The following is a 111103-nucleotide window of genomic DNA, read 5'->3' as shown; positions in this document are numbered from 1 at the left end:
GTCCGCCCGGGCCAGTGCCGCACCACCCAACAGTCGATCCCCGTCCAGTGCAATCAGGCAACGCCAGTCGCCATTGGTCTGGCCCTCGGCAAATTCGCGCTGCCATTCGGCCAGGGGCTGCTCGGCATATTCGTAATGAAACTGTTGGTGGATCCATGCCGCGTAAGTGTCGCTGTGTTGCATGTGATCGGCGAGCCATTCGAAGCGCAAGGACATGATCGAATTCCGTTCCGGGGGAGGGCCTGCATGAGAGCCGATCAGCCGGCGCGTTGGCAACCCCCCGACAGTGTTTCGAGGCCTTTACAGAATCCCGCCATTCATCGGCCAGCGCCTGGTTTTACGGGCTCTCCGGACGATTGGCAGGGACGCCGTACAGCGCCCGCGCGATAGTGGGCGAGCAGGGCCGCCACGGCCCTGACATCCATAAAAAGAAAGCGAGGTTGCCATGCCGAAGTTCGTGATTGAACGCGAGATTCCAGGAGCCGGAAAGCTATCGGAGCAAGAACTCAAGGCCGTATCGCAAACGTCCTGCAATGTGCTGCGTGAACTCGGGCCGGAAGTGCAGTGGCTGCAGAGTTATGTGACGGCCGACAAGATCTATTGCGTGTACATCGCACCCAACGAAGAGTTGGTGCGCGAACACGCCAAGCGTGGGGGATTTCCGGCCAACAGCGTGTCCCGGGTGACGAGCATCATCGACCCGACGACCGCCGATTGACTCTGCCGTGGAGCACCCATTCATGAGTACCCCCATTGATCTCACTGCCCTGAAGGAACGCCAGAAAGTCGCCTGGGCCAGTGGCGACTACGCCGTGATCGGCACCACCTTGCAGATCGTCGGCGAAACCCTCGCCGAAGCCTGCGACCTGCGCTGCGATGAAGAAGTGCTGGACGTCGCTGCCGGCAACGGCAATGCCACGCTGGCGGCGGCGCGCCGTGGTTGTCTGGTGACGTCCACCGACTATGTCGCGGCGCTGCTGGAGCGCGGTCAGGACCGGGCGCGCGCCGAGCATCTGGACGTGACCTTTCAGGTCGCCGATGCCGAAGCGCTGCCGTTTGCCGATTCCAGTTTCGACGCGGTGCTGTCGACCTTCGGCGTGATGTTCGCCCCGGATCAGGCGAAAGCGGCCAAGGAGCTGGCGCGGGTCTGTCGCCGCGGCGGACGGATCGGTCTGGCCAACTGGACGCCGGAAGGCTTCGTCGGCCAGATGTTCAAGACCCTTGGCCGGCACCTGCCACCGCCACCCGGTGCGCAACCGCCCTCGAACTGGGGCGCGGAAGCCTGGCTGCATTCGCACTTCGACGATCGCCAGTTCCAGGTGCAGGTGACTCGCCGCCACTTCAACTTCCGCTATCGCTCGGCGGCGCATTTCATTGATGTGTTTCGCCACTGGTACGGCCCGGTGCACAAGGCTTTCGCGGCGTTGCCGCCGGAGAGCGGGCAGGCGCTGGAAGGGGATTTGACGCAACTGATCGACGGACTGAATCGGGCGGGGGCGGAATCGATGGTGCTGCCGAGTGAGTATCTGGAGGTGGTGATTACCAAACGTTAAGCGTCATGCAAAAACAACTGTGGGAGCGAGCCTGCTCGCGATGGCGGTTTTCCAGTCACTATGTTCGGTGGCCGGGCGACCGCTATCGCGAGCAGGCTCGCTCCCACAGGTTTTTTTCTATTTCAGATGCGCACTGTCAAACCACTCCAGCGCCGTGCGCCAGATGCAGATGCCGAGGAAGTACGCCGACGCAAGCAGCCACAGGCCCATCACCAGCGGGTTGATCACCGGGTGGTTCAGCACCAGCGACAGACTGCACAGCAGCCAGATCGCCGTTACCGCAATGTTGATCGGCATGAAGCGGCGTACCCGGAAAGGGTGCAAAAACTTCATTCGGGTCACGGTCAGCAGCGCCAGGCCAATCACCGTCAGAAAGGTGATCCACGGCCCCGGATCGATGATGTACAGACACAACGCGACCACGTTCCACGCAGCGGGGAAGCCGACGAAATAGTTGTCCTTGCTCTTCATGTTGACGTTGCAGAAGCAGAACAGCGACGACACCAGAATCAGCGACACGGTCAGCAGCAGGGTGTAGTCGGGCAGGGGAATGTAGCGATAGATGAATAGCGCCGGGATGAACACGTAGGTCAGGTAATCGATCACCAGATCGAGGACCGATCCGTCGAAACTCGGCAGCACCGACTGCACGTTGACCTTGCGCGCCAGCGCCCCGTCGAGGCCGTCGACGATCAGCGCCACGCCCAGCCACATCAGGCAATGGGTCGGCTGGTTTTCCAGCAGGGCAAGGGTGGCCAGAAAAGCGGTGACCACGCCGGTCGCGGTGAAACCATGGGCGCCCCAGGCCTTGAGCCTGGCGATGTGGACGGTCGATATCACGAAGGCGTTCTCCAGAAAGTGCAGCAAGCCGCATAAACCCTTGGGCAGCAAGGGTGGCGACTAACCGGGTCGGGGTTGCAGCTATCGACCGGTCGGGCCGGGTCAAGGTTCACCCATTCTTGAAGATTAGCTGGCCCTGAAAAAAATACCCCGGCAGGGCCGGGGCATTTTTATGTGACATCGGTAACCGTCAGAGCGCGGCTTCCGGACTGCGCCCGAACACCCGGTTGTATTCAGCCTTGGCGGTCTGCTCGGTGAACTCCCCCGACCACTTCGACACCACCACGGTGGCCACGCTATTGCCGATGGTGTTGCAGGTGGCAATGGCCATCGACATGAAGCGGTAGACGCCGAACAGCAGCGCCAGACCTTCCACCGGCAGTACGCCAATCGCCGTGACAGTTGCGGCGAACACCACGAAGCTGCCACAGGATACCGCCGCCGCGCCTTTTGAGGTCACCAGCATGATCGCGATGGTGCCCAGTTGTTGCTCCCAGCTCATCGGCACCCCGTAGGCATTGGCGATGAACAGCACGCACAGCGACATATAGATGGACGTGCCGTCGAGGTTGAAGGCATAACCGGTGGGCAGCACCAGACCGACGCTCTGTTTCGAGCAACCGAACTTTTCGAGTTTTTGCAGCAGGCGCGGCAGGGCGCTTTCCGACGAAGCGGTGCCGAGCACGATGAAAATCTCATCCTTGATGTACTTGAGGAACCGCCACAGGCTGAACCCGGAAATACGGCAGACCGCACCCAGTACGACAAAGATGAAAAACGCCACGCCGACGTAGAACATCAGCACCAGATTGGCCAGCGACATCAGCACCGCCGAACCGTTGCTGCCGACCGCGTACGCCACCGAGCCGAAGGCGCCGAGCGGGGCGAACTTCATGATCAGGTTAATGAACTCGAAGAAGCACTCCGAGACCCGACTCAGACCATCCTCGATCACGCTGCGGCGTTCCGGTTTCAACGCCAGCAGGGCGAAGCCGAACAGCACCGAAATCACCAGCACTTGCAGCAATTGGCCGCTGGCGAAGGCGCCGACGAAGTTGTCCGGGAAAATCCCGTAGATGAAGTCCAGGGTCGACGCCGGCGCATGACCTTTAGCGACGGCGGCACTGGCGGCTGCGGCGGTGGCGCTGCTCGGGTGAGCGTCGTGCATGCCGGAGCCGATATTCAGCAGGTTGCCCCAGAGCAGGCCGATGGCCAGAGCGATGGTCGATACCACTTCAAAGTAGATCAACGCACGCAGGCCGACTTTGCCGACGCGTTTGATGTCGCCGGCCGAGGCGATGCCGTGGACCACGGTGAAGAACACCAGCGGGGCGACGGCGGTCTTGATCAGCTTGAGGAAGATGTCGCCGAGAATCTTGAAGCTGGCCGCCAGTTCCGGTGCGAGGAAGCCGAAGGCAATCCCCAGCAGCATGGCGGCGATCACCTGAAAGGTCAGGTCCTTGTACAGCGGTTTCTTGTCGGGGGTGGTCATGTCTGCGGTCTCGTTGTTGTTATTGGCGAGCGATGGGCAGAGGGCTCGCGCGCGGTGAGCCCGGTGAGGATCAGCGTTTGACCGAACCCTCACGCGCCAGGGCGATGTCGACCATCTGCGGCGCAAGGCCCAGGTAGTTGGCCGGATCGGTCAGGCGCTTGAGTTCCTCGACATCCAGTTGCGCGGTGGCCTCACCCTGCGCCAGCAGCGCGTCGAGCAGGCTGGTGCCCTGATCGTTGGCCATGCGGCAGGCGGCATAGACCACGTCATGCGCAACCTGACGACCGAGTGCCGGCGCCAGCCCCATCATTACGGCTTCGGCGACGATCAGGCCCTGGGTCATGTCGAGGTTTTTACGCATGCGCTCGGTGCGCACTTCGAGGCCGGCGAGCATGAACTTAGCCTGACCCAGCGAGGCAGCGCTGAGGGCGAAGGCTTCCGGGATGGCGATCCATTCGGCTTGCCATGGGCCGGTGGAGCGCTCGAAGTCCTGAATCATCGCGTCGAGCATCAAGCCGGCCTGCTGGCGCACGCCTTTGGCAGCGGCATACATCAGCTCGCAGGAAATCGGATTGCGCTTTTGCGGCATGGTGCTGCTGGCGCCACGGCCCTTTACGAACGGCTCGTACACTTCACCCAGTTCGCTGGTCATCATCATCATGACGTCGAGGGCAATCTTGCCCAGCGAGCCGGTGACCAGACCGAGGAAGTTCAGGGTTTCCGCCAGACCATCGCGGGCGACGTGCCAGGTGGCTTGTGGCACGCCCAGGCCCAGTTCGGCCATCAGCGCTTCCTGCACTTCCAGGCCTTTGTCGCCAAGGGAGGCGAGGGTGCCCGCCGCGCCGGCAAACTGACCGATTTCCACCCGTGGACGCAGCTCCACCAGACGTTCGGCGTGGCGGTCGAACATGCTCAGCCACACCGCGCACTTGTAGCCGAAGGTGATCGGTAGTGCGTGTTGCAAATGCGTGCGGCCGGCCATCGGCGTGTCGCGATAGCGCTTGGCAAGGTCGGCGAGCAAGCCGCGCACCGCTTGAATGTCGCGCTCGACGATGGCCAGCGCGGCGCGGACTTGCAGGACGACGGCGGTGTCCATGATGTCCTGGGTAGTTGCGCCCCAGTGCACGTAACGGCCGGCTTCACCGCAGGTTTTCGACAGCTGCTCCACCAGCGGCAGAATCGGGTAACCGACGATTTCGGTCTCGTGTTGCATCAATGCCAGATCGAGCGAGGCATAGGTCGCCAGCTCGGCAATCTGTTCGGCGGCAGCCGCCGGGATCACGCCGCAGCGCGCTTCGGCCCGGGCCAGGGCGACTTCCACTTCAATGTAGCGTTCGATCAGGGCTTGGTCGGAAAACACGCTGCGCATCTCGGCGGTGCCGAACATGTCGCGGAACAGGGCGGAGTCGAAGACAGTGCTGGACATGAGGGAATCCTGAATATGTTTGTTATTGATCGGACATATTTATTATGTCCGTACATAATTCTTGCGCCCTCGCTGATACACTGTCAACTCGCTTAACCATCGGGACTGATGAAAGGTATGAACACGCGCTATGCGGTCGTTGCAAAAGACTTGATGGAGGGCATCTCCAGCGGTCGCTATCCGCTCGGATCGCTGCTGCCGACCGAGTTCGAACTGTGCGAGCTGTACGACGTGAGCCGGCACACCGTGCGGGCAGCCATTACGCAGTTGCAGAATCAGGGGCTGGTCTCGCGGCGCAAGCGGGTCGGCACTCGTGTCGAGTCCGTCTCGCCAAAGGGCGGGTACTCGCAGTCGCTGGCCTCGGTGTCTGACCTGGTGCACCTGGCGGAAACCCAGATGCGCAGCATTCAGAACGTCTCCCGTTTTGTCGCCGACATCGCCCAGGCCCGACGCCTGGGCATGGAGCCGGGGGAGCATTATTTTTGCGTGTCGAGCATTCGCGTCGACGAGCAGAACCGGCGGGCGCCGCTGTGCTGGACCGATGTCTACGCGCAGGAAACCTACGCCGAAGTCATCGAGCTGGCCGAACAGCATCCGGACGAACTGATCGCCGCCCTGATCGAGCGCCATTTCGGCCGGCACATCGACGTGGTCGACCAACAGGTGCGCGCGGTGTTGCTGAGTCCGGAGATCGCCAAAAGCCTCAACGCCGAAGCCGGGTCGCCGGGGCTGAACATCATTCGCCAGTACCGTGACGAGGACGGCGCCCTGATGGTGGTATCGGAAACCACGCACCCCGAAGATCGCTTCACGCTGGTGACACAGATGCGCCGGGAAAAGAGTCCGGGTTGATGCCCGGCGTCAGCCCAACGGTGCTGGCACATCGCATCAAGAGGACTATCGTTGCCTGACGCAGTCATACCCCTTTGCCTGAGGACGACGTCATGAACACCAGTGATCTGCTCGAACAACTGCTGCGAGGCCAGGCCTCGGCGGGACAACAAGGTGGCGCGTCGGCCGGCGGGGGATTGGGCGGGCTGGGTGGATTGCTCGGGGGGCTGCTGGGCGGTGGCGGCACCAGCGGCGGCGGTTCTCCCGCAGGTGGGCTCGGTGGTCTGGGCGGGGTGCTCGGCGGATTGCTCGGCGGTGGCGGGGCGCTGGGCGGCGGGACGCAGAGTCGCTCTGGCGGCACCAATTACGCCGCGCTGGCCTCGCTGGGCATGATGGCGTTCCAGGCGTATCAGGCCTGGCAACGCAGTCAGGCGTCCGCCGCGCCGCAGCAAACCCCGCAAACCGCGGATCTGCTGTCCGGCCCGCAAGTCGAAGAACACAGCCACGCCGTCCTGCGTGCATTGATCGCGGCGGCCAAGGCTGACGGGCGGATCGACGAGTCGGAAAAACACCTGATCAGCAGCGAAATCGGCAAGCACACCGATGACCCGAACTTGCAGCAATGGCTCGACGACGAAGTCGCCAAACCGCTGGATCCCACCGAAGTCGCCCAGGCGGCGCAGAACGATCCGGCCATGGCCGCCGAAATGTACCTGGCCAGCGTGATGCTGGTGGACGATCAGCAGGACGCCGAGCGCAATTATCTGGATGAACTGGCGGCGGCGTTGCAGATCGACCCCGAGTTGCAGGTTCACCTCGAGCAGCAGGCCAAGGGCACGGCCTGACCGCAAAACCTCGCAGCCTTCGAGCGCTTCTGTTCAAGCCAGTGGCGCGCCGAAGGCTCCGTCCGTCCGGGCAAATTTAACGTCGATTGAATTTTCGGCAGGCGCCGCCTCTCTGCTGCATTAGAGGCGAGTGACTGAGCGTCCTGCCAATCGACCGAGAATATTGCCATGACTGTCCTGACACGCCTGCAAGCTGCTTCCGCCCCATCGCGTCCGCTCGACTCTCTGACTGAGTTGCGGTGCATCCATGAAGCACTTTTAGCCGACGAACATCCGCAGCAGCTGGCGCGCGCCTTTCTGGAAGATCAACTGCTGCAAGCCGCGCAGTTGAAGGATGAACTGCCATCGGACCCCGCGCACTGGCATGCCTGGGTGGCCGAACACTGTGCCGATGTCGCCCGGCAATATGCCGACTATCTGCAACAGCGCAAGGCTGGAGGAGCGCGGCAGTTCTTCAGTTGCAGGGCTCATGCGCTGTATTTCCTGCAAGCGGTGGCGCCCACCAAACTGGTTGATGGCGCCTGGCTTTACGGCTTGCTGGCCCAATGGCGCGATCCGCGCTTCAGCAGTCTGATCAGCACCTATCTGGAAGAACTGGGCGAGGGCAATCCGGCGCAGAATCACGTCGTGATCTACCGGCAACTGCTCGCCGAACATGGTCTTGAGCCCGGCAGTCCTCTGCCTGACGAGCGCTACCTGCAAGGCGCGCTGCAATTGGCCCTCGGTGCCGGCGGCATGGATTTTCTGCCGGAGGTGATCGGTTACAACCTTGGCTACGAGCAACTGCCGTTGCACCTGTTGATCAGCAGCTACGAGCTGAGTGAGCTGGGGATCGATCCTTACTATTTCACCCTGCATGTGACCATCGACAACGCCAGTACCGGCCATGCGCAAAAAGCCGTTCAGGCCGTTCTTGATCTGCTGCCTCTGGAGGCCGATCGCAGCGATTTCCTGCGCCGGGTCTCGCTGGGCTATCGGCTCAATGACCTGGGGCAGGGCAGCCGCGCAATCATCGAGGGGTTTGATCTGGAGCGCGAATTGTTGGCGATGCTTGAGCGCAAGTGTCCGTTCGCTCAGCACATGCACTCCGACTATTGCCGCTTCGAAGGCAAGACCGTCAATCAATGGCTGGCCGAACCGCAGCAGTTGCCCGGCTTCCTGCAAGCCTTACAGGACAAGGGCTGGATCAAGCGCAACGAAAACCCACAGGGCAGCCGCTTTTGGCAATTGATCGATGGCGATGGTGCGGCGATGTTCGGCGTGTTCAGCGCCTATGAAAAGCAACTGGTTCACGACTGGATTGCCGGTGACTGGATTTCTGCAGAAAAAACCGTCGCGTTCCGCCGCCGCCCCTCGGTCCCTGCACCGATCGAGGTGCCCGAACAGGACCCCGATGTGCAGCGCCTGAATGCGGCACTGCAAGGGCAGGACGCTCACACCCAAATCGCAACGTTGATCCCTTGGCTCGCACCGGCACGCCATGCACATCCGGCCGGGCTGCTCGCCACTCGCCGATTCATCCAACTCAAATCCGGCCTGCGTTAAGGAAGTCATCAATGAATCAGGAAGAACAACTGTCCGCCAATGATCGGGTGCTGCTGCAACTGGGGCGGCGCTTGCAGGCCGACGGCTATCGTTTCATCACCCCGACGCCGCTGACCCATCAACGGGTCAACCAGCGCGACGAAGGGCAGGCCGCGGATTGCCTGCGGGATGTGTTCGGATGGTCGCGGCCGTTCGAACCGGGCCTTCTGTCTGCCGATGAACAGCAGCAATTGCAGGAAGCTCAGGTGATCGATGAGTTCGACGGGCGCTTGAAGAGCCGGGTGCGCTGGTCGAGCCTGGATGACCTGCTTTTCGTGCATTCCGGGTTTCCCACCGATGCGGCCGATTCGGTGTTCTTCGGCCCGGACACCTATCGCTTTGCTCAACTGATCCACAGCCATTTGCAGCAGAACTTTGCGCCCATCCACCGTGCGGTGGACATCGGTTGTGGCGCCGGAGTGGGCGCGATCCTGATTGGCCGTGCCCGCCGAGAAGCACAAGTGCTGGCGGTGGATATCAACCCCGCCGCGTTGCGCCTGACCACGATCAACGCCGCGCTGGCTGAAGTGGCCAATGTCGAAGTGCGTGCCAGTGATGTGTTGCAGGGCGTCGACGGCGAATTCGACCTGATCGTCGCCAACCCGCCCTACATGGCCGATCCGGCCGGGCGAGCTTACCGCCACGGTGGCGGGACGCTGGGGGCGGGGCTGTCGCTGCGGATCGTCGAACAGGCGCTCAATCGCCTGACGTCCGGCGGCTCGTTGCTGCTGTACACCGGTGTGGCGATGGTCGATGGCCGCGATCCGTTTCTCGATACCGTATTGCCACGGCTGGATGAAAAACGCTTCGGCTGGACCTACCGCGAACTTGATCCCGATGTGTTTGGTGAAGAGTTGCTGAATCCAGGCTATCAGCGCGTCGACCGGATTGCCGTGGTCGCACTGACTGTGACTCGAACAGGCTGAAACAAGGCAGGTGCAGGATGAGCAGGAATCTCGACGACTACAACCGGATGCGCGACTTTTCCGCGACCTCTGAACCGGCGGCTGAACGCCGTCGGGGCAAGAAATCCGCCGGTGACCACGCCCTGCAATTCTGTATTCAAAAACACGATGCCTCGCACCTGCATTACGACTTTCGCCTGGAACTCGACGGCGCGCTCAAGAGCTGGGCGGTGCCCAAGGGGCCGTCGCTGGATCCCAAGGTCAAGCGGCTGGCCGTGCACGTCGAGGATCATCCGCTGGACTACGCGACGTTCGAGGGCAGCATTCCCGAGGGGCATTACGGCGCCGGCGATGTGATCGTTTGGGATCGCGGCGTGTGGATTCCGCTGGAAGACCCGGAGAAGGCCTACGCCAAAGGCAAGCTCAAATTCGAACTGCAAGGCGAGAAGCTCGCCGGGGTGTGGAATCTGGTGCGCACCCACATGCCGGGCAAGAAAGAGCAGTGGTTTCTGATCAAGCATCAGGACAGCGCCGCGCGCCCGCAAAGCGATTACGACGTGCTGGTTGCCGAGCCCGACAGCGTGCTCAGTGAACGCACGATCGTCGACAAACCCAGCCTCAGTGCGAAGCAGGTCAAGCCGCTGAAAGCCTCGCCGAAAGCATCTCGCAAGCCAGCCTCGGGCAAACTTGCCGGGGCGCACAAGGCCAGGATTCCCGCGCAACTCAAACCGCAACTGGCCACCCTGGTGGAGAGCGCGCCGGAAGGGGATTGGCAATACGAGATCAAGTTCGACGGTTACCGGATCATGGCGCGCATCGATCAGGACGAGGTGCAGTTGTTCACCCGCAATGGTCATGACTGGACGCACAAGTTGCCGAAGCAGGCGCAGGCCCTTGCGGCGTTGGGTTTGGAGTCGGCGTGGCTGGACGGTGAGATGGTCGTCGCCGACGCGGACGGCGTGCCGGATTTTCAGGCCCTGCAAAACGCGTTCGATGCGGGCCGCAGCGAAAACATCCTCTATTACCTGTTCGATCTGCCGTATCTCAACGGTGTCGATCTGCGTGAAGTGCCGGTGCAGGAACGGCGCGCGGCGTTGGCCACGGTGCTGAAAGCTCATGAAGATCCGCTGTTGCGCTTTTCCGAAGCGTTCGACGAAACCCCGCAGGCATTGCTCAACAGCGCCTGCCAGATGCGCATGGAAGGGCTGATCGGTAAACGCCTCGGCTCGCCGTATGTATCTCGTCGCAGCAGCGACTGGATCAAGCTCAAGTGCAAGCATCGCCAGGAATTCGTGATCGTCGGCTACACCGATCCGAAAGGCGCGCGCAGTTCGTTCGGCGCGTTGCTGCTGGGTCTGCATGATCGTGACAGCGGCGAGTTGCGGTACGCCGGCAAGGTCGGCACCGGGTTCAACGAAACCACCCTCAAGAGCATCCTCGCGCAGCTCAAACCGTTGCGGGTGAAGAAATCTGCGGTGGCCAACCCGCCCACAGGATTCGAGGCCAAGGGTGTGCACTGGCTCAAGCCGAGTCTGCTGGCGGAAGTGGCGTTTGCCGAAATGACCCAGGACGGCTCGGTGCGCCACGCCGTGTTCCATGGCCTGCGCGAGGACAAACCGGCCAAGGACATCACCGAGGAGCGTGCCAAACCGATGAAGACTTCAAAGGCTCAAACTACCGCGCCGTCCCAATCCGATCTGGCCGACGGCAAGGTGCGGATCACTCACCCCGACCGGGTGATCGACGCCAGCAGTGGCACCACCAAAATGCAGCTGGCCGAGTATTACGCCAGCGTCGCCGAATGGATTCTGCCGCAGCTCAAGGATCGCCCGGTGGCGCTGGTGCGCGCACCGGACGGTATCGCCGGTGATCTGTTCTTCCAGAAGAACGCCGAAAACCTGGCGATCCCCGGCATCCGCACGCTTGACAAGGAGCTGACCGGCCAGCCGGTGATGCTGATCAACAACGCCGAAGCCTTGATCGGCGCGGTGCAGATGAGCACGGTCGAACTGCACACCTGGAACGCCACCACGACGGATCTGGACAAGCCCGACCGCTTTGTCCTCGACCTCGACCCGGATCCGGCGCTGCCCTGGAAAAGCATGGTCGAAGCCACGGCGCTGACCCTGACCGTGCTCGATGAACTGGGCCTCAAGGCGTTTCTCAAGACCAGCGGCGGCAAGGGCATTCATCTGGTGGTGCCGCTGACCCGCAAGCATGGCTGGGACGAGGTCAAGGATTTCAGCCACGCCATCGTCACTCACATGGCGAAACTTTTGCCGGAGCGTTTTTCTGCGGTGTCCGGGCCGAAAAATCGGGTGGGGCGGATCTTCATCGATTACCTGCGCAACGGTCTGGGCGCCACCACTATTTGCGCTTACGCAGCGCGTACTCGCGAAGGGCTACCGGTGTCGGTGCCGCTGTTTCGGGAGGAAGTCGAGGAGATCAAGGGCGCCGATCAATGGAACGTGGGCAACGTTCACGAACGGCTGGCGGAAGTAGGCGATAAGCCCTGGGCGGACATGAAGAAAACCCGGCAAAGCATCACGGCCGAGATGCGCAAGCGGGTGGGCATGAAGAAATGATCAAGTGCCGCGCAGCAAGTCGTGGGCGTTGAGCAGGTCGAAGGCGACTTGCGGATTTTTCTTCAGCCCCCGGCGAATGGCGGCTGGTATCGACTGCTGAGTCTTGCGGCACAGGCCCGGGAATTCCTGAATCCTGATTTCGATCCCGAGCATGGTTTTCACCACGGTGTCACCCGGTGAAATGTCCACGCGAATGCCCAACTGCTCGAACATCCGGCGTTGAAGATGCTCCAGGTCAGCCAGGCTTTGGAGATTTTCCAATCGATCGAGCAGGCGCTTTTCTTCCTGACGAGTCAGCAGCAGGATGCGTATATCCGCGCCGGGCAGTTCCAGCAACGGCTCGCGCCCGCAAGTGCAGGCGCCGGGCGGGCAGGGGGAACGGATCGGGGCGGAAATCGTCATGGCCTCCATCATAGAGGCCGTTCGACGGTTTTGCCCATGGTCGTTCACCAGCCGTCCATCGGCAGGGCACAACGGTGGCGAGTCCGTCAGCCACCATCATCGAACGTGCCGTGGTTACTGCGACAGACCTTCGTAGTGAACCAGGATGGCATTGGCCAGCTCTTCATCGCTGGCGTTCAGGCCGGGATTTTCCTGACGCACCTGTTGCAGCACCGATTCGAGGTACACGCCACGGATCGTTCCGCCGCTGGCGACGAATGCGGACAAGTCGTCACGGGCCGGAATCACCATTTTGTGATCCTTGAAGGTCGAGTACAGCGAGGCCGAAACCCCCGCCGAAGTGGCGACATCCCCTGCGTCCACGCGGGCAAGGGCCGAGCCGAACGGCAGGCACAGCATGAGAGACGAAACGAGTAATAAACGGCGCATGACGGTGTTCCTCCAGCAGCGTAAAGCGAAAAGGAAGTACCACATAATGTGAGAGGTGCCGGACGGCACGGGAGTTCCATGCGCCGGGCCGGGCGGTAGAAGGCATAGAACGAGAAGCACCGCACAGTCCTAATTTTTACCGTATGTAACGACACACCCTGCGACGCTCTAAAGCGGCGGATTCACCCAAATAGGCTTAACTGAAGCGTTGAAAGGCGCCGTGTGGCGCGACCAGGGAGGAAATCACGGTGTCGATCAAACTGCGTTTGGTGTTGCTGATTGCGACCAGCCTGCTGACGGCGTTGATCGTGAGTCTGGTCAGTTACGTCGGCAATCAGCGGATGGCTTCGGCGGTCGGTGACAACGCGGTCAGCATGAGCGCGCTGCGCAACCACATGGAAGCCGACATGATGCACGACGCCCTGCGTGCCGACGTGTATTCGGCAATGCTGGTGGGGCTGGGCAAAAGCACCAGTACGGCAGACGAGGTACGCCGTTCGGTCGAAGAGCATGCGGCGCATTTTCGCGAAGTACTGGGTGAAAACCTCAAGCTGCCGGTGAACCCGACGATCAGGTCCGCGCTGGAACAGATCAAGCCCAGCCTCGACACCTACATCAGCGCCGGCGAGCAGATCGTCGGTCTTGCACTGGAAAACCCGGACAGCGCCCAGCAGCATCTCGGCACTTTCAGCACCGCGTTCAGCCAACTCGAAGAACAGATGGCCGCCCTCAGCGAGCTGATCGAAACCAATACCCGGCAGACCAGCGAAGGCACCGAGGCGGCGATCCGCAATGCCAATGTCGCACTCGGCATCGTTCTGATCGCCAGCCTGTTGCTGCTGTTGGCCCAGGGCCGCTGGGTGATCCTGAGCATCATGGGGCCGCTGAAATCCGCCAGCCGGATCGCCGAAAGCATCGCCCACGGCAACCTCAGCGAACCGATCGCCGAACCGTCCGGCAAGGACGAAGCCAGTGCACTGATCCGCACGCTGGCCACCATGCAGCGCGACCTGCGGGACATGATCGATGTGGTGCGACGCAACGCCCATGGCGTCAGCGGCATGAGCGAACAACTGAGTCACGGCTGCCATCAGGTGGCCGACAGCAGTCAGCAACAGAGCACCGCCGCCGGGACCATGGCAGCCGCCGCGAGCCAGATGACCGCGAGCATCGAGGAAATCACCCGTCACGCCGAGCGTGCTTTGAACATGGCCAGCCAGGCCGAGTCACTGGCGAAAAACGGCGGGCAGGTGATCCATCAGGTGGTCAGCGACATGGACGACATCGCCCGTTCCGCCCAGCAGTCGGCGCAGGTGATCCGCACCCTCGATCAGGAATCCGAGGGCATCTTCAACATCATTCAGGTGATCAAGAGCATCGCCGACCAGACCAACCTGCTGGCGCTCAATGCAGCCATCGAGGCAGCCCGGGCGGGCGAACAGGGCAGGGGCTTTGCGGTGGTGGCCGATGAGGTCCGTAGCCTCGCAGCGCGCACCAGCGCCTCGACTCAGGAAATCGCCGCGATGGTCGCGCGCATCCAGAACAGCACCCGCGAGGCCGTCAGCAGCATGGAGGCGGGCGTCGCCCAGGTCGACAAAGGCATGGCGGTCACCGCCGACGTCGAACGCGCCATCCGCGAAATCCTCGACGCCACCCTCAGCACCACGCAACTGGTCAACGACATCACCCGCACCATCGGCGAACAGAGCCAGGCGAGCAACGAAATTGCCCATCAGGTGGAGATGATTGCGGGGATGTCGGAGGGCAACAGCAAGGTTATCGGTCAGACGGCCAATACCACGGATGAGCTGTCGAGTCTGGCGGGGCGGCTGGCGCAGTCGGTGGATCGGTTTCGGTTGTGAGAGCAGGCTCTGCCGCCGCATTGGCGGCAGAGCTCATGCATCAGAATTTGAACGCCTGACGCCCCACCAGCAACCACTTGCCAGCCTGCTTCTGCCAGATCTGGAAGTTCTCGATTTCAGTCGGCACGACCTCGGTGCCTTTGATGGCCTGTCCCGAAAAATGATGGCGCACCAGCGCGGTGTCTCCGGACAGGGTGATGGTCTGGTTTTGCATTTCCAGGGTCTTGAACGCGCTCTTGCCGGTTTCGATATCGGCAATGAAGGCTTTCTTGTCCTGGATCTTGCCGCTGGAGTGACCGTAGGTGAGGTTGTCGGCGGTCAGGGCGTTCAGTTCGGCGACGTCCTTGTGCAGCATCGCCTGGGTCAGGTGGTCGACGGCCTGGGCGACGTCCTGTTCCGCGGGGGCAGCGGTGACGTACGCGCTGAAGAGGCAGGCGAGACCGAGCAGCAGTCTGGATTTGTTCATGAGTATTCCTTGTTGTTGTAGGTAATGAAGACGACTGATTGATTTGTCAGTCGTCGTACAACTTAGCAGGAATGCGCCGGCGTTAGAAAGCGCTCGAGGAACCTATTGAAAACTATCCGGTCGCGAACAGACGCGCGGGTTTGCCATGACGTGATATTCTTCGCCCCACTTGGTTTGACCTAATTCAGTCTGGCGCGCTTTTCGGCGAGCCAGACAGAACCCCTGTCGCTCAAGTAGCTGAAGCCAATAATGATAAGAAGTCAGTTCAGAAGGGACATATAACTGAGGTCGACGCAGCCTGTCGGCCTTGTGTGCCCACCCGTCAAAATTGAAGTGTGCCGGAACCCGCGACGCTGGCCTGAGTGTCGCGAAAAAAGGGGACCTCATACGTACAACAGCGGCGGGCGGAAGGCGTTTTATCATAGGTGCAACAGATGTTTAAAAAAGTGAACACAGCCTTGCTGGGGCTGGCTTTGGCGATGGGGATGTCTTCCGCCAATGCCGAAGAAGCAAAGAAAGTCGACGTCCTGCTGATCGGCGGCGGCATCATGAGCACCACCCTGGGTGTGTGGATCAATGAGCTGGAACCGACCTGGTCGATGGAAATGGTCGAGCGCCTCGACGGCGTCGCCCTGGAAAGCTCCAACGGCTGGAACAATGCCGGTACCGGTCACTCCGCCCTCGCCGAGCTGAACTACACCCCGGAAGACGACAAGGGCAACGTCACGATCCCGAAAGCGGTCGAGATCAACGAAGCGTTTCAGGTCTCCCGTCAGTTCTGGGCCTGGCAGGTTCGTCAAGGCGTCCTGAAGGACCCTCGTTCGTTCATCAACACCACTCCGCACATGAGCTTCGTGTGGGGCGATGACAACATCAAGTTCCTGAAAAAGCGTTACGAAGCCCTGCAGGCGAGCCCGCTGTTCGCCGGCATGCAGTACTCCGAAGACCCGGCTGTGATCAAGAAGTGGGTTCCGCTGATGATGGAAGGGCGTGACCCGAACCAGAAAATCGCGGCCACCTGGAGCCCGCTGGGTACCGACATGAACTTCGGCGAAATCACCCGCCAGTTCGCCGGTTACCTGCAGACCAAGCCTAACTTCAGCATGAAGCTGTCCAGCGAAGTACAGGACATCACCAAGAATGCCGATGGCACCTGGCGCGTCAGCTACAAGAACCTGAAAGACGGCACCAAGACTGAAACCGACGCCAAGTTCGTGTTCATCGGCGCCGGCGGCGGTGCCCTGCACCTGCTGCAGAAGTCCGGTATCGAAGAAGCCAAGGAGTACGCTGGCTTCCCGGTAGGCGGCTCGTTCCTGGTGACCGATAACCCGGCCATCGCTGAACAGCACTTGGCCAAGGCCTACGGTAAAGCTTCGGTTGGTGCGCCTCCGATGTCCGTTCCGCACCTGGACACCCGTGTCCTGGACGGCAAGCGCGTCATCCTGTTTGGCCCGTTCGCGACTTTCAGCACCAAGTTCCTGAAAGAAGGTTCGTACCTGGACCTGCTGACCAGCACCACCACCCACAACATCTGGCCTATGACCAAGGTCGGCATCAAGGAATACCCGCTGGTCGAGTACCTGGCCGGTCAACTGATGCTGTCGGATGAAGACCGTCTGAACGCGCTGAAGGAATACTTCCCGAACGCCAAGGCCGAAGACTGGCGCCTGTGGCAAGCCGGCCAGCGCGTGCAAATCATCAAGCGTGATGAAGCCGCTGGCGGCGTGCTGAAACTGGGCACCGAAATCGTTGCTTCCAAAGACGGCTCCATCGCCGGTCTGCTGGGCGCATCCCCAGGCGCGTCGACCGCTGCACCGATCATGCTGAGCGTGCTGCAGAAAGTCTTCAAAGACAAAGTCGCCAGCCCTGAGTGGCAAGCCAAGCTGCACCAGATCGTTCCAAGCTACGGCACCCAGCTGAACAACGATCCAGCCAAAGTGGCTGAAGAGTGGGCCTACACCGCCAAGATCCTGCAACTGCCAACCCCTCCGGTGATTGGCCAGGCTGCAGCTCCAGCGGCGGACGCCTCGGCTGAAAAAGCCCCGGCTCCAAAAGAAAGCGCTGCACGTGACATGGCTCTGTAACTAGACGCCTGACACACAAAGCCCACTGAACCGGTGACGGTCAGTGGGCTTTTTTGTGTCCGGATTTCAGGCCTTGGCGGCCGCCAGATAAGCCCCCAGCCGCCGGCCCATTTCTTCGCCCAACGCCTGCAACCCGCTCAACGGCCGCACCATCACTTCGAACTCGACGATCTTGCCCTGTTCATTGAAACGGATCATGTCGATGCCCTTGAGCTCTTTCGCCCCCACTTTGGCGCTGAATTCCAGCACCACATTCAGGCCATCGGCCGTCGTCAGTTCACGGTGGTATTTGAAGTCTTCAAACACTTCGAACACGGTATTGAGGATCATCGAGACCACTGGCGCACCCGGGTAAGGCGTGTGGGCCATCGGTGAGCGGAATACCGCTTTGGAATCGAGCAGTTCGGGCAGGGCCTTGAGGTTGCCGGTGCGAATCATCTCGTGCCAGCGATTCAGGGACTCGGCGGCGTTTGGGTGCAGGTTCAGGTCGGACATGGTTTCACTCCTGTATTTTTGTTGTTCTTTGCGCGGCGCCCATGACTCTAGATCAAAGCGGCGCAATGGAAACCATCTGTACCGATCTGAATATCGACCCATGCGCCAGCCCGATCCATCTGATCCGCTTTTTCCTGTCGAATCTGCATCTGTAACCATCTCAGCCACGGGCCCAAAATACCCCTGCCGTTCGGCCATACGCGACGCGCTTCATTTCGGAGCGCCCGGTGCGCCGGACATTCAGTATTCAGGAGGCCTTCATGGCTAAGATGGCGATTTTCCTCGGCGGCTTTCTTGTGTTGACCATCATGATTGGCGTCCTTGCCACGATTTCTCCGGTCTGAGATCAACTGCAGCGCGATCCCTGTGGGGTGTGATCTAATCGCCGGCCTTTTTTCCAGCAAACGGATTTCACCCCATGGCCGAGCAGCGTATTCGCGCACTTGCACTGTGTGTCTTTCACCACCAGGGCAAGATTCTGGTTAACCGGTTCCACGACCCGGTCGCAGACAAATCCTTCTACCGGCCTATCGGTGGCGGCATAGAGTTTGGCGAAACCAGTCGCGAGGCGATAGTGCGCGAAGTGCAGGAGGAGCTGGGTCTTGCAATGAAGGATCTGCGCCTGCTCGGCACGCTTGAAAGCCTGTTTGTCTACAACGGCAAACCGGGGCATGAAATTGTCCAGGTGTATGACGCCCGTTTCGAAGACGCGCAGGTTTACGAGCAACTGCAGATCGACGGCCACGAAAGCGACGGTGCTCCGTTCACCGTGAGCTGGCAGGACAGTTCAAGCTTCACGGAGCAGTCGCCGCTGGTGCCGGTGGGTTTGCAGGCGCTGCTCAAGAGCGCTGCGATCCTCGACTGAGCGTGCGAAGTAACACGACCCACCAGACAAAACCGCATTCGGTATTAGACTCCACTCACGTTCTGATACCGGAATGCCTTGCATGTCGGACTTCCCATGGACTCGCTGATCAACGCCGCCGGCCGCGCACTGGCGGTGGGGGATCCGTTGGCGGCGCTGAATTTCGTTGCCCTGCGCGAAGACCCTCCAGCGCTGGCCCTGCGTGGGATCGCGATGGCGCAGCTCGGCGACATGACGCGGGCCAAGACGTTGTTGCAACGGGCAGTAAAGGCGTTCGGTGCCAACGAGCCTCTGTCCCGGGCGCGCTGCGTGGTGGCCGAGGCCGAGGTGGCGCTGGCGGCGCGGGATCTGGGCTGGCCGGTGGAAGCGCTGGAAGCGGCGCGACAAGTCTTGCAGGATCATGGCGACGGCGTAAATGCAGCCCACGCACGCTGTTTGCAGATCCGTCGGCTACTTCTGATCGGCCAGTTGGAAAAGGCGGAAGATCTGCTCGGTGAACTTGATCCTGCACCGTTACCCCCGGCCCTGCACACCGTCCATGAATTGATGACCGCCGGAATCGCCTTGCGCCGGGTGCAGGCACACAAGGCGCAGGCGGCGTTGGAACGCGCGCAACGGGCGGCGCAGCAGGCTGCCATTCCATCGCTGTCGGCAGAGGTCGCTCACGCCCTGCAATTTCTTCATGAGCCGGCAGCCCGATTGATCGTTGCGGGCCAGGAGAAAGCGGTCACGCTCGCACAAGTGGAAGCGTTGTTCGCCTCGCCGACGCTGGTGGTTGATGCCTGTCGTTACAGCCTGCGCGGTGCTGGAATGACCGTGGCGCTGGCCACGCGGCCGGTGTTGTTCAACCTCGCTCGGCGGCTTGCCGAAGCCTGGCCCGAAGAGGTGTTCCGAGAGACGCTGATCGCCGAAGCCTTTCGCTTGAAACTCGATGATGAATCCCACCGCGTCCGATTGCGGGTCGAGATCGGTCGGTTGCGTGCGGCGCTGCGCCCGCTGGCCGGAATCATCGCAACCCCTCGCGGCTATGCGCTGGTTGCACAGGACGTCGCGCTGCTCATGCTACCAAACGAGGACAGACACGCCGGGTTGCTGGCCCTGTTGTCCGATGGCGAGGCATGGTCGAGTTCAGCACTGGCGCTTGCGTCGGGAAGCAGCCAGCGGCAAGTCCAGCGAGCGCTGGAAACACTGGCGGCACAAGACAAGGTCCAGGCGTTCGGTGGTGGCCGTGCACGACGTTGGCTGACGCCGCCGATGCCGGGTTTCGCGACGATCTTGTTACTCCCGGTGTCGTTGGGCAATGGCTAGGCTGGACTCACCCACTCAACGAGGAAACCAGCATGAAACAGGCAAACGCAGAAATCCTTCGGGAATACGGCCCGTTTGAAGGTGTCGACGGTATTCACGGCGTGACCTTCGATGGCCGGCAAGTCTGGTTCGCCAGCGATGGTCAGCTCAATGCACTCGACCCGGCCAGCGGCGAAACCGTGCGTACGATCAAGGTTGGCGCCGATGGCGGGACCGCGTTCGATGGCCAGCACCTGTACCAGATTGCCGACCGCCGAATTCACAAGATCGACCCCGCCACCGGGCGCGTACTCCATACCATTCCCGCTCCGGGCGACGGCGGCGACTCGGGCATGGCCTGGGCCGAGGGCTCGTTGTGGGTGGGGCAACACCGCGACCGCAAGATTCACCAGATCGATCCGGACACCGGGAAAATCCTCCGCACCCTCGAATCCAATCGTTTTGTCACCGGCGTCACCTGGGTCGACGGCGCGTTGTGGCATGGCACCTGGGAAGGCGATGAAAGCGAGATTCGGCGAGTCGACCCGAGCAACGGCGAGGTTCTGGAAAGCCTGGCGTTGCCCAGCGGAGTCGGCGTCTCCGGACTGGAGGCCGATGGCGCTGAACGCTTCTATTGTGGCGGCGGGAACAGCGGCAGGGTGCGGGCGGTGCGCCGGCCGAAATGAGCGCTCAAGGCGCCCCGAACAGCATCGTCCAGTAAACCCCTTCATCACTGCGCGCCTCACTGGCATACCCGGCGCCGACCTGGGTGAACATCGGGTTCATCAGGTTGGCGCAGTGTCCGGGGCTGGCCAGCCAGCCGGCCATGGCCTTGCCCGGTGAGCTTTGCCCGGCGGCGATGTTTTCGCCGATCTGCCGGCCACGGTAGCCGGCCGCCCGGGCGCGATCTGCCGGGCCGTCGCCGTCCGGGTCGCGGTGGGCGAAATAGTTGCCGTAGGCCATGGCCTTGCTGTGCCCCTGGGCGGCGGCGCCGAGTGCCGGGTTCCAGCTCAAGGGCCGGGCGGCGGCGAAGCGCTGGCGACCGCACATACGGGGTCGGGCGCGGGCGGCGTTGACTTCGGCCAGCAAGGCCTTGCCGACGCTGCGGTTGTCGCCGACGCGGCTGTCGAGCACCGGCCGGGCCAGCACCACTTGCCATTCGCTGCGGGCGCGGCTGATGCCGATGTCGGCGTATTGACCGTCGAGCAGCGCGCCGCAGTAGTCGCTTTGCAGCAGATCGAACGCCTCTTCGGCGTCCTGCGCGCCGACGATCCGGATGCTGCGCACCGCCACGGCCGTGTAGCCGGAATCTTTCAGTCGTTCGCGCAACCCACCGCCGTAGCCATAGCCGACCGGCAACGCCAGGTTCGACTTCAGCGTCAGCGGCGCCAGCCGTTGGGCCGGGCGTCGGTCGCAACGTTGCGGATGGGCGCGGTAGTCGTTGATGGCGGCCACCAGTTGCCGCTCGGCACCGGCGTGGGCAGTGGGAGATAACAAGGGAGAAAGGATCAACAGGCACAGCGAAACGAAGCGAGACGAACGAACGGCGTGGCGCATGGGACGCAAAGCTCTGAAAAGGACAACACAGAAGGGGAGTGAACCGCAGAACGCGGCGCGGGTAGGACTGGCCTTTTTGCACTTGGTTCACGAAGCAGCGCCGGGTTTCGTTGGTCGCCGACGAAGTGCTCAGCGATTCAACACATCCTCGATCCATTGCAGATATTGCGGCCGTTCGGAAATCGAATTGTGTGCCGAATCCGCCACCACTTTGAGCGTGGCCACACCGTCGGGAAAACTGTGCAGCAAGCGTTCGGTGCTGGCCCGTGGAATCACCTCGTCATCGCTCGCCGCCAGCAGCAGCGTCGGCACGCGGATGTGCGCCGCGTACTGGCCGGACCGGAAACGATCCTTGAGCAACCACTGCACCGGTACCCACGGATACTGGCGGGCGGCGATTTCTTCGAGGCTGTTGTAGGGCGTGACCAGAATCAGCTGCTCCACCGGCCGCTGGCTGGCCAGCCGCACCGCGACCCCGGAACCGAGGCTGCGCCCCAGCAGCGCGACCTGCGGATGACTGGAATACACCTGATCGAACAGCGCCAGCGCGTCCTCGGCAATTGCCTCTTCGGACGGCGAGCCGCCGCTGCCGCCAAACCCCCGGTAATGCAGCAAATACAACGAATAGTCAGGAAACGCCTCGGAAAACTCCGGCAGATTGCGCGAAACGTCCTCGGCATTGCCGCCGAAATAGATCAGCGCTCTAGGCCCGGCGCGCTCGCGCACCGTCACGCGGATTTCGGCGTCGGGCATGGCCAGCGTCAACCGAGACTCCGGTGAATCGAGGCTGGCGGGCTGGGGAAAATAGATCAGCGCCCGCTGTAAAACGAACAGCGCCGCGCACAGGATCAGGTACACGGCGACGATCAATGCGACGAGTGACAACAGGGTTCTGGACATTCGACTAACTTTAACCGGGCGCGCAGGTTGGCTGTCGCAGTGTAGTCCAACGGATTTGCGGGCTGCGTCAAAACACAAGGTGCAACAGATCCACAGGGCAAGGGCGCCAGCATGAACCACACTGAGGGATATTCCCGCCGCCGGTTGCTGACGCTGGCAGCCGGGGTGTCAGCGGTTTTCACCTTTGACCGGGCGCTGGCCGCCATTACGTCGCCGAACGCCACAGGAGCCCAGACCATGCAGACCCGCGCCATCCCTTCGAGCTCCGAGCCACTGCCGCTGGTGGGGTTGGGCACTTATCGCGGTTTCGACGTCGCTCCCGGCGATCCGGTCTACAAACAATTGCCGGCGGTGCTCGGCGAGCTGTTCAAAAAGGGCGGCACGGTGATCGACAGCTCGCCCATGTACGGCCGCGCGGAAGAAACCACCGGTGAATTGCTGTCGATCCACGAACCGCGCTCGCCGGCATTCCTGGCGACCAAGGTCTGGACCCGTGGCCGCGAGGAGGGTATCGCGCAGATGGAGCGGTCGTTCAGCCTGCTGCGCACCGAGCGCATCGACCTGATGCAGATCCACAACCTGCTCGACTGGCCAACCCATCTGCCGACCCTGCGCGACTGGAAAGAGCAGGGCCGCATCCGCTACATCGGCATCACCCACTACACGCCGTCGGCCTATGAGGAGGTGGAAGCGGTGCTCAAGGCCGAGCCGCTGGACTTCCTGCAGATCAACTACGCCCTGGATGATCGCGGGGTCGAGAAGCGCATCCTGCCGCTGTGCCGCGAACGCGGGGTGGCGGTGATCTGCAACCGGCCGTTCGGCGGCGGTGACCTGCTCGCGCGGCTCAAGGGCAAACCGCTGCCGGGCTGGGCGGCGCAAGTGGGGGCCAAGAGCTGGCCGCAACTGGCGCTGAAATTCCTGCTGGCGCATCCGGCGGTGACTTGTGTGATTCCCGGCACCAGCAATCCGCTATACATGGCCGACAACGCCGGCGCCGGATTCGGGCTGATGCTGACCGATGCACAGCGTCAGCAGTTGATTGCGCTGGTGAGTTAGCCATCTCCCGGGGTGATTAGCGCACTAGCACCCCATGCTAGTGCGCTACCGGTTTCAGATCATCGGCGGCAATGCATCAAGAATCTTGTCCAGGGTAATCGGGTACTCCCGCACCCGCGCGCCCGTGGCGTTGTAGATCGCATTCGCCACCGCCGCACTCACGCCGCAGATCCCCAGTTCACCGACCCCCTTGGCTTTCATCGGCGAGGAAATCGGGTCGGTTTCATCGAGGAAGATCACCTCTTGATGCGGGATGTCGGCATGCACCGGCACTTCGTAGCCCGCCAGGTCATGGTTGACGAAAAAACCCTGACGCTTGTCCACCGAAAGCTCTTCCATCAACGCCGCGCCGACGCCCATGGTCATCGCGCCGATCACCTGGCTGCGGGCCGATTTTGGATTGAGAATCCGCCCGGCGGCGCAGACCGCGAGCATGCGCCTTACGCGGACTTCGCCGGTGGCGGCATCGACGGCGACTTCGACGAAGTGCGCGCCGAAGGTCGATTGCTGGTACTGCTTGGCGAGGTCGGCGAATTCGATGCTGTCCTCGACTTCGATTGCGGCATGTTGCGCGGCCTCACGTAACGGCACTTTCTTGCTGCCCAGCCGCACGTGGCCATCGGCAAACTGCGCTTCACCCGTGCTCATGCCGAGTTTGGCCGTTATCGCTTCGCGCAGCTTCATGCACGCCGCGTAGACCCCGGCGGTCGAGCAGTTGGCGCCGAACTGGCCGCCGGAGCCGGACGACACCGGAAAATTCGAATCGCCCAAATGCACAGCCACATCGTCGAGCCGCACGCCCATCACTTCGGCGGCGGTCTGGGCAATGATCGTGTAGCTGCCGGTGCCGATGTCCGTCATGTCGGTTTCGACGGTGATCTTGCCGTCGCGCTCCAGCCGCACTCGCGCGCCGGACTTCACCAGCAGGTTGTTGCGAATCGCCGCCGCGACGCCCATGCCGATAAGCCAGCGACCTTCGCGACGGCTGCCGGGCGTTGCATTGCGTTTATCCCAGCCAAAGTGTTCGGCGCCGGTTTGCAGGCATTCGATCAGTCGCCGCTGGGAGAATGGCCGCTCGGTTTTCACCGGATCGACCTGCGTGTCGTTAAGGATGCGGAACTGGATCGGATCGAGTTTGAGCTGTTCCGCCATCTCGTCCATGGCGATCTCCAGCGCCATCAGCCCCGGGGTTTCGCCGGGTGCGCGCATGGCGTTGCCTTCCGGCAGATCCAGCGGTGCCAGGCGCATGCTTACCAGGCGATTTTCTGCGGCGTAGAGTAACTGACTCGGCTGCGCCGCGACTTCGACCTTGCCGTCGGCGAGGTTGCCCGACCAGCCTTCATGGGCGATGGCGGTGAGTTTGCCGTCCGCCGTGGCGCCCATGCGGATGCGCTGGATGGTGGCGGGGCGGTGGGTGGTGTTGTTGGCGATCTGCGGACGGGCGAGGGCGACCTTCACGGGCCGGTTCGCCAGACGTGCGCCAAGGGCGGCGAGGATCGCATCAGCGCGAATGAACAGCTTGCCGCCGAACCCACCGCCAATGTACGGCGAGATCAACCGCACGTTTTCCTTGGGCAGACCGAGGGTGGTGGCGATGTCGCCGACGCTCCAGGCGATCATCTGGTTGGAGGTCCAGAGCGTCACCTGATCACCTTTCCAGGCAGCGAGTGTCGCGTGGGGCTCCATCATCGCGTGGGACTGATCCGGCGTGGTGTAGGTCTGGTCGAACTGCACAGGCGCGGCGGCAAAAGCGCTGGCGAAATCGCCGTGTGTGACGTCCGGCAGTTCGTCTTTCGGCTCCACCCCCTGATCGCGCACGCTGGCCAGATCAAACTGACCTTTGTCGGCCGCGTATTCGACGTTGACCAGCTGCGCGGCGGCCCGCGCCTGTTCGAAGGTTTCGGCGACCACCAGCGCCACCGCCTGGTGATAGTGCTGCACTTGCGGCCCGGCCAGCAGATGCGCGGCGTTGTATTTGCCTTTGCCGAGCTTGCCGGCGTTGGCGGCGGTGACGATGGTCAGCACCCCCGGCGCGGCGCGGGCGGCATCCAGATCTATGTGGGTGATGCGACCCTTGGCAATGGCCGAACCGACCATCACGCCATAGGCCTGATTCTTCACGGCTTCATGTTGCTCGTAGGCGTAAGGCGCCTGGCCACTGGTCTTCAGCGGACCTTCGATGCGGTCGGTGGGTTTGCCGATGACGTTCAGCTGATCAATCGGGTTGGTGGTGGCGGGCGTGTCGAATTTCATGCTTCGTCCCTCGCTTGGGCCAGCACCGAGGCAATCGTGCGCTCGACCAGCGTCACTTTGAACTGGTTGTCCGGGGTCGGCGTGGCGCCGTCGAGCAGGCGCGCGCTGACGGCTTTCGCGCCTTGCGGCAACAGCGCTTCCGCCGCTTCGACCCGCCACGGTTTCGGCGCGATGCCGCCGACCGCGAGGCGACCGCTGCCCTCCTTCTGCAGGATCAGACCGACGGAAACCAGGGCGAAGGCGTACGACGAGCGGTCGCGCACCTTGTGATAGACATGGGTGCCGCCCACTGGCGCGGGGAGGGTGACGGCGGTAATCAGTTCACCGGGTGTCAGGCTGGTTTCGACATTCGGCGTTGTACCGGGCAATTGATGGAAGTCCGCCATGGCGATGCGCCGGGTGCTGCCATCGGCCTTGAGCGTTTCGATCTGGGCATCCAGCGCACGCATCGCGATCGCCATATCACTCGGATGGGTCGCGATGCAGGCGTCGCTGACACCGATGATGCCGAGTTGTCGACTGACACCACCAATCGCCGCGCAGCCACTGCCGGGATTGCGTTTGTTGCAGGCCTGATTCGTGTCGTAGAAATACGGGCAGCGCGTGCGCTGGAGCAGATTGCCGGCGGTGGTCGCCATGTTGCGCAACTGCCCCGATGCGCCGGCGAGCAAGGCGCGAGCGAGCAGCGCGTAGTCTTTCCGGACGCGGCTGTCGGCGGCCAGATCGGTGTTGCGCACCAGAGCGCCGATGCGCAAGCCGCCGTCGTCGGTGGCTTCGATCTGGTCGAGGCCCAGGTGATTGACGTCAATCAGCTGCTGCGGCGTTTCGATGTCGAGCTTCATCAAGTCCAGCAGGTTGGTGCCGCCGGCGATGAACCGCGTGCCTTCGATTTGCGCGGCTTGGGCGGCTGCGGCAGGAGAGTCGGCGCGGCTGTAATTGAACGCTCTCATGCTGGCACCTCCGCGACTTCGCTGATGGCTTCGATGATGTTCGAGTAGGCGCCGCAACGGCAGATGTTGCCGCTCATGCGTTCCTGCAATTCACTGGCGATCAGTTGCGGCGGTTCGGTGAGGCTGGCGCTGGCGTGACTGGGGATGCCGTCGCGGATTTCCTGAAGCACCGCCACCGCCGAACAGATCTGCCCCGGCGTGCAGTAGCCGCACTGGTAACCGTCATGCTTGATGAATGCCGCCTGCATCGGATGCAGGTGGTCCGGCATGCCGAGGCCTTCGATGGTGGTGACTTTGGCGCCGTCCTGCATTACCGCCAGGGTCAGGCAGGAATTGATTCGCCGGCCATCGACGATCACCGTGCAGGCGCCGCACTGGCCGTGGTCGCAGCCCTTTTTGCTACCGGTCAGGTGCAGGTGTTCGCGCAGGGCATCGAGCAGGGTGGTGCGGGTGTCGATCTCCAGCGTCTGCGGCTTGCCGTTGACTTCAAGGGTCACTTTGGCCATGGCCGGTTGCTCCAGAGTGGCCGCGTAGGCCTTGAGGCTGATGAAGGGCGGCATCGCGAATGCAGTCGCGGTCACGGCCCCGAGAATCAGGAAACGGCGTCGGGAAATCGCCAACGGCGGATGGTCGTTCATGGCTGGGCTTCCTCTGATCAGGTCGGCAGGTTGCAAATGACCCGCCAGGGCACGCCGGCGTAGTAGCCAGTCTTGGTCTGTTCTAGGAGTGACCGCAGGGGGGAGGAAAAGGTTTTGTCGGATTTCGCCCCAGTCAAAGCCATCAAACGGCCACTGGGTGAATGGGCCGGACGCGGGAGGATGGGCGATGAACGGTCATTGGTGGCCAGTGAATCAAAGCCTTTTTCCCCGGTCGTATCTGCGCCAGCGCGCACCCGCGCTGACTGTTTCCGTCGTCAAGACCTTGGTTTTAGGGAAATTCTGAATGATGCGTGCAACAAGCCTGCTGCTGACTGTTTCCGCCGCCGTACTGCTAGGCGGCTGTGTGGCGGATTTCGATGATGACCATCGCCATGGCCGGCATTACGACCGCGATAATGGCCGTTACTACGATCATGACCGGCGCTGGGACGACCGCGACGACGACCGCCGCGACGGGCGTCGTTATCACCGCGACCGGGATGATGACTGACTGAAACGAAGAGGGCGTTCCCCGACGGGAACGCCCTCTGGCATTAAAAATGAGCGCTCGCCCGGACGCTGGATCGCGCAGGCACGGAGGCCTCGATGTCCAGCAAATGGGTGGCGAGAATGTCGCTCAGAAAACGGAACTGATCGTTGAGGCCGACCACTTCATTGCTGAAATGATTGCTGGCGGCGGGCATCAACAGATCTTCGAAGGCTTCGTCGAACACCAGCGCTTGTGTCTTGCGCGACACGGCGTGCTGATCGTAGTAGTTGCTGCCGAAGACCGGGAAACTCACGGCGAGGGTGACGTTGCTGATCATGATGTGAACTCCTCGTGCTGTGTGTTTCGGATGGGTTAATCGTGCCTTTGGCGAGCGGTCGGCGGAAGGCAATCGTCGCAATGGTGAATATCGACGCCATTGATGGTTGGACTGGCGCAGCCCTGACCAGCGGATAAACGGCGCACCGCACGCACCTATACTCATGTCATCTCCCCCGGATTCTTCAGGTCTCCCGCCCGAAGAACAGATAAGGACCGCCACCGTGAACCTGCGTGCGCTGCTCGTCGCCGCACTGGTGTTGCTGGCCGGCTGCGCCACCACGGCGCGGGCCCCGGTGACCGCGCCGGCAGTGGTGGTCTCGCCGGCCACCTGGCAGCAGATCGACCGGGAAATCGTCAGCGCCTCGAAGCAGGCCACCGAGCAGGTCAAGCTGTTCGCCCGTGGCTCGATGGAACATTGGCGCATTCGGGTCTATGAGCAAACTGAAGAAAATTTCATCCCGTGGTTCAGCAGTTACTGGACCCAGGAATGGCTGTCGATGAAGGTCAGCTGGTACACGATCAGTGCCAGCGGCGAGCAGGATGCCTCGGCCAAGCGTCTGGCGGCCTATCTGCTGGAGCAATATCAGGAACGGGTGCTGGCTCCGGTGGCGGTGGAGATCGACCCGGATGCGATCCTCGGCCAGTCCACCGCGTTCTACGCGCAGCTGATGGCGCAGCAGATGCCGGTCATCGCCCAGCGCCACGGCGTGCCTATCGCCCAGCTCAACGGGCGGTTGCAGAAAATCCCCGCCATCGCCCTTGGCCCGCCGCCGGCCCGGGACGCTTCGCTGTATCAGGTTGTCAGCACGCAGCCGTTGAACACGCTGCCGGCCTACGCCGCATTGATCGACAAGATCCACACCGACGGCGGCTCGAAAGGCGTGGCCTCGACCGATACGGCCATGGCGCCGGTGGCCAAGCGCGCCAGCCAGCGCATGGAGGCGGAAATGGCCCCGCGCGGCGCCGCGAGCGCGGTGGCGGCAGCGGCAGGCAAACTGGCCGGGGCGCTGATTTCGGTCGGTGTGGCGGGCATCCGCGCGATCATTCAGGCCAACGACCGCCCCGACAGCGAAGCCCTGATCCGCAGCAGCCTGGGCAACACCTTCGACAAGGCCTGGCTGAAACTGGTGCAGAACCCGACCACCGGCGTGATGGCCGGCACGCTGCACATGGCGGCGCAGGTCGAGGGCAATCTGGGCGGGCGGGATGAGCCGTCGGTCGGGTTGGGCGTCAACCGTGTCGAATGGCGGCCACCCGAGTCGACTACTCAGCAGATCGAACCCACCCTGCAAGGAGAATGATCATGGCTTACATCGATGTGTTCGTGGCGCCCGTGCCGAATGCCAATCGCGAACAGTACAAAAAACACTGCGAAATCGCCGCGAAGCTGTTCAAGGAATACGGCGCTCTGGAGGTGATCCAGGGCTGGGGCGATGACGTGCCGGACGGCAAGGTCACCTCATTCCCGATGGCGGTGAAACTCAAGGAAGGCGAAACCGTATCGGCGGGCTGGCTGGTCTGGCCGGACAAAGCCACCCGCGACGCCGGCATGGGGAAAATGATGGAAGACCCGCGCATGCAGCCGGACGTCAATCCGATGCCGTTCGATGGGCAGCGGATGATCTTCGGTGGCTTCAAGGACATTCTCGAGCCTTGATGCCGCGTTGCCGGGTCACTCCGCCGACGGGGTGATCCGGCAGCCTTTGCGGTTGCGGATCTGCTCGTCCGTCGGCCGCTCGCGGACGAATTCGAAACGCGGCTCACCTTCGCTGTAATGCACCAGCCAGCCCCATTCCAGTTCGCTCTCATCCTGCCCGGGGTTCGGCGGTCGGGCCCACCAGGGTTCTTTGCTGAGGATCTCGCGCATGACGTCCTCCGGTTGATGGCAATCGTTGAACTATAAACCCCATGCCGAGAGTCGCCAGAAACGGGCGTGTAGAATCCAGGGATCTCGACGAACGAAGGAGCGTGGCCATGACGGACGAAACGCGCGGGGATCAACCGGTCAAGCGGCTGTTCTTTGCCCTGGACTGCCCGCCGGCGCAGCGCAAGGCGATTGCCCAGTGGCGCAGCGAACTGGGGCTGCGCACCGGCAAACCGGTGCCGGCGGACAACTTTCATCTGACGCTGCTGTTTCTCGGTGCGGTGCCGTTGGCGCAGATTGGCGAAGTCTGCGAGGCGGCGGCGAAAGTGCGCACGCCGGGGGAGGCGCTGAGAATTTCACTGGATCGGTTGCAGGTCTGGCGACGGGCCGGGGTGTTGTCGCTGGCGCCGGAGCAGGCACCGCAGGGATTGTTGCGGCTGGTGTATGCGCTGGAGCAGGCGATGTTGCCGTTCGGGTTTGAAGAGGCGACGCGCGAGTATCGTCCGCACCTGACGCTGGCCCGGGACTACCGCGCGCCGGAACCGGAATCCGCCACGCCGCCGGAGTTCTTCCTGCGCGCTGAACGCTTTGCGCTGTTCGAATCCCACAAGGGCCGCTACCGCTCGCTGGCCGACTGGCCACTGATCTGAGCCCACAAAAAAAGGCGCCCGAGGGCGCCTGAATTCACCTGAACCGAGGAAGCCAGGTGAGGCCGTTCAGAGCAGGGGGCAGCGGTGGTAAGGCGCTGCATGAACGGAAATCGATACTGAACGATCGCGGTGAGGTTATTTGCCGAGTTTCACGCGTGTCCAGCCCCGGGTCATGATCCGCTGTGTGGCGATCGGCTGATCCGGCACCGCATACAGCGTGGCCATCACCGCTTGCGGCGGGTACGAGCCCGGGTCGTTGCGGATCGCTTCGTCCACCAGCGGTGTCGCGGCTTCGTTGGCGTTGCTGTAGCCGATGCTGTTGGTGACTTCGGCGATGATGTCCGGGCGCATCAGGAAGTTCATGAACAGGTAGGCGTTCTCGACGTTGGCGGCATCGCGCGGGATGGCGACCATGTCATAGAAACTGCCGGCGCCTTCCTTCGGAATGCTGTAGTCGATCTCGACCTTGTTGCCCGATTCGACCGCGCGAGCCTTGGCCTGCAACACGTCACCCGAATAGCCGACCGCTACGCAGATGTTGCCGTTGGCCAGATCGGAGATGTACTTGGACGAATGGAAATACGCCACCGACGGCCGGATCTTCATGAACAGCGCTTCGGCTTCGGCGATGTGCTTCACGTCCTTGTCGTTCACCGGATAGCCCAGGTAGTGCAGGGCGGCCGGGAGCATTTCGGTCGGCGAATCGAGGAAGCTGATACCGCAGGCCTTCAGCTTCTCGGCGTTCTCCGGTTTGAACAGCAGGTCCCAGGAATTGGTCGGCGCATTTTTGCCGAGCACTTCGCGGACCTTGTCCGGGTTGAAGCCGATGCCGATCGAGCCCCACATGTACGGGAACGCGTGGGCGTTGTCCGGATCACTGGCGGAGGCGTTTTTCAGCAGCACCGGGTTGAGGTTTTTCCAGTTTGGCAGTTTCGATTTGTCCAGGGTCTGATAGACCCCGGCCTTGATCTGCTTGGCCAGGAAACTGTTGGACGGCACCACGATGTCGTAGCCGGATTTACCCGCGAGCAGACGCGCCTCGAGGGTTTCATTGCTGTCGAACACATCGTAGGTCACGCGGATGCCGGTCTCGTCCTCGAACTTCTTGACGGTGTCCGGAGCGATGTAATCCGACCAGTTGTAAACGCGCAGCACCTTGTCGTTGGCCTGGGCGCCCGTGGCGATTGCGCCCAATAAGGACAGTGTCAGCAGAGTCCTGCCAAACATTTTCATCGGTGAAACTCCATTCTTTTTATTCAAAAGCTTTTAAGCAAAAGCGCAAAGCCGTAAAACGCGACGGCCCTAGGCCGTCGCTGCCACTCGTTGAGGTTGCGGTTGCTGCCACGATTCGTTGGCGGTCTGATCCATCGCTTCCTGAATCGCACGCTTGCGGTTGGCTTCTGCCTTGCGGCCGAAGTACCAGACCAGGAAGGTCACCAGCGACACTGCCAGCAGAATCAGGCTGGCCACGGCGTTGATCTCGGGCTTCACACCCAGACGCACGGCCGAGAACACTTCCATCGGCAGGGTGGTGGAGCCCGGGCCGGACACGAAGCTCGCCAGCACCAGATCGTCCAGCGACAGGGCGAACGACATCATGCCGCCCGCCGCCAGCGACGGCGCGATCATCGGAATGGTGATCAGGAAAAACACCTTGAACGGTTTCGCGCCCAGATCCATCGCCGCTTCTTCGATCGACAGGTCCAGCTCGCGCAAGCGGGCGGAGACTACCACCGCCACATAAGCGGCACAAAACGTGGTGTGGGCGATCCAGATCGTGACGATGCCACGCTCCTGCGGCCAGCCGATCAGTTGCGCCATCGCCACGAACAGCAGCAACAGCGACAGACCGGTGATCACCTCAGGCATCACCAGCGGCGCCGTGACCAGACCACCGAACAGCGTGCGACCCTTGAAGCGGGTCACGCGGGTCAGCACGAAGGCGGCGAGGGTGCCCAGCGCCACGGCGGCAATCGCGGTGTAGCAGGCGATTTCCAGCGAGCGCACCACCGAGCCCATCAGTTGAGTGTTGTCGAGCAAACCGACGTACCACTTCACCGACCAGCCGCCCCACACCGTCACCAGTTTCGAGGCGTTGAACGAGTAGATCACCAGAATCAGCATCGGCAGATAAATGAACGTCAGGCCGAAGATCAACATGAACTTTGCAAAACCGAAGCGTTTCATCCCCGTGCCTCCATCTCTTTGGCCTGGCTGCGGTTGAACAGCAGAATCGGCACAATCAGGATCAACAGCATCACCACCGCCAGAGCAGATGCCACTGGCCAGTCGCGGTTATTGAAGAACTCTTGCCACAGCACGCGACCGATCATCAGGGTCTCCGGGCCGCCCAGCAGTTCCGGAATCACGAACTCGCCCACCACCGGAATGAACACCAGCATGCAGCCGGCGATGATGCCGTTCTTGGCCAGCGGCACGGTGATTTTCCAGAAGTTGTTGAAGTTGCTCGAACCCAGATCCTGCGCGGCTTCCAGCAGGCTGCCGTCGTGCTTCACCAGGTTGGCGTAGAGCGGCAGCACCATGAACGGCAGGTAGGCATACACGACCCCAATGTAGACGGCCGTGTTGGTGTTGAGGATCTCGATCGGGTGATCGGTGAGCCCGGTCCACATCAAAAATGCGTTGAGCAAACCGTTGTTGCTGAGGATGCCCATCCACGCGTAAACGCGGATCAGGATCGCGGTCCAGGTCGGCATCATGATCAACAGCAGCAGGACGTTTTGCGTTTCCTTGCCGGTCTTGGTGATCGCGTAGGCCATCGGGAAACCGATCACCAGACACATCAGCGTACTGAGCAGCGCCACCTTCAGCGAACCGAGGTAGGCCGAGAGGTAGAGCTCGTCTTCGCCGAGCATGGTGTAGTTGCCGATGTTCAGGAACAGCTGAAATTTCTGTTCGGCGTAGGTGTAGATCTCCGAGTACGGCGGGATCGACAGCGCGGCTTCCGAGAAGCTGATCTTCATCACCAAAAAGAACGGCAGCATGAAGAACAGGAACAGCCAGATGAACGGGATGCCGATGACGAACTTTCGCCCGCTGGGCACCAGGCGCAGGAATTGCTGATTGAAGGTTCTCATGAGCGCAGTACCACGCCGCTGTCGTCTTCCCACCAGACGTAGACCTTGTCGTCCCAGGTCGGCCGCGCGCCACGGCGTTCGGCGTTGGCCATGAACGACTGGACGATCTTGCCGCTCGGCAACTCGACGTAGAACACCGAGTGGCCGCCGAGGTAGGCGATGTCATGCACCTTGCCTTCGGACCAGTTGTAGCGGGTCTCGGGCTTGATCGTGCTGACGAGCATTTTTTCCGGGCGGATCGCGTAGGTGATCGACTTGTCCTGCACCGAAGTGCTGACGCCATGACCGACGTAGATCTTTTGCTGCAAGTCCGGGCTGTGGATGATCGCGTGACCTTCAAGGTCCTCGACCACGGTGCCGTCGAAGGCGTTCACGTTGCCGATGAATTCGCAGACCATGCGGCTGACCGGCGCTTCATAGATGTCGACCGGGCTGCCGATCTGGGCGATCCAGCCCAGGTGCATGATCGCGATGCGCTCGGCCATGGTCATGGCCTCTTCCTGGTCGTGGGTCACCATCACGCAGGTCACGCCGACGCGTTCGATGATTTCCACCAGTTCCAACTGCATCTGCGAACGCAGCTTTTTATCCAGTGCGCCCATCGGTTCGTCGAGCAGCAACAGCTTCGGACGTTTGGCCAGCGAGCGGGCGAGGGCCACGCGCTGACGCTGACCGCCGGACAGTTGATGCGGGCGGCGCTTGGCGTATTGGGTCATGTGGACGAGGCGCAGCATTTCTTCGACGCGGGCGTCGATTTCGCTGGCCGGCAAACGGTCCTGCTTGAGGCCGAAGGCGATGTTCTGCGCGACAGTCATGTGCGGGAACAGGGCGTAGGACTGGAACATCATGTTGATCGGCCGCTCGTACGGCGGCATGTCGGTGATGTCCACACCGTCGAGCAGAATGCGTCCTTCAGTCGGCCGTTCGAAACCGGCGAGCATGCGCAGCAGGGTCGATTTGCCCGAGCCGGAGCCGCCGAGCAGGGCGAAGATTTCGCCCTGATGGATCTCCAGGGACACATCGTCCACCGCAGTGGTTTCGTCGAACTTCTTGGTGACTCGATCGACCTTCACCAGAACCTTTTTCGGTTGCTGATGACCTTCAAGAGCCTTCCTGTAAGTGCTGGAGGCGTTTGCCATGTGAAACTCCCAACAGGTTTCAGTCGCCCGGCCAACGCGGCCTGGCTTAAGAGTGGATTGCAGACCCGCACCGTGCGGGTTGTTCGGCGCCGCCGTCCTGGCTGCCGGGTGGTGCTTTTTGTTTTCGCGGTGTGTTGCTGATCGCGGATGACGGATGTGCAAACGCGCAGCCGCCGACCCCGCGGGGGCAGTAAATGGTTTTGCAATCGTTGGGTGGCGTCAGCGCTGGTTGCGTCGCGCCGCACGCTGGCGGCAGGCCTCGCCGAACGCCTGGAAAATCCGCAGGTAGTTCGGGTTGTCCAGCACCTGCCATTCGGGGTGCCATTGCACGCCGAGGGCGAAGGTCGGGCTGTGCTCCACCGAGACCGCCTCGATCAGGCCGTCCGGCGCCACGGCTTCGGCGCGCAGGCCGGGAGCGAGGCGGTCGATGCCCTGACTGTGAATCGAGTTGACCTGAAATTCACCCGGCAGCTCCAGCGCTTCGAATACACCTCCGGCCAGCACTGTCACGGCATGGGCCGGGGCGTACTGAACGGCGACATCCGGGCTGTCGGCTTCGCGGTGATCGAGCATGCCCGGCAGCTCATGCACCTTCTGGTGCAGGCTGCCGCCGAACGCCACGTTCATTTCCTGGAAGCCGCGGCAAATGCCGAGTACCGGAACGCCCGCCGCGATGGCTGCACGCAATAGAGGAAGGGTAGTGGCATCCCGCGCCGGATCGTGATCCGTGCCGGGAGCGCTGTCCGGGCCCTGATAGTGGAAAGGTTCCACGTTGGACGGCGAGCCGGTCAGCAACAGACCGTCGAGCTGACCCAGCAGGTCTTCGATTTCAGTCAGTTTGCCAAGGGAAGGAATGACGACGGGCAACCCCAGCGCCGCAACGCTGACAGCGCGAACGTACTTGTCGCCGCTGATGTGATAGGGGTGCAGGCCAATCTGTTTGACGCACGCAGTAACGCCGATCAATGGCTTGAATGCCATTTTTATTCACCTCGAAGTTTGACACTTGAACGAGCTTTTCCGGAGCTTAGCCTCGTTGATTTTAATTAACAACTCCCATGTAAAAAATTCTAAACGCCGTTCATCAAATCTTCATCAAGACCGGGGCTCTGGCGCCTGCTTTGGCACGAGAGTGTTAAAAAAAGCCCGAAAAATAAACGCTGAGCGGCCCTGTGTTCGCTATTGACTTCACTTTGCCGTTCGGGTTGACTGGCTCGGCGAAACAGCAGTGAACATAATAATTAACAGCTAAATAGGTGCATCATGTCGGTCCCTCTGCGTGCCGTTCAACTCAACGAAGCAAACGCATTCCTTAAGAAACATCCTGAGGTTTTGTACGTCGACCTTCTGATTGCAGACATGAACGGTGTGGTGCGCGGCAAGCGCATCGAGCGCACCAGTCTTCATAAGGTTTACGAGAAAGGCATCAATCTGCCGGCCTCGCTTTTCGCCCTCGACATCAATGGCTCCACGGTGGAAAGCACCGGTCTGGGCCTGGACATCGGCGACTCCGACCGTATCTGCTACCCGATCCCTGGCACCCTGAGCATCGAGCCCTGGCAGAAGCGCCCGACCGCACAGCTGCTGATGACCATGCACGAACTGGAAGGCGAGCCGTTCTTCGCCGACCCGCGTGAAGTGCTGGCCAACGTGGTGCGCAAGTTCGACGAAATGGGCCTGACCATCTGCGCCGCGTTCGAACTCGAGTTCTACCTGATCGACCAGGACAACGTGAACGGCCGTCCGCAATCGCCGCGTTCGCCGGTGTCGGGCAAGCGTCCGGTGTCCACTCAGGTTTACCTGATCGACGACCTCGACGAGTACGTCGACTGCCTGCAAGACATCCTTGAAGGCGCGAAAGAGCAGGGCATTCCTGCCGACGCCATCGTCAAGGAAAGCGCCCCGGCGCAGTTCGAAGTCAACCTGCACCACGTGTCCGACCCGATCAAGGCGTGCGACTACGCCGTCCTGCTCAAGCGTCTGGTGAAGAACATCGCCTACGACCACGAGATGGACACCACCTTCATGGCCAAGCCGTATCCGGGCCAGGCGGGCAACGGTCTGCACGTGCACATTTCGATCCTGGATAAAGAAGGCAACAACATCTTCGCCAGCGAGGATCCCGAGCAGAACGCCGCGCTACGCCACGCGATCGGCGGTGTGCTGGAGACCCTGCCTGCGCAAATGGCCTTCCTGTGCCCGAACGTCAACTCGTACCGCCGCTTCGGCGCACAGTTCTACGTGCCGAACTCGCCGAGCTGGGGTATCGACAACCGCACCGTGGCCGTCCGCGTGCCGACCGGTTCGCCGGATGCCGTGCGCATCGAGCATCGCGTAGCCGGTGCCGACGCCAACCCGTACCTGCTGATGGCTTCCGTGCTGGCCGGTATTCACCACGGCCTGACCAACGAAATCGAGCCGGGCGCCCCGGTCGAAGGCAACAGCTACGAGCAGAACGAACAGAGCCTGCCGAACAATTTGCGCGACGCCCTGCGTGAGCTGGACGACAGCGAAGTCATGGCCCGCTACATCGACCCGATGTACATCGACGTGTTCGTCGCGTGCAAGGAAAGCGAGCTGGCCGAGTTCGAGAACTCGATCTCTGACCTTGAGTACAACTGGTATCTGCATACCGTCTGACGCTCAAGCGCTCACCTCACAAGCATCGCCGCTCCCATGTGAGCGGCGGTCACCTCTTTCTCTGTGTGAGTCACCCCCCATGACCATGACCCGCAACGACTGGGAACAACGCTTCCAGTCCCTGACCCTCGAATCCCGTGCCTTCATCAACGGCGAATACCGTCCGGCCATCAGCGGCGAAACCTTCGAATGCCTGAGCCCCGTCGACGGCCGTTTCCTGGCCTCCGTCGCCAGCACCGATGAAGCTGACGCCAACCTCGCCGTTGAAGCCGCACGCCAATCCTTCAACTCCGGCGTGTGGGCGAACAAGGCCCCGGCCGAGCGCAAGCGCATCCTTATCCGTTTCGCCGACCTGATCCTGCAACACCAGGAAGAACTGGCGCTGCTCGAAACCCTCGACATGGGCAAACCGATCAGCGACTCGATGAGCATCGACATCCCGGCGACCGCCAACGCGATCCGCTGGAGCGCCGAGGCCATCGACAAGATCTACGACGAAGTCGCCGCCACCCCGCACGATCAACTCGGTCTGGTCACCCGCGAGCCGTCCGGCGTTGTTGCTGCGATCGTGCCGTGGAACTTCCCGCTGATCATGGCCAGCTGGAAATTCGCCCCGGCCCTGGCGGCGGGTAACTCGTTCATCCTCAAGCCTTCTGAAAAATCCCCGCTGACCGCGATCCGCATCGCGCAACTGGCGCTGGATGCCGGCATTCCGAAAGGCGTGTTCAACGTCCTGCCAGGCTTCGGCCACACCGTCGGCAAGGCGCTGGCGCTGCACATGGACGTCGACGTGCTGGCCTTCACCGGCTCCACCGCGATTGCCAAGCAACTGATGATTTATGCCGGCCAAAGCAACATGAAACGCGTCTGGCTCGAAGCAGGGGGCAAGAGCCCGAACGTGGTGTTTGCCGACGCACCGGACTTGCGCGCGGCAGCACAAGCGGCGGCCGGCGCCATTGCGTTCAACCAGGGCGAAGTCTGCACCGCCGGCTCGCGCCTGCTGGTGGAGCGTTCGATCCGCGAGCAATTCATCCCGCTGCTGGTGGAAGCGCTGCAAGCGTGGAAACCGGGTCACGCCCTGGATCCGGCGACCACCGTCGGCGCCGTGGTCGATCAGCGTCAACTGGACAACGTGCTGCGCTACATCAGCATCGGCCGCGAGCAGGGCGCCGAGCTGATCGCCGGCGGCCGACGCACCCTCGAAGAAACCGGCGGCACCTACATCGAGCCGACGATTTTCGACGGCGTGACCAACGCCATGACCATCGCCAAGGAAGAAATCTTCGGCCCGGTACTGTCGCTGATCACCTTCGACACCGTTGAAGAAGCGCTGCACATCGCCAACGACAGCATCTTCGGCCTCGCCGCCGGGGTCTGGACCAGCAACCTGAGCAAGGCCCACACCTTCGCCCGTGGCCTGCGCGCCGGCAGCGTGTGGGTCAACCAGTACGACGGCGGCGACATGACCGCGCCGTTCGGTGGCTTCAAACAGTCGGGCAACGGTCGCGACAAATCGCTGCACGCGTTCGACAAGTACACCGAGCTGAAAGCGACCTGGATCAAGCTCTGACTCTTTTACAGCGGTGGTCGCCTGCAACCGGCGACCCTCGGAGAATAAAAAAATGAAACAACAACACGTGAACAGCTACTACGCCGCCACCCGCAACGAAGTGATCGATTTCCCGGTCCTCGAAGAGTCGGTGGAGTGCGATGTCTGCATCATCGGCGCCGGCTACACCGGCCTGTCCTCGGCGCTGTTCCTGAGCGAAGCCGGCTACAAGGTGACGGTGCTGGAAGCGGCGAAAGTCGGCTACGGCGCCAGCGGTCGCAACGGCGGCCAACTGGTCAACTCCTACAGCCGCGACGTCGACGTGATCGAAGAGCGCTACGGCGACAAGACCGCCGAAATCCTCGGCAGCATGATCTTCGAAGGTGCCGACATCATCCGTTCGCGCATCAAGGAATACGACATCAAATGCGACTACCGCCCGGGCGGCATTTTCGCAGCGATGAACAACAAACAGCTCAAGGGACTCGCCGAACAGAAACGTAGCTGGGAACGTTACGGCAATAAAAACCTGAAGATGCTCGACGCTGCGGACATCCGCCGCGAAGTCGGCTCCGACGCTTACGTCGGCGGTCTGCTGGACATGCAGGGCGGCCACATTCACCCGCTGAACCTGGCCCTCGGTGAAGCCGCGGCCATCGTGCGTCTGGGCGGCAAGATCTACGAGCAATCCGCTGCGGTGGAAATCAAATACGGCGAGCCCAACGTCGTGCGCACCGCCAAAGGCCAGGTCCGCGCCAAGTACCTGCTGATCGTCGGCAACGCCTACCTGCCGCAGGGCCTCGACAACCGCGTGACGGCCAAGAGCATGCCGTGCGGCTCGCAGATCTGCGTCACCGAACCGTTGACCGAGAAGCAGGCCCGCAGCCTGATCACCAACAACTACTGCGTCGAAGACTGCAACTACCTGCTCGACTACTACCGCCTCACCGCCGACAACCGTCTGCTCTACGGCGGCGGCGTGGTCTACGGTGCTCGTGAACCGGACGACATCGAAACCCTGATCCGCCCGAAGATCCTCAAGACCTTCCCGCAGCTCAAGGACGTGAAAATCGACTACCGCTGGACCGGCAACTTCCTGCTGACCATGTCACGCATGCCGCAATTCGGCCGCATCGAGAAAAACGCCTACTACATGCAGGGCTACAGCGGCCACGGCGTCACGTGCTCGCACCTGGCCGGCAAACTGATCTCGGAAATGATCCGCGGCGACGCCGAACGCTTCGACGCCTTCGCCTCCCTGCCACACATGCCGATGCTCGGCGGCCGTACCTTCTCCGCGCCACTGACCGCCCTCGGCGCCGTGTACTACTCGCTGCGCGACCGTTTCGGCATCTGATTAACCTCGCCGGCGGCGCCCCCAAAAAGGGCGCTGCCGGCTTTTTCATGTGCCGTCCATCGAACCTGCTGAGCAACACCAACAAACGTGATTTAATAGCCGCCTTTCACGGTTCCGGGACACGGGAGCAACGTGATCCGCGCGACCTGCGCGGCACCCGCCACCCACCCCCATTACCCTTAAGTCGTTCTCACATAAGGCTGTCATGGATACGGGTTCTCGACTCAAACTAGTACGCGAAAGCTACAAACTCTCCCAGCGCGAGCTGGCCCGGCGTAGCGGCGTTACCAATGCCACCATCTCCCTGATCGAACAGAATCGTGTCAGTCCTTCCGTCAGCTCACTGAAAAAGCTGCTCGAAGGCATCCCGATGTCCCTGGCCGACTTCTTCACCTTCGACCAGCCCCCCCGCGAACACCAATACGTCTTCCGCGCCAACGAACAACCCGACCTCGGCCGCCACGGCCTGCGCCTGCTGCTGATCGGCGCCTCTGTCCCCAGCCGCCAGATGCGCTTGCTGCGCGAGCAATACGCGCCGGGCGCGAGTTCGGGGGAAGAGCCGATTGTTCACTCGGAAGGTGAGGAGTGTGGGTTGGTGACGCGTGGCACCGTGGAGTTGACGGTGGATGGGCAGGTGAGTGTGCTGAGTGCTGGGGATGGGTATTATTTTCCGACGACGCTGCCGCATAAGTTCCGGAATATCGGGGCGGATGAGGCGGAGATTATTAGTGCGAATACGCCGGCGAATTTTTGATTGTATTGATGGTTGCGCGCGGCGGATGCAATTTATTGTTGAGCCGTTAAGGTGAAAGGAAGGTGGTATTTTCACTAAGTAGGGAAGCCACCTTCCAAGATTTGATTGTTTCAAGGTCGAGTTTTGTTGGCTATTTAATATATACCCCAATTATGTCTTTAAATATTGTTACATGGTTGGCATCTTTTATATTGACCTCCATCGTGTGAAGACCTCTATAAGAGGTTGATTCTGGTTCCTCAAGGGTTTTTCCCGCAAAAAACGGTGTGTGAAAACCATGGTCGCGTACGACTTTTGTTACTGGCTTGGGAAAAGTTCCAGCTTGCTTGTTTGATTCAGCCTCTTTTCCGTGGTTGGTTTTTGTAAATGTTACAGAAAGTGGGAAAGACTGTTCGTTGTAAACACTGCTCAAAAGTTGAACTTTGAATTTTAATTTCACTCCCTTGGCAAGAGCTCGAGAAATCGACCTGTACTCTATTTCGGAACCGTTTTCTAAGCAGTAACAGGAGTAAGTTATTCCTGGGCAGGATAAGGCTGTAGAGCCTTTGAATGTTTGTTTTAATTCAGTTGAGTAGGGTAGTAGATCTCGATAGCTTTCGTGATCAAGCTCCCTGACTTTGTATGTGTATGACTGGCCTTCTGCGTCTGAATATGTTTTGTCTAGATTGTATATGTGCTTTGTCACTCCACCTTCGGAGTATGTTTTTGTTTTTTGGTAGAGGTCTGGGAAATCTATTTCGCTCATGATGCTTTCGCCAAACATGGCTTTGTTTCGTCCAGCCATGTTTTGTAATTTTGCCGCCACGTCTACGTGAAAAGATGTAGCCGTAACTTCGAATACACCCTTGAGTCCATAGGAAGCCCAAAGTACCTTTTCGTCTGGTCCAAAGTCCAAGCCGATGCGGAAGCCTAAGTAGCTTGCTTTGAAGCCATTGTCCTCAAGTGCTGGAATTATTGTTCCGGTCATCAGCGATTCAAGAACAGATGCGCAGTTTATGGCATTGATGACACTATCATCTTTGTCTTTTCTTTTTCCCCCAAAAAAAGCTAAAAGTGCATCTCCCATAAAGCGATGCACATAACCGTCCATGGCTCTGACTGTTTCGGCGGCGGCTTTCAGGATCGTATTTTTTATTGCTACAACGTCTTCTAGGTCATAAATAAATGAAAGCCTAGTAGAGTTTTTTATATCAAGAAATAAAGAGCATATGTGGTGTTTTTCTTGGAGGTCGGTTTCGGCTAAGTAGGCAAAATCTGGATGGCTACCAATAGGACTTTGGTTCCAGCCATCTTTTTTGAAAGCTGTTCGAATGTCGCTCTGAATGGACTCGGTGCTTTGTATCTCCTTGGAAGCAGACGCCTCATTTATTGATCTGCTCCGGCTTTCAAAGGCAGAGTCCATTAGGGATTCAGTACCAACAAAAGACTTGTTTATTGTTTTTTTTCGTGCTGAATCAAGAAGTCCATCAAAGCTTTTTCGTGAGATTCCGTTTTTCAAAATATTCCCCTGCTATCAATGAAATAGATTACGCACGATATTAATAGGGCGGCTGTTGGGATGAAATTTAAGTACATGAGGCACCAAGATATTCTCTTAATGCGGTCAAATTTTTCAGAGGCTATAGTCGATAATGTAAAAATCTGATCGCACAAGTCTTCTAGAAAATCTGCGTGGGAGAGGGTTTTAATTTTTTGCTGGTATCCATTTGCTCCGTCATTTATTGATTTTATATCTCCGAAATACAATGATGAATTTCCATTGTGATTTTTTGGTGAGCTGAAAGTCACAGGAAATATAACGGATATTGCCATCCACATGCATACGATTGAGCTGGCTATCACAATGATTGAACATAAGCCAATGAAAACTAAGAATGCTGGATGGTTAACGTCTGGTACCGAGCGACTTATTAGTAACGTTGTAAGTCCAATGACTGCTGCGCAATAAGACATTATTATTGTGCATTTTGTATTCGTTGTCCCGATGTATGTGTCGAGTCGTTTTAGTACTTCTAGTAAGTTTTTTGTTTTTTGCTCTATTTCTTTTTCTTTAATATCACTTTGGGACATGTATGATCTCTGGCTGGTTGGGTGCGCTGTGAAAAATTGACGGATTTATTTAATTAGTGCTCTTTGTGGAATTTTTTATATTACCATGCAAGGTTTTTGTTTTTGGCTTCGAAATTTTTCTTGTACATCATCCATATTGTTCCGTAGTTGCACATGTCGATTTTATCGCAGTAGTCTCGAATAACTGCGTCCATTATTTTTCTATCTGTAGCTTTAGTTGCTTCTTTAAAAGCATCGAGATTCTGCTTTTCCATCATGCGCAAAGTGCTTTCTTGGCACATGTCGATTTTTTCGCAGTAGTCTTTTTTCACAGTTGTTGTGATGGAATCAATAACTTGTTTCTTCTGTGCTTCAGAACCGTCGAAATCCATCGGGTTGAGGATTGTTGCGGCAGAGCAAGTGAAAGTGCTGAGGAAGAGAAGAGAGAAAATTAATTTTTGCATGATGAAATCCTTTCAATTTTTGTTATTGCAGTGCGGGTTGTTGAGTGGGATAGCGCCCTAGCGCAGCTAGATTGTTTATCAGGTGTCAGAGTGCCACTAAGTTTTTGTCAGTGGAAGAGGGGGGAGACCAAAGTCGGAATACAAGGGTGATTTTCACGAATTCTCGGACGGATTTAGAGTTTTGAAGCAAAAAGCCGCAATCCTACGGCTTTTCTATATAGCTAAATAGAAGGTTGTTTTTGAATTTATGGTTCAAAAATTTCGACGTTCAATCAGTCGAAACACGTCCCTCACATCCTGCACCATGATTCTGGCGATGGTGGTGACGGTGTTTATATCGTGTTCGGCATGGTCGGGGAGGTGGATGCAGGCCATGAGGTCCAAGTATTTAAGAACGGCGTCAAGGCGTTCACTTGCGCAGGCGTGCAGGTCGTGCAATGGAGCTTCGGCGTTGATGAGTAGGACGGGGTGATCGGTGGCCGGGTGGGACATGTTTGCACAGTGGCGCATAAGTTTCGGTGTCGTCATGGTGTTAATCCTTTGTTGAGAAGAATTGCCACCGTCCTGCTGCGAAACAAAATGGGTGGCAGCTATGCGCGGGTTCGCAGACCGGAGGATTAACACCAAGACCCGGCAGACCCGAAGGGTCTCCCACGCACAACCGCCATAATTTGCGCAGCCGGGACTCGGCCGTGCCAGACGAAATAGGGTGTCAATCTTAAGGGCTGCGAAACCCTATCGCCAAATTTGTTAAGCGACAGACCCACTTTAGGCACCGATTCCTACCGTCGCAATCAGACTGTAGGACGTGAAATCACCACTCGTGGCCCGAGAGTTCACTCCTGTTCGGCGGCGCGACTGGCGTAAATCAAGGGCTACAGCGTGTCAGGGGAAAATGACTTGCCCGGTTTCGGCCCGCTTCGCAGCCCCACAAGAACAAGCTCCCTCACCACGCGAAGTAATTTCCTACGGCGTTTTCAGATCAAAAAATCCCTCACACATTCCAGCCCCGGAACTTTCCCCAAAACCGATGTCAATTTGATGGCGTGTCGCGACGCTCATTCATCGGCTCAAGCAGTGCCAGGCTGGTTCCTGGTCAACCATGGAAGTGTGTGATGAGACTATTACTCGCAATGTTGTTGATGTTCAGCGGCTACAGCTTTGCCAGTTGCGGCAACATTGATGATCACGATCAGCGTGCCTATTGCAATGCGAGGGAGAGCGGCAGCAGTTGCGGCAACATCGATAATCACGATCTGCGGGCGGCGTGTAACGCGGAGCAGGGCGGCAGTTCCTGCGGCAACATTGACGACCATGACCAGCGCGCCTACTGCAACGCCAAACAGAGCGGCAGCAGTTGCGGCAACATCGATGATCATGACCTGCGTGCGCGGTGCAACGCGGAGCAGGGTGGCAGTTCCTGCGGCAACATCGATGACCACGACCAGCGTGCCTACTGCAATGCGACCACGGGCGGCAGCAGTTGCGGGAATATCGACAACCATGATTTGCGTACGCGGTGTGAGGCCATGAAGCGCTGATCTGGTTTTGATTGCTTTACCCAGTGCCAGGCTGTTTCCCGGCAAGCTCAAGGAAGTGTGAGATGAAACTGATTCTTGCGATGTTGTTGCTGTTCAGCGGTTACGTTTCCGCCAGTTGTGCCAGCATCACTGACCCAGACAAACGCAATTATTGCCAGGCCATGGAGGAAGGTAGCAGTTGTTATTCCATCGACAATTACGATTTGCGCACGGCCTGCCAAGCGGAGAAGGGTGGTTCATGCGCGGGTATCCAGGATCGTGACCAGCGCGCCTATTGCGACGCCAAGAAAGGCAGTAGTTGTGCCTCGATCGATAATTACGATCTTCGCACCGCTTGCGAAGGGGAGAAAGGCGGTTCATGCGCGAGTATCCAGGATCGTGACAAACGCTCCTTCTGTGAAGCGAAGCAGGGCAGCAGCTGTGCGAGCATCGGCGACGGGGATCTGCGCAACCAGTGTGAAGCCATGAAACGCTGATCCATCGGCCTCATTCCAAACGCAAAAAGGGACACCCAACGGTGTCCCTTTTTTGTGGGCGACTGAAACGAAATCCCCGGACTGCCCAGTCAAACTTTTCACTTGCCACGCCCCGGCTCATCACCAAAGGTTCCCCCCACCAGCACCACGTCGTAGACTGCGAAACAAGTTGTAACGCCTCTCCCACGGACGGAACCGCGCATGATTCAGATCGGCAGCCGCAACAACGCCCCCACGCCGCAGCACAAAACCCAGGACATCTACATCTTCAGCATCGACCTGTCCCGCCCGGCGACGCCGTTCTGTTTCGAGCAATCGATTGGCGGCGGGCATGTCGAGCAGGGTGGTGCGCGGTGGTTGGCGCTGGATGAGCTGGATGGCTGGCCCGGTGAATGGCGTGAGCATTTGAAGAAGGCCGGATGTGCGTGGGTGGCCGAATTGATGGACGCGCATTCGGGGGAGAGCCAGGCTGATCTGGTCTCGCTGATCCTCCAACGGTACGCCGAGCCGGCGCAGCCAGCCGGGCGTTTGCAGGCGATTGGGCGCTGGTTCAAGCGCCACTTCTATATTGGCGGCCGGTACGGCGTCTGACCCGAGGAAACACTCATGACCCAGACTCTGGAACGCGCCATCGCCATTGCCGCCACGGCCCATGCGGGGCAGGTGGACAAGGGCGGTGCGCCGTACATCTTGCATCCGCTGAAGGTCATGTTGCGCATGAGCAGCCAGGAAGAGCGCATCGTCGCGGTGCTGCACGATGTGGTCGAGGATTGCGGCATCAGCCTTGAGGATTTGCGCAAGGAAGGCTTCAGCGAAGCCGTTTTGTCGGCCATCGAATCGGTGACCAAAGTGCCCGGCGAATCCTACGAGGACTTCGTCGAGCGCGCGGCGCAGAACCCGATCGGACGGGTGGTGAAGCTGGCGGATCTGGAAGAGAACAGCGACCTGTCGCGGATTGCCTCGCCGAGTTGGGAGGATCTGGAGCGGATCGAAAAATATCGGCGGGCGATTGGACGGTTGCGCGCCTGATTTAACTGAAAAGCACTTTGAATAGCCAGGAAGGCGACCATGAAATCCATTCTGTGTTTGTTGATTGCTGCCGGCTTCGGCGCACTGTTGCAGTTCGAAGGCGTGCCCCACGGTTTGCTGTTGGGCTCGATTCTTGTGACGGCACTGGTCGTCACCAAATTCAAATTCGCGCCGGCGACGCCCTATGGCCTCGGCTACATCCAGGTCACGCTGGGCATTGCCACCGGGTTGATGTTTGAAGCCTGGGACAGCGCGACTGTCTCGACGATGTTGCCGAGCCTCGGTGTGTTGTTGCTGTGCCTGGCAGTGCAGGTCGCGCTGGCCGCGTGGTGGCTGTCGCGCGGGGCGGGGTGGAATCGCACGGATGCCTTGCTGGCGGTGTATCCGGGGGCGTTGGCAGCGGTGTTCGATTTGCTGGAATCGCATCAGGCATCGAGCAAGGTGATCATTGTGCACTTGATGCGGCTGCTGCTGATCACGGTGCTGGTGAGTTTGCTGATTCCCGGAACGGCACCGGTTGACGTGGCCGAGGTCGAGCCGCTGTCTACGGGCATGGCGTTGACCGTGCTGGCAGTGATCGGTTTGAGCGTGGTGGTCGGACGTTTGCTGCTGGCCGCTGGCGTACCGGCGCCGTTCATGCTGACGGCAATCATCATCACCGCCGTGTTCGTGAAATCAGGATGGCTGCAGGGCTTTCACATGCCGGACTGGAGTCTGAATCTGGCGGCGCTGATTCTCGGTGTGCGGATCGGTTCCCGATTCCAGGGATTGGGCCTCGCGGAACTGGGACGTCATGGCCGCACGGCGCTGGTGTCGGTGGGTTTGATGATTCTGGTCGCGGCGGTTTTTGCATTGGCGGCGGCACGATTGCTGGGCAGCGATGCGTTGTCGCTGTGGCTCGCGTACATGCCAGGAGCCATCGAAACCATCGCGATTGTGGCGTTCGCCGGCGGGCTGAATGTGGTGTTTATCCTGACTCACCATCTGGCGCGAATGGTGGTGCTGCACTTCGCGCCAGCGTTGCTGGTGCAGGTTCGGCGGGTGCGGGAGGACGCTTGAACACGGGCTTTGCGCCCCGTGAACTACACTCCCAGATTACCCCGCCCCACAGGCAACCCCGCCGCGTCGGAGGTCATCATGTTCCGCCATTCACTGTTCATCGCAGCGTGCCTGTGCGCCACACAGGCCAGCGCTGAATCCGTCGTCCCGCTCAAGGGCCAGACCTCTCAACAAACCCAGATTGACATCAACGATTGTCACTCCATCGCGTCCACCTCAACCACGTCTACACCGCAAGCCGGCGGTCGGTTGAAGGGCGCTGCCGTGGGTGCCGCTGCCGGCGCCACCGCCGCGGAAGTGCGCGGTCGTCAACACGACGAGTTCTACGAAGCCGTGGACGATGACCGCAAGCAGGATTACCGCCAGAACCGAGCCAAAGAAACGGCTGCCGCCGGTGCGGTGGTCGGCGGTGCGCGGCAGCGACAGGATCGGCGCGAGCAGCGGCGGACCGATGCTTCGGCCAGCTCAAGCGCCTACACCGGTTGCCTGCAAGGGCGGGGTTATCAGGTCACGCCCTGACGGTTTTCCCGGTGCGCGACGAGCAGGTGCATCATCACGCCGCTGTAGAGCGTCACCAAAATGAACAAGCCCATGCGCACCGCAAATGCGGTGTAGACGTCCTTGCCCGCCGCGCTGTCCTCAACGGACTGGCCGAGCAGGATGATCATGGTGATCAGCGTATTGAGCCAGAACCCCGGCGTCAGTTGCGTCGGGTGCAGCCGATAGAGTTTGCGCGCCACCAACAGCCCGAACAGCAGCATCCACAGGAAGAACATCCACAGGTGCACGAACAGGCTCAACGCGCACCAGAACAACACCGCCAGCAGCCCGCCCAATAAGGTCGAGCCGAGCAATTCGCGCCCGGCGTGATGGGTGCGGGTGGTGGTGCTCTGCTGGCCGAGGCTGACGGCTTTGAGGATGATCGGCAGGTAGCTGGCCGGGTCGATCAGCACCAGCAGGAAGGTCGGCAGCACGATCAGCGTTGCGCGCATCGCTACGCGGGGCACGTCTTCGGCGGGCAGGGCGGGAGCGGGTGGTGGCGCGGGGCTGTTGGCCGGTTCCGGGAACAGGACGTGGCTCAGTCCGACCATGACGACGGCCAGCAACAGGCCTTTGACCAGCGCGCCGATCACCGCCATGGCCAGCTCGAATGAGGCGAAGCCCGCGGCGGAGATCATGGTCATGCCGATCACCAGGAACGTCATGATCAGCACGTTGCCGCCGCGCAAGCCGTAGGTGAACACCAGAAACAGACCGACACCGATCAGCAGCACGCCGCATATCGGGTAATAACGCAGCAACGGCACCAGCAACAGGCCGAGACTGGTGGTGAACGCGGCGACCAGCGTCAGCACCAGCGCCATTTTGACTGGCAACGGTCGAGGCATGCTGGCCAGCAGCAACACCGCGAGCACCGGCGACAAAAAAGACAGCGGCAAGGCGAGGCCGTAACTGGCGGCGGTGCACAACGCCGTGCCGCAGGCCAGCCGCAAGGCTCTTTGCGCCGGGACGCTGCGTTCAATAGGCCGCTCAGTAGGCATAGCTCAGCCAGCTCATCAGCCAGACAAACACCCGCCCGAGTGGATTGAGCAGATTGCCTTCGCTGGGAAACGCCATGACTTCCGCCTGCCCGCCGGCGCGAATCGAACGACTCTCGAACAAGCGCTTTTTCGCCTCTTCGCTGAACTCGATGATCACCGGAAAACGCTGCGCCGGACGCAGCCAGTCGCGGCTGTTCTGGATCGTCGGCAGGGTGCCGGGCGGCGGCGTCTGGCCGACGCTGACGCCATAACCGACGCTGCGCACCCGGCCGTCGAGCACTTCGCCGGGCAGGGCGTCGAGGATGATCGACACCGGCGTGCCGGGCTTGATCCGGCCGAGGTTGTTCTCGGTGAGGTCGGCGCTGACCCACACGTCCTGGATCGTGATCAGTGTCATCACCGGACTGCCGACAGCGGCGAACTGGCCGACATCGGTGCGCAGGTCGGTGATCAGGCCCGCCGAACGCGCGCCGATGCGGGTATTGGCCAGATCCAGTTCGGCCTTTGCCAGCGTAGCGGCGGCACTGAGCAGTTTGGCGTTGGTGTCGGTGTTGCCGCCTTCCTGCTCCTGCGCGCGCAGCACTTCGGCCTTGGCGGCGGCGACCTTGCTGACCGCCGCTTCGTGGTTGGCCCGGGACACTTCCAGAAGCCGCACGGACACCGTGCCCGGATCTTCTTTGTACAGGCCCTCAAGCCGTCGATTGTCCTGGCGCGCCTTGAGTTCATTGGCTTGCGCGGCCCGCAACGACGCCTGGGCCGACGCGATGCCGGCGGTGCTGGCGCCGACCGTGCGCCGGGTGTTTTCCAGATCGGCGCGGGCTCGGTCGACGGCGATTTGCAGCGGTTGCGGATCGAGCTCGAAGAGGATGTCGCCGGCCTGCACGTCCTGATTGTTGCGCACGTTGACCTTGATCACCCGGCCCGCGACTTCCGCCGCCACCGGGATCACGAAAGCGCCGACCCGCGCCTGTTGGGTGTAGGGCGTAAAGCGGTCGGCCAGCAGATACCAGACCAGGCTCAGCACAATCACCAACAGCACCCAGCGGATGCCTTTTTTCGCCGGATCCGGCGGCGCTTCATCACTCATGGCGGTCTACCTGCGAGGGAATCGGATAGGTCGGTTGGGGCGGCGGGGCGCTCAGCAGGTCGCCCCAATCGGTGCGCTGCTGCATCTGTTGCCGGGTCGCTGGATCAATCTGCGGCCCGGCGCTTTGCCAGCCACCGCCGACGGCGCGGTACAGGGCGATCAGATTGCTCACGGCATTGCTGCGGCTGACCAGATAGTTGTCCTGTAGCTCCAGCAACGCACGCTGGGCGTCGAGCACCCGCTGAAAGTCTGAATAGCCTTCGCGATATTGAGTGTTGGCCAGCACCAGCGAACGCCGCGCCGCGCCTTCGGCCTCGCCCAGAATGCGCTCGCGTTCCAGCGCTTTGGTCAGGCCGCTGGCGGCGTCGTCGGCTTCGCGGGCAGCCTGGCGGACCTTGTCGCGATAGGCCTCGATCAGTTGCTGCAAGCGCGCATCCTGTACGCGGATGTTGTTGTGGATGCGGCCGTAATCGAACAGGTTCCAGCGCAGGCTCGGGCCGCCGATCAGGTCGAGGCTGCGCGGGGTGGCGCCGAGGGTGTCGCTGGACCAGACGATGCTGCCGAGCAAGGTCAGCGACGGATACAGATCGGTTTCAGCCACGCCGACCAGCGCCGATTGCGCGGCCACATTCAGTTCCGCCGCGCGCACATCGGGACGGCGCAGCAGCAGGTTGGCCGGGACGTCCTGCAATACCGCGCGATCCACCAGCGGAATCAGCCCCGGTTGTTCCGCCAGAAACGCCGCGCCACCGGGCGGCTGGCCGACCAGCACCGCCAGCGCATTGCGGGTGCGCAGCAATTGATCTTCGAACGCCGGAATGCTGCTCAGGGTGCCGAGGTATTGGGTTCTGGCCTGTTGCAGGTCGAGTTCGGCGGTCTGGCCGCTGCGAAAGAGTTTTTCGGTGATCTCGAAATTGCGTTTTTGCTGGGCGGCGTTTTCCCGGGCGACCCGCAGCCGGGCTTCAGTAGTGCGCAGGGCAAAGTAGGTGTCGGCCACTTGAGCGCGTAATAGAACGAGGGCGTCTTCGTAGTTGGCCTGGGCGGCGAAGTAGCTGGCATCGGCGGACTCGATGGCGCGGCTGAAACGACCCCAGAAATCCAGTTCCCAGCCGACATCGAACGCGGCGCTGTGCTGCCAGAAGTGCAAGTCCTGCGGGTTGGTGCCGCCGGACTGGTGGCGGTCGATGTACAGGCTGTCGGCGCTGGCCTGTTGCAGTTGCGGGTAGCGACCGCTGTCGGCGATGCCCAGTTGCGCGCGGGCTTCGAGGACCCGCAGGCCGGCGATCTTCAGGCTGCTGTTGCGGGCTTCGGCGTCGCTGATCAAGCGGTCGAGGATCGGATCGGCAAACACCTGCCACCACTGGCGCAGGTCCGGCAGCGTGCCGCGTTCGCTGGCCTGCTCCAGCGCCGGACTTTGCCACTGCTTGTTCCAGTCCTCCGCCGGCGGCTGGAAATCCGGACCCAGCCGCAGGCAGCCGCCAAGGCTCAGCACACCGAGCAGCAGCAGGTGGCCGGGACGGATCAGCAGAGCTGGCGTTGCAGGCATACCGGGAGGCCCCAGCGGGAAATGTCACTGGAGCATAGACCGCAGATTGCGGGTTGATCGAAGCAATCAGCTGCTACGCTTTTTCAGGCGAACTCCCCTGAACCGCCCCCGACGAAAAGGTAGGAAGCCATGGACACTGCTCAAGAACCGCTTGCCCCCACCAGCGCCAGCTGGCGTTTCAAGGTCGGCGTGGCAATCATCTGCCTGATGCTCGGTTCGTGGCTGATGGTGCCGATTGCCGCCGCCCTCGACGTGCCGGGCTCGAAAGTCGCGGCGCTGACCGGGGTGTTGTTCATCAGCAATAAAGTGCTGTTGCTGCTGGTGATCGCGGTGATGGGCAAGGCCGGGTTCGCCGAACTCAAACGCACGATCGGCCACTATATTTCCGGCGTGATTCCGACCCCGGTGGCCGAAGTCAGCCCGATGCGCCACAAGATCGGCGTGGTGATGTTCTGTCTGCCGCTGCTGTCGTCCTTCCTGGAACCGTATTTCGACAACTTCTTCCCTGGCGTGCGGCCCAACCTCTGGCAGATGCAGGCGCTGGGCGACTTGATGTTCGTCGGCAGCTTTTTCGTGCTGGGCGGCAATTTCTGGGACAAGGTGCATGCGCTGTTCGTGCGCAAGGCGCGGGTGGTGGTTGAATAAAAAAAGCAGGAGGCCAGGCCCCCTGTTTTTTGAGGTGAGCGGCTATTTCAGGTGGGCGGCGAAGCCTTCGCTGCCCGGCGCAATATCGTCCTTCAAGGTCAACGCCGGAATCTCGTAATCCCCGGCATTCTGCCGCCGAAATCCGATCGGCCGCCTACTCCACAACTCATCCAGCCGAACGCCCAGTTCTTCGCACGTCTGGGCAAACCGCGTTTCATCCATTTTTCCGGTGCGATACACCACGAACGGCGGCAGCACCTCGAAGCCCGGGTAATACAGAATCCCGTGATGAATCGGGAACAGCAGATCATCGATCGGGCCGTTGATTCCGCGCGGGCTGTAGTGCGATTCCCAGCCGCCGGCGGTCACCATCAGCATTGCCCGTTTGCCTTTCAGGGTGCCTTCGCCATAACGGTCGCCCCAACGAGAATCCGAATGCTCGCCGACACCGTAGGCAAATCCGTAGGCGTACACCCGCTCGACCCAGCCCTTGAGAGTCGCCGGCATGGAAAACCACCACAGCGGAAACTGCAGGATCAGGGTGTCGGCCCACAGCAGTTTGGCCTGCTCGGCGGTGATGTCGGCGGCTTGCCGGCCTTGTTCGAAGGCGAGTTTCGAATCGAGGGACGCGTCGAACGGGCGAGTGCTGTCGCGGCCGGGACTGTCGTCGGCATCGAGGCTGGCTTTCCAGTTCATGGCGTAGAGATCGGAAACCTGCACGGTGTGGCCGGCGGCTTTCAGGCGCTGGACGGTGAAGTCCTTGAGCGCGCCGTTGAGCGATTGCGGTTCGGGGTGGGCGTAGACCAGTAGCACATTCATGGTGAGGCTCCGTTGCTGAGTGACAGCAGGATCGGCGCCCGGCAGGTATATTGGAAATGAATGTCTGATATGTCTGGTATAGCCATGAATAATTTGAGACGGCTGGATATCAATCTGCTGCTGACCCTCGATGTGCTGCTGTCCGAGCACAACGTCACCCGCGCCGCGCAACGGCTGCATCTGTCGCAGCCGTCGGTGAGCGTGCATCTGGCCCGGTTACGGGAGATTTTTGGTGATCCGCTGTTGCTGCCGGGCCCTCGTGGCATGCGCCCGACGGCGCGGGCCGATGAATTGCGCGAACCGTTGCGCGAGGCGCTGGAAGCGTTGGAGCGGGCGGTGGCGCCGGCCAGTCCGTTCGACCCGGCGCAGGCGACCCACACCTGGAAAGTCGCGGCCTCGGACTATGGCGAATCGACCATTCTGCTGCCGGCCCTCGGCGGGCTGCGCAGTCAGGCGCCGGGCACGCGGCTGGCGGTGCTCGACCTGTCGCCCCGGCAATTGGTCAAGCAGGCGGAGCAGGGTGTGATCGATCTGGCGCTGCACACCAGCGAGGACGCGCCGCTGGAACTGCACCGGCGTGCGCTGTTCACCGAACGTTATGTGCTGGCCGGTCGCGCCGGGCACCCGAAACTGCAACGCAAGCCGACCCGCGCACAGTTCTGCGAGCTGGAGCATGTGCTGGTATCGCCGGAGGGCGGAGGTTTTTTCGGGGTGACGGACAAGGCGCTGGCGGAGGTGGGGCTTACGCGAAACGTGGTGTTGTCGGTGCCGCACTTTCTGTTGCTCATGTCGGTGCTGGCCAGCACCGATCTGGTGGCGATGCTGCCGTCACGGCTGGCGCGCGGCAATACCGCGCTGCAAGTGGTCGAACCGCCGCTGCAAGTGGCGGGTTACGAAATGGCCATGCTCTGGGCCGAGCGTTCGCACCGCGACCCGGCGCACAAATGGTTTCGCGAGCATCTGGCGGCGTCGGTCTGATCAGGCATGCCCGAGCGCGATGGCAAACGATACGACGACCATGCAGGCGAAAGCGAAATTGAGGTTCATGGGGTGTTCATCCTGGTCCTTTTGAAAGTGGGGCCATTCTGCCGGGGGCGGGTAATAAGAAAAAATTCGGCTTCGTGATTCCAATGATCGAAGCCATTGATACCGGCGTTGTGTTTGCAGGTTTGCTTGGCTAAGCTCGCGCAAACCTGCAATTAAAAGCACAAACAGGCAAAACCATGCACGATCATTCCGCTTCCGAGCTTCCTTCCCTGCGTCGGCAGAAAATCCTTCTGATCCTCGAACGTGACGGCAAGGTCATGGCGTCCGAGTTGAGCCAGCATTTTACGGTGTCGGAAGACACCATCCGCCGCGATCTGGCCGAGCTGGATAACGCCGGACTGGTGCAGCGCGTGCACGGCGGCGCGCTGCCGAGGCCCAAGGACACCGGCAAGGATTACTTCACCCGGCTGGACGAGATCGACGAGGTGAAGATTCGTCTGGCGCAATTGGCAGCGCAGCAGGTGCGGAACGGGCAAACGGTGATGTTCGACTCCGGTTCCACTTCGTTGCAGGTGGCGCGCTCGTTGCCCAGGGATATCAACCTCACGGCGGTCACTGCCTCACCCATGACGGCGATCGCGTTGTCAGAATATCCGGGCATCAAAGTGATTCTGGCGGGTGGGCAGTTGAATCCGAAAACCATGTCGGCTGGCGGTCATGAGGCGCTGCGGCTGTTGTCGGGGATCAAGGCTGATCTGGCGATCACCGGGGTCTGTGCGATTCATCCGGACGTGGGTATCACCTCGCTGCATTTCGATGAAGTGCCGGTCAAGCAGGCGCTGCTCGACTGTGCGGCGCGGGTGATTGCCGTGACCACGGCGGACAAGCTTGGCGCGGTCGAACCGTTTGTGGTGGCGCCTTGCGAGCGCTTGCACACGCTGATCACCGAACGGCATGTGGCGTCGGGGAGTGTCGAGGATTATCGGCGGTTGGGGATTGAGGTGGAGCAGTTGCCTGACTGAGGTTTTGCGGCAAAAAAAGGCCCCATCATTGGCGATGGGGCCCGTTCGATCAGCGCAGTTTTTCCAGCATCTGGTAGTACCACATGCCCGCCGCCAGCATCGGATTCCCCAACAGATCGCCCATCGGCACGCGAATGTGCGAGCACGCGGCAAATGTGTCGAACTGCTGCATCTGCCCGGTGATCGCCCGGCTCATGATTTCGCCCATGATGTGGGTCGTGGCGATGCCGTGGCCGGAGTAGCCCTGGCAATACCAGACGTTGTCCGAGAGCTTGCCCAGTTGCGGGATGCGGTTGATGACGATGCCCATCACGCAGCTCCACTGGTAATCGATCTTCACCCCTTTGAGCGCCGGGAACGTCTGTTCGATGCACGGCCGCAGTTCGCCGGCGATGTCCCGTGAGTCCTTGCCGCTGTAGTTGGCGCCGCCGCCGAACAGCAGGCGACCGTCGGCGGTGAGGCGGTAGTAATCGAGGACGAAGCGGCAGTCGTAAACGGCGAGGTCTTCAGGGTTGATCTGCCGGGCCAGATCGCCCAGTGGTTCGGTGGTGACGATGCCGCCCATGGCCGGGAAAATCTTGCCCTTGAGCTGACCCGGTTCGAGCTTGTGGTAGACGTCGCCGGCCAGCAGCACCTGGTTGGCGTCGATCTGGCCGTGGGCGGTGCGCACACCTGGGTTGTCGCCGTGAATGATTTCCAGCACTTCACTGTTTTCGAAGATCAGCGCACCGAGGCTTTCCGCCGCCCGCGCTTCGCCGATGCACAGGTTGAGCGGGTGCAAATGCATGTTGCGGGTGTTCTTGATCGCGCCGTGATACAGCTCGCTTTGCAGCAGATCGCGCACCTGGCTGCGGTCGAGCAGGCTGACTTCATCACCCATGCCGCGACGCACGGCTTCGTCGTAATCGCTGCGCAAACCGGCCATGTGGCTCGGCTTGTACGCGGCGTGCAAGTGGCCGTGCTTGAGGTCGCAATCGATCGCGTATTTCTCGACCCGCTGCTTGATGATTTCGTGGCCGCGCCAGCGCAGGTGCCAGATGAAATCGTCGACCTCATCGCCCAATGTATTGCGCATCTGTTTGCGCATCGCACCGTCGCCGGACAGGCTGCCGGTGACCTGCCCACCATTGCGCCCGGTGGCGCCCCAGCCGATCTTGTGGCTTTCGACGATGGCGACTTTCAGGCCTTTTTCGGCCAGTTCCACGGCTGTAGCAGCGCCGGTAAAACCGCCGCCGATGATCACCACATCGACCTTGTGCCGGCCTTGCAGGGTCGGGTAGTCGGTGTCGCGGTTGAGGGTCGCGGTGTAGTAGGAATTGCTGCGTTCAGTCATGTCGGTATCCAAGGCAAAAAGAGTAAAAAAGGATCAGGCTTCGGTCAGATACCAGCGCCAGTCCTGCTCACCCACTTCGGCCATGAACTGCCGGTACTCTGCACGTTTCACCGCCAGATACACCCCGAGGAATTCCTGTCCCAGCGCATCCCGCGCCCACACCGAATTTTCCAGTGCCGTGAGCGAAGTCAGCCAGTCGGTCGGCAGCAATTCTTTCGCCTGCGCGTAACCGTTGCCTTCCACCGGCTCGCCCGGATCGATGTCGTCTTTTATCCCGCGATGAATGCCCGCCAGGATCGCCGCCGCTGCCAGATACGGGTTGGCATCGGCGCCGCAGATGCGGTGTTCAATGTGCCGCGTGTTAGCCGGGCCGCCGGGCACGCGCAGGCTGACGGTGCGGTTGTCGACCCCCCAGGTCGGCGCCAGTGGCGCATAACTGTTGGCCTGGAAGCGGCGGTAGGAGTTGGCGTTCGGGCAGAACAGCAGCAGCGAATCGAGCAACGAGGCGAGCATTCCGCCAATCGCCGTGCGCAGCAGCGGGGTGCCGGCCGGGTCTTCGGAAGCAAACAGATTGCGCCCCTCGGCATCGGCGAGGCTGACGTGCATGTGCATGCCGGTGCCGGCCAGGTGATCGAATGGCTTGGCCATGAACGTCGCCTGCATGCCGTGCTTGTGCGCCACGGCTTTGACCAGCCGTTTGTAGCGCACGGCCTGGTCCATCGCCTCCAGCGCGTCGCCGTGTTCGAGGGTGATTTCCACCTGGCCCGGCGCGTATTCCGAAATCGCCGTACGTGCCGGAATGCCGTGCAGTTTGCAGGCGCTGTAGAGGTCGGCGAGGAACGGTTCGATCTGTTCCAGCTCGCGCAAACCGTAGACCTGCGTGTGTCTCGGTCGACCACCGTCGGCATCCAGCGCCGGTTGCGGGCGACCGTTGTGATCGCGTTTGGCGTCGAGCAGATAGAACTCCAGCTCGCAGGCCATTACCGGGTGGTAACCCTCGGCTTTCAAGCGGTCGATGACCTTGATCAACAGGTGACGCGGGTCAGCGATGCTCGCCGGCATACCTTGTTCCGGGTGCATGCTGACTTGCACCGCCGCAGTCGGAATCTGCCGCCACGGCAGACGCACCAGACTGCCTTCCAGCGGGTAGGCGCGGCAGTCGATATCGCCGACGTCCCAGACCAGACCGGAGTTTTCTACGTCCTCGCCATGCACGGTCAGGCCGAGGATGGTGCTTGGCAGCGGGCGACCGCTTTCGTATACGGCGAGCAGTTCTTCGCGGTGCAACAGCTTGCCGCGCGGCACGCCGTTGGCGTCGAGGATGAACAGCTCGATCATGTCGATGTCGGGGTTCTGCTCAAGAAAGTTACGAGCGTCTTCAATGGCTGCGAATTTCATAATCAATCACTCACGATGGCGCCGCACAGGCGCGCAGATTCGGGCCGGACGCAGCTCGGCAAAAGGCGCGGGCGTCCTGGCAGGGATATCGAAAAAAGAGGGGGAGCTGTCGCGATTTTTACCGGCGCGATCAGACGGGCAGGCAGATATCCGGCGGGCGTGCGGAGTGACGCAGCTTGGAGCGGCTCAGGGCCATGGGGAGATTGACGATGCGATTCATGCGCGGCCCCTGTGAAGGAGGGCGCACAGTGCAGAGACGTTCAACGATTCTGATTGTTGTAGTGACGTGCTCATGACGCGTGTTTCCGTTGGCGGAAAACGTCGGCGGCGGGAGAGTCCCGCCATGCCGGTGTGGCTGGATAGTAAGGGGGAATCCCCGGATAAGTAAACGCCTGATTCCGCGAGCGGTGGCATGCCCCACGGTTCAGCGCAGCAGGTAAAACCCCAGCCCGACGAGGGCGCAAACGATCAACACCTCGATCACGCCGCGCTTGAAAAAGAACAGGGCGAGGGCGGCCATGAGGGCCAGCACGATCGAGAAAACATCGGGCTGACCGGTAAAACCGTTGGGCCAGAACACGTGGTAAGCAAAGAAACACGCCAGATTGAGGATCACCCCGACCACCGCTGCCGTGATCGCCGTCAGTGGCGCAGTGAATTTCAGTTCGTTGTGCGTCGACTCCACCAACGGTCCGCCGGCGAGGATGAACAGGAACGAAGGCAGGAAGGTGAACCAGGTCACCAGCGTCGCGGCCAGCGCGCCGGCGGCAAACGCGTGTTCCGGGCCGAACGTCGGTTGCACGTAAGCGCCGACGAACCCGACAAACGCCACCACCATGATCAGCGGCCCCGGCGTGGTTTCGCCCAGGGCCAGGCCGTCGATCATCTGCGTCGGCGTCAGCCAGCCGTAATGCCCGACCGCGCCTTGATACACGTAAGGCAGCACAGCGTAAGCGCCGCCGAAGGTGAGCAGCGCCGCTTTGGTGAAGAACCAGCCCATTTGCGTGAAGGTGCCGCCCCAGCCGAACAGCGCCGTCAGCAACGCCATCGGCAGACACCACAGCAACGCACCGATGAGCAGTAGACGCAGCAGCCTCGGCAGGCTGAACCGCGCATGTTCGGGTGGCGGGGTGTCGTCATCGATCAGGGCCGGGCCGAAGGATTTTTCGCTGCCGCGATGACCGCCATTGCTGAAGCGCTGCGGCGCCCAGCGTCCGCCGAAATAGCCGATCAATGCCGCGCCGAGCACGATCAGCGGGAACGGCACGTTGAAGGCAAAAATCGCCACGAACGCGGCCCCGGCGATCGCCCATAACCAACTGTTCTTCAATGCGCGCGAGCCGATGCGATGGGCCGCGTGCAGCACAATCGCGGTCACCGCCGGTTTGATCCCGTAAAACACCCCGGCCACCGCCGGCACGTCGCCAAATGCAATATAAATCCAGGAAAGAGCGATCAGGATCAGCAGCGACGGCAACACAAACAGCGCCCCGGCCAGCACGCCGCCACGGGTGCGGTGCAGCAGCCAGCCGATGTAAGTCGCCAGCTGCTGGGCCTCGGGGCCGGGCAGCAACATGCAGTAGTTGAGGGCATGCAGGAAGCGCCGCTCGGAGATCCAGCGCCGGCGCTCCACCAGTTCCTGATGCATGATCGCGATCTGCCCGGCGGGGCCGCCGAAGCCGATGCAGCCGAGTTTGAGCCAGAAGGGCCAGGCCTGGCGCAGGCTGACAGGCTCTGGACGGGACAAATCCTCAGGAGGCGTTGTGCTCAAGTGCGGCTCCACGGTCGAATCGGCGGGAGTCGCTATCTAATCAGGCTTTTGTTGCAGCCGACAGAGCCCTGTCAGGCATGCGCCAAACTCCAGCGAAACGCCGCATTCTGATCACTCTCCCGCGCCTCGACCCAATGCGAACCCTGCTGCGTAGTCTCACGCTTCCAGAACGGCGCACGCGTCTTGAGCACATCCATGATGAACGCACAGGCCTCAAACGCCGCATGCCGATGCTTGCTGCTGACGCCAACGAACACGATCGGCTCGGACACCGACAGCGCACCGACCCGATGCACAATCTCCACAGCCAGCAACGGCCAACGCTCGCGGGCCTGTTCGGCAATCTGCTCCAGAGCCTTCTCGGTCATGCCCGGATAGTGCTCCAGAAACAGCTCGGTCACCGACTGCCCGACGTTCAGATCCCGCACATAACCAATGAAATTCACTACTGCGCCCACCCGAGGGTTGCGCGCATGCAAATCGGCAATCAACTGACCGGCATCGAAGCCTTTACGCTGGACTCGAACACCCATGCTTCAGCCCCCCGTGACTGGCGGGAAAAACGCGATCTCGTCGAAATCCTCGATCGCCTGATCCGGCTGGCACAGCTCCTGGTTCACCGCGCACATCAGGTTGCCGGCGCCGAGCACTTCACGCCAGACATCGCCGCGCTGCATCAGCATCTGCCGCACGTCTTCGACACAAGCGAGGGTGTCGCTGGCCGGGATCTTTTCACCGCCCAGATTGAGCCGGTCACGGTAGCTGGCGAAGTAGTTGATCAGAATCATTGCGGGTTTTCCCATTGAAAGTGGCCCGAGCGGCCGCCCTGTTTGCTCAGCAGGCGGATGTCGCCGATGACCATCGCCCGGTCCACCGCTTTGCACATGTCATAGATGGTCAGCGCGGCGACGCTGGCGGCGGTCAGGGCTTCGAGCTCGACGCCGGTCTGGCCGGTGAGGCGGCAGGTGCTGGTGATCTGCACGCGGTCCGGTTCGCAGGCCTTGAGCTCGACGTGGATCGAACTGAGCAGCAGCGCATGACATAGCGGAATCAACTCGTGGGTGCGCTTGGCTGCCTGAATCCCGGCGATACGCGCGACGGCGAACACGTCGCCCTTGGGGTGGCCGTTGGACTGGATCATTTGCAGGGTTTCCGGGCGCATCTGCACCCAGGCTTGAGCGGTGGCTTCACGGCGGGTCGCGGCTTTTTCGCTGACGTCGACCATGTTGGCGCGGCCCTGATCGTCGAGGTGGGTGAGGGTGTTGCTCATGCGGTGGGCTCCTGGATCGGGCTGTAGATTCGCGGGGCATTGCGGTGCGGGACGTGGATCAGGTTCAAGCGGTGCTTGAGCGCCCAGCGCACGGTCAGCGCAGTAGGGGCGGACAGGCTGACGAGGGTGCCGAGGCGGGCGCGCACGGCTTTGTGGATCAGTTCGAGGCTGCAACGGCTGGTGACCACGACGAAGCCCTGACGCGCATCGAGGCCTTCGAATTGCAAGGCGCCGATCAGTTTGTCGAGGGCGTTGTGGCGGCCGATGTCTTCGCGGCACAGCAGCGCTTCGCCGTCGGCGTCGAAGTACAACGCCGCGTGCAGGGCGCCGCTGCTGCGGGCCAGTTGCTGGGCCTGTTCGATGCGCTGACGAATGCCGTTGAAATGTGCGGCAGGTGGCAAGGGTGTCGGGGTCAGGATCTCGAGTTGCGGCAGCGCCTGCTCAAGGGCTTCCACGCCGCAGAGGCCGCAGCCGCTGGTGCCCGCCATCTGCCGCCGGTGATCTTTCAGGGCCCAGAACGCACGGCTGGAAATCTGTACGTCGGCCTGGCAGGCCTGGTCGAAATGGGTCAGGCGGATGTCATGGATATCGTCGAGGCGGTCGACGATGGCGTTGCTCAGGCTGAAGCCGCGAATGAAGTCCTCGATGTTGCCCGGCGAGACCATCATCACGGCTTGGTTCAAGCCGTTGTAGCTGATGGCCAGCGCGATTTCCGCCGCCAGCGCCGCGTGGGACACCGGCGCGTCGTCTAGGTATTCGCGGTAGGCCACCTGCGCCGGTTGTGGCGCGGGGGCGTTGGCGTCGCCCGGTTCGATGAGTTGTTCAACTTGGCACAGCATCTTGAAAAGTCCCCGAAGCGCTGAAGTGGAGTCAGGCTACGGGGCAGGGAAAAATGCGTCCAATCGCTTGTTCCGATGCAGTGATTGGCTTGGTCGATGACCGCAGGCGAACCTGAAGACGCTGCACCGAAGTGCAACGTTTCAGGCAACTTGGGGAGGGTTAAACGGCAGGCGCCTCGATCCCGAACATCTTCCGCGCCTCGGCAAAACACTTCTCGGCAATCGCCGAGCGCGGTTCGGTCTTGCGCATCACCAGCCCCAGCGGCGCGAGCACACTGGCATCCGGCAAATTGATGAAAGCCAGATGTTCGATCGGCTCCTCCAGACCGCTGTCCAGCGGCATGATCGAGCAGCAGAAACCCTGGTGAATCGCCTGCAGCAATTGATAGGTCGAATCGCTTTCCATGATCGGCTGCGGATTCAGCCCGCGACTGCGGAAACTCAGGTCGATGGACTTTCGGTAGTGCATGCCGGTGGTGATCATCCCCAGCGGCAGTTCGGCGGCGTCTTCCCAGCTCATTTCCGGGCCTTCGAAATGGAAGTGGCGGGTGTCGTAGAGCAGGCCGACGCGGGTTTCGCCAATCTCGAAAAACTCGAAATAGTTCGGGTTGACGTGATCCAGATAACACACGCCCAGGTCCAGCTGATTGTTGCCCAGCCCCTCGATGATCTCGTCCGAACTCAGCGACGACAGGCTGTATTTCAGCTCCGGATAAGTCCCGGACAAACCCTGAATGTAATTGACCGGATTGAAGTTGCTCAGCGGCACCAGCCCGAGGCGCAGGCTACCGACCAGTTGCCCGCGGCAGGCCGCAGCTTCGGCGAACAGCCCGTCGTGAGCGGCTAGCAGCGTGCGGGCCCAGGCCAGGACGCGCTCGCCGGCCTGGGTGAACCCTTCGAAGCGCTGGCCGCGATTGACCAGCACCAGATCCAGCTCGTCTTCCAGATTGCGCAGGCGCATCGACAGGGTCGGCTGGGTGATGTGGCAGCGCGCGGCGGCCTGGCCGAAGTGGCGGGTTTCGTCCAGCGCGATCAGGAACTTGAGTTGTTTGATGTCCACGACGGCACCTGCTCGATAAGGAATTTTGATTGAGTATTGACGCAGATGCGTACGGCGCACGGAAAGCGCAGGGAGCGACGATCCCATCGAGGGCTTTTTTCGTCCAATCGGCAGTGTTTAAGAGCCTATCGAGGGTTTCGATGACGCCCGGTTTCATTGGCCAGGACAGCGGTCGAGGCAATGAAAAAAATCACCGATAGAGCAGGTCGATAGTGCGGTTGGCCAGAGTGATTAGACAGTCCTCACAAGCGGCACTTAGGCTCGTCATCCATTGAATTGACGACGGCCGGAGAGTGCCATGAGTGTTAAATCGGATGCCTTGTTCGTTCCCCTGAATATTGCCGTGCTGACGGTCAGCGATACCCGCGATTACGCCAGCGACACCTCCGGCCAGTTGCTGGTCAGCCGCCTGCTGGAGGCCGGCCACACCTTGAGCGAACGCAATCTGCTCAAGGACGATCTGTACAAGATCCGCGCCCAGGTTGCGCACTGGATCGCCGACGACGGCATTCAAGTGGTGCTGATCACCGGGGGCACCGGTTTCACTGGCCGCGACAGCACTCCGGAAGCCGTGGCTTGCCTGCTGGACAAGCAGATCGACGGCTTTGGCGAGCTGTTCCGCGCGATCTCCATTCTCGACATCGGCACCTCGACCGTACAAAGCCGCGCGCTGGCCGGCCTGTCCAACGGCACGCTGGTGTGCTGCCTGCCGGGTTCCACCGGCGCCTGCCGCACCGCGTGGGAAGGCATCCTTGCCGAACAACTGGATAACCGTCATCGCCCGTGCAACTTCGTTCCGCACCTCAAACCGGTGCAAGCCTGCGGGCCGCGCGGATGAGCAAGCCTGGGTTGATGCCGGTCGAGGATGCGCTCGACCAACTGCTGGCGATGGCCGATGAACAACGCCTGCCGGACAGCGAATCGGTACCGCTCAATGAGGCGCGTGGACGCGTGCTAGCCAGCGATCTGGTCGCCACCCTCGACCTGCCGCCGTGGCCGAACAGCGCCATGGACGGTTACGCCTTGAACCTCGCCGACCTGCATCGCCAGCCATTGAGCGTGTCGCAACGGGTCTACGCCGGGCTGGCGCCGGATGCGTTGCTGCCCGGCACTTGCGCACGAATCTTCACCGGCGCGCCGCTGCCCAATGGCGCCAATTGCGTGGAGATGCAGGAAAACGTCGAGGTGCTGGAGGATGGTCGTGTCCGTTTCCTGCAACCGCTGAAAGTCGGCCAGAACATCCGCGCCCAGGGCCAGGAGAACCGCGTCGGCGACACTTTGCTGCGCGCCGGCAAACGCCTCGGCCCGTTCGAACTGGCCGTCGCCGCAGGGCAGGGCGTGACGCATCTGCCGGTGGTGCGTCGTCCGCGCGTGGCATTGCTGTCGACCGGTGATGAGCTGGTGGAGCCGGGGCAACCGCTGCGTCCCGGCAGCATCTACAACAGCAACCGCACCTTGCTCGATCACTGGTTGCGCGAACTGGGTTGCGAAGTGATCGACGCCGGGATTCTGCCCGATCGCCCGGCGCAGACCCGGCTCAAACTCGAACAGTTGCAGGTGGCGGCCGATCTGATTCTGACTACGGGCGGCGTGTCTGCCGGTGATGCCGATTGTCTCGGCCAAGTGCTGCGCGACAACGGCAAACCGTTGCTGTGGAAACTCGCGATCAAACCCGGCAAACCGCTGACGGTCGGGCATTTCGGCACAGTGCCGGTGATCGGCCTGCCGGGCAACCCGACCTCGGCGCTGGTGACCTTCGGCCTGCTCGCGCGCCCGTACCTGCTGCGCATTCAAGGCGTGGAAGAGGTGATGCCGCTGAGCTTCACGGTCAACGCCGGGTTCGACTGGCCGAAACCCGGCAGCCGTCGCGAATACCTGCGGGTGCGTCTAGAGGGCGGGCAGGCGGCGCTGTATCCGAACCAGAGTTCCGGGGTTCTGCTCGGCGCCACCTGGGCCGACGGGCTGGTGGAAATCCCCGAGAACAGCACCTTGCAGAGGGGTGATCCGCTGCGGTTCATCCCGTTCAGCGAGCTGTTCTGAGCACGATCAAAAGGTGTAGACCACTTGCCCGGCGAGTGAGGCCTGCAACCGGCGCTCGACTATCGGGCTGTCTGCCGCTTCGTGGCTCAGGTACTGCACCGCCAGAACGGTCGACACGCTCCATTGCTCATCCAGCGGCAACGACCAGGTCAGGTCCGCACCGCGACTGACCAACCCGGCCCGGGCCTTGTACGCGCGAAACTGACTGCGCGAGGCCTGGGCATCGCTGACGCCGTACCAGGTGCGCATGTAATTGCTGTCACCGAACTGGCTGTTGAGGCCGCCGGTAATCTTGCCGTAACGGCCTTCGTAGAACGGCGCGCTGATGCTCAGCTTGAGGCGGTTCCACGACGAGCCGGTGTCGTGGTCATCGTCGTCCTTTTCCAGCGCATGCTCGAAACTCGCGCCGAGAATGATCGGGCCCATGTGATACGTGCCGTCGAGCCCGATCACCGGGCGCGACTTGATCGAGCCCATGCCGTTGAGCTCGTCCGAGCCTTTGAATCCGGTCTTGCGATCCTTGCGCACGTCGCTGGCGCCGACGTAGACGCTGAGGCCGAAATCCTCTTCGTCGAAGCCCCAGCCGAGGCCTCGGCTGCTGTCGAGAAACACGCCGTAAGGGCTGACGACTTCCACGCCCACCAATGGCGCCACCACCCGCTCATCACTGCCGCTGTAACGCGGCGCACTGGCCGCACCAGCGCGCAGGGTGGCGTGCCAGTCTTCGGCGCGCAGCGAGTCGCCCGGCAGCAGCAGGCAGAGGGAGGTCAAGGACAGCGAGAATGTGCGTAACGAAACCGGCATGGGGCACCCGAGGGGGAGGTTGGATGCGCCCATGCTAGTGAGGTGGCGGCCGGCAATCTTTGGCAGCTTTGTCGGGAAACTGTCAAAGACTGTGAAGCCGTCAGTTGCGCTGAATCAGAAGTCCCATTTGGTGGTGAGCATCAGGTTGCGCGGCTCGCCGTAGAACGTGGTGTCGAAGTTGCCGAGGCCCGTCAGGTACTTCTTGTCGAACACGTTGTTGGCGTTGACGGTGAAGCTCAGGTGCTCGTTGTACTGATAGCGGGTCATCAGGTCGACCAGGGTGTAGCCGCCCTGTTTGATGCGCGTGTAATCGCCGGCCGGAGCGCTGTAGATCTTGCCGTAGAACGCGCTCTGCCAGCTGATGCCGCCACCGACGGTGACCTTGTCGAGCATGCCCGGCAAACGATAGGTGGTGAAGGTGCGCACCACGTGTTCCGGTTTGGTGGTGGACAGCGGGTAGCCGTAGATCCGCTGTTCGTCGGCATCGCGGGTGCGGGCGTAGGTGTAGCCGGCGGAGACGTTCCAGCCGTCGGCCAGTTCACCGGCCAGTTCCAGTTCGACGCCTTTGGTAGTCGCGCCGTCGATGGCTTTGTAGATGCCTTCGTTGGTGACGGCGTTGGTGCCGATCGACTCGGCTACGCCGTCCTGCTCAATGCGGAAAAACGCCAGGCTGGCATTCAGGCGACCGTCGAAGTACGCCGCTTTCAGGCCGGCTTCATAGCTGTCGCCTTCCACCGGGGCCAGGGTCGAGCCGTTGATGTCCTTGTAGGTTTGCGGCTGGTAGATGCTGGTGTAGCTGGCGTACACCGAGTAGGTGTCGTCGAGGTCATAGACCAGCCCGGCGTATGGCGTGACCACGCCGTGTTCCTTGTAGCTGGCGTGGGTGTCGTCGAGGCCGGCACCGGCGTTGTAGCGGTAGTCTTCGTTGTATTTGAAGGTGCTCAGGCGGCTGCCGAGGATCACCGACAAATCGTCGGTCGGGTGCAGGCGGGTGGCCAGGTAAACGCCGTTCTGGCTCTGGGTGCGCTCGTATTTGCCGTTCTTCGGGAAGTCCTGTTTCGGCAGGTCTCCGTTCCAGTCGTAAATGCTGCCGGGCACCAGTTCGAAAGCGCTGGTGTCGTAGGTCGAACCGGTCTGGCGCGAGTGCGAGGTCATCACGCCGGCGATCAGCTCATGCTCGCGGCCGACGAGGGTGAACGGGCCGGAGACGTTGACGTCAGCAGTGTTCTGCACCCGATGACCTTCCCAGCGGCCCCAATACAGGAACATGCCTTCGCCGGTGGCGCGATCCGGGTTGCCGCCGCTGGCCGAGGCGAGTCGAGTGTCGTGGTCGGTGGTTTTTTGGTCGAGGCTGACCTTGAATTTCCAGTCGTTGGCCAGCGCCTGTTCCAGCGAGGCGAAGTAGGTGATGTTGTCGAAGTCGCGACGGCTCCAGTCGGCGCCGCTGTTGAAGTGGCGCGGGAAGTCGGTGCGGCCGCCGTCGGCGAAATACACCGGATTGCCGGTCCACGAGGTACCGCGCGGGGTGGTGCTGGACTTGTCGATGCCGAAGGTCAGCAGGGTGTCGTCGGTCAGGTCGGCTTCGAGGATGCCGTAGAACAGATCCTTCTTCTGGCTGTAGTGATCGAGATAGGAATTCTTGTCCGAATAGGCGCCGACAAAGCGGCCGCGCACATTGCCCGAATCGGTCAGCGAACCGGAAATATCGCCGACGGTGCGATAGGCATCCCACGAACCGACGGTGCCGCTGATCGAGGCCTTGAACTCCTTGGTCGGCTTCTTGCGGATCAGGTTGACCGTGGCCGACGGATCGCCCGAGCCGGTCATCAGGCCGGTGGCGCCCTTGATCACTTCCACACGGTCGATGCTGGAGGCGTCGTCGCCGTTGTTCGGGTTCTCGCCGTAGACGCCGTCGTAGGGCAGGTTGACGCCGTCGTACTGGAAGTTGGTGATGGCAAAACCGCGAGCGGAAAACTCGGTGCGGTCGCTGTCGTATTTCTGGGTCGAGATGCCCGGTGTGTTGCGCAGCGCATCGCCGACACTCTGCACACCACGGTCGTCCATTTGCTGGCGGGTGATCACCGTCACCGATTGCGGGGTTTCGCGGATCGACAACGGCAAACCGGTGGCCGAGGACGTCGCGCCGGTGGTGTAAGACTGTGTGCCTTCGGTGGTCGCACCCAGGCCTTGGGCGGAAATATTGGTCGCCCCCAGTTGCAGGGTTTCTTTTTTGGCCGGGGCTTCAGCGGCGTGGGCGGTGGCGGCAAAACTCACAACGGCCAGCGCCAGCGGGCGCAAGGCAAAACGGAAACGGACGTGCGACATGGAGATCCCTTTGCATCGAATCGATCGGTAGTTGAAGTGCTTCTGGTGGGTTAACCGAACGAGCGATGCAAAAGGGAACTGCGGTCTGAAAATAAACGGAATCGATGCTCAGCGAGTCAGGCCAAGGCGTTCATGCCACTGGGCGATGGACTCTTCGGGGTAAACGTCGAATTGCTGATCCCTGGCGCTCGCTTGCACTTCGACCCACGGGGCCCTGGAGCCGAGCATCAGATGGGTGTGTTCCGGCGGCACCGGCAGCGGCGTGTCGATGGCCGAGGCGAACGGGTGGATCAGCTCCGGCCACTCCGGGCTGAACAGCCACAGACCGCTGCCGCACAGCGAGCAGAAGTGCCGCTCGGCGGTGCTGCGGTGGGCGCGGGCTTCGCCTTCGTCTTTCATTTTCGCGTGGTAGATCGTGATGTGTTTGCGCCCGCGCACCTTAAGGCTGGCCGCATCGCCACCGAGATTGATCGCAAAGCCGCCACCGCCCTGGGTCTTGCGGCAGATCGAGCAGTAGCAGCGCTGATAAGGGTAGGGGTGGGCGCTGTCGAGGGTGAATGAAACCGCGCCGCAGTGGCAGGAGCCTTCGAGGTGCATGAGTGGCCTCCAGTTTTTTTTTGTCGGTGCGATTCAGCCTAGAAGAGATGTCGTGTCTGTGCCGCCGCTATCGCGAGCAACCTCGCTCCCACAGTTGGAACGCATTTCAAGTGTGGGAGCGGGCTTGCTCGCGAAGAACGATAACGCGGTGCAACTGGACGCCCGCGCAAAGCCCGGTCAGCATGTCCGCAAAAAAAGGGACCCAAACCCATGCGCCGATTACCTTCACTGGCCGCCCTGCGAACCTTCGAATGCGCTGCCCGTCACGCGCACTTCGGTCGGGCCGCCGCCGAGCTGTGCGTCACTGACAGCGCCGTCAGCCACCAGATCCGCCAGCTCGAAGAGCAACTGGGCGTGTCGCTGTTCATCCGCGAGAGCCGGCAGATTCGCCCGACCATCGCCGCCGGGCGCTTGATGCAGAGCCTGCAACAGGCCTTCGAGCTGATCGGCGATGCCTGCGACGAGTTGCGCGATCCATCCTCGCTCGCGGTGTTGCGGCTGGCGGTCACGGCGGAACTGGCGCAGAAGTGGCTGATGAACCGTCTCACCGATTTCTACGCGCGTTATCCGCACATCACCTTGCATCTCTACGAACAACCGATCGATGCCACCGCGCCCGGCGAAGACATCGATCTGGCCATCACCTACGGCACCGGCCCGGTGGACAGCAGCGCGTATTTCGTCCGCCCGTTGCCAGCGTTGCAGTTTTTCCCGGTGTGTAGCCCCGGCCTGTTCAACCAGGGCAACCTGAAAACCCCGAAAGAACTGGCCCGGCATTGCCTGCTGCACGACGATCAGGACGGCAAGACCTGGACCGCGTGGCTGACCAGCCATGCCGGCGACCTGCGCCCGGAGCGCCAGTTGTATTTCGCCCACGCCGGTCTGGCGCTGGAGGCTGCAGCACAAGGGCAGGGCGTTGCGATGGGCGACAACCTCACGGCGCAGGAGGATTTGCAGAACGGCCGTCTGGTGCGCCCGTTCACCTCCAGCATGACCGCGCTGGGCCAATACGCGCTGGTCTGCGAGCGAGTGCGGCTGGAGCGTCCGGCGGTGGCGCAGATGCTGGAATGGTTCAACGATCAACTGGCGGATTGATGAGTTGAATTCAACTGTTCCGAAATAATCATCGTTGGCGGCGCGACGGCCCGCGACCGTAGCCTGAGGTCATTCCCATCCCGACGACGAGGTTTGACCATGGCACGTTTGCTCGACTCCACCCCGAAACAGGACGGCTTCCGTCTGCCCGGCGAATTCGAAGCCAAATCCGGTTGCTGGCTCGGCTGGCCGGAGCGTACCGACGTCTGGCGCAACGGCGCCAAGCCTGCGCAGAAAGTCTGGGTGCAGATCGTCACCGCGATCTCCCACAGCGAACCGGTGACGGTCTGCGCTTCGGCATCCCAGTTCGCCACCGCCCGCCGTCAGTTGCCGCCGCAAGTGCGGGTGGTGGAGATGACCTGCAACGACACCTGGTTCCGCGACAGCGGCCCGTGCTTTGTGGTCAACGACCAGAGCGGTGAAGTGCGTGGCGTCGACTTCGAATTCAACGCCTACGGCGGCCTCGACGGCGGGCTCTACTACCCGTGGGACAAGGACGACCAGATCGCCAGCAAAATCCTCGAAATCGAACGCTTCGACCGTTATCGCGCGCCATTGATTGCCGAACTCGGCGGCATCCAGAGTGACGGCCAGGGCAGCATCCTCACCACCGAGCAATGCCTGCTCAACCGCAATCGCAACCAGCACCTGGGCAAGGACGAAGTGACCCGCCGGCTGACCGATTACCTCGGCGCCGAGCAAGTGATCTGGCTGCCACGCGGTTGCAAGTTCGACGAAACCGACGGCCATGTCGACGACCTCGCGTGCTTCGTGCGCCCCGGCGAAGTGGTGCTGCAATGGACCGACAACCGCGACGATCCGCAGTGGGAAATCTATCAGGAGGCCTACGACATCCTGCGCAGCACCCGCGACAGCCGTGGCCGCGAACTGATCGTGCACAAGCTGCCGCAACCGGACGTGCTGGAGTGGACCGCCGAAGAAGCCGAAGGCCTCGATCAGCAGGACAGCACTCACACCCGCCAGGCCGGCACCAAAATCTGTGCGTCGTACATCAACTACTACGCCGGCAACAGTTCGATCGTGGTGCCGCTGTTCGGTGATCGCAACGATCAGGTGGCGCTGGCGACCCTCGCCGAACTGTTCCCGCAGCACAAGATCGTCGGCATCGAAAACTCCCGGGAAATCCTGCTCGGTGGCGGCAACGTCGCGTGCATCACCATGCCGCAATACGCCGGCCAGAAAAAAGGAGCCTGACCATGGGCCTGCACAAACTGAGTAAAGCGTTATTGCTGGTGCTTGCACCCCTGTGTGTGCAGGCTGCCGAAACGGCGAAACCGGTGGTCAACCTGTACATCTGGGGCGAGTACCTGGCCCCGGATACCCTGAAGAATTTCGAGGCGAAAACCGGGATCCGGGTGGTCGCCGATCACTTCGATTCACTGGAAACCGTCGAGACCAAACTGCTCACCGGCCGCAGCGGCTACGACCTGGTGCTGACTGCCGGCCAGCACTTGTCGCGGGCCATCGAGAGCGGCGCGATCCAGACGTTGAACAAGCAGCAGCTCCCGCACTTTGCCGGGGTTGGCGACGAATTTCGTCAGCACATGGCGGTGTTCGATCCGGGCAACCGCTACGCCGGGATCTACGCCTGGGGCACCACCGGCGTCGGCTATCAGGAGGAGGCCGTGCAGCAGCGCCTGCCGGACGCGCCGAGGGACAGCTGGGCGATGCTGTTCGATCCGGCGGTGGTGTCGAAATTCGCCGATTGCGGGGTGAGCCTGCTCAACGATCCGAACGAAGTGTTCGCCGCGGTCATGAAGTACATGGGCCTGGACATCAACCGCCAGAGCCTCGATGACCTGAAACTCGCCGAACAGCAACTGGCGAAGATCCGCCCGTACATCCGCTATTTCGACAATGACCTCAACATCAGCGACCTGGCCAACGGCAACACCTGCGTGGCGATGTCGTGGAACGGCAACGTTGCCATCGCGGCAGGTCAGGCCGAAGCGGCGAAAAAACCGTTCAAGTTGAACTACCGGATCCCGAAGGAGGGCACGCTGATCTGGTTCGATGCCATGGTCATTCCCAAGGATGCGCCGCATCCCGAGGCTGGATTGGCATTGATGGATTACCTGATGACGCCTGAGGTGATCGCGCCGATCACCGACACCATTCACTACGCCAACGCGATCACAGCGGCGGATGGCTTGATCGATCCGGCGATTCGCAATGATCCGGGGACTTATCCGCCCGAGGCAGTGAGGGCTTCGCTGTACAGCAAGAACGACAATGGCAAGGCGTTCAACCGGGCATTGATTCGGGCATTCAGCCGGTTGAAGTCGGGGTTGTGAACGGGCGCCGGGAATCATCTTGAAGCGGTTTGTGCGTGGGCGTGTGAGGGTGAGTCTGGTAGTTTTTTCGCCATGGATCTGAACCGGCAATGACGCCGGATGCCCTCTCGGCTCCTGACTTTTCAGGATCTGGAGTGGCCAACTTTCAAGGAAGAAAAACATGCCAATCAAACCGCCGGTCAAGGGCTCGGGCCCGGTCGATATTCATCTGAAACCTTCCAGCGATGGCTCTGTGTCGGGGCCGGTGATTCGACCGAGTGTCCACGGCAATCTGCCAGAGCCGCCCGCAATTTTCAGTGGCGCACGGACGCCCCATCACAGCGGCGCAGAGGTCGTCAGCCCGCCGTCATCGATCACATTTCGCGATGCACTGCCGGTAGTGGAGGTCGCGCCCACCGTCGGGCAACTGCCGCTGGAGGCGTATCACGTCCCGGCGGCGAGCCGGCTGACAGACATCGACGCCGACGGCTTCAGGACGTTCAAGGGGCGTCAGTTCGCCGAATTGCCCGGTCAGGGCATCGTTCAGGTCGGCGCCGACCCGCAAACCGGTTTGTACCGGGCCAGACTGGCCAGCGAACTCAATCCTTCCGGCCCGGTGCTGGAGCGCGACAGCGACGGCAAGCTCTGGCACCCGCTGGAAGAATTTGCCACCGACCGTTTTCGCACCCCCGACCCGCGAAGCGAAGCCGCCTCGACACTGGAAGCCATGCCGCATCCGGAGGGCGACGAAGGACGGGCTCGTGCGGACGACGCCGACGACGAATTCGAGATTGCCTCCGAATCGATGCCGGTCAAGCCCTACACCGATCAGGAACTGGCGACCATGCGCGATGAAGTGCGCTATTCCTTTCGGGGCAATCGCCTGGGCACCTACGATCGTGCCAACAACGGCAAATACCCGCTGCGCGACACCCTGGGCAGACCGGTGCGGATCCGCAAGCTGGAGACATTGGTCACACTGACCACCGGGGAGCGTTTCCGCTCGGAGCCGATCAAGCCCTACATCAAGTTCGAAGGATATGAAGACGTCGCGAGGCTCTACGAAGAGAAACTCGAGCTGCGCACCTTTACCGAGGCCGACATGAAGGTCCCTGGCGAAAAAGCGCTGATCGGACAACTCATGGTGGTCGCCAACAAACGAATCAGCAAAGGCGAGGCGCTGGGCCTCTACGGCGGGACGCTCAGCCCGGTGCGTCTGGTACGACGCGAAGAACAGACGTTCACCATGCTGGCGGGTTTCAGCGTGCATTACACACCAGGAAAGTTTGTTGAAGATCCAGTTGTGGTCATCGGCGACAACATCATTTCGCGGATCAACTCGAACTTCGAATACGACGCCACCGGCAAACCGATCCATCAATCGCCGGACGGCTATAACGTGCAGATCGTCGGGTTCAAAGTCGAAGCGGACATGCTGATCGGCGACCGGCTGGTCAACCGGCCCTACATGTTGAACGCGCTGTTTGCCTCGGAGGATATTGCGGCGGGAACCGAGTTGCGCTGGAACTACAACTATTCGGACAAAGAGATGAAGATGATCTTTCCGTAGAAGCCAAAGGCAGAGCCCGCCGACCTTACACATCGAGCTGATATTCCCAATCGATCAACGATTCAGTAAAACCGGATCAAGTCGGCGTATATCTGAAATATCCCCCTAGCCCTCTCCCTTGGGAGAGGGCTAGGGGAAGGGGCTTTTCGGCACCCGCCACAAATACCAGGCCGCCACCGTCCGAAACGGCTTCCAGTCCAACCCGATCTCAATCATCTGCCTGCGCGTCGGCTGCACCTCCAGCCCCTTCAACCGCCGATACCCCTCGCGAACCCCAAAGTCATCCGCTGGCAGAATATCCGGCCGCTCCAGGCTGTAGATCAGCAACATCTCAACGGTCCAGCGCCCAACCCCGCGCAGGCTGACCAACCGCTCGATCAGCGCCTCATCCTCCATCGCCAGCGCCGTGGCGTAATCCGGCACCACACCGTCCAGAGTCGCCTGGGCAATCCCCTGAATCGTCGCAATCTTGCCCGTCGAAAACCCGCAACCGCGCAATTGATCGAAGTCCGTCGCCAGAATCTGCTCCGGACGCGGAAACGTCTGCCCGGGAAACAACCCCACCAAGCGCCCGACAATCGCATCGCCAGCCTTGGCATGCAGTTGCTGATAGGCAATCGCCCGCACCAGCGACTCATAGGGATCGCGCGCGGGGTGCGGCTGATGCAGGCAGGGGCCGATGGCAGCAATGTGGCGCTGCCAGTCGGCGTCGAGGCTGGCCAGAAATTCGCTGGCCGGTTGGTAGGGATCGGACATGGGTTACTTCAGCAGACCGTTGACTTCGCCGTAGGTGAAGGCCTTGAGGTCATGGGTGTCGAGCTTGCCGCTGGCGAGGAAGCTTTTCACCAGCGAGCCCATGGCGCCGTACATGAATTCGGCGATGCCGGAACCTGCGCTCAAGCGGCGCACGCCGAGGGCTATCAACTCTTCGGGGGAAGGCAGGCAAGCGAAGCCCAGAACGTTGACCGGCAAAGTCGTCCCCTTGCAGATCGCTTCGATTTCGTAGGCGGACGTCACGCCGGCAGCGAACAGTCCATCCGCCCCGGCCGCCTGATACAGCGCCGCGCGGTGCAGGGTTTCGGCGACACGATCCTCGGCCGGCACCAGACTTTTGAGGTAAACGTCGGTGCGGGCATTGATGAACAGCTTCACATTGCGCTTGTCGGCCACTTGCCGCGCGACTTCGATCTTGCGCACCAGCAGTTCCGGCGTGCCGCTGCCGTCTTCGATATTGATCCCGACCGCACCCGCTGCGATCACCGCGTCTATCACTTCAGCGACCCGGTCGAGGTCATCGGAATAACCGGCCTCGATGTCCACGCTCAACGGCACCTTGATGACCCGGGCAATCGACTCCACTGTGCTGATCAAACGCTCCAGCGGCAGGGTGTTGCCGTCCGGATAACCGTGGGCCCAGGCGACAGCGGCGCTGCTGGTGGCGACAGCTTTGCCACCCAACTGCTCGACCAGCCGCGCACCGGTGGCGTCGGCGACGTTGGTCAGGATCAGCAGGCCATCGTGGTGCAACTGGTGAAACTGAGTGTCGAGCGCGTTCATCGAGATCCCTTCTTGTCGGTTGTTCAGAAAGCCAGTGGTTGCGTCAGTTGCACGGCGGCGTTTTCCAGCCGAAGCAAGAACGCCTTGCGCGGTTGCCCACCACCATAGCCCGTCAGCGAGCCGTCCGCACCGATCACCCGATGGCACGGCACCACGATCGACAGCCGATTGTGCCCGTTGGCCAGCCCCACCGCGCGACTGGCGCCGGGTTTGCCCAGCCGTGCGGCGATGGTGCCGTAAGTGCTGGTGTGGCCGTAGGGGATTTGCCGCAGTTCGCTCCAGACCTGGCGGGCAAACTCGCTGCCGGGCAGGTGCAGCGGCACGCTGAATTCGCTCAGCTTGCCGGCGAAGTACAGCGCCAGCTCGTTTTCGATCTGCTGCAAATGCGCGCTGTGCCCCGGTGCGACCACGTAGCCGTAGCGGTTCTGCAACTCTTCGACTTCGCGGGTCAGCGCCGGACGGTCGAGAAACTCCAGCAGCACCAGCCCGCGTCGCTCGGCCATGGCGATCATCGGCCCCAGCGGCGTGGTCAGGCGGGTGAACAGCAGCGGCTCGCTGGCTGCCGCGCGTCCCGGCGTGATGTGGAACGACTTCTGGAACGCATCGCGAAAACCGCTGAGGGATTCATAGCCGGAATCGAACGCCGCGTGGTCGATGGACGTGCCTTGCTTGATCCCGCCCAGCGCCACACCGAGCCGCCGGGTGCGCAGCCACGCATGGAAAGTCATGCCGAAATGCTGTTTGAACCAGCGCCGCAATTTCAGCGGTTCAATACCTTCGGCGAGCAATTGCGCATCGCTCCAGCGCACCTCCGGATCAGCGTCGACGGCTTTCAATAGCCGTTGCACCCAGTCCGGGGCGATGGCCGCGGCGTCCAGCGGTTTGCAGCGCAAACAGGCGCGATAGCCGGCGGACAGGCAGTCATCAGCGTGGGCGAAGAACTCGACGTTTTCCGGCTTCGGCTTGCGCGCCGTGCAGGTAGGGCGGCAAAAGATCCCGGTGGTTTTCACGGCCGTGAAGAACACGCCTTCATAGGCAGTGTCGCTTGCGAGCATGGCGCGAACCATTTCGGCGTGAGGGGGCAGGACAGCGGTCTGTATGTTCATGGGCCGAGGATAAAACCAGTTATTCGATGGCTCCACCGAAAAATCGACAGTGAATTTTCGGGCCGCTGCACTACAGTGATCGGGTCGCTACAACTCGGGAAATGAAGGTATGCCACCGTTCACGATTCACCACATCGATCACATCGTGCTGCGCGTTGCCGATCTGCAACGCAGTATTGATTTCTACGACCGGGTCTTCGGCGCCGAAGTGGTCAAGCGCAACGAAAAATTCGGCCTGGTGCACCTGCGTGCCGGCACGTCGATGATCGATCTGGTCGACCTCGACGGCGAAATCGGCCGCAAGGGCGGCGCCGCTGCCGGCAGCGAACGGCGCAACGTCGATCACTTCTGCCTGCGCATCGAGCCGTTCGATGAAGCGGCACTGGTCAGCCATCTGCAAGCCTGCGGCCTGACCGTCGAAAAAGCCGCCACCCGTTTTGGCGCCGAGGGCTACGGCCTGTCGCTGTACTGCTTCGACCCGGACGGCAATCAGGTCGAACTCAAAGGCCCGTCCGAAGCTTAGGCCCGTTTGGCCATCAGCAACACCGAAGCCGCCGCCGACAGCAACCCCGCGCAGCAACGGTTGAAGATCCGTTTGCCGCGCGGCTCGGCGAACCAGCGGCGCATATGCAGGCCCATGTAGGCGTAGGCGCTGATGGCGATCCATTCCAGCAGCAGGAACAGCACGCCCAGCAGCATGAACTGCGGGGTGATGGCGCGGGTCGGGTCGACGAATTGCGGCAGGAATGCGGTGAAGATCAGTATTGCCTTGGGATTGCCCGCCGCCACTAAAAACTCCTGACGCGCCAGGGCCAGAAGCCCGCTCGCCGGCGCAGTCACCGCGTCTTCGGCGGCAGGATTGGCCCGCCACAGTTGCCACGCCAGATACAACAGATACCCCGCGCCGACAATCTTGATCCCATAGAACAACAGTTCAGAGGTTTGCAGCACCACTGCCAGCCCCGCCGCCGCGAGGGCGATCATCCCGGCGAACGCAAGCAAACGGCCGACCCCGGCCACGCAGGCGCGACGATAGCCGTAGCGAGTGGCGTTGCTGACCGACAGCAGGTTGTTCGGCCCCGGCGCCATGTTCAAGGCGAAACAGGCAGGCAGAAACAGGGAGAGGGTGGCGAGATCCATGGGGCGGGCTCCGGTGACTGGAGCGCTATTTTTATCACGCGGGCGTGCGGCACTGAACCGTACAGTCAGGCAGCAGTGTCGCGGTACAGCGACGGTCGGGCGTAAATCCGTTCGAACTTTCTGCCGTCCCGTCAACTCTGAAACCGTCACAGGGTGATGAATCCGCCAGAAAAAACCATCTGACGGGTCAGAAAGGACAATTGCCGTGTAAGCTTTCGCGCAATGCTTTTCCATTCTCCCATGGCCGCAGGCGGCCCACAGTACGAGCGACCTACATGCAAGCAAAGGCCCGCGAGGTTCATGTACCACCGGTGTTGCAGGATCTGCGCGCCGGCACGGCCGAACTGCACATTGCACTGGAAAAACGCCTTCCTTTCTTCTCCGACACCCTTGATCTGCAGGCCTTCGAGCGACTGATGCGCGCTTATTACGGCTTCTATCAGCCACTGGAAAATGCATTGCAGGACAGCGGCGAGATCCCGGCCGATTTCGATCTGGTTTCGCGCCTCAAGGCGCCGACCCTGCAACGTGATCTGCAAGCGCTGGGCGCGAATGGCGGAGAGTTTTCGCTCTGCCGTCAGTTGCCCGCCATCGACTCCGCCGCCGCCTGCCTGGGCGTGCTGTACGTGCTGGAAGGCGCAACCCTCGGCGGACAGATCCTGCGCCGGGAAATCGCCGCACGCCTGAGCCTGGACGCGGACAACGGTGCCGCGTTCCTGGACATCTACGGCGCTGCCACCGGCCGGCGCTGGCGCGATTTCATCGAATACCTGGGCAGTCGCCCGATGGACGCCGACGAGCGTGAAGCCGTCGTGGCGGCCGCCCACACTACATTCAGCTGTTTCGAGCGCTGGCTCGAAAGCCAGGAGGTTCTGGTATGACCCCGCAAGACAAAGAAGCCTTTGAAGAGTTGCTGGCCAACTGTGCCGACGAGCCGATCCGCTTTCCCGGCGCGATCCAGCCGCACGGTTTGCTGCTGACCCTGAGCGAGCCGGACCTTTCGATCATCCAGATCAGCGCCAACGTCGAGACCTTGCTCGCCCGGCCGGCACAGGAACTGATCGGCCAGCCACTGCAAAGCCTGATCGGCGATGCCCATGCCGTGCAGGTTCGCGAAGCCTTGCAGCAACCGGCCCTGTCCGATGCGCCGCCGCTGCACTTTCGCCTCAACGGCACGGCGTTCGAAGGCTTGCTGCACCGGCATCAGGATGTGCTGATCCTGGAGCTGGAAATCCACGTCGAAAACTTCCAGCCGCGCAACGTCGCCGGCACCGAGACCCACCTGGGGCGGATGCTCGCGCGCCTGCAAAAGGCCCAGAGCCTGCAGGCGCTGTACGACATCAGCGTCAAGGAAATCCAGGCCATGACCGGTTACGACCGGGTGCTGATTTACCGCTTTGAAGAGGAGGGCCACGGTCAGGTCATCGCCGAAGCGTCCGACCCGTCGATGGAAGTGTTCAACGGCTTGTTCTTCCCGGCCTCCGACATCCCCGAGCAGGCCCGCGAGCTGTACCGCACCAACTGGCTGCGGATCATTCCGAATGCCGACTACCAACCGGTGCCGCTGGTGCCCAAGTTGCGCCCGGACACCCAGACCCCGCTGGACCTGAGCTTCGCCACATTGCGCAGCGTGTCGCCGATCCACTGCCAGTACATGAAGAACATGGGCGTGCTGTCCTCGATGAGCATTTCCCTGCTCAAGGGCGACCGGCTCTGGGGCCTGATCAGTTGCGGCAACCGCCAGCCGCTGCACGTGCCGCACGAGTTGCGCACCGCATGCCAGACCATCGGCCAGGTGCTGTCGTTGCAGATCAGTGCGATGGAAGCGCTGGAAGTCAGCCGTCAAAGGGAAGAAAAGGTCGAAGCGCTGGCGCTGCTCAATCAAGCGATGATCGACTCGCCACAGAATGTCTTCGATGGCCTGGCCAACCAGCCGCAAGTCCTGATGGCACTGGCCAATGCCGGCGGCATCGCAATCATCGAAGACAAGCAATTGCACCGTTACGGCAACTGCCCGGAGCCGGAAGAGATTCGTGCATTGCACAAGTGGCTGCAGGAGCGCGGCGAGCCGGTGTTTGCCAGTCATCACCTGGCCAGCGTCTATCCGCCGGCCGCGCAGTATCAGCAGGTAGCGAGCGGTGTGCTCGCCATGAGCCTGCCCAAACCGGTGGACAACGGCGTGCTGTGGTTCCGCCCCGAAGTCAAAGAGAACATCAACTGGAGCGGCGACCCGCGCAAGCCGCTGGACCTGGAAAACTCCGACGCCGGCCTGCGCCTGCGGCCGCGTACTTCGTTCGAAATCTGGAAGGTCGAGATGGCCGGGATCTCCACCAAGTGGAGCCACGGCGATCTGTTCGCCGCCAACGATCTGCGGCGCTCCGCGCTGGAAAACGATCTGGCCCGTCAGGTGCGCCGCGAGCAGGAAGCGGTGCGCGCCCGCGACGAACTGGTGGCGGTGGTGTCCCACGACCTGCGCAACCCGATGACCGTGATCTCGATGCTCTGCGGCATGATGCAGAAGGCTTTCAGCTCCGATGGCCCGCACACTTCGCGGCGCATCTCGACCGCCATCGACACCATGCAGCAAGCCGCCGGGCGCATGAACACGTTGCTGGAAGACTTGCTCGACACCTCGAAAATCGACGCCGGCCGCTACACCATCGCGCCGCAGAAACTCGATGTCGCGCAGATGTTCGAAGAGGCGCAATCACTGCTCGCGCCGCTGGCGCTGGACAAGGACATCAGCATCTCGTTCGAGGCCGATCCTGATCTGAGCATCCATGCCGACCCCGAGCGGCTGTTTCAGGTGCTGTCGAATCTGGTCGGCAACGCGATCAAGTTCACCCCGCGCCTGGGTACGGTCGATGTGTATGCCAAATCGGTTGGTGACGACATCGTCTTCACGGTCCGTGACAGCGGCGAAGGCATTCCCAAGGATCACTTGCCGCATGTGTTCGACCGTTACTGGACGGTGAAGGAAGGCAATCCGAACGGCACCGGGCTGGGGCTGTACATCACGCAAGGCATCGTCGAGGCTCATGGCGGGCGGATCGTTGCCGAGAGTGAGCCGGGGCAGGGTAGCGAGTTTCGCTTCACCGTGCCGCGTCAGGACTGAAAAAGCCGATCAGCGCTGGGTGGCCTGCAACATGGTCACCCATTCTGCGGCGAATCGATGGCAATCGCCGGGCCAGCGCGCTGTCAGCAGTTGGCCGTCGCGCACCACAAATCCCGTTTGAAGTTTATTCGCGCCATCGCGTTTGGCGATCAGCGGGCCGCGTATGAAGTCGGAATTGCTGGCCAGCGCGGTCTTCACTTCCGCTTCGACGGTCTGCTTGTAGGTGCGGTAGTAGCGCCCCAGCCACGCAGCGGTCATCAGCCACGCCGGCATCTCCATGGTTGCCGAGAGCAACGCCGTCACCTTGCGCCCGAACAACACGGAACGCCCGGTGTCGGGATCGAGCGTGCGGGCCAGCAACAGCACGCCATGACACACCGCCGCCACGGGTTTCTCTGCTTTGAAAAATTGCAGGGCGATCTGCTGAGACTGTGTGGACTCCAGCAGCGTGTGCATCCCTTTGGCATGTCCGCCGGGAATCAACAGACCTTCAAATTGGTTCGTGTCGACATCGGCATACGCCAGCGGTTGCCTGAACGCATCGGACTCGATCATCTGCTTGTAACTGTCCAGATCGGCCTTGCGCGTCATCAGCATCGAACTCAACAGGCCGAAGCCGATATCCACCAGCCGTGGATCGGCGTGGGCGGGCAAGCCTTGCGGTGTGGCAAAACGTACTTCGATGCCCGCGTTGCGCAGTGCCTGCCAGGGCACGCTGCTTTCGGTGGGGTCGTAATCGGCAGAGGGCAGCAGAATCAAGATCATCGTGGGCAGACTTCCTGGTCAAAAGTGGTCGCATAGCCAGAGCGTAGTGGGTCTGCGCGCGCGGGGGTAATTTCCTTCAATACCGTCCGCTGCGTGCTGGTTACTGTGAGCGCCTTGTTCCTCGATTTGAAGCAGGTGTGCAATGAGTCTGATTGTGTCGATGGCGGCGTTTGCCCTGGCCGCGTCCATTACCCCGGGGCCGGTGAATATCGTGGCGTTGAGCTCGGGGGCGCAGTTCGGCTTTCGTGCCAGTCAGCGGCATGTAGCCGGGGCGACGCTGGGGTTTGTGTTGTTGCTGGTGTTGATGGGACTGGGGCTGCACGAAGTACTGAAACTGTGGCCCTCGCTGACCCGCGTGGTGCAACTGGCCGGGGTGGCGTTTCTGCTGTTCATGGCGTGGAAACTGGCCATGGATGACGGCCAGTTGAATGCGGGAGAGCCGGGCAGGGCGCCGTCGATGCTCTACGGCGCGGTGATGCAATGGCTCAACCCCAAGGCCTGGCTGGCCTGCGTGGCGGGCATGGGCGCGTTTGTCGCCGATGGCGAGGCGCGGCTGGTGTGGCAGTTTGCAGCGGTGTATCTGGTGATCTGTTATCTGTCGGTGGGGTGCTGGGTGTATGCCGGGACGTTTTTGCGCGGTTATCTGCAAAATCCGGCGGGGATGCGCTTGTTCAACCGGGTGATGGCGCTGCTGTTGGCGGTGAGTGCGGGGTATTTGCTGCTGCCCTGATCCGTACTCCGGCAAACGAAGTACGGACCTGAGTTCAATTCATGCGAAATCCCTTAGAAAATGCCGTTGAGCTCCCTGAACACATGGGGTGGCATGGCCGTGAAGCGGTTTTCGCGCAGTTGGCTGATCGAATACAAAGCGCTGGCCGTACGGCCGTTGCCGTCACCGAATCCCTGAAAACCGACCACAGCCCCCAGCACTTGTTTATCAAAGTGCGGATGGCTTGGGTCAAGGTTTTTCAGGTGCTGCTCGAGCAAGGCGAATCCGGTCGGGCTGCTGCCGTACTTGGTCGGTGCGCCGGCGTCGCGAACCCGTCCTACAGCTTCCGGCACAAGTTTGCGATGAATCTCCCTGATCACGTTCGGATCGGTCAGGGAGGCCTTGTTCGCGGTGTATTCGCGCAATACGCCAAGGATGTTTTCGAAGTCGTTGCCGTTGGAGGTCGAGCCTTTCAACATCCAGGCGGTCGCGCGTTGTGAAGGATCGGTGAACCCCTGCGGGTTGAACAGCGAATCGGGCATGACGTCGTTGTAGGGTGGTTTGCCCAGATCCAGTTTCAGAATGTCTTGCTGATAGCCCGTCATGAATCGGGCTTTTTTGCTCTCGAGTTCGTACAGGACTGCCAGCGTTTCGGTGTAACCCTGCGCGGTGCTGCGCGCATCGTTGAGCTGAACGGGGTGGCCCTTGATGAACGCTTCCGTCAGTTCTTCCAAAGCCTTGCGACCGATCAGCGACTCCAGATCAACTGCCTGTTTCGACTGGTACGCCGTTTCCTTCACGGCGTTGTTCGCAAGATGGCGCAATTCCGTTTCGGTAGCCCCTTTGGGCAACTTGAAGTGCTTGTCGCTCAAGCGCGTGACGATGTGTTGAGCGGTTTCGATGGCATCGCTTTTCAGCAGCGCCCGAGCATGTGAAATGGTGTCCAGCGACATCCGCGCGTGGGTTGCCGAGCCGGTGTGATCAATCACTTTGAGCAGGTCGTAACTGTTTGCGCCGGTCAGGAACCTGAGTTGCTGCTTGGCCTGATGTGCCAGCGAGAGGGCATGCCCACTCAGCTTCGCGACGCCTCGGCCGAGTAATTTGCCTCCGGCCTTGAGCAGTTGCGGCAAGCCGGATAAAGGGTTGAACAGGCTGAGGGCTGCGCTTGCCAGAATCCGCGAGGCCGACAGCAGTTTACCGGCGATGCTCGCGGCTTTGCTGGCGGCGGCAGCGATTGCCACAGGTGCGGCGAAAATGGTCATCGCCAGTACGGCGGCATCGACAATGCAGTCGAAGATTGCGTCACCGTGTTTCTTCGGATCCCCGGAAGTCAGCCCTTCCACACAGCTCTTGAAGGGAATGATCAGGTTGAGAATCATGTTGAAGATGGCATCGGTCTTTTCAATCGCCTTCTCCCGTACGGTTTGCTGCAGGCCCAGTTGGTGGATTTCCTGCTCGGTGATGTACGGATTTTTTTCGGCGATCATCCGGCTCAGGATTTCCATGCGAGGAGAGCGATAAAGAGGTGTGCCATCGCTGCGCTCGCGGGGCGCTTCCAGCACACCGATCTTGCGCACCTGAATTCTGGATTTGATGCTGGCCCTGGGGGCGACGTTTTGCAGGTAGGCCTGCAGATCAACGGGGGCTTTTTCAAGCTCTTCCTGATCGCTGAATCGAGTGTCGAGCTTGAAGAAGCTTCCGGAAACCAGTGGCTCGAAGAATGCTTCAAGCTCCGGGTTGTACCGACACTCCATCCGGAGCGCAAACAGCTCGAAGCATTTGATGGCGTAACCGAGTTGTACGCAGAGAATGACACCATAACGCCCGGTTTCTCCCGGAATATATCTGGCAGGGCTGACGGCGCCGCGACCGTTGGTTCGTGCTGGCTTGTAGTTCATCTTCTGAACGCAATAGACACCGATCGCCCCGTATTCAATGGACGCTGCATCCTCCGGGAGCACCTGTGAAATGGCGATCTGGATGTTGCGCGCCAGCCCACCGAGAACGGCGTCGAAGTGACTGGAGGTCGCGGTTTCGTAGAGGTCGGCAACGGGAAACAGAAAAGGCAGTTCAGGAAAGGATTTATAGATGCTGGTGCCTTTGAGGCGATCCCAGTCCTTGGTGTGAAGCTCGTCACCCATGTACAGGTCCAGCACCGACACTTTACGGCCCGCGCCACCGCCACTGCCGCGATGTTTGACCAGCAGTTCATCGGGGTCACAATCCCGTTCCTGGGACTTCAATTCTTGCAATGCGAGCTGTATGCGATCGGGCAACGGCCTGGAAAACCGTTCGGCGGCTTCCAGCATCATGGCGATGTATTGATCGTATTCGAGCGTGGCGCGCTCGATTTCTTTTGCGTCGAGATTGCCTTGCGCATCTCGCGTGATGAGGCCGTTCATCCAGGCCCAGGTCACCACCGGATCCACCGAGCCTTCGGCTTGCAAAGCTGCCAGTGGCGCGAGGGATTTCGTCGACTGGCTGAATCCCATCAGATGTTGATAGGTCATTTTGCGGCTGGTGCCGGGAACCAGTGCTTCGACCAGATGCACAGCCTGCGTAGCGATCACCCAGGCCGGCGTCCCCATCTGCAGGCTGGACGGCCAGTCGGTGAAGAGATACTCCGGCGCCATGCCTGCCAGAATCATCTGCGTCACCAGTGGGGCAAGCGAGGGTTCGACGTGAAGGTTCTTGATCAGATGCGCTTCCAGATCTGTTCGAACCTGGGCCGGACGCTGTTTGAAGTAACCTTTGGAATACAGGTCGAAACCGGCGAAGTGGGTGTTGGCAATATCGAGCGCCGGGTCCAGGTCAAGCAGTATCACGGCAACCGCCAGTTGCTCCATGAGTTCAGTCGATTGTTGTTTTGCGGCTGCTTCAGTGAGCCATCCAAGTTTGGAAAGATAGTACTGTCCGTGCCGGGATGCCGCACTTTCGATCAATTGCTGCAGGCGATAGTCCGTGCTGGTTATAGCGCCATCGCCCGGCGTGCCTTCAATCTGCACTCGTCTGCCGAGGCCATTGACGATGGCCTCAAAATCCAGCGTACAACTTTGTATCAGATCAAGAATGATTGCCCGGTTGTTTCCCTCAAGTTTGAACGGCGACTCGTCGGGTGCGTCCAGAAGTTGCCAATAGTTTCCGTACTTCGGTGGCTCGGGCAATGTCGAAAAGTTCAAAAGATCGAGCAGGTTGCGGGTGTCTTGTTCGTTGTCCGGCACTTGCAGCCCGTTGAAACGCAGCCACTGGCCGACCGTAACTTCGTCTCCCGTAATGATCCAGCCGCCACTGGAGGCGGCGACCTTGGCCAATAGCGGAAGGTTGTCGTCGAAATCCGCCAGACCCGCGACATCGGCGGTGATCTCCTGCAGAGATACAAACGGAGTAGCGGGCCGGTCGTTACTGGAGACCATGTTTCGATGGCTGAAGTAGAGTCGGCCATTTTCATCCAGGAGAAATATCGCGCTGTCCGGGATCTTGCGGCGAGCGCGGACAAAGTGAAAGTCGTCGTGGCGCAGAAGTATGGAAAGCGAGATTTTGCCGCTGCGGTGTATTTGGTCGAACGCGCTGTCCTCCACGCACGGAACAAGGATTTCGTTATATTTCCAACCAAGACGTTCAATGGCGTATTTATCACCGATAAAGTTTGTAATGGTCTGGCTTACTGTCTTCTTCTGAAGTGTGTTTTTGGAGTCGTAAGCATAGTTGTCTATTGGCTTCATGATTCAGAATCCATTCTCTGGTAGCGAAATAAATGAAATGTGGTGGTTGTTTATTGATTGTCGTGTTTGTGCGGTAGACAGGTTTTTAGAGTAAGGCGCCAAGGCGAAAAGTTGGCGTGGATTAATGTTCGAAGTGTTTCTTTGTGGTGGCGTGAATGAGAGGGGTGGCTGTTTTTAAAGGCCTGAAGCACTGTTGGCGATAAATATGTATATCTTTCCGGGTATGTAGAATTAAACCGAAACGGCCCATTGCAGGCCGTTTTTGCTTTCACCCCCGATACTGCCCCGGCGTAGCCGCCAGATGCTGTTTGAACGCCCGCTGAAAATGCGCCTGATCGGCAAACCCGGCCTCCAGTGCCACATCTGCAATCAACTGCCCGCGCCGCAGACACTCTCGGGCAAACTGAATGCGCTGGTTGACCACAAACGCATGAGGCGTCATGCCGTAATGCTGTTTAAAGGCGCGGATCAGGTAGGACGGTGACAGCTCGGCAGCGGCGCAGATGTCGTCAAGGCTGAGCAGGTCTGTGCAGTGCTGGCGGATAAAGTCAGCGGCGCGTTCGAGTTTGAAGTTTGGCTCGCGCAACGGTTGCTCGATGGGGTTCAGGCGCAGTTGCAGGTCGCTGAAAAACTCCACGGCGGCGCTCTGTTTGCGCAGCACGTCTTGCTGTTCGTCGACCAACACGCCGTATAGCGCATTCAAGTCGCGAAACAGGCGGGCATCATTCAAATGGGTATCGGAAAACCGCCGAAACTCAAGTTCCGCACTGAACCCCAGTTGATGCTGCAGATCCGTCAGCCACGGCGTTTCCACATACAACATCAAATACGACCACGGCTGATCATCGATCGGGTTGCACGCGTGCACGTCCCCCGGGTTCATCAGCACCACGGTGCCGGCCGCCACTTCGAACGAGGATTGCTCATGCAAGTAAGTGCTGCGCCCGGCGGTGATCGCGCCGATGGAAAAGTGCGCGTGGGAGTGCCGTGAATAGCAGACCTCACGCCCATCGGCGATGGCCCGCGCTTCGATGAAGGGCAGGGCGTCGTCGCGCCAGAAGCGCGGGGCTTGTTCGGGGTTCTTGGCGGCAGCGTGTTTCATCGTTGGGATTCTCGGCAGGCCAGTGCCCGAGTGTATTAGCTCTGCCCGGCGAAGGCTCGCTCGAGTTCGGCGATGTCGAGTTTTTTCATCCCGAACATGGCCTGCATCGCCCGTTGTGCCTTGGTCTGGTCGGGGTCGGTCATCATGTGCATGAACGCCACCGGCACGATCTGCCACGACACGCCGAACTTGTCCTTGAGCCAGCCGCATTGCTGCGCCTCCACCGGCCCGCCGGCGCTGAGGTTGCCCCAGAAATGGTCGACTTCTTCCTGGTTCTGGCAATTGACCTGAAACGAAATTGCCTCATTGAACTTGAACACTGGCCCGCCATTGAGTCCGGTAAAGGTGTGGCCGTCGAGTTCGAAACTGACGGTCATCACCGAGCCCTCGGGGCGGCCGTGGAATTCCTGGCCGACCTTGCTGTAGTGGGTCAGGGCGGTGATTTTCGAGTGATCGAAGATCGAGCAGTAGAACTTCGCTGCAGCTTCGGCCTGATCGTCGAACCACAGGCACGGTGTCAGCTTTTGAAAGCGTTGCATGGCAGTCATCCTCGGCAGGTTAGACACGCTGGATTACAGCGTAGTCAGTCTGTAGTCGAGCGGTGCTGCCGTAGATCGACAAGTTGGCGAATCTCAGAAATCCCAGCGTGTGCTCAACTGCACGCTGCGCGGTTCGCCATAGAAGCCGGTGCCGAAGTTGCCGAGGCCGGTGTAGTAGGTCTTGTCGAGCAGGTTCTTGATGTTGAGCGTGGTGCTCAGGTGTTGGTTGAAACGGTAGCGGGCCATGGCGTCCACCAGGTAGTAGCTGTCCTGGGTGATGCGCACGTTCTGGCCGCTGCCGGCGGGGTCGGGCTGGAACACGTTGCCGAAGAATTCGCTTTGCCAGCTCACGCCGCCGCCCACGGTGAGGTTTTGCAGGATGCCCGGCAGGCGATAGCTGCTGAACACCCGCACGATCTGCTCGGGCGCGGTGGTCTGCAGGATCGCGCCGTAGACCGGGTCGCCGTTGGCGTCGCGGGTGTGGTTGAAGGCGTAGCCCGCGGAGAGGTTCCAGCCTTCGCGCAGCTCGCCGGCCAGTTCGAATTCGAAGCCTTTGGTGGTTGCACCCTGCACGGCGCGGTAGACGGACTGGCTGTCGAAACCGCTGACGTATTCGGCGATGTTGTCCTGCTCGATGCGGAACACCGCAAAACTGGCGTTGAGCCGACCGTCGAAGAACCCGGCTTTCACTCCCGCTTCCAGGCTGTTGCCCTGCACCGGGTCGAGCACGTGGCGCGAGGCGTCCTTGCTGGTTTGCGGCTGATAGATGCGGGTGTAGCTGGAATACAAAGACCAGGTTTCGTCGAGGTCGTAGACCACGCCGGCGTAGGGTGTGACGACGCCGGTCTGGCGATAACCGTCGCGCACGTCCGGGGTGTTCGGGTCGCTGTAATCGAGGTGGTCGCGGGCGGTGAAATCGCTGACCCGGCCGCCGAGGATCAGCGCCAGATTGTCGGTGGGTTTGAGGCGGGTGGCGAGGTAGGCGCCGGTCTGGCGTTGTTCGATGTGGTCACGCCCGACCTGGGGTATGTCCGGTTTGGGAAACTCGCCGCGCCAGTCGAAGATGCTGCCGTTCAGCGCCGGGTAGACCGAGCCGTAGACCGGGATGTCCTGGCGGGTGTTCATCGACATGAAACCGGCGATCAACTGGTGCTCGCGGCCGAGCAGGCTGAAGGGGCCGCTGAGGTTGAGGTCGATGTTGTCCTGAACTTCGTCGCCCTTGAATTTGCCCATGTACAGGAACATGCCGTCGCCGCTGACCGGGTCGGGATTGCCGCCGCTGGCGGAGCCGAGCAGGGTGTCGTGCTGGCGGTGTTTGCGGTCGTAGCTGAACTTCAGCGTCCAGTCATTGGCGAGTTGCCGGTTGAGGGAAGCGAACAGCGTCTGGTTGGTGAAATCGCGGCGGCTCCAGTCGGTGGCCGGGTTGAACGAGCGCGAGAAATTGGAGCGTGAACCGTCGCTGTAGAACATCGGGAAACCGGTCCAGCTGGCGCCGCGCGAGCGGGTGTTCTGCTGATCGAAACCGACGGTCAGCAGGGTGTCCGGATTGAGGTCGGCTTCGAGGATGCCGTAGGCGATGTCCCGGGTGTTTTGGTAGTGGTCGGCATGGGCGCTGCGCTGTTGATGGACGCCGACGAAGCGCCCGCGCAGGTTGCCGCTGTCGGTCAGCGGCCCGGCGATATCGGCTTCGCTGCGGTAGTTGTCCCATGAGCCGACGGTGCCGCTGAGCGAGGCCTTGAATGCCGGGGTCGGACGTTTGCGGATCAGGTTGACCGTGGCCGAAGGGTCGCCGGATCCGGTCATCAACCCGGTGGCGCCCTTGATGATTTCGACCCGGTCGTAAGGCGCCATGTCGGTGCTGGTGGTGCCGTAATCGTAAACACCGTCGTAGTCGGTGTTGACCCCGTCGTACTGGAAGTTGGTGATCGGCGCGCCTCGGGCGGAGAACTCCCAGCGCTCGCTGTCGTAGTTCTGCACGCTGATGCCGGGCGCGCGGCGCAGGATGTCGGCGATGCCGGTGGCGCCCTGATCGTCGAGTTGCTGGCGGGTGATGACGGTGACCGACTGCGGGGTTTCGCGCAGGGACAAGGGCAGGCCGGTGGCCGATGCGGTCGAGCCGGTGGTGTAGGCGCCGGTGCCCTCGGTAATGGCGCCGAGCTGTCGGCCGGAGACGGTGGTGGCGTCCAGCTCCAGCGGGTTTTGCCCGGCTGGCGCGGCCCGCAACACGTAACCGCCCGCGCTCTGCGCCTGGGCTTGCAGGCCGCTGCCTTGCAACAGGCGTTGCAGGGCTTGTTGTTCGGTGAAGTCGCCGGTCAGGCCTGGGCTGCGCTTGTCGGCGGCGAGGTCGTTGTGGCCGGCGAGGAACACGCCGCTTTGTTCGGCAAAACGGTTGAGGACGCTGACCAACGGGCCGGGGGCGATGTGGTAGCGATGGGTTGCTGCGCGCAGGGCTTCGGCCACGGCATTCGGCGCGCACAGCCCCGGCATGGCGCACGCCAGGGCCAGGGTGAAACGGGTGCGGGCAAACGTGGAGCGCAGCATGGAGTTCCCGAAGGCAGAAGAGGGGCTACTGAGGATCAACCGGACGAGACGATCAAAAGGGAACCGTGAAATGAAAAATAATCAGCCTCTGGGCCCGACGTTTACCCACCAGCTCAATGTCTTGTCGACCCGGATCGGCAACGCCGCCTCGAGCAATCGCAGCGCCTGATCGGTGTCCTTGAGCGGGAACGAACCCATCACCGGCAACCGCGCAACGGCCGGATCGCAATGCAGATGCCCCGGTCGATAGCGGCTGAGTTCTTCGATCAAATCGCCCAGCGGCAGGTTGTCCGCCAGCAGCAAGCCCTGACGCCAGGCTTCGCGGGATGGATTGGCCGGAGTTGTGGCGTGCAGTTGCTGAGCGCTGAACGCCAGTTGCCGACCCGCCTGCACCACTTCGATCTGATCGTTGTGGTTGCGCACTTCCACCGCGCCTTGGAACACGTTGAGCACGGTTTGCTGATCGTCATGACGCACGCTGAATCGCGTGCCGAGGGCGCGCATCCGGCCATGCACGGTGTCCACCAGAAACGCGCGGCCCGGATCTTTCGCGGTGTCGATCAGCACTTCACCAGCGCGCAGTTGCAGCAGCCGTTGCGTGGCATCGAAGCGCACGTCGAGGGCGCTGAGGGCGTTGAGCCAGATCCGGCTGCCGTCGGCGAGTGTGGTTTCGCGGGTCTCCCCGGTGCCGGTGGACAGGTCGGCGCTGAGGCGTTCGATGGTGCCCGGCAACGGCGTGCCGCGCCATGCGGCCCAGCCGCTGAGGCCGGTAGCGGCGAGGATCAACAGGCCCTTGAGCGATTGACGACGGCTGATCGAGGCGCGCGGGCTGCTACGCAAGGTGTGGCTGACGGCATGGGCCTCGTTCTCGCCCTGCAACGGCGCGAAACGCTGGCCGACCCGTTCCACGTAGCGCCACGCTTGCTGATGCTCGTCACTTTGCGCCAGCCAGGCCTGCCAGCGCTGGCGTTCGTGGTCGGCGACGTGTTCGTCGTGCAGTTGCACGTACCACTGCGCGGCCTGTTCGAGGCTGGCGTGACTGAGTCGGTTCATGGCCTTACTCAATCAGCAGGCCGTCGAGTTCGGCCTCGAGGATCGCGCAATGCATCATCGCCTGGGCCAGGTATTTCTTGATCATCCGCTCGCTGACGCCGATCTGTTCGGCGATCAGCCGGTAAGGCATGTCGTGCAGTTGGGCGAGGATGAACGCTTCGCTGACCCGTTGCGGCAGGCGCGCGAGCATGGCGTCCACTTCGTGCAGGGTCTCGACGATGATCGCCTGTTGCTCCGGCGACGGTTGCAGGGCCGGCGGGCGGTTGGCCAGGGTTTCCAGCCAGGTCTGTTCCAGTTGCCGGCGGCGCCAGTGATCGACGCACAGACCGCGGGCGATGGTCGCCAGGTGCGAGCGCTCGTGGACTTCACAGTTGAACGCCTGCGGACGCTTGAGCACGCGGATAAACGTGTCGTGCGCCAGATCGGCGGCATCCATCGCGTTGCTCAGGCGTCGACGCAATAGCTCGTGCAGCCAGCGGTGATGGCTGACGTAGAGGTTTTGCACGAGAGAGGTGTCGGCGACCGTCATTCTGAGCAAGCGTCCAGGGCGACCGTTGTCAGCGGTCCAAATAAGAATGGGTCGCGATTAAAGCAAATGGGTCGAAGCTGCGCAAATGATATTGGTTTGCTTTTGGGAGGGTTGCCGGGTGTGGAAGCTGATTTGTAGTCTGTTTGACTTCTTGGTTAGTCGTTATGACTAATTCGGTGTGAGGTCTGATTGACTACGTAATCCTCAACCTGCTGATTTTGCTGGGGTAAAAATCTGGCACGAGAGTTGATACATCCAGCGTACCCACTGAACCGATCAGGAGTACGCCACCATGTTCGCTTTCTTCGAAAGTCCGCTGAACGTTCTGCACCTGTCGAGCAAAGTGCTCGTCGCCGGTCTGGTCATGTTGCTGGCAGGCATCTACGGCGCCTACCTCTATCAGGGCCACATGCCGATTGCGCTGCTGGTGGCGATGCATGCCATGACCATCATCGGCCCGACACTGCTGAAAATCGGCTACGTGATGCGGCTCCTGTCTCAATATCGGCTGGGCCAGCATCACGCCGCCGTGGTGGCTTGAACATGCGCAGACTTGCCGATGCACCGCTGTTCAGCCTGGGCTTTCGGCCGCTGTTTCTGGCCGGGGCCGGATTCGCCGCGCTGGCGATCCTGATCTGGGGCCTGTGGCTTTACGGCCACTGGTTTGATTTGCAACCGGTGGGCGGCATGCTTGCCTGGCATCGACATGAAATGCCTTTCGGTTTTGCGTCGGCAATCGTTGCCGGGTTTCTGCTGACGGCGGTGCCCAACTGGACCGGCATTCCCGGCGTGCGCGGCGGGGCGTTGATAGCCTTGGTGTCGGTCTGGCTGCTCGGGCGTTTGGCCTGGTGGCTGCCGTTGCCGACCGGGCTGATTCTGGCGCTGCAATGGGGTTTTCTGCCGCTGCTGGTGGTGATGCTGGGACGGGATCTGGTCGCAGCGCGCAAACGCGATAACTACCCGATTGTGCTGGTGCTGGGGTTGATGGCCGGTTGTCAGGCGCTGACTTTGATCGGCCTGTACAACGACGACGCCGGCCTGCAACGCCAGGGTGTGTTGGGCGCGTTGTGGCTGGTGGCGGCGCTGATGACCGTGATTGGCGGGCGGGTGATTCCGTTCTTTATCCAGCGCGGCTTGAACCGTCCGCCGACACCGGTCGTCAACCCACTGTTAACACGTTTGCTGTTGATCGGCAGCCTGCTGACCGCCGTCACTTTTGCGGCCGGTCTCAATGATTCGCCACGACCGTGGCTGGCGAGCCTGTTCCTGCTGACCGGCAGTTTGCAGTTGATGCGGCTGATCCGCTGGCATGATCGCGGGATGTGGCGCGTGCCGCTGCTCTGGTCGCTGTACCTGGCTTACGCCTGGATGGCGTTGGCAATCTGGGCCATGGCGGTGTGGCATCTGGGATTGATCGGCCAGCAAAGCCTGGCGACCCATGCATTGGCGGTCGGCGGGGTGGGCGGGTTGATTCTGGCGATGATCGCGCGGGTCAGTCTTGGGCACACCGGCCGGTTGTTGCAGCCATCGAAAGGCATGGTGCTGGGCTTTTCGCTGGTGCTGATCGCGGCGAGTTGCCGGGTGTTGCTGGTGCCGTTTTCCAGTCTTGGGCTGGGGCTGTCGGTGGTGCTCTGGTGCGCGGGGTTCGCGCTGTTTTTGCGGCATTACACCGGGATATTGCTCAAGCCGAGGCTCTAGCGTTTTAACTGCGACGCTCGGCAATCATCAACAACGACTGCGGCACCGGGCTTTGCGGATGCTGCGGTTCGCGCAGGCCGGTCAATTGCAGGCCGGCCATGTCCAGCGCATTCAGCCAACTGGACAGGGTGCGGAAATACCATGGCATCGGCGACCACTCGCCCTGAAACCCGTCGAAGGTTTCTTCCCGCCAGCCGTCCTGATAATCGCCCGCTGCGGCCGACCAAGGATGCAGCGTCTGGATCACCACAGCACCGCCGGGCACGAGCAGGGCATTCATCGCCGCGAGCAGCGGGATGATGTCCTGATGCAGCAGGGAAAAATTGGCGCAGATCAGGTCGTAATCACGGCCGATGTCGACCTTCGCCTCAACCAGATCTTCGTAATTGGCGACATGCACGGGCGATGAACCGGCCACCCGCGCGGCCTCGACCAGCGTCGCATCGCCGTCGACGCCGACCGCCTCGAATCCTCGCTCGGCCAGCGCCCGCAACAGCCAGCCTTCGCCGCATCCCAGATCGAGCACGCGTTCGGGTTGGCGCCCCATGATGGCCAGCAGAATGGCCTGATCGGTCACCTGCCGGCGACTCTCGATGGCGCCGCTGCGCACGGCTTCGGTCCAGGCCCGGGCGTTGTGGTGCCAGCTCTGGAGGAGGGTGGATTCAGGCGAGGACATGACGGGCTCCGGGATCGCGGGATGCAGGCAAGGATAGGTCAGGTGTAGTCGGCCAGTTGAATCCGGTTGCGACCGCCGCGCTTGGATTCGTAGAGCGCGCTGTCACCCTGTTCGATCAACGCCGCGAGGCTGGCCGGCGGCTGATCGAACACCTTGGCGCCGATGCTCAGGGTGACGGCCTGCGGAGTGGTGTAGGTCTGGGACGTCATCTGCTGAAACTGCTCACGCAGCGCGCTGCCCAGCACCATGATCTGTGCGTGGGACGCATCGCCCAGAAGCATCACGAATTCGTCACCGCCCAGCCGTGCTGCCAGCGCGCCTTTGGGCAGCACCGCGCGGATCATTTCGCTGAGGGCGATGAGCAAGCGGTCGCCGGCGGTGTGGCCGTACAGGTCGTTGATCAGTTTGAAGTTGTCGATGTCGATCAGCAGCAGGGCGCCGGGGCGGGCGCTGGAGACTTCATCGAGCAGACGCGGTGCGCGGACTTCCAGGGCGCGGCGGTTGTACAGCGCGGTCAGCGGGTCTCGGGCGGCCAGTTCGGCAATCTGCTTTTCCCGGCGGTAGCGCTCGGTGCCGGTCATCGACAGCGCGATCAGCATGATCGCCATCGCGCCTTCGACCAGGGATATCTGAATGATTTCGCCGCGCAACGACGCCAGATCGATCAGCGTGCCGGGAATCACCGCGATGATCGCCTTGGTAAAATAGAACGCGCCGTGGATCAGCAGCACATAACGCAACTGCACTGCGCCGACGCTCAACGATTTGCCGTGCGGTCGCAGCAACAGGCTGGCCCGCAGCATCAGCGCGGCCACCAGCAGCGAGTTGGCCATCAGCATGATCTTCGACCACGACGGATCTTCCGGTAACAGCAGCAACGAAAGCCAGAGCAGGAACATCAAGTACCAGGCCCGCGACAAGCGCTGCTGGGTAAATCGCGCGACCCCCAGCAGAAACAGCCAGTGCGCGACCACCAGCAGGCCGTTGGCAAACCAGATGCCGATCAGCGGATAACCGTTGGCGCGCAACAGGGCCAGGCTCGAGCCGACGGTGATGGTGGCGAAACCGGCGCTCCAGAACAGCAGGGAAGGTTCGCGGATGCTGCGCCATTCGACCGCCAGATACAGGGCGGCCGCCGCGGCCAGGGCGGTGGAAATGGTGAGCATCGTGAGAGGATCGAGCGCCATGAAAGAACGGTTCTGCCTGAGTAGTGTTAATGGGCCACGATTGTAAGCGTTCCCCCAGTGGGCTGCTATTTTCACTCACCGGATATTCCATTTTCAGACGAGGTGTCCCATGGACCGATTGACCGGCGGTTGTCTGTGCGGCGAAGTGCGGATCGAGGCGTCGGGGCGACCCTACAGGGTTGGCGTTTGCCATTGTCTTGATTGCCGCAAACACCATGGCGCGCTGTTTGCCGCGTCGGCGATCTTTCCCGAGGCGGCGGTGACGATTACTGGCGAAACCCATGACTATGCGGGGCGACATTTCTGTCCGCGCTGTGGCTCGTCGGTGTTTGGCCGCAGTGGCGATGAGGTCGAGGTGAGCCTGGGCGCGCTGGATGCACCGGATCAGTTCCAGCCCACCTATGAGCTGTGGACGGTGCGTCGCGAATCGTGGCTGCCGGACTTTCCTTTGTCCCGACACTACGTGCGTGATCGCGAGCGAGCGGAGCGAGCCGAAGAATAGCCGGGGGCAGGCAGGGCGCCTGACCCCGGCCGATATGATCAGCCGCGAATGAACGCCAGCAGATCCGCGTTGATCGTCGGCGCTTCGGTGGTCGGCATCCCGTGGGGGAAGCCAGGATAGATCTTCAGCGTGCTGTTTTTCAGCAGTTTCGCCGACAGCACACCGGCGTTTTCATAGGGCACGATCTGGTCGTCGTCGCCGTGCATCACCAGCACCGGGATCGAGATGCTTTTCAGGTCGGCGGTGAAGTCGGTCTGCGAGAACGCAACGATCCCGTCGTAGTGCGCCTTGGCGCCGCCCATCATGCCTTGGCGCCACCAGTTCAGGACCACCGCTTCCGAAGGTTTGGCGCCGGGGCGGTTGTAGCCGTAGAACGGGCCGGCCGGCACGTCGTGATAGAACTGCGAGCGATTGGCCGCCAGTTGCGCCTGAAGATCGTCGAACACCGATTTGGGCAAACCACCGGGGCTGCTCTCGGTTTTCACCATCAGCGGCGGCACCGCGCTGATGATCGCGGCTTTGGGTACTCGATCTTCGCCATGCCGGGCGATGTAATGAATCACTTCGCCGCCACCAGTGGAATGGCCGACATGCACGGCTTTCTGCGTCCCCAGATGGTTGACCACCGCCGCCACATCGTCCGCGTAATGATCCATGTCGTGGCCGTCCCAGACCTGGCTCGAACGCCCGTGCCCCCGTCGATCATGGGCCACGACCCGGAAGCCCTGGGCGAGGAAGAACAGCATCTGTGCATCCCAGTCGTCCGCGCTGAGCGGCCAGCCGTGGTGGAAGTGAATCACCGGGGCGTCTTTCGGGCCCCAGTCCTTATAGAAGATTTCGACGCCGTCTTTCGTTGTGACATATCCCATGTTCGCGACTCCTGGAAAATGCGGAACGTGACCCCGAAGGGAGTGATGACAAGCGTTATCAACTCTAGGATTGAAGTGCACTTCAAGGTCAAGCAAGTTCCGAACGGTCATCGCTGGCGTGAATGATGGGCCATAGCCGTTGTGCGCTTGACCTTAAAGTTTGGTTGAACCTTAGAGTCTTGCTCACCGGCCATCCGCCGGGTCAATCAGCAAGAAGGTCAGCGAACATGAACAAGCGCTTTACGAAGGTGGAATTCGGAACGCACAAGGTCGAAGTGCTGGAGGGCGGCTACTACGACCGATTCCGGATGAACCCCAACCTCGACGAAGTGGCCCGGGACAAGGCAGCCGGCAACATCGACTTCTTCCGGCGCATTCCCAAGCAGCAGGTCGCGTCGAGAGTCGGGCCGACCTGGGCGCCGAACTTCTATTACCGTTCCGGCAGCGTGCAGTTGCTGTTCCTGGCGCCGCTGGACCGACTGCGCGCCACCTTGCCTGCGCCGCTTGAACCGCTGCGGGCGTTTCCCGGCTACGGCCTGGTGGCGCTGACGTTTTTCTCCTATTCGGTTTGCGACAACGACCCGTACGACGAGGTCTCCGTGGCGATTGTCGTGCGTCGCCCCGGCGCCCGTGGCTCCCACGCGCGAGAACTGATGGACGCCATGCGCCGACGCAGTTTCACCGCCCATGTGCTGGCGCTGCCGGTGAACACCGAAATCGCCCGTGTGCGCGGCGTGCACGGCTATCAATTGCCCAAGTGGCGCGCCGACATCAACGTGAACATCGGCACCAGCGTCAGCGCCCGCATCGACGGGCCCAAGGGTTTGCCGGACCTGGTGCTGAAAGCGTCGCTGCCGACCCTGAAAAACGTCACGCCGCAATCGCGCATGAGCACCGCCACCATGATTCATCAGGTCGATGGCCTGTGGCACCAGAGCGTGGTGCAGAGCAACACACTATCCTTTGCCCAACGTCTGTTTCCCCGCGATGTGCAGCTGGATCGCAACGGCGGCCCGCTGAGCCAGTTGCTCGATGGCCTCGGGGCTACGCGGATCCTGCGGCTGGACGTGATCAAGGACGCGCAGATCGTGCTCAACCTGCCGGTGCCGCTGACGGCGTTCGGTCAGGCCGGTGTTACTCAGAGAGAGGCTGCCAAATGACCCGCCGTATCCTGCATGTCGTGACCAATGTCGCCCACTATGCCGATCCGACCGAACCCACCGGGCTGTGGTTGGGGGAGTTGACCCATGCCTGGCAGGTGTTCGCGGAAAAAGGCTTTGAGCAGCAACTGGTCAGCCCCAAGGGCGGGCAAAGTCCGTTGGAGCCACGGGCGCTGAAGTGGCCGATGCTCGACCGCTCGGCGAAGGCCTGGCTGAACGATCCGGCGAGCATGGCGCTGCTGGCGAATACCGCCAGCCCGGAGCAGATCGACAGCGCGGATTTCGACGCCATCTACTTCACCGGTGGCCATGCGGTGATGTGGGACTTTCCCGATGACCCCGGCCTGCAAAGGCTGACCCGGGAGATCTTCGAGCGCGGCGGGATCGTTTCGTCGGTCTGCCATGGTTATTGCGGGTTGCTCAACACGCGACTATCGGACGGCAGCCTGCTGGTGGCTGGGCGCAAGGTCACCGGTTACTCGTGGATGGAAGAAGTGCTGGCTGGTGTCGCGAAAAAAGTACCGTACGACTCGGAGCAACAGATGAAGGATCGCGGGGCGCGCTACGAAAAGGCGTTTCTGCCATTCACCTCGAATGTTGTGACTGACGGCAAACTGGTGACCGGGCAGAACCCGCAATCGGCCAAGGCCACGGCGCAACGTATGGCCGCGATGCTGTAGATCCATGACCGGTGGTCGCAGCGGCTGGTCGTCGGGTCAAAATGCGCTTAGCTGAAAGGGATAAGCCGAGGCGCGCACGGCCAGCAAGAGCCGTAGCAGTGCCCTTCAGAACACCGTGAGTCTGAGGAAGTCCCCGATGCTGACCTTGAACATCAATGGCAAGGATCAGGAGCTCGATGTCCCCGCGGACATGCCGTTGCTCTGGGTCCTGCGCGATGTCGCGCACCTGACCGGTACCAAATTCGGTTGCGGCATGGCCCAGTGCGGTGCCTGCACCGTGCACGTCGATGGTGCACCGTTGCGCTCGTGTATCACCCCGGCCACGGCCGTCGCCCATGGCCAGAAAATCCTCACCATCGAAGGCCTGTCGAGCGACGGTTCGCACCCGGTGCAGCAGGCCTGGGCCGAACTGGACGTGGTGCAATGTGGCTACTGCCAGTCCGGGCAGATCATGTCCGCCGCCGCGTTGCTGGCGAAAATCCCCAAACCCACCGACAGCGATATCGATCAGGCGCTCTCCGGCAACATCTGCCGCTGCGGCACGTACCCAAGAATCCGCGCGGCGGTCAAACGCGCCGCCGACATCGGCTGAGCGAGGGGAGGTGAGTGATGAACAGTCCTGTATCCCGTCGCGGATTTCTCAAGGGCAGCGCCGTGCTTGGCAGTGGTCTGGTGGTGGCGTTCGTGGTGCCCGGCGGCAACCGCTTTGCCATGGCAGCCGAGAATGAAGGCAAGGTCTTTGCGCCGAACGCGTTCCTGCGGATTGCGGCGGACAACAGCGTCACCGTGCTGCTCGGCCATTCGGAAATGGGCCAGGGCATCTGGACCGGCCTGACCATGTTGATCGCCGAAGAGCTGGACGCCGACTGGTCGAAAATCCGCGTCGAGCACTCGCCGGCCTCGGCGGCCGATTACGGCATGCCCGGTTTCGGCGGGATGCAGATTACCGGCGGCTCCACTTCAACCTGGATGGAATTCGACCGCTACCGGCTCGCCGGCGCCACCGCACGGCAGATGCTGATCGAAGCGGCGGCCAAGCGTTTCAACGTGGCCCCGTCGACGATCCGCACCGAGTCCGGCGTGGTGATTGCCGGCGACAACCGCGCCACCTACGGCGAACTGGCGGACGCCGCCGGGCAACTGCCGGTGCCGGATCCGAAGTCGATCACCTTTAAAGAAGCCAAGGACTGGAAAGTCATCGGCAAACCCACCAAACGCCTCGACACCCCGGAAAAAATCACCGGCCGGGCCAAGTTCGGCATGGACGTGCAGTTCGAGGGATTGATGACCGCGATGGTCGCGCGCGCCCCGGCGTTCGGCGCCACGGTGAAATCCTTCGAAGGCGCAGAAGCCCTGGCGATTCCCGGCGTGCACAAAGTGGTGCAAGTGCCGACCGGTGTGGCGGTGGTCGCCGAGCATTACTGGGCGGCGAAACTCGGTCGCGATGCGCTGAAGGTCGATTGGGACCTGGGGCCGAACGCTGATTTGAGCAGTGAAAAGCTGTTGGCGAGTTTCCGCAAACTGGCGGCCACTCCAGGCACTTCGGCGGCGCAGGCTGGGGACGCCAAGGGCAATTTCGGCAAGGCAGCGAAGAAAATCGACGTCGAATACAGCGTGCCGTATCTGGCCCATGCGCCGATGGAACCGCTCAACTGTACGGTGAAGATCAGCGCCGACAAGTGCGAGATCTGGACCGGCACCCAGTTCCAGACGCTGGATCAGATGGTCGCCGGCAAGATCACAGGGCTCAAGCCGGAGCAGGTGGAGATCCACACCGAATTTCTCGGCGGCGGTTTCGGCCGGCGGGCCAACCCGACTTCGGACTTTGTCGCCGAAGCGGTGCAAGTGGCCAAGGCTGCCGCGATGCCGGTGAAAACCGTGTGGTCGCGCGAAGACGATATCCGTGGCGGGTATTACCGCTCGATGTTCCTGCATCAGGCGAAGATCGGCCTCGGCCCCGACGGCATGCCGCTGGCCTGGCAGCATGTGCTGGTCGGGCAGTCGATCATGGCTGGCACCATGCTCGAGAAAACCATGGTCAAGAACGGCGTCGACCAGACGTCGGTCGAAGGCGTGTCGGACAGCCCGTACATCAAGGGCCTGGCCCATCATCAGGTCGATCTGCATTCGCCGACCACCGGGATCAACGTGCTCTGGCTGCGTTCGGTGGGCCATAGCCACACCGCGTTTGTCATGGAGTCGCTGATCGATGAAATGGCCACGGCGGCGGGCAAGGACCCGGTGGAGTACCGACGAACGCTGCTCAAGGATCACGCCCGGCATCTCGGCGTGCTGAATCTGGCGGTGGAGAAGGCCAACTGGAAAGCCCCGCTGCCGGACGGCCATGCGCTGGGCGTGGCGGTGCACGAATCGTTCGGCAGTTACGTGGCGCAGGTGGCCGAAGTGTCCCAGGATAATCTGGCGATCCGCGTACACCGGGTGGTCTGTGCGGTGGACTGCGGGATTGCGGTCAACCCGCAGAGCATCGCGGCGCAGATGGAGTCGTGCATCACCTTCGGCCTGGGCATGGCGCTGCACAGCAAACTGACCCTCAAGGACGGCCATGTCGTGCAGTCCAACTATCACGATTATCAGGTGTTGCGGCTCAATGAAATGCCGGTGGTCGAGGTGCACATCGTGCCGAGCACCGACAAACCCGGCGGCATCGGCGAGGCCGGTGTGCCGCCCACGGCGCCGGCGGTGGCCAACGCGGTGTTCGCCCTGACCGGGCAGCGCCTGCGGGAACTGCCGCTGCTTTTGTCGGGGGTGTGAGATGAAACGACATCTGTTGTTGGGCACGGTGATTCTGCTTGGGCTGGGTGGTTACGCCTCGGATCTGTTCGCTGACGATCAGGAAGCCTTGAAAGCCTTTGGCACGGTGCAAAAAGTCTTCCAGAGCCCGCGCTGCCAGAACTGTCACATTCCCGGCGATTCGCCGCTGCAGTTCGACGCTGGCATCCCCCACGCCATGAGCGTGGTGCGCGGCATGGACGGCAAGGGCGCCGCCGGTTTGCCGTGCTCGACCTGCCACGCCGAAAGCAATCCGCCGGCCAGTTACGGCCCGCACGCGCCACCGGGCGCGCCGCACTGGAGCCTGCCGCCAGCCGCCCACAAGATGGCCTGGATCGGCCTGCCGCCGGATCGCTTGTGCGCGATGATCAAGGACCGCGCCAGCAACGGCGACCGGGACTTCGCCGCGCTGATCAAACATGTCAACGAAGATAAACTGGTGCTCTGGGGCTGGAATCCCGGGGCCGGGCGCGCGCCGGTGCCGGTGCCGCATGACATCTTCGTGACCCAGTTCAAACTGTGGGCCGATGCAGGCGGGCCATGTCCGGTGGCCGGCGGATGAGAAGTTGAGTCATTGCTGATTCGGTCTACGCTCAACTGCATCGACGACAAAGGAGTGTGTGATGCTGGTACCCGGCAAACCCGCCAATGAAGCTGTCCGTATTCAAGCGCTGCAGGATCTGAAACTGCTCGACACCGCCCCGGAGGAGCGCTTCGACCGGCTGACGCGACTGGCCAAGCGTCTGTTCAACGTGCCGATCGCACTGGTCACGCTGGTCGACAAGGACCGGCAGTGGTTCAAGTCCTGCGTGGGCCTGGACGCCACCGAAACCCCGCGGGACGTTTCGTTCTGCGGCCACGCGATTCTCAAGGACGAACTGCTGCTGGTGCGCGATGCCCGCGAGGACGAACGCTTTCACGACAATCCGCTGGTGATCGGCGACCCGAACATCCGCTTCTACGCCGGTTATCCGCTGACCGTGCCCAACGGCAACAAGATGGGCACCTTGTGCCTGATCGACACCAAACCCCGTGAACTCGACGACGAAGAGCGCGCCTTGCTGCGTGATCTGGCCGGCATGGCCGAGCAGGAACTGATGGCCGTGCAGATGGCGAGCATGGACGAGCTGACGCTGCTGTCCAACCGTCGCGGCTTCAAGATGCTGGCCCAACACGCGCTCGACGCCTGCGCACGCCTGGAAAAACCGGCGACGCTGCTGTTTTTCGACCTCAATGACTTCAAGCAGATCAACGACCTTTATGGGCACGCCGAGGGCGACAGCGCGCTGAAGAATTTCGCCGATGTGCTGCGCATCGCCTTTCGCGAGAGCGATGTGGTCGGGCGTCTGGGCGGCGATGAGTTCGTGGCGCTGCTGACCGGCTCAAGCCATGTCGAAACCACGGCGATCATGGCGCGCCTCAAGGAAATCCTCGAAGAGCGCAATGCCACGTTGCACCGCGGTTACGCGATTCGCTTCAGCGTCGGCCAGATCGAATACAACCCGCAGCGCCATGACACCGTGGACAAGCTGCTGGCGGATGCGGACGGGGCGATGTATGCGCACAAGCAGGCTTTGAAGCGCTGCTAGTGCCGGCCTCATCGCGAGCAAGCTCGCTCCCACAATTTGAAATGCATTCCCTGTGGGAGCCAGCCTGCTGGCGATGGCGCCAGTGAAGGCACCATAAGTCACTTGGCAAACAACTGCCCGATATCCTTGAACGCCTTGAACTCCAGGGCGTTCCCACACGGGTCAAACAAGAACATCGTCGCCTGTTCGCCCACCAGTCCCTGAAATCGAATCCCCGGCTCGATCACAAACTGCGTGCCCAGTGACTTAAGGCGCTCGGCCAGCGCATGCCATTCCTCCATCCCCAGCACCACACCAAAATGCGGCACCGGCACGTCGTGCCCGTCCACGGCGTTGGTGTGCGCGGCTTCCTGTGAGGCGTTTTTCGGCGCCAGGTGAATCACCAGTTGATGCCCGAAGAAATTGAAGTCGACCCAGTGATCGCTGGAGCGACCCTCTTCGAGTCCGAACACTTCACGGTAGAAATGCCGGGCAGCGGCGAGGTCGTACACCGGAATGGCCAGATGGAAAGGGCTGAGTGACATAGGCGCGGTCTCTAATAACGGTTGGGGTGAATTGAGTCTAGCGCTGTGCTTTTCGATTGAAAGACGATAGTTTTTGCGCCGAGCTCAAATTATTTCGATCAGTCGAGGCGCCCATGCTGCGTGAACTGAAAACCTTTCTGGCAGTGGCGCGGCATGGCACTTTTGCCGCCGCCGGTCTGCATATCGGCCTGACGCAATCGGCGGTCAGCGCGCAGATTCGCAATCTGGAGCAGGCCTTGGGCGTGCGCCTGTTTGATCGCACCGGGCGACAGGCGATCCTTAATCCGGCAGGGCAGCGCGCAGTGCCGATGGCGCAGGAAATGCTCGCCACCTTCAGCCGCATGGCGATCAGCGAAGATGTCGGCGAGTTTCGCGGTGAGCTGAAAATCGGCGCCGTGGCGACTGCGCAAACCGGGTTGTTGCCGCAGGCGTTATTGCGCTTGCGGCAACAGGCGCCGGGCGTGGAGCCGAAACTGGTGCCCGGCGTGTCGCTGAACCTGTTGAGTCAGGTGGATGCCGGGGAAGTCGATCTGGCGATCATGATCAAGCCACCGTTCGAATTGCCCAAGGAGCTGTCGGCGCAGGTGATTCGTCGCGAGCCGTTTGTGCTGATCGTGCCGACAACGGTCGAGGGCGATGATCCGCTGCAACTGCTGACCGAGCATTCTCACGTGCGTTATGACCGCAACTCGTTTGGTGGACGACTGGTGACGAAGTTTCTGCGAGAGCAGCGGATTGATGTTCAGGTAGCGCTTGAGCTGGATGAGCTGGAAGCGATCGTGAAGATGGTCGAGTGCGGGCTCGGGGTTTCGTTGTTGCCTAGGGCCGGGCTATGGCTGGAGCATCCGCTGAAGGTGAGGGTGATCGCACTGGGAGAGCTGACGTTTTATCGGGAGATGGTGGTTTTGCAGCGTTACAGCCAGCGTTCTCAACCGATTCAACAGTTGTTCGCCCGTTGTCTGGAATCGCAGGCATGAAAAAGCCCGCCAACAGGCGGGCTTTTTATCTGCAGCGCGAAGATTACTCTTCGATGTTGCCCATGGCTGTGGTGTTGAAGCCGCCGTCCACGTACATGATTTCACCGCTGATGCCCGACGCCAGGTCGGAGCACAGGAAGGCGCCGGCGTTGCCGACTTCTTCGATGGTGACGTTGCGGCGCAGCGGGGTTTGCGCTTCGTTGGCAGCCAGCATCTTGCGGAAGTTCTTGATGCCCGAAGCTGCCAGGGTGCGGATCGGGCCGGCCGATACGCAGTTGACGCGGGTGCCGTCCGGGCCCAGGGAACCGGCCAGGTAACGTACGCCGGCTTCCAGCGAAGCCTTGGCCATGCCCATCACGTTGTAGTTCGGCATGGTGCGCTCGGCGCCCAGGTACGACAGGGTCAGCAGGCTGCCGTTGCGGCCTTTCATCATTTCGCGGCCAGCTTTGGCCAGAGCCACGAAGCTGTAGGCGCTGATGTCGTGAGCGATACGGAAACCGTCACGGGTGGTGGCTTCGGTGAAGTCGCCGTCCAGTTGGTCGCCCGGGGCGAAGCCGACGGAGTGCACGATGCAGTCCAGGCCGTCCCACTTCTTGCTCAGTTCTTCGAAGACCTTGGCGATTTCTTCATCGCTGGCCACGTCGCACGGGAAGCACAGCTCAGGGCTCGAACCCCAGCCCTGTGCGAACTCTTCTACGCGACCTTTCAGTTTGTCGTTCTGATAAGTGAAGGCAAGCTCAGCGCCCTCGCGATGCATGGCGGCAGCGATGCCGGATGCGATGGACAGCTTGCTGGCGACACCGACGATCAGTACGCGCTTACCGGCGAGAAAACCCATGTGTTGCTCCTCTTTCAGGTTATTGCGCAGTGGCTGGTGCCAGGAAAGCGGCCTCCAGCAACTGCTGTGTATACGGATGTTGGGGGGCGGCAAAGATACTTTGCGCGTCTCCCTGTTCGACCACTTGGCCATGCTTGACCACCATCAGCTGGTGGCTCAGCGCTTTCACAACAGCCAGGTCATGGCTGATGAACAAATACGTCAGGTTGTACTTGGCTTGCAGTGAACGCAACAGCTCCACCACTTGCCGCTGTACCGTCCGGTCGAGGGCCGAAGTCGGCTCGTCCAGCAGGATCAGCGCCGGTTTGAGCACCAAAGCCCGGGCTATGGCAATTCGCTGCCGTTGCCCACCGGAAAATTCGTGGGGGTAGCGGTGCCGGGTTTCCGGATCCAGACCTACCTCCTTCAATGCCGCAATAATTGCCGCTTCCTGCTCGGCGGCGGTGCCCATCTTGTGGATCCGCAGGCCTTCGCCAACGATGTCATTCACGCACATCCGCGGGCTCAGGCTGCCAAACGGATCCTGAAACACCACCTGCATCTCCCGACGCAGCGGCCGGACTTCGCTTTGCGTCAGGCAGTCTAGCTGCTTGCCTTCAAAACGGATCGCACCTTTGCTGCCGATCAACCGCAGGATCGCCAAGCCGAGGGTGGATTTGCCGGAACCGCTTTCTCCCACAATCCCCAAGGTCTGACCCTGAGGCAGGCTGAAATTGATGCCGTCCACTGCCTTGACGTGATCCACCGTGCGCTTGAGCAGGCCTTTCTTGATCGGGAACCAGACTTTCAAGTCCTCGACTTCAAGCAGCGGCGCCCCGATTTTATTGCTCGCCGGGCCTCCGCTGGGCTCCGCGCCAAGCAATTCCCGAGTGTACGGATGCTGCGGCGAACGGAACAGCTCTTCGCACGATGCCTGTTCGACGATGCAACCGCGCTGCATGACACATACACGATGCGCAATTCTTCGCACGAGGTTCAAATCGTGACTGATCAGTAACAGCGCCATGCCCAATCGGGCCTGCAATTCCTTGAGCAGGTCGAGGATTTTCAGCTGAACGGTCACGTCCAGTGCGGTGGTCGGTTCGTCGGCGATCAGCAATTCCGGCTCGTTGGCCAGCGCCATCGCAATCATCACCCGCTGGCGCTGTCCGCCGGACAGTTCGTGGGGCAGGGCCTTGAGGCGCTTGTGCGGCTCGGGGATGCCGACCATCTCCAGCAACTCCAGCGTACGCTTGGTCGCGACTTTGCCGGTCAGGCCCTTGTGGATGCCCAGCACCTCGTTGATCTGCTTCTCGATCGAGTGCAGCGGGTTGAGCGAGGTCATCGGCTCCTGAAAGATCATCGCAATCCGGTTGCCGCGAATGTGACGGATGGTCTTTTCGCCCAGCTCCAGCAGGTTTTGCCCGGAATAGTTGATGCTGCCGGCCGGATGCCGCGCCAGCGGGTAGGGCAGCAGGCGCAGGATCGAATGCGCCGTCACCGACTTGCCCGAGCCTGACTCGCCCACCAACGCCAGGGTTTCGCCGCGCTTGATGTCGAAACTCACGCCTTCGACCACCCGTTGCACGCGATCGCCGATGCCGAACTCGACGGCCAGGTCGCGGATTTCGATCAGATTGTCCTGATTCATGTCACTTCCTCGGGTCGAAGGCATCGCGAGCGGACTCGCCGATGAACACCAGCAAACTCAACATCAGGGCCAGCACCGCAAACGCGCTCATGCCCAGCCACGGCGCCTGCAGGTTGGATTTGCCCTGGGCCACCAGCTCACCCAGCGACGGACTGCCGGCCGGCAAGCCGAAACCGAGGAAGTCCAGGGCGGTGAGGGTGCCGATGGCGCCGGTGAGGATGAACGGCATGAAGGTCATGGTCGAAACCATGGCGTTGGGCAGGATGTGGCGGAACATGATCGCGCCGTTCTGCATGCCCAGCGCTCTGGCTGCGCGCACGTATTCGAGGTTGCGCCCGCGCAGGAACTCGGCGCGCACCACGTCCACCAGGCTCATCCACGAGAACAGCAGCATGATCCCCAGCAGCCACCAGAAATTCGGCTGGACGAAACTGGCGAGGATGATCAGCAGGTACAGCACCGGCAAGCCCGACCAGATCTCCAGGAAGCGCTGGCCGGCCAGATCGACCCAGCCCCCATAGAAACCCTGCAAGGCGCCGGCGATCACGCCGATGATCGAGCTGAGCACGGTCAGGGTCAGGGCGAACAGCACCGACACCCGGAAGCCATAGATGACCCGCGCCAGTACATCGCGGCCCTGATCGTCGGTGCCCAGCAGGTTGTCCGCCGACGGCGGGGCGGGGGCCGGGACTTTCAGGTCGTAGTTGATGCTCTGGTAGCTGAACGGAATCGGCGCCCACAGCACCCACGCATCCTTGGCCTTGAGCAGTTCGCGGATGTACGGGCTCTTGTAGTTGGCTTCCAGCGGGAATTCGCCGCCGAAGGTGGTTTCCGGGTAACGCTTGATAGCCGGGAAGTACCAGTTGTTGTCGTAGTGCACCACCAGCGGTTTGTCGTTGGCGATCAGCTCGGCACCGAGGCTCAGGCCGAACAGGATCAGGAACAGCCACAGCGACCACCAGCCACGCTTGTTGGCCTTGAACAGTTCGAAGCGCCGGCGGTTGAGAGGGGACAGGTTCATCTCAATGCTCCCGGCTGGCAAAGTCGATACGCGGATCGACAAGGGTGTAGGTGAGGTCGCCGATCAGTTTCACCACCAGCCCCAGCAGGGTGAAGATGAAAAGGGTGCCGAACACCACCGGGTAATCGCGGTTGATCGCCGCTTCGAAACTCATCAGACCGAGGCCGTCGAGGGAGAAAATCACTTCCACCAGCAACGAACCGGTGAAGAAGATGCCGATGAACGCCGACGGGAAACCGGCGATTACCAGCAGCATCGCATTGCGGAACACATGGCCGTAGAGCACGCGGTGGCGGGTCAGGCCCTTGGCCTTGGCGGTGACCACGTACTGCTTGTTGATTTCGTCGAGGAAGCTGTTTTTGGTCAGCAGGGTCATGGTCGCGAAGTTGCCGATCACCAGCGCCGTCACCGGCAGCGCCAGGTGCCAGAAGTAATCGAGAACCTTGCCGCCCAGGCTCAGCTCATCGAAGTTGTTCGAGGTCAGGCCGCGTAAAGGAAACCAGTCCAGATAACTGCCGCCGGCAAACACCACGATCAGCAGAATTGCAAACAGGAACGCCGGAATCGCATAACCGACGATGATCGCCGAACTGGTCCAGACGTCGAAATGACTGCCGTGCCGCGTGGCCTTGGCGATCCCCAGCGGGATCGACACCAGGTACATGATCAGCGTGCTCCACAGCCCGAGGGAGATCGACACCGGCATCTTTTCCTTGATCAGGTCGATGACCTTGGCGTCTCGGAAGAAGCTGTCGCCGAAATCCAGCCGGGCGTAGTTCTTGACCATGATCCACAGACGTTCCGGGGCCGACTTATCGAACCCGTACATCTTCTCGATTTCCTTGATCAGCGCCGGGTCCAGGCCCTGCGCACCGCGATAGGAGGAGCCGGCCACCGACACCTCGGCACCGCCGCCGGCAATGCGGCTGGTGGCGCCTTCGAAACCTTCGAGCTTGGCGATCATCTGCTCCACCGGCCCGCCGGGCGCGGCCTGGATGATCACGAAGTTGATCAGCAGAATGCCGAACAGGGTCGGGATGATCAGCAGCAGTCGCCGAAAAATGTACGCCAGCATCTGATTACTCCGTGCCCACAGGGTCGGCTTGCAGTTGGGTTTCGACTTCTACCGCCGGTTTCGCATCGGGTTTGACCCACCAGGTGTTAATGCCGATGTCGTACTTGGGGGAGACTTTCGGGTGGCCGATGTGGTTCCAGTACGCCACGCGCCAGGTCTTGATGTGCCAGTTCGGGATCACGTAGTAACCCCATTGCAGCACACGGTCGAGGGCGCGGGCGTGGGCCACCAGGCTTTTGCGCGAATCGGCGTTGATCAGGTTCTCCACCAGGTGATCGACCACCGGGTCCTTGAGGCCCATCGAGTTGCGGCTGCTGGCCTTGTCGGCTGCGGCGCTCATCCAGAACTCGCGCTGCTCGTTGCCCGGCGAGTTGGACTGCGGGAAGCTGCCGACCATCATGTCGAAATCCCGCGAGCGCACGCGATTGACGTATTGCGAGACGTCGACACGGCGAATCACCAGATCGATGCCGAGATCGCTGAGATTGCGTTTGAACGGCAACAACACGCGTTCGAATTCGGTCTGCGCCAGCAGGAATTCGATGACCACCGGTTTGCCGGTCGCGTCGACCATTTTGTCGTCGACGATTTTCCAGCCAGCCTCTTGCAGCAACTGATACGCCTCGCGCTGTTGCGTGCGGATCATGCCGCTGGCGTCGGTTTTCGGATTTTCGAAGGCTTCGCTGAACACCTGCGCCGGCAGCTGGCTGCGGAACGGATCGAGGATCGCCACCTGTTCTGCATCAGGCAGGCCGGTGGCAGCCATTTCGGAGTTTTCGAAGTAACTGCGGGTGCGCGCATAAGCGCCGTTGAACAATTGCTTGTTGGTCCATTCGAAGTCAAACAGCAGGCCGAGGGCCTGGCGTACCCGCACGTCCTGAAACACCGGGCGGCGCAGATTGAAGACGAAGCCCTGCATGCCGGTCGGGTTGCTGTTGGCAATCTGTTCCTTGATCAGCCGCCCTTCGGTCACTGCCGGCACGTTGTAGGCGTTGGCCCAGTTTTTAGCGGCCATTTCCAGCCAGTAATCGAACTGCCCGGCTTTCAACGCTTCCAGCGCGACGGTGTTGTCGCGGTAATAGTCGGTGGTCATCACGTCGAAGTTGTAAAATCCACGGTTGGCCGGCAGGTCCTTGCCCCAGTAATCCTTGACCCGCTCATAACGCACCGAGCGCCCGGCCTTCACCTCGGTGACCTTGTACGGGCCGCTGCCCAACGGGATTTCCAGGTTGCCCTTGTTGAAATCACGCTCGGCCCACCAGTGTTTCGGCAGCACCGGCAATTGACCGAGGATCAGCGGCAGTTCGCGGTTGTTGGTGTGCTTGAACTTGAACAGCACCTTGAGCGGGTCTTCGGCGATCACTTCCTCAACGTCGGCGTAGTAGCCGCGATACATCGGCGCGCCTTCCTTGGTCAGCGTCTGGAAGCTGAACACCACATCGTCGGCACGTACCGGGTGGCCGTCGTGAAACTTCGCTTCGGGACGCAGGTAGAAGCGTACCCAGCTGTTGTCGGGGGCTTTTTCGATCTTGCTGGCGATCAGGCCGTATTCGGTGAACGGCTCGTCCAGGCCCTGTTTGGCTAGGGTGTCGTAGATCAGGCCGATATCGTCGGCCGGAACGCCTTTGCTGATGAACGGGTTGAGGCTGTCGAAACCGCCGAAGCCGGCCTGGCGGAAGATCCCGCCCTTGGGCGCGTCGGGGTTCACGTAATCGAAGTGCTTGAAGTCGGCGGGGTATTTCGGCGGCTCGTTGTACAAGGTCACGGCGTGTTGCGGGGCGGCAAAGGCCAGCCCGGCGAACAGCAGACCGCTGGCCTGCACGAGCAGGGCGCGGATAGGCTTCATCGATCTTTCTCCGAAGATTTCAGCCACCACGCGCTCAGGCCCAGGGTATAGGGCGGCGTGGTGACGAAGGCGAACCGGTTGCGGTACGCCAGACGGTGATAATTTAGGTACCAGTTGGGAATGCTGTAGTGCTGCCAGAGCAGCACGCGGTCCAGCGCCTTGCCGGCGGCGATCTGTTCATCGCGGGTGCGGGCGGCGAGCAGTTGCTCGAGCAGGTGGTCGACCACCGGGTTGGCGATGCCCGCGTAATTTTTGCTGCCCTTGACCCCGACCTGGCTGGAGTGGAAGTACTGCCACTGTTCCAGCCCCGGGCTGAG

110 protein-coding genes and 1 pseudogene (2 of these 111 only partly in view) are annotated in these 111103 nt (G+C 61.4%); 51 read left to right on the top strand and 60 right to left on the bottom strand.

Features of this window, described 5'->3' with window-relative positions; genetic code table 11:
* Positions 1-216, bottom strand: the 5' portion of a protein-coding gene (locus PMI24_RS20210) for a GNAT family N-acetyltransferase (protein ID WP_007957180.1). The gene continues 246 nt to the left of window position 1, outside the view; the window shows 216 of its 462 coding nt (coding positions 1-216); the start codon lies at positions 214-216; the stop codon falls past the left edge of the window.
* Positions 217-445: 229 nt separating this feature from the next.
* Between PMI24_RS20210 and PMI24_RS20205 the strand changes: the two genes are divergently transcribed.
* Both PMI24_RS20205 and PMI24_RS20200 read left to right on the top strand, forming a co-directional pair.
* Positions 446-718 carry a DUF4242 domain-containing protein gene (locus PMI24_RS20205; protein WP_007957179.1) on the top strand — a complete coding sequence of 91 codons (273 nt, stop codon included), beginning with the start codon at positions 446-448 and terminating at the stop codon, positions 716-718.
* Between the two features lie 22 nt (positions 719-740).
* Positions 741-1553 (top strand): class I SAM-dependent methyltransferase, encoded by an 813-nt coding sequence (locus tag PMI24_RS20200; protein WP_007957178.1) that lies wholly within the window; start codon positions 741-743, stop codon positions 1551-1553.
* Positions 1554-1670: 117 nt separating this feature from the next.
* Here the strand turns inward: PMI24_RS20200 and pcsA are convergent, their stop codons facing one another.
* The 3 genes from pcsA to PMI24_RS20185 all read right to left on the bottom strand — a co-directional run bounded on the left by pcsA (position 1671) and on the right by PMI24_RS20185 (position 5311).
* A complete protein-coding gene (pcsA, locus tag PMI24_RS20195) occupies positions 1671-2393 on the bottom strand; it encodes a phosphatidylcholine synthase (protein WP_007957177.1) in 723 nt (240 codons plus the stop codon).
* Between the two features lie 190 nt (positions 2394-2583).
* Complete coding sequence (locus tag PMI24_RS20190; RefSeq protein ID WP_007957176.1) at positions 2584-3885, bottom strand: cation:dicarboxylate symporter family transporter; 1302 nt, start codon at positions 3883-3885, stop codon at positions 2584-2586.
* Between the two features lie 70 nt (positions 3886-3955).
* Positions 3956-5311, bottom strand: coding sequence for a class-II fumarase/aspartase family protein (locus PMI24_RS20185; protein WP_007957172.1), 1356 nt, complete (start codon positions 5309-5311; stop codon positions 3956-3958).
* Between the two features lie 117 nt (positions 5312-5428).
* On the opposite strand from PMI24_RS20185, the gene PMI24_RS20180 reads away from it, so the two are divergent.
* The 5 genes from PMI24_RS20180 (at position 5429) to ligD (ending at position 12061) form a co-directional block, all read left to right on the top strand.
* Positions 5429-6163 (top strand): GntR family transcriptional regulator, encoded by a 735-nt coding sequence (locus PMI24_RS20180; protein WP_007957169.1) that lies wholly within the window; start codon positions 5429-5431, stop codon positions 6161-6163.
* Between the two features lie 92 nt (positions 6164-6255).
* Positions 6256-6987, top strand: coding sequence for a tellurite resistance TerB family protein (locus PMI24_RS20175; RefSeq protein WP_007957167.1), 732 nt, complete (start codon positions 6256-6258; stop codon positions 6985-6987).
* A gap of 168 nt (positions 6988-7155) precedes the next feature.
* Complete coding sequence (locus PMI24_RS20170; RefSeq protein WP_007957165.1) at positions 7156-8532, top strand: iron-containing redox enzyme family protein; 1377 nt, start codon at positions 7156-7158, stop codon at positions 8530-8532.
* An 11-nt stretch (positions 8533-8543) separates the two neighbouring features.
* A complete protein-coding gene (locus PMI24_RS20165; RefSeq protein ID WP_007957163.1) occupies positions 8544-9497 on the top strand; it encodes a methyltransferase in 954 nt (317 codons plus the stop codon).
* A gap of 17 nt (positions 9498-9514) precedes the next feature.
* Positions 9515-12061, top strand: a complete 2547-nt coding sequence (gene ligD, locus PMI24_RS20160) for a DNA ligase D (RefSeq protein WP_007957161.1) — start codon at positions 9515-9517, stop codon at positions 12059-12061.
* Here the strand turns inward: ligD and PMI24_RS20155 are convergent, their stop codons facing one another.
* Both PMI24_RS20155 and PMI24_RS20150 read right to left on the bottom strand, forming a co-directional pair.
* Entirely contained in the window at positions 12062-12463 is a 402-nt protein-coding gene (locus PMI24_RS20155; protein WP_081493579.1) for a hypothetical protein, read from the bottom strand.
* Positions 12464-12577: 114 nt separating this feature from the next.
* On the bottom strand, positions 12578-12892 hold the full coding sequence (locus tag PMI24_RS20150) for a DUF2388 domain-containing protein (protein ID WP_007957157.1): 315 nt from the start codon (positions 12890-12892) through the stop codon (positions 12578-12580).
* A gap of 248 nt (positions 12893-13140) precedes the next feature.
* On the opposite strand from PMI24_RS20150, the pseudogene PMI24_RS29825 reads away from it, so the two are divergent.
* Both PMI24_RS29825 and PMI24_RS29820 read left to right on the top strand, forming a co-directional pair.
* Positions 13141-13899, top strand: a pseudogene (locus tag PMI24_RS29825) (MCP four helix bundle domain-containing protein); the annotation flags it as partial.
* Positions 13891-14754 (top strand): methyl-accepting chemotaxis protein, encoded by an 864-nt coding sequence (locus tag PMI24_RS29820; protein ID WP_371915880.1) that lies wholly within the window; start codon positions 13891-13893, stop codon positions 14752-14754. The pseudogene PMI24_RS29825 and the gene PMI24_RS29820, both read left to right, overlap by 9 nt.
* Before the next feature lie 40 nt (positions 14755-14794).
* On the opposite strand, the gene PMI24_RS20140 is transcribed toward PMI24_RS29820, so the two are convergent.
* Positions 14795-15220 carry a nuclear transport factor 2 family protein gene (locus PMI24_RS20140; RefSeq protein WP_007957155.1) on the bottom strand — a complete coding sequence of 142 codons (426 nt, stop codon included), beginning with the start codon at positions 15218-15220 and terminating at the stop codon, positions 14795-14797.
* A gap of 434 nt (positions 15221-15654) precedes the next feature.
* On the opposite strand from PMI24_RS20140, the gene mqo reads away from it, so the two are divergent.
* Positions 15655-17304 (top strand): malate dehydrogenase (quinone), encoded by a 1650-nt coding sequence (mqo, locus tag PMI24_RS20135; RefSeq protein WP_007957153.1) that lies wholly within the window; start codon positions 15655-15657, stop codon positions 17302-17304.
* A gap of 66 nt (positions 17305-17370) precedes the next feature.
* Here the strand turns inward: mqo and PMI24_RS20130 are convergent, their stop codons facing one another.
* Positions 17371-17799 (bottom strand): nuclear transport factor 2 family protein, encoded by a 429-nt coding sequence (locus PMI24_RS20130; protein WP_007957151.1) that lies wholly within the window; start codon positions 17797-17799, stop codon positions 17371-17373.
* 418 nt (positions 17800-18217) lie between these two features.
* Between PMI24_RS20130 and PMI24_RS20120 the strand changes: the two genes are divergently transcribed.
* From PMI24_RS20120 to PMI24_RS20110, 3 genes are all read left to right on the top strand, one after another.
* Positions 18218-18664 carry an NUDIX hydrolase gene (locus tag PMI24_RS20120; RefSeq protein ID WP_007957149.1) on the top strand — a complete coding sequence of 149 codons (447 nt, stop codon included), beginning with the start codon at positions 18218-18220 and terminating at the stop codon, positions 18662-18664.
* Positions 18665-18760: 96 nt separating this feature from the next.
* Positions 18761-19972 (top strand): hypothetical protein, encoded by a 1212-nt coding sequence (locus PMI24_RS20115; RefSeq protein ID WP_007957147.1) that lies wholly within the window; start codon positions 18761-18763, stop codon positions 19970-19972.
* A gap of 32 nt (positions 19973-20004) precedes the next feature.
* Complete coding sequence (locus tag PMI24_RS20110) at positions 20005-20637, top strand: Vgb family protein (protein ID WP_007957146.1); 633 nt, start codon at positions 20005-20007, stop codon at positions 20635-20637.
* Between the two features lie 4 nt (positions 20638-20641).
* Here the strand turns inward: PMI24_RS20110 and PMI24_RS20105 are convergent, their stop codons facing one another.
* Complete coding sequence (locus tag PMI24_RS20105; RefSeq protein WP_007957145.1) at positions 20642-21508, bottom strand: CAP domain-containing protein; 867 nt, start codon at positions 21506-21508, stop codon at positions 20642-20644.
* 129 nt (positions 21509-21637) lie between these two features.
* Positions 21638-22408, bottom strand: a complete 771-nt coding sequence (locus PMI24_RS20100) for an alpha/beta hydrolase (RefSeq protein WP_007957143.1) — start codon at positions 22406-22408, stop codon at positions 21638-21640.
* Between the two features lie 111 nt (positions 22409-22519).
* Between PMI24_RS20100 and PMI24_RS20095 the strand changes: the two genes are divergently transcribed.
* Positions 22520-23464 carry an aldo/keto reductase gene (locus PMI24_RS20095; protein WP_081493578.1) on the top strand — a complete coding sequence of 315 codons (945 nt, stop codon included), beginning with the start codon at positions 22520-22522 and terminating at the stop codon, positions 23462-23464.
* Between the two features lie 54 nt (positions 23465-23518).
* On the opposite strand, the gene paoC is transcribed toward PMI24_RS20095, so the two are convergent.
* Genes paoC through paoA form a run of 3 tightly spaced genes read right to left on the bottom strand, consistent with a single transcriptional unit; the run spans position 23519 to position 27305 of the window.
* Complete coding sequence (gene paoC / locus PMI24_RS20090) at positions 23519-25717, bottom strand: aldehyde oxidoreductase molybdenum-binding subunit PaoC (protein WP_007957139.1); 2199 nt, start codon at positions 25715-25717, stop codon at positions 23519-23521.
* Complete coding sequence (locus PMI24_RS20085) at positions 25714-26667, bottom strand: FAD binding domain-containing protein (protein ID WP_007957137.1); 954 nt, start codon at positions 26665-26667, stop codon at positions 25714-25716. The genes paoC and PMI24_RS20085 overlap by 4 nt, the downstream gene beginning before the upstream one ends.
* On the bottom strand, positions 26664-27305 hold the full coding sequence (gene paoA / locus PMI24_RS20080) for an aldehyde dehydrogenase iron-sulfur subunit PaoA (protein ID WP_007957135.1): 642 nt from the start codon (positions 27303-27305) through the stop codon (positions 26664-26666). The genes PMI24_RS20085 and paoA overlap by 4 nt, the downstream gene beginning before the upstream one ends.
* A 304-nt stretch (positions 27306-27609) precedes the next feature.
* Here paoA and PMI24_RS20075 point away from each other — a divergent pair, with 304 nt between their 5' ends.
* The gene (locus PMI24_RS20075) at positions 27610-27816 is read left to right on the top strand and encodes a hypothetical protein (RefSeq protein ID WP_007957132.1); all 207 of its coding nucleotides are present in this window, start codon (positions 27610-27612) and stop codon (positions 27814-27816) included.
* 43 nt (positions 27817-27859) lie between these two features.
* Here PMI24_RS20075 and PMI24_RS20070 read toward each other — a convergent pair whose 3' ends face one another.
* The gene (locus tag PMI24_RS20070) at positions 27860-28132 is read right to left on the bottom strand and encodes a hypothetical protein (RefSeq protein ID WP_007957131.1); all 273 of its coding nucleotides are present in this window, start codon (positions 28130-28132) and stop codon (positions 27860-27862) included.
* Positions 28133-28355: 223 nt separating this feature from the next.
* Between PMI24_RS20070 and PMI24_RS20065 the strand changes: the two genes are divergently transcribed.
* Together PMI24_RS20065 and PMI24_RS20060 are read left to right on the top strand one after the other, a co-directional pair.
* Entirely contained in the window at positions 28356-29435 is a 1080-nt protein-coding gene (locus tag PMI24_RS20065; RefSeq protein ID WP_007957129.1) for a hypothetical protein, read from the top strand.
* 2 nt (positions 29436-29437) lie between these two features.
* Entirely contained in the window at positions 29438-29791 is a 354-nt protein-coding gene (locus PMI24_RS20060) for a DUF1428 domain-containing protein (protein WP_007957127.1), read from the top strand.
* 15 nt (positions 29792-29806) lie between these two features.
* On the opposite strand, the gene PMI24_RS20055 is transcribed toward PMI24_RS20060, so the two are convergent.
* Positions 29807-30001, bottom strand: a complete 195-nt coding sequence (locus PMI24_RS20055; RefSeq protein ID WP_007957125.1) for a hypothetical protein — start codon at positions 29999-30001, stop codon at positions 29807-29809.
* Between the two features lie 107 nt (positions 30002-30108).
* Here PMI24_RS20055 and thpR point away from each other — a divergent pair, with 107 nt between their 5' ends.
* Complete coding sequence (gene thpR / locus PMI24_RS20050; protein WP_007957123.1) at positions 30109-30648, top strand: RNA 2',3'-cyclic phosphodiesterase; 540 nt, start codon at positions 30109-30111, stop codon at positions 30646-30648.
* 135 nt (positions 30649-30783) lie between these two features.
* Here thpR and PMI24_RS20045 read toward each other — a convergent pair whose 3' ends face one another.
* The 5 genes from PMI24_RS20045 to PMI24_RS20025 form a co-directional block, all read right to left on the bottom strand.
* A complete protein-coding gene (locus PMI24_RS20045) occupies positions 30784-31881 on the bottom strand; it encodes a polyamine ABC transporter substrate-binding protein (RefSeq protein WP_007957121.1) in 1098 nt (365 codons plus the stop codon).
* A gap of 69 nt (positions 31882-31950) precedes the next feature.
* Positions 31951-32835, bottom strand: coding sequence for an ABC transporter permease subunit (locus PMI24_RS20040; protein ID WP_007957119.1), 885 nt, complete (start codon positions 32833-32835; stop codon positions 31951-31953).
* On the bottom strand, positions 32832-33746 hold the full coding sequence (locus PMI24_RS20035) for an ABC transporter permease subunit (RefSeq protein WP_007957117.1): 915 nt from the start codon (positions 33744-33746) through the stop codon (positions 32832-32834). Before PMI24_RS20035 ends, PMI24_RS20040 begins: the two co-directional genes overlap by 4 nt.
* Positions 33743-34885, bottom strand: a complete 1143-nt coding sequence (gene potA, locus PMI24_RS20030) for a polyamine ABC transporter ATP-binding protein (RefSeq protein ID WP_007957110.1) — start codon at positions 34883-34885, stop codon at positions 33743-33745. Before potA ends, PMI24_RS20035 begins: the two co-directional genes overlap by 4 nt.
* A gap of 219 nt (positions 34886-35104) precedes the next feature.
* A complete protein-coding gene (locus tag PMI24_RS20025; RefSeq protein WP_007957108.1) occupies positions 35105-35866 on the bottom strand; it encodes a gamma-glutamyl-gamma-aminobutyrate hydrolase family protein in 762 nt (253 codons plus the stop codon).
* 282 nt (positions 35867-36148) lie between these two features.
* Between PMI24_RS20025 and PMI24_RS20020 the strand changes: the two genes are divergently transcribed.
* From PMI24_RS20020 to PMI24_RS20005, 4 genes are all read left to right on the top strand, one after another.
* Positions 36149-37525 carry a glutamine synthetase family protein gene (locus PMI24_RS20020; RefSeq protein ID WP_007957099.1) on the top strand — a complete coding sequence of 459 codons (1377 nt, stop codon included), beginning with the start codon at positions 36149-36151 and terminating at the stop codon, positions 37523-37525.
* Positions 37526-37604: 79 nt separating this feature from the next.
* Positions 37605-39095, top strand: a complete 1491-nt coding sequence (locus tag PMI24_RS20015; protein ID WP_007957097.1) for an aldehyde dehydrogenase — start codon at positions 37605-37607, stop codon at positions 39093-39095.
* A gap of 52 nt (positions 39096-39147) precedes the next feature.
* Entirely contained in the window at positions 39148-40431 is a 1284-nt protein-coding gene (locus tag PMI24_RS20010) for an NAD(P)/FAD-dependent oxidoreductase (RefSeq protein WP_007957095.1), read from the top strand.
* 205 nt (positions 40432-40636) lie between these two features.
* The gene (locus PMI24_RS20005) at positions 40637-41185 is read left to right on the top strand and encodes a cupin domain-containing protein (protein WP_007957093.1); all 549 of its coding nucleotides are present in this window, start codon (positions 40637-40639) and stop codon (positions 41183-41185) included.
* 130 nt (positions 41186-41315) lie between these two features.
* On the opposite strand, the gene PMI24_RS29240 is transcribed toward PMI24_RS20005, so the two are convergent.
* The 4 genes from PMI24_RS29240 to PMI24_RS19995 form a co-directional block, all read right to left on the bottom strand.
* Positions 41316-42683, bottom strand: coding sequence for a nucleotide-binding domain-containing protein (locus PMI24_RS29240; protein WP_007957091.1), 1368 nt, complete (start codon positions 42681-42683; stop codon positions 41316-41318).
* On the bottom strand, positions 42680-43138 hold the full coding sequence (locus tag PMI24_RS29815) for a Pycsar system effector family protein (RefSeq protein ID WP_443200801.1): 459 nt from the start codon (positions 43136-43138) through the stop codon (positions 42680-42682). Before PMI24_RS29815 ends, PMI24_RS29240 begins: the two co-directional genes overlap by 4 nt.
* Positions 43139-43335: 197 nt before the next feature.
* The gene (locus PMI24_RS20000) at positions 43336-43698 is read right to left on the bottom strand and encodes a hypothetical protein (protein ID WP_007957081.1); all 363 of its coding nucleotides are present in this window, start codon (positions 43696-43698) and stop codon (positions 43336-43338) included.
* Positions 43699-43950: 252 nt separating this feature from the next.
* Positions 43951-44226, bottom strand: coding sequence for a hypothetical protein (locus PMI24_RS19995; protein ID WP_007957074.1), 276 nt, complete (start codon positions 44224-44226; stop codon positions 43951-43953).
* Between the two features lie 587 nt (positions 44227-44813).
* Between PMI24_RS19995 and PMI24_RS19990 the strand changes: the two genes are divergently transcribed.
* The 6 genes from PMI24_RS19990 (at position 44814) to PMI24_RS19965 (ending at position 48322) form a co-directional block, all read left to right on the top strand.
* On the top strand, positions 44814-45239 hold the full coding sequence (locus tag PMI24_RS19990) for a hypothetical protein (RefSeq protein WP_007957073.1): 426 nt from the start codon (positions 44814-44816) through the stop codon (positions 45237-45239).
* A 62-nt stretch (positions 45240-45301) separates the two neighbouring features.
* Entirely contained in the window at positions 45302-45715 is a 414-nt protein-coding gene (locus PMI24_RS19985; RefSeq protein WP_007957072.1) for a hypothetical protein, read from the top strand.
* 201 nt (positions 45716-45916) lie between these two features.
* A complete protein-coding gene (locus tag PMI24_RS19980; protein WP_007957071.1) occupies positions 45917-46306 on the top strand; it encodes a hypothetical protein in 390 nt (129 codons plus the stop codon).
* A 15-nt stretch (positions 46307-46321) separates the two neighbouring features.
* Positions 46322-46744, top strand: a complete 423-nt coding sequence (locus PMI24_RS19975; protein WP_007957070.1) for an HD domain-containing protein — start codon at positions 46322-46324, stop codon at positions 46742-46744.
* Positions 46745-46783: 39 nt separating this feature from the next.
* Positions 46784-47803 carry an AbrB family transcriptional regulator gene (locus PMI24_RS19970; RefSeq protein ID WP_007957069.1) on the top strand — a complete coding sequence of 340 codons (1020 nt, stop codon included), beginning with the start codon at positions 46784-46786 and terminating at the stop codon, positions 47801-47803.
* Positions 47804-47881: 78 nt separating this feature from the next.
* Positions 47882-48322, top strand: coding sequence for a YMGG-like glycine zipper-containing protein (locus tag PMI24_RS19965; RefSeq protein WP_007957067.1), 441 nt, complete (start codon positions 47882-47884; stop codon positions 48320-48322).
* On the opposite strand, the gene PMI24_RS19960 is transcribed toward PMI24_RS19965, so the two are convergent.
* The 3 genes from PMI24_RS19960 to PMI24_RS19950 are packed head-to-tail and all read right to left on the bottom strand — an operon-like array spanning position 48307 to position 51977.
* Positions 48307-49344 (bottom strand): DUF2955 domain-containing protein, encoded by a 1038-nt coding sequence (locus PMI24_RS19960; protein WP_007957061.1) that lies wholly within the window; start codon positions 49342-49344, stop codon positions 48307-48309. The two genes, PMI24_RS19965 and PMI24_RS19960, sit on opposite strands and share 16 nt — an antisense overlap.
* Positions 49334-50431: an HlyD family secretion protein gene (locus PMI24_RS19955; protein WP_007957059.1), complete on the bottom strand. Its 1098-nt coding sequence runs from the start codon at positions 50429-50431 to the stop codon at positions 49334-49336. The genes PMI24_RS19960 and PMI24_RS19955 overlap by 11 nt, the downstream gene beginning before the upstream one ends.
* Positions 50424-51977, bottom strand: a complete 1554-nt coding sequence (locus tag PMI24_RS19950; protein ID WP_007957057.1) for an efflux transporter outer membrane subunit — start codon at positions 51975-51977, stop codon at positions 50424-50426. Before PMI24_RS19950 ends, PMI24_RS19955 begins: the two co-directional genes overlap by 8 nt.
* 129 nt (positions 51978-52106) lie before the next feature.
* On the opposite strand from PMI24_RS19950, the gene PMI24_RS19945 reads away from it, so the two are divergent.
* A complete protein-coding gene (locus PMI24_RS19945) occupies positions 52107-52622 on the top strand; it encodes a transporter suffix domain-containing protein (protein ID WP_007957055.1) in 516 nt (171 codons plus the stop codon).
* Positions 52623-52664: 42 nt separating this feature from the next.
* Here PMI24_RS19945 and PMI24_RS19940 read toward each other — a convergent pair whose 3' ends face one another.
* Entirely contained in the window at positions 52665-53441 is a 777-nt protein-coding gene (locus PMI24_RS19940; RefSeq protein ID WP_007957054.1) for an NAD(P)H-dependent oxidoreductase, read from the bottom strand.
* 84 nt (positions 53442-53525) lie between these two features.
* Here PMI24_RS19940 and PMI24_RS19935 point away from each other — a divergent pair, with 84 nt between their 5' ends.
* Both PMI24_RS19935 and PMI24_RS19930 read left to right on the top strand, forming a co-directional pair.
* Positions 53526-54419, top strand: coding sequence for a LysR family transcriptional regulator (locus tag PMI24_RS19935; protein WP_045121824.1), 894 nt, complete (start codon positions 53526-53528; stop codon positions 54417-54419).
* 245 nt (positions 54420-54664) lie between these two features.
* Positions 54665-55450, top strand: a complete 786-nt coding sequence (locus tag PMI24_RS19930) for a DeoR/GlpR family DNA-binding transcription regulator (RefSeq protein ID WP_007957050.1) — start codon at positions 54665-54667, stop codon at positions 55448-55450.
* Positions 55451-55499: 49 nt separating this feature from the next.
* Here PMI24_RS19930 and PMI24_RS19925 read toward each other — a convergent pair whose 3' ends face one another.
* From PMI24_RS19925 to PMI24_RS19890, 8 genes are all read right to left on the bottom strand, one after another.
* On the bottom strand, positions 55500-56783 hold the full coding sequence (locus PMI24_RS19925) for an NAD(P)/FAD-dependent oxidoreductase (RefSeq protein ID WP_007957048.1): 1284 nt from the start codon (positions 56781-56783) through the stop codon (positions 55500-55502).
* 33 nt (positions 56784-56816) lie between these two features.
* Positions 56817-58181 (bottom strand): glutamine synthetase family protein, encoded by a 1365-nt coding sequence (locus tag PMI24_RS19920; RefSeq protein WP_007957046.1) that lies wholly within the window; start codon positions 58179-58181, stop codon positions 56817-56819.
* 424 nt (positions 58182-58605) lie between these two features.
* On the bottom strand, positions 58606-59952 hold the full coding sequence (chrA, locus tag PMI24_RS19915) for a chromate efflux transporter (RefSeq protein WP_007957043.1): 1347 nt from the start codon (positions 59950-59952) through the stop codon (positions 58606-58608).
* A 71-nt stretch (positions 59953-60023) separates the two neighbouring features.
* Positions 60024-60485, bottom strand: a complete 462-nt coding sequence (gene moaE / locus PMI24_RS19910; RefSeq protein WP_007957040.1) for a molybdopterin synthase catalytic subunit MoaE — start codon at positions 60483-60485, stop codon at positions 60024-60026.
* Positions 60486-60488: 3 nt separating this feature from the next.
* Positions 60489-60740, bottom strand: a complete 252-nt coding sequence (locus PMI24_RS19905) for a MoaD/ThiS family protein (RefSeq protein ID WP_007957033.1) — start codon at positions 60738-60740, stop codon at positions 60489-60491.
* The gene (moaC, locus tag PMI24_RS19900) at positions 60737-61222 is read right to left on the bottom strand and encodes a cyclic pyranopterin monophosphate synthase MoaC (protein WP_007957031.1); all 486 of its coding nucleotides are present in this window, start codon (positions 61220-61222) and stop codon (positions 60737-60739) included. Before moaC ends, PMI24_RS19905 begins: the two co-directional genes overlap by 4 nt.
* Complete coding sequence (gene fdhD / locus PMI24_RS19895; RefSeq protein WP_007957029.1) at positions 61219-62061, bottom strand: formate dehydrogenase accessory sulfurtransferase FdhD; 843 nt, start codon at positions 62059-62061, stop codon at positions 61219-61221. The genes moaC and fdhD overlap by 4 nt, the downstream gene beginning before the upstream one ends.
* A gap of 160 nt (positions 62062-62221) precedes the next feature.
* Positions 62222-63121 (bottom strand): LysR family transcriptional regulator, encoded by a 900-nt coding sequence (locus PMI24_RS19890; RefSeq protein WP_007957027.1) that lies wholly within the window; start codon positions 63119-63121, stop codon positions 62222-62224.
* Between the two features lie 298 nt (positions 63122-63419).
* On the opposite strand from PMI24_RS19890, the gene moaB reads away from it, so the two are divergent.
* Together moaB and PMI24_RS19880 are read left to right on the top strand one after the other, a co-directional pair.
* The gene (moaB, locus tag PMI24_RS19885) at positions 63420-63959 is read left to right on the top strand and encodes a molybdenum cofactor biosynthesis protein B (protein ID WP_007957025.1); all 540 of its coding nucleotides are present in this window, start codon (positions 63420-63422) and stop codon (positions 63957-63959) included.
* A complete protein-coding gene (locus PMI24_RS19880; protein ID WP_007957022.1) occupies positions 63956-65161 on the top strand; it encodes a molybdopterin molybdotransferase MoeA in 1206 nt (401 codons plus the stop codon). Before moaB ends, PMI24_RS19880 begins: the two co-directional genes overlap by 4 nt.
* 6 nt (positions 65162-65167) lie before the next feature.
* On the opposite strand, the gene PMI24_RS19875 is transcribed toward PMI24_RS19880, so the two are convergent.
* From PMI24_RS19875 to PMI24_RS19865, 3 genes are all read right to left on the bottom strand, one after another.
* On the bottom strand, positions 65168-65965 hold the full coding sequence (locus PMI24_RS19875) for a MipA/OmpV family protein (RefSeq protein ID WP_007957020.1): 798 nt from the start codon (positions 65963-65965) through the stop codon (positions 65168-65170).
* Positions 65966-66079: 114 nt separating this feature from the next.
* On the bottom strand, positions 66080-68290 hold the full coding sequence (locus PMI24_RS19870; protein ID WP_007957019.1) for a TonB-dependent siderophore receptor: 2211 nt from the start codon (positions 68288-68290) through the stop codon (positions 66080-66082).
* A gap of 108 nt (positions 68291-68398) precedes the next feature.
* The gene (locus tag PMI24_RS19865; protein WP_007957018.1) at positions 68399-68887 is read right to left on the bottom strand and encodes a GFA family protein; all 489 of its coding nucleotides are present in this window, start codon (positions 68885-68887) and stop codon (positions 68399-68401) included.
* 210 nt (positions 68888-69097) lie between these two features.
* Between PMI24_RS19865 and PMI24_RS19860 the strand changes: the two genes are divergently transcribed.
* The 4 genes from PMI24_RS19860 (at position 69098) to PMI24_RS19845 (ending at position 73846) form a co-directional block, all read left to right on the top strand.
* Positions 69098-69982 (top strand): LysR substrate-binding domain-containing protein, encoded by an 885-nt coding sequence (locus tag PMI24_RS19860; RefSeq protein ID WP_007957017.1) that lies wholly within the window; start codon positions 69098-69100, stop codon positions 69980-69982.
* A 99-nt stretch (positions 69983-70081) separates the two neighbouring features.
* A complete protein-coding gene (gene aguA, locus PMI24_RS19855; RefSeq protein ID WP_007957016.1) occupies positions 70082-71197 on the top strand; it encodes an agmatine deiminase in 1116 nt (371 codons plus the stop codon).
* Positions 71198-71199: 2 nt separating this feature from the next.
* Complete coding sequence (locus PMI24_RS19850) at positions 71200-72297, top strand: extracellular solute-binding protein (RefSeq protein WP_007957015.1); 1098 nt, start codon at positions 71200-71202, stop codon at positions 72295-72297.
* Positions 72298-72457: 160 nt separating this feature from the next.
* Positions 72458-73846, top strand: a complete 1389-nt coding sequence (locus PMI24_RS19845) for an SET domain-containing protein (protein ID WP_007957014.1) — start codon at positions 72458-72460, stop codon at positions 73844-73846.
* A 129-nt stretch (positions 73847-73975) separates the two neighbouring features.
* On the opposite strand, the gene PMI24_RS19840 is transcribed toward PMI24_RS19845, so the two are convergent.
* The 3 genes from PMI24_RS19840 to PMI24_RS19830 are packed head-to-tail and all read right to left on the bottom strand — an operon-like array spanning position 73976 to position 76509.
* Complete coding sequence (locus tag PMI24_RS19840) at positions 73976-74602, bottom strand: DNA-3-methyladenine glycosylase family protein (protein ID WP_007957013.1); 627 nt, start codon at positions 74600-74602, stop codon at positions 73976-73978.
* A gap of 3 nt (positions 74603-74605) precedes the next feature.
* Entirely contained in the window at positions 74606-75403 is a 798-nt protein-coding gene (locus PMI24_RS19835; protein ID WP_007957012.1) for an isocitrate lyase/PEP mutase family protein, read from the bottom strand.
* A gap of 23 nt (positions 75404-75426) precedes the next feature.
* Entirely contained in the window at positions 75427-76509 is a 1083-nt protein-coding gene (locus PMI24_RS19830) for a bifunctional transcriptional activator/DNA repair enzyme AdaA (RefSeq protein WP_007957011.1), read from the bottom strand.
* Between the two features lie 109 nt (positions 76510-76618).
* Here PMI24_RS19830 and PMI24_RS19825 point away from each other — a divergent pair, with 109 nt between their 5' ends.
* Positions 76619-77032, top strand: coding sequence for a VOC family protein (locus PMI24_RS19825; protein ID WP_007957010.1), 414 nt, complete (start codon positions 76619-76621; stop codon positions 77030-77032).
* Here PMI24_RS19825 and PMI24_RS19820 read toward each other — a convergent pair.
* On the bottom strand, positions 77029-77649 hold the full coding sequence (locus PMI24_RS19820; RefSeq protein ID WP_007956994.1) for a LysE family translocator: 621 nt from the start codon (positions 77647-77649) through the stop codon (positions 77029-77031). The genes PMI24_RS19825 and PMI24_RS19820 overlap by 4 nt on opposite strands.
* A gap of 275 nt (positions 77650-77924) precedes the next feature.
* Between PMI24_RS19820 and PMI24_RS19815 the strand changes: the two genes are divergently transcribed.
* Together PMI24_RS19815 and PMI24_RS19810 are read left to right on the top strand one after the other, a co-directional pair.
* Positions 77925-78530 (top strand): biliverdin-producing heme oxygenase, encoded by a 606-nt coding sequence (locus PMI24_RS19815; RefSeq protein WP_007956993.1) that lies wholly within the window; start codon positions 77925-77927, stop codon positions 78528-78530.
* Positions 78527-80764 carry an ATP-binding protein gene (locus tag PMI24_RS19810; protein WP_007956992.1) on the top strand — a complete coding sequence of 746 codons (2238 nt, stop codon included), beginning with the start codon at positions 78527-78529 and terminating at the stop codon, positions 80762-80764. The genes PMI24_RS19815 and PMI24_RS19810 overlap by 4 nt, the downstream gene beginning before the upstream one ends.
* A gap of 9 nt (positions 80765-80773) precedes the next feature.
* Here PMI24_RS19810 and PMI24_RS19805 read toward each other — a convergent pair whose 3' ends face one another.
* Entirely contained in the window at positions 80774-81529 is a 756-nt protein-coding gene (locus tag PMI24_RS19805) for a type 1 glutamine amidotransferase domain-containing protein (protein ID WP_007956991.1), read from the bottom strand.
* 142 nt (positions 81530-81671) lie between these two features.
* Here PMI24_RS19805 and PMI24_RS19800 point away from each other — a divergent pair, with 142 nt between their 5' ends.
* Positions 81672-82259: a LysE family translocator gene (locus tag PMI24_RS19800; RefSeq protein WP_007956990.1), complete on the top strand. Its 588-nt coding sequence runs from the start codon at positions 81672-81674 to the stop codon at positions 82257-82259.
* Between the two features lie 53 nt (positions 82260-82312).
* Here PMI24_RS19800 and PMI24_RS19795 read toward each other — a convergent pair whose 3' ends face one another.
* The 6 genes from PMI24_RS19795 to PMI24_RS19770 form a co-directional block, all read right to left on the bottom strand.
* Complete coding sequence (locus PMI24_RS19795; protein WP_007956989.1) at positions 82313-85960, bottom strand: hypothetical protein; 3648 nt, start codon at positions 85958-85960, stop codon at positions 82313-82315.
* A 268-nt stretch (positions 85961-86228) separates the two neighbouring features.
* Positions 86229-87062, bottom strand: a complete 834-nt coding sequence (locus tag PMI24_RS19790) for a helix-turn-helix transcriptional regulator (protein ID WP_007956987.1) — start codon at positions 87060-87062, stop codon at positions 86229-86231.
* A 35-nt stretch (positions 87063-87097) separates the two neighbouring features.
* Positions 87098-87601, bottom strand: a complete 504-nt coding sequence (locus PMI24_RS19785) for a VOC family protein (protein WP_007956985.1) — start codon at positions 87599-87601, stop codon at positions 87098-87100.
* Positions 87602-87694: 93 nt separating this feature from the next.
* Positions 87695-90142 (bottom strand): TonB-dependent siderophore receptor, encoded by a 2448-nt coding sequence (locus tag PMI24_RS19780; protein ID WP_007956983.1) that lies wholly within the window; start codon positions 90140-90142, stop codon positions 87695-87697.
* A gap of 81 nt (positions 90143-90223) precedes the next feature.
* A complete protein-coding gene (locus PMI24_RS19775) occupies positions 90224-91195 on the bottom strand; it encodes a FecR domain-containing protein (protein WP_007956980.1) in 972 nt (323 codons plus the stop codon).
* A gap of 4 nt (positions 91196-91199) precedes the next feature.
* Complete coding sequence (locus PMI24_RS19770) at positions 91200-91724, bottom strand: sigma-70 family RNA polymerase sigma factor (RefSeq protein ID WP_007956979.1); 525 nt, start codon at positions 91722-91724, stop codon at positions 91200-91202.
* 292 nt (positions 91725-92016) lie between these two features.
* Between PMI24_RS19770 and PMI24_RS19765 the strand changes: the two genes are divergently transcribed.
* Together PMI24_RS19765 and PMI24_RS19760 are read left to right on the top strand one after the other, a co-directional pair.
* On the top strand, positions 92017-92265 hold the full coding sequence (locus PMI24_RS19765; RefSeq protein WP_007956977.1) for a hypothetical protein: 249 nt from the start codon (positions 92017-92019) through the stop codon (positions 92263-92265).
* Between the two features lie 2 nt (positions 92266-92267).
* Complete coding sequence (locus tag PMI24_RS19760; protein ID WP_007956975.1) at positions 92268-93422, top strand: NnrS family protein; 1155 nt, start codon at positions 92268-92270, stop codon at positions 93420-93422.
* 4 nt (positions 93423-93426) lie between these two features.
* On the opposite strand, the gene PMI24_RS19755 is transcribed toward PMI24_RS19760, so the two are convergent.
* Both PMI24_RS19755 and PMI24_RS19750 read right to left on the bottom strand, forming a co-directional pair.
* A complete protein-coding gene (locus PMI24_RS19755) occupies positions 93427-94098 on the bottom strand; it encodes a class I SAM-dependent methyltransferase (RefSeq protein ID WP_007956974.1) in 672 nt (223 codons plus the stop codon).
* A 38-nt stretch (positions 94099-94136) separates the two neighbouring features.
* Positions 94137-95285: a GGDEF domain-containing protein gene (locus PMI24_RS19750; protein ID WP_007956967.1), complete on the bottom strand. Its 1149-nt coding sequence runs from the start codon at positions 95283-95285 to the stop codon at positions 94137-94139.
* Between the two features lie 109 nt (positions 95286-95394).
* Here PMI24_RS19750 and PMI24_RS19745 point away from each other — a divergent pair, with 109 nt between their 5' ends.
* Complete coding sequence (locus PMI24_RS19745) at positions 95395-95787, top strand: GFA family protein (protein WP_007956965.1); 393 nt, start codon at positions 95395-95397, stop codon at positions 95785-95787.
* 38 nt (positions 95788-95825) lie between these two features.
* Here PMI24_RS19745 and PMI24_RS19740 read toward each other — a convergent pair whose 3' ends face one another.
* Positions 95826-96656, bottom strand: a complete 831-nt coding sequence (locus PMI24_RS19740; protein WP_007956963.1) for an alpha/beta fold hydrolase — start codon at positions 96654-96656, stop codon at positions 95826-95828.
* A 227-nt stretch (positions 96657-96883) separates the two neighbouring features.
* Here PMI24_RS19740 and PMI24_RS19735 point away from each other — a divergent pair, with 227 nt between their 5' ends.
* The 6 genes from PMI24_RS19735 to PMI24_RS19710 all read left to right on the top strand — a co-directional run bounded on the left by PMI24_RS19735 (position 96884) and on the right by PMI24_RS19710 (position 102875).
* Entirely contained in the window at positions 96884-97816 is a 933-nt protein-coding gene (locus PMI24_RS19735) for a hypothetical protein (RefSeq protein WP_007956962.1), read from the top strand.
* On the top strand, positions 97813-98496 hold the full coding sequence (locus tag PMI24_RS19730) for a type 1 glutamine amidotransferase domain-containing protein (RefSeq protein WP_007956960.1): 684 nt from the start codon (positions 97813-97815) through the stop codon (positions 98494-98496). The genes PMI24_RS19735 and PMI24_RS19730 overlap by 4 nt, the downstream gene beginning before the upstream one ends.
* A gap of 136 nt (positions 98497-98632) precedes the next feature.
* On the top strand, positions 98633-99088 hold the full coding sequence (locus tag PMI24_RS19725) for a (2Fe-2S)-binding protein (protein ID WP_007956954.1): 456 nt from the start codon (positions 98633-98635) through the stop codon (positions 99086-99088).
* Between the two features lie 17 nt (positions 99089-99105).
* Positions 99106-101268 (top strand): xanthine dehydrogenase family protein molybdopterin-binding subunit, encoded by a 2163-nt coding sequence (locus PMI24_RS19720; RefSeq protein WP_007956952.1) that lies wholly within the window; start codon positions 99106-99108, stop codon positions 101266-101268.
* Position 101269: 1 nt separating this feature from the next.
* Positions 101270-101848, top strand: coding sequence for a hypothetical protein (locus PMI24_RS19715; protein ID WP_007956951.1), 579 nt, complete (start codon positions 101270-101272; stop codon positions 101846-101848).
* Between the two features lie 61 nt (positions 101849-101909).
* On the top strand, positions 101910-102875 hold the full coding sequence (locus tag PMI24_RS19710; protein ID WP_007956950.1) for a sensor domain-containing diguanylate cyclase: 966 nt from the start codon (positions 101910-101912) through the stop codon (positions 102873-102875).
* Positions 102876-102973: 98 nt separating this feature from the next.
* Here the strand turns inward: PMI24_RS19710 and PMI24_RS19705 are convergent, their stop codons facing one another.
* Positions 102974-103399 carry a VOC family protein gene (locus PMI24_RS19705; RefSeq protein WP_007956949.1) on the bottom strand — a complete coding sequence of 142 codons (426 nt, stop codon included), beginning with the start codon at positions 103397-103399 and terminating at the stop codon, positions 102974-102976.
* 113 nt (positions 103400-103512) lie between these two features.
* Here PMI24_RS19705 and PMI24_RS19700 point away from each other — a divergent pair, with 113 nt between their 5' ends.
* Positions 103513-104376 (top strand): LysR family transcriptional regulator, encoded by an 864-nt coding sequence (locus tag PMI24_RS19700; protein WP_007956948.1) that lies wholly within the window; start codon positions 103513-103515, stop codon positions 104374-104376.
* Between the two features lie 43 nt (positions 104377-104419).
* On the opposite strand, the gene fabI is transcribed toward PMI24_RS19700, so the two are convergent.
* The 6 genes in view from fabI to PMI24_RS19670 are tightly spaced (at most 19 nt apart) and all read right to left on the bottom strand, a layout consistent with a single transcriptional unit that may run on beyond the window.
* Entirely contained in the window at positions 104420-105214 is a 795-nt protein-coding gene (fabI, locus tag PMI24_RS19695) for an enoyl-ACP reductase FabI (RefSeq protein ID WP_007956947.1), read from the bottom strand.
* A gap of 19 nt (positions 105215-105233) precedes the next feature.
* Complete coding sequence (locus tag PMI24_RS19690; protein ID WP_007956946.1) at positions 105234-106844, bottom strand: ABC transporter ATP-binding protein; 1611 nt, start codon at positions 106842-106844, stop codon at positions 105234-105236.
* A 1-nt stretch (position 106845) separates the two neighbouring features.
* Entirely contained in the window at positions 106846-107865 is a 1020-nt protein-coding gene (locus tag PMI24_RS19685; RefSeq protein ID WP_007956945.1) for an ABC transporter permease, read from the bottom strand.
* A 1-nt stretch (position 107866) separates the two neighbouring features.
* Positions 107867-108940, bottom strand: coding sequence for a microcin C ABC transporter permease YejB (locus PMI24_RS19680; RefSeq protein ID WP_007956943.1), 1074 nt, complete (start codon positions 108938-108940; stop codon positions 107867-107869).
* Positions 108941-108944: 4 nt separating this feature from the next.
* Positions 108945-110786 (bottom strand): extracellular solute-binding protein, encoded by a 1842-nt coding sequence (locus tag PMI24_RS19675; RefSeq protein WP_007956942.1) that lies wholly within the window; start codon positions 110784-110786, stop codon positions 108945-108947.
* On the bottom strand, positions 110783-111103 hold the final stretch of the coding sequence (locus PMI24_RS19670; protein WP_007956941.1) for an extracellular solute-binding protein. It continues 1512 nt past the right edge of the window; the window shows 321 of its 1833 coding nt (coding positions 1513-1833); its start codon lies off the right edge, out of view; it ends in the stop codon at positions 110783-110785. Before PMI24_RS19670 ends, PMI24_RS19675 begins: the two co-directional genes overlap by 4 nt.

This window comes from Pseudomonas sp. GM25 (assembly GCF_000282255.1).
Taxonomy (GTDB): Bacteria; Pseudomonadota; Gammaproteobacteria; order Pseudomonadales; family Pseudomonadaceae; genus Aquipseudomonas; species Aquipseudomonas aphyarum.
The sequence above is the reverse complement of the archived record's forward strand: the minus strand, read 5'-3'. Positions and strand labels throughout refer to the sequence as shown.

What these genes read in the sequence shown, in the direction of transcription:
- PMI24_RS19790 (WP_007956987.1), bottom strand. Translation starts at nt 87,062, where the DNA reads ATGAAACACGCTGCCGCCAAGAACCCCGAACAAGCCCCGCGCTTCTGG.
- PMI24_RS20010 (WP_007957095.1), top strand. Translation starts at nt 39,148, where the DNA reads ATGAAACAACAACACGTGAACAGCTACTACGCCGCCACCCGCAACGAA.
- PMI24_RS19925 (WP_007957048.1), bottom strand. Translation starts at nt 56,783, where the DNA reads ATGACTGAACGCAGCAATTCCTACTACACCGCGACCCTCAACCGCGAC.
- PMI24_RS20200 (WP_007957178.1), top strand. Translation starts at nt 741, where the DNA reads ATGAGTACCCCCATTGATCTCACTGCCCTGAAGGAACGCCAGAAAGTC.
- PMI24_RS20060 (WP_007957127.1), top strand. Translation starts at nt 29,438, where the DNA reads ATGGCTTACATCGATGTGTTCGTGGCGCCCGTGCCGAATGCCAATCGC.
- PMI24_RS19705 (WP_007956949.1), bottom strand. Translation starts at nt 103,399, where the DNA reads ATGTCACTCAGCCCTTTCCATCTGGCCATTCCGGTGTACGACCTCGCC.
- PMI24_RS19740 (WP_007956963.1), bottom strand. Translation starts at nt 96,656, where the DNA reads ATGGGATATGTCACAACGAAAGACGGCGTCGAAATCTTCTATAAGGAC.
- PMI24_RS19735 (WP_007956962.1), top strand. Translation starts at nt 96,884, where the DNA reads ATGAACAAGCGCTTTACGAAGGTGGAATTCGGAACGCACAAGGTCGAA.
- PMI24_RS20000 (WP_007957081.1), bottom strand. Translation starts at nt 43,698, where the DNA reads ATGCAAAAATTAATTTTCTCTCTTCTCTTCCTCAGCACTTTCACTTGC.
- mqo (WP_007957153.1), top strand. Translation starts at nt 15,655, where the DNA reads ATGTTTAAAAAAGTGAACACAGCCTTGCTGGGGCTGGCTTTGGCGATG.
- PMI24_RS19755 (WP_007956974.1), bottom strand. Translation starts at nt 94,098, where the DNA reads ATGTCCTCGCCTGAATCCACCCTCCTCCAGAGCTGGCACCACAACGCC.
- potA (WP_007957110.1), bottom strand. Translation starts at nt 34,885, where the DNA reads ATGGCAAACGCCTCCAGCACTTACAGGAAGGCTCTTGAAGGTCATCAG.
- PMI24_RS19980 (WP_007957071.1), top strand. Translation starts at nt 45,917, where the DNA reads ATGATTCAGATCGGCAGCCGCAACAACGCCCCCACGCCGCAGCACAAA.
- PMI24_RS19930 (WP_007957050.1), top strand. Translation starts at nt 54,665, where the DNA reads ATGCACGATCATTCCGCTTCCGAGCTTCCTTCCCTGCGTCGGCAGAAA.
- PMI24_RS19815 (WP_007956993.1), top strand. Translation starts at nt 77,925, where the DNA reads ATGCAAGCAAAGGCCCGCGAGGTTCATGTACCACCGGTGTTGCAGGAT.
- PMI24_RS19975 (WP_007957070.1), top strand. Translation starts at nt 46,322, where the DNA reads ATGACCCAGACTCTGGAACGCGCCATCGCCATTGCCGCCACGGCCCAT.
- PMI24_RS19800 (WP_007956990.1), top strand. Translation starts at nt 81,672, where the DNA reads ATGAGTCTGATTGTGTCGATGGCGGCGTTTGCCCTGGCCGCGTCCATT.
- PMI24_RS19990 (WP_007957073.1), top strand. Translation starts at nt 44,814, where the DNA reads ATGAGACTATTACTCGCAATGTTGTTGATGTTCAGCGGCTACAGCTTT.
- PMI24_RS19710 (WP_007956950.1), top strand. Translation starts at nt 101,910, where the DNA reads ATGCTGGTACCCGGCAAACCCGCCAATGAAGCTGTCCGTATTCAAGCG.
- PMI24_RS19770 (WP_007956979.1), bottom strand. Translation starts at nt 91,724, where the DNA reads ATGACGGTCGCCGACACCTCTCTCGTGCAAAACCTCTACGTCAGCCAT.
- PMI24_RS19760 (WP_007956975.1), top strand. Translation starts at nt 92,268, where the DNA reads ATGCGCAGACTTGCCGATGCACCGCTGTTCAGCCTGGGCTTTCGGCCG.
- PMI24_RS19845 (WP_007957014.1), top strand. Translation starts at nt 72,458, where the DNA reads ATGCCAATCAAACCGCCGGTCAAGGGCTCGGGCCCGGTCGATATTCAT.
- PMI24_RS19805 (WP_007956991.1), bottom strand. Translation starts at nt 81,529, where the DNA reads ATGATCTTGATTCTGCTGCCCTCTGCCGATTACGACCCCACCGAAAGC.
- PMI24_RS20100 (WP_007957143.1), bottom strand. Translation starts at nt 22,408, where the DNA reads ATGTCCAGAACCCTGTTGTCACTCGTCGCATTGATCGTCGCCGTGTAC.
- PMI24_RS19850 (WP_007957015.1), top strand. Translation starts at nt 71,200, where the DNA reads ATGGGCCTGCACAAACTGAGTAAAGCGTTATTGCTGGTGCTTGCACCC.
- PMI24_RS20110 (WP_007957146.1), top strand. Translation starts at nt 20,005, where the DNA reads ATGAAACAGGCAAACGCAGAAATCCTTCGGGAATACGGCCCGTTTGAA.
- PMI24_RS20105 (WP_007957145.1), bottom strand. Translation starts at nt 21,508, where the DNA reads ATGCGCCACGCCGTTCGTTCGTCTCGCTTCGTTTCGCTGTGCCTGTTG.
- fabI (WP_007956947.1), bottom strand. Translation starts at nt 105,214, where the DNA reads ATGGGTTTTCTCGCCGGTAAGCGCGTACTGATCGTCGGTGTCGCCAGC.
- PMI24_RS19835 (WP_007957012.1), bottom strand. Translation starts at nt 75,403, where the DNA reads ATGAACGCGCTCGACACTCAGTTTCACCAGTTGCACCACGATGGCCTG.
- PMI24_RS19820 (WP_007956994.1), bottom strand. Translation starts at nt 77,649, where the DNA reads ATGGATCTCGCCACCCTCTCCCTGTTTCTGCCTGCCTGTTTCGCCTTG.
- PMI24_RS19745 (WP_007956965.1), top strand. Translation starts at nt 95,395, where the DNA reads ATGGACCGATTGACCGGCGGTTGTCTGTGCGGCGAAGTGCGGATCGAG.
- thpR (WP_007957123.1), top strand. Translation starts at nt 30,109, where the DNA reads ATGACGGACGAAACGCGCGGGGATCAACCGGTCAAGCGGCTGTTCTTT.
- PMI24_RS20130 (WP_007957151.1), bottom strand. Translation starts at nt 17,799, where the DNA reads ATGTCCGACCTGAACCTGCACCCAAACGCCGCCGAGTCCCTGAATCGC.
- PMI24_RS19950 (WP_007957057.1), bottom strand. Translation starts at nt 51,977, where the DNA reads ATGCCTGCAACGCCAGCTCTGCTGATCCGTCCCGGCCACCTGCTGCTG.
- PMI24_RS20155 (WP_081493579.1), bottom strand. Translation starts at nt 12,463, where the DNA reads ATGACGATTTCCGCCCCGATCCGTTCCCCCTGCCCGCCCGGCGCCTGC.
- aguA (WP_007957016.1), top strand. Translation starts at nt 70,082, where the DNA reads ATGGCACGTTTGCTCGACTCCACCCCGAAACAGGACGGCTTCCGTCTG.
- PMI24_RS20095 (WP_081493578.1), top strand. Translation starts at nt 22,520, where the DNA reads ATGAACCACACTGAGGGATATTCCCGCCGCCGGTTGCTGACGCTGGCA.
- PMI24_RS19865 (WP_007957018.1), bottom strand. Translation starts at nt 68,887, where the DNA reads ATGCACCTCGAAGGCTCCTGCCACTGCGGCGCGGTTTCATTCACCCTC.
- PMI24_RS19685 (WP_007956945.1), bottom strand. Translation starts at nt 107,865, where the DNA reads ATGAACCTGTCCCCTCTCAACCGCCGGCGCTTCGAACTGTTCAAGGCC.
- ligD (WP_007957161.1), top strand. Translation starts at nt 9,515, where the DNA reads ATGAGCAGGAATCTCGACGACTACAACCGGATGCGCGACTTTTCCGCG.
- PMI24_RS19945 (WP_007957055.1), top strand. Translation starts at nt 52,107, where the DNA reads ATGGACACTGCTCAAGAACCGCTTGCCCCCACCAGCGCCAGCTGGCGT.
- PMI24_RS19955 (WP_007957059.1), bottom strand. Translation starts at nt 50,431, where the DNA reads ATGAGTGATGAAGCGCCGCCGGATCCGGCGAAAAAAGGCATCCGCTGG.
- PMI24_RS20115 (WP_007957147.1), top strand. Translation starts at nt 18,761, where the DNA reads ATGGACTCGCTGATCAACGCCGCCGGCCGCGCACTGGCGGTGGGGGAT.
- PMI24_RS19875 (WP_007957020.1), bottom strand. Translation starts at nt 65,965, where the DNA reads ATGCCGGTTTCGTTACGCACATTCTCGCTGTCCTTGACCTCCCTCTGC.
- PMI24_RS19775 (WP_007956980.1), bottom strand. Translation starts at nt 91,195, where the DNA reads ATGAACCGACTCAGTCACGCCAGCCTCGAACAGGCCGCGCAGTGGTAC.
- PMI24_RS19720 (WP_007956952.1), top strand. Translation starts at nt 99,106, where the DNA reads ATGAACAGTCCTGTATCCCGTCGCGGATTTCTCAAGGGCAGCGCCGTG.
- PMI24_RS19870 (WP_007957019.1), bottom strand. Translation starts at nt 68,290, where the DNA reads ATGTCGCACGTCCGTTTCCGTTTTGCCTTGCGCCCGCTGGCGCTGGCC.
- PMI24_RS19715 (WP_007956951.1), top strand. Translation starts at nt 101,270, where the DNA reads ATGAAACGACATCTGTTGTTGGGCACGGTGATTCTGCTTGGGCTGGGT.
- PMI24_RS19700 (WP_007956948.1), top strand. Translation starts at nt 103,513, where the DNA reads ATGCTGCGTGAACTGAAAACCTTTCTGGCAGTGGCGCGGCATGGCACT.
- PMI24_RS20075 (WP_007957132.1), top strand. Translation starts at nt 27,610, where the DNA reads ATGATGCGTGCAACAAGCCTGCTGCTGACTGTTTCCGCCGCCGTACTG.
- PMI24_RS19995 (WP_007957074.1), bottom strand. Translation starts at nt 44,226, where the DNA reads ATGACGACACCGAAACTTATGCGCCACTGTGCAAACATGTCCCACCCG.
- PMI24_RS19725 (WP_007956954.1), top strand. Translation starts at nt 98,633, where the DNA reads ATGCTGACCTTGAACATCAATGGCAAGGATCAGGAGCTCGATGTCCCC.
- PMI24_RS20070 (WP_007957131.1), bottom strand. Translation starts at nt 28,132, where the DNA reads ATGATCAGCAACGTCACCCTCGCCGTGAGTTTCCCGGTCTTCGGCAGC.
- PMI24_RS19965 (WP_007957067.1), top strand. Translation starts at nt 47,882, where the DNA reads ATGTTCCGCCATTCACTGTTCATCGCAGCGTGCCTGTGCGCCACACAG.
- PMI24_RS20165 (WP_007957163.1), top strand. Translation starts at nt 8,544, where the DNA reads ATGAATCAGGAAGAACAACTGTCCGCCAATGATCGGGTGCTGCTGCAA.
- PMI24_RS19765 (WP_007956977.1), top strand. Translation starts at nt 92,017, where the DNA reads ATGTTCGCTTTCTTCGAAAGTCCGCTGAACGTTCTGCACCTGTCGAGC.
- PMI24_RS20015 (WP_007957097.1), top strand. Translation starts at nt 37,605, where the DNA reads ATGACCATGACCCGCAACGACTGGGAACAACGCTTCCAGTCCCTGACC.
- moaB (WP_007957025.1), top strand. Translation starts at nt 63,420, where the DNA reads ATGAGTGTTAAATCGGATGCCTTGTTCGTTCCCCTGAATATTGCCGTG.
- PMI24_RS19780 (WP_007956983.1), bottom strand. Translation starts at nt 90,142, where the DNA reads ATGCTGCGCTCCACGTTTGCCCGCACCCGTTTCACCCTGGCCCTGGCG.
- PMI24_RS20120 (WP_007957149.1), top strand. Translation starts at nt 18,218, where the DNA reads ATGGCCGAGCAGCGTATTCGCGCACTTGCACTGTGTGTCTTTCACCAC.
- PMI24_RS20205 (WP_007957179.1), top strand. Translation starts at nt 446, where the DNA reads ATGCCGAAGTTCGTGATTGAACGCGAGATTCCAGGAGCCGGAAAGCTA.
- PMI24_RS19795 (WP_007956989.1), bottom strand. Translation starts at nt 85,960, where the DNA reads ATGAAGCCAATAGACAACTATGCTTACGACTCCAAAAACACACTTCAG.
- PMI24_RS19785 (WP_007956985.1), bottom strand. Translation starts at nt 87,601, where the DNA reads ATGCAACGCTTTCAAAAGCTGACACCGTGCCTGTGGTTCGACGATCAG.
- fdhD (WP_007957029.1), bottom strand. Translation starts at nt 62,061, where the DNA reads ATGCTGTGCCAAGTTGAACAACTCATCGAACCGGGCGACGCCAACGCC.
- paoA (WP_007957135.1), bottom strand. Translation starts at nt 27,305, where the DNA reads ATGAACGACCATCCGCCGTTGGCGATTTCCCGACGCCGTTTCCTGATT.
- PMI24_RS19750 (WP_007956967.1), bottom strand. Translation starts at nt 95,285, where the DNA reads ATGGCGCTCGATCCTCTCACGATGCTCACCATTTCCACCGCCCTGGCC.
- PMI24_RS19690 (WP_007956946.1), bottom strand. Translation starts at nt 106,844, where the DNA reads ATGAATCAGGACAATCTGATCGAAATCCGCGACCTGGCCGTCGAGTTC.
- PMI24_RS20045 (WP_007957121.1), bottom strand. Translation starts at nt 31,881, where the DNA reads ATGAAAATGTTTGGCAGGACTCTGCTGACACTGTCCTTATTGGGCGCA.
- PMI24_RS19730 (WP_007956960.1), top strand. Translation starts at nt 97,813, where the DNA reads ATGACCCGCCGTATCCTGCATGTCGTGACCAATGTCGCCCACTATGCC.
- PMI24_RS19840 (WP_007957013.1), bottom strand. Translation starts at nt 74,602, where the DNA reads ATGTCCGATCCCTACCAACCGGCCAGCGAATTTCTGGCCAGCCTCGAC.
- PMI24_RS19920 (WP_007957046.1), bottom strand. Translation starts at nt 58,181, where the DNA reads ATGAAATTCGCAGCCATTGAAGACGCTCGTAACTTTCTTGAGCAGAAC.
- PMI24_RS29820 (WP_371915880.1), top strand. Translation starts at nt 13,891, where the DNA reads ATGCAGCGCGACCTGCGGGACATGATCGATGTGGTGCGACGCAACGCC.
- PMI24_RS20175 (WP_007957167.1), top strand. Translation starts at nt 6,256, where the DNA reads ATGAACACCAGTGATCTGCTCGAACAACTGCTGCGAGGCCAGGCCTCG.
- PMI24_RS19960 (WP_007957061.1), bottom strand. Translation starts at nt 49,344, where the DNA reads ATGCCTACTGAGCGGCCTATTGAACGCAGCGTCCCGGCGCAAAGAGCC.
- PMI24_RS19860 (WP_007957017.1), top strand. Translation starts at nt 69,098, where the DNA reads ATGCGCCGATTACCTTCACTGGCCGCCCTGCGAACCTTCGAATGCGCT.
- PMI24_RS20040 (WP_007957119.1), bottom strand. Translation starts at nt 32,835, where the DNA reads ATGAAACGCTTCGGTTTTGCAAAGTTCATGTTGATCTTCGGCCTGACG.
- PMI24_RS20170 (WP_007957165.1), top strand. Translation starts at nt 7,156, where the DNA reads ATGACTGTCCTGACACGCCTGCAAGCTGCTTCCGCCCCATCGCGTCCG.
- PMI24_RS19825 (WP_007957010.1), top strand. Translation starts at nt 76,619, where the DNA reads ATGCCACCGTTCACGATTCACCACATCGATCACATCGTGCTGCGCGTT.
- PMI24_RS19830 (WP_007957011.1), bottom strand. Translation starts at nt 76,509, where the DNA reads ATGAACATACAGACCGCTGTCCTGCCCCCTCACGCCGAAATGGTTCGC.
- PMI24_RS19985 (WP_007957072.1), top strand. Translation starts at nt 45,302, where the DNA reads ATGAAACTGATTCTTGCGATGTTGTTGCTGTTCAGCGGTTACGTTTCC.
- PMI24_RS20140 (WP_007957155.1), bottom strand. Translation starts at nt 15,220, where the DNA reads ATGAACAAATCCAGACTGCTGCTCGGTCTCGCCTGCCTCTTCAGCGCG.
- PMI24_RS19680 (WP_007956943.1), bottom strand. Translation starts at nt 108,940, where the DNA reads ATGCTGGCGTACATTTTTCGGCGACTGCTGCTGATCATCCCGACCCTG.
- PMI24_RS20025 (WP_007957108.1), bottom strand. Translation starts at nt 35,866, where the DNA reads ATGGCATTCAAGCCATTGATCGGCGTTACTGCGTGCGTCAAACAGATT.
- PMI24_RS20020 (WP_007957099.1), top strand. Translation starts at nt 36,149, where the DNA reads ATGTCGGTCCCTCTGCGTGCCGTTCAACTCAACGAAGCAAACGCATTC.
- moaC (WP_007957031.1), bottom strand. Translation starts at nt 61,222, where the DNA reads ATGAGCAACACCCTCACCCACCTCGACGATCAGGGCCGCGCCAACATG.
- PMI24_RS19810 (WP_007956992.1), top strand. Translation starts at nt 78,527, where the DNA reads ATGACCCCGCAAGACAAAGAAGCCTTTGAAGAGTTGCTGGCCAACTGT.
- PMI24_RS20150 (WP_007957157.1), bottom strand. Translation starts at nt 12,892, where the DNA reads ATGCGCCGTTTATTACTCGTTTCGTCTCTCATGCTGTGCCTGCCGTTC.
- paoC (WP_007957139.1), bottom strand. Translation starts at nt 25,717, where the DNA reads ATGAAATTCGACACGCCCGCCACCACCAACCCGATTGATCAGCTGAAC.
- PMI24_RS20180 (WP_007957169.1), top strand. Translation starts at nt 5,429, where the DNA reads ATGAACACGCGCTATGCGGTCGTTGCAAAAGACTTGATGGAGGGCATC.
- PMI24_RS19675 (WP_007956942.1), bottom strand. Translation starts at nt 110,786, where the DNA reads ATGAAGCCTATCCGCGCCCTGCTCGTGCAGGCCAGCGGTCTGCTGTTC.
- PMI24_RS20190 (WP_007957176.1), bottom strand. Translation starts at nt 3,885, where the DNA reads ATGACCACCCCCGACAAGAAACCGCTGTACAAGGACCTGACCTTTCAG.
- PMI24_RS19905 (WP_007957033.1), bottom strand. Translation starts at nt 60,740, where the DNA reads ATGATTCTGATCAACTACTTCGCCAGCTACCGTGACCGGCTCAATCTG.
- PMI24_RS20035 (WP_007957117.1), bottom strand. Translation starts at nt 33,746, where the DNA reads ATGAGAACCTTCAATCAGCAATTCCTGCGCCTGGTGCCCAGCGGGCGA.
- PMI24_RS19970 (WP_007957069.1), top strand. Translation starts at nt 46,784, where the DNA reads ATGAAATCCATTCTGTGTTTGTTGATTGCTGCCGGCTTCGGCGCACTG.
- PMI24_RS29815 (WP_443200801.1), bottom strand. Translation starts at nt 43,138, where the DNA reads ATGTCTTATTGCGCAGCAGTCATTGGACTTACAACGTTACTAATAAGT.
- PMI24_RS20055 (WP_007957125.1), bottom strand. Translation starts at nt 30,001, where the DNA reads ATGCGCGAGATCCTCAGCAAAGAACCCTGGTGGGCCCGACCGCCGAAC.
- PMI24_RS20085 (WP_007957137.1), bottom strand. Translation starts at nt 26,667, where the DNA reads ATGAGAGCGTTCAATTACAGCCGCGCCGACTCTCCTGCCGCAGCCGCC.
- PMI24_RS20005 (WP_007957093.1), top strand. Translation starts at nt 40,637, where the DNA reads ATGGATACGGGTTCTCGACTCAAACTAGTACGCGAAAGCTACAAACTC.
- PMI24_RS19935 (WP_045121824.1), top strand. Translation starts at nt 53,526, where the DNA reads ATGAATAATTTGAGACGGCTGGATATCAATCTGCTGCTGACCCTCGAT.
- PMI24_RS20185 (WP_007957172.1), bottom strand. Translation starts at nt 5,311, where the DNA reads ATGTCCAGCACTGTCTTCGACTCCGCCCTGTTCCGCGACATGTTCGGC.
- PMI24_RS19880 (WP_007957022.1), top strand. Translation starts at nt 63,956, where the DNA reads ATGAGCAAGCCTGGGTTGATGCCGGTCGAGGATGCGCTCGACCAACTG.
- PMI24_RS19940 (WP_007957054.1), bottom strand. Translation starts at nt 53,441, where the DNA reads ATGAATGTGCTACTGGTCTACGCCCACCCCGAACCGCAATCGCTCAAC.
- moaE (WP_007957040.1), bottom strand. Translation starts at nt 60,485, where the DNA reads ATGGGTGTTCGAGTCCAGCGTAAAGGCTTCGATGCCGGTCAGTTGATT.